The 115,343-nt window shown below is 43.5% G+C and carries 104 protein-coding genes and 2 pseudogenes (2 of these 106 cut by a window edge); 59 read left to right on the plus strand and 47 right to left on the minus strand.

Going from position 1 to position 115,343, the window contains the following annotated elements; translation table 11 throughout:
* Positions 1 to 858, minus strand: the 5' portion of a protein-coding gene (locus R7Q48_RS02695; protein ID WP_213885833.1) for a VRR-NUC domain-containing protein. 756 nt of this gene lie to the left of the window's left edge; 858 of the gene's 1,614 nt are visible here — the first part of the coding sequence; the start codon lies at positions 856 to 858; the stop codon falls past the left edge of the window.
* A gap of 67 nt (positions 859 to 925) precedes the next feature.
* The gene (locus tag R7Q48_RS02700) at positions 926 to 2,158 is read right to left on the minus strand and encodes an OFA family MFS transporter (RefSeq protein ID WP_005388232.1); all 1,233 of its coding nucleotides are present in this window, start codon (positions 2,156 to 2,158) and stop codon (positions 926 to 928) included.
* A 576-nt stretch (positions 2,159 to 2,734) separates the two neighbouring features.
* Between R7Q48_RS02700 and R7Q48_RS02705 the strand changes: the two genes are divergently transcribed.
* A complete protein-coding gene (locus R7Q48_RS02705; RefSeq protein WP_005376535.1) occupies positions 2,735 to 3,091 on the plus strand; it encodes a hypothetical protein in 357 nt (118 codons plus the stop codon).
* Positions 3,092 to 3,193: 102 nt separating this feature from the next.
* Here R7Q48_RS02705 and dcuC read toward each other — a convergent pair whose 3' ends face one another.
* Together dcuC and R7Q48_RS02715 are read right to left on the minus strand one after the other, a co-directional pair.
* Positions 3,194 to 4,561, minus strand: a complete 1,368-nt coding sequence (gene dcuC / locus R7Q48_RS02710; RefSeq protein ID WP_005376528.1) for an anaerobic C4-dicarboxylate transporter DcuC — start codon at positions 4,559 to 4,561, stop codon at positions 3,194 to 3,196.
* Positions 4,562 to 4,920: 359 nt separating this feature from the next.
* Complete coding sequence (locus R7Q48_RS02715) at positions 4,921 to 6,045, minus strand: acyl-CoA desaturase (RefSeq protein WP_017821552.1); 1,125 nt, start codon at positions 6,043 to 6,045, stop codon at positions 4,921 to 4,923.
* 271 nt (positions 6,046 to 6,316) lie between these two features.
* Here R7Q48_RS02715 and R7Q48_RS02720 point away from each other — a divergent pair, with 271 nt between their 5' ends.
* The gene (locus tag R7Q48_RS02720) at positions 6,317 to 6,865 is read left to right on the plus strand and encodes a GNAT family N-acetyltransferase (protein WP_005376525.1); all 549 of its coding nucleotides are present in this window, start codon (positions 6,317 to 6,319) and stop codon (positions 6,863 to 6,865) included.
* An 89-nt stretch (positions 6,866 to 6,954) separates the two neighbouring features.
* On the opposite strand, the gene R7Q48_RS02725 is transcribed toward R7Q48_RS02720, so the two are convergent.
* Positions 6,955 to 7,572, minus strand: a complete 618-nt coding sequence (locus R7Q48_RS02725) for an HAD family hydrolase (RefSeq protein WP_256902723.1) — start codon at positions 7,570 to 7,572, stop codon at positions 6,955 to 6,957.
* Between the two features lie 363 nt (positions 7,573 to 7,935).
* Between R7Q48_RS02725 and R7Q48_RS02730 the strand changes: the two genes are divergently transcribed.
* Positions 7,936 to 9,981 carry a response regulator gene (locus tag R7Q48_RS02730; RefSeq protein ID WP_064369289.1) on the plus strand — a complete coding sequence of 682 codons (2,046 nt, stop codon included), beginning with the start codon at positions 7,936 to 7,938 and terminating at the stop codon, positions 9,979 to 9,981.
* A gap of 103 nt (positions 9,982 to 10,084) precedes the next feature.
* Here R7Q48_RS02730 and cqsA read toward each other — a convergent pair whose 3' ends face one another.
* The gene (gene cqsA / locus R7Q48_RS02735; RefSeq protein ID WP_053349163.1) at positions 10,085 to 11,266 is read right to left on the minus strand and encodes an alpha-hydroxyketone-type quorum-sensing autoinducer synthase; all 1,182 of its coding nucleotides are present in this window, start codon (positions 11,264 to 11,266) and stop codon (positions 10,085 to 10,087) included.
* A 336-nt stretch (positions 11,267 to 11,602) separates the two neighbouring features.
* Complete coding sequence (ylqF, locus tag R7Q48_RS02740) at positions 11,603 to 12,547, minus strand: ribosome biogenesis GTPase YlqF (RefSeq protein WP_005376521.1); 945 nt, start codon at positions 12,545 to 12,547, stop codon at positions 11,603 to 11,605.
* A gap of 447 nt (positions 12,548 to 12,994) precedes the next feature.
* On the opposite strand from ylqF, the gene R7Q48_RS02745 reads away from it, so the two are divergent.
* From R7Q48_RS02745 to R7Q48_RS02765, 5 genes are all read left to right on the plus strand, one after another.
* Complete coding sequence (locus R7Q48_RS02745; RefSeq protein WP_318132145.1) at positions 12,995 to 16,660, plus strand: ATP-binding protein; 3,666 nt, start codon at positions 12,995 to 12,997, stop codon at positions 16,658 to 16,660.
* Positions 16,644 to 17,810, plus strand: a complete 1,167-nt coding sequence (locus R7Q48_RS02750) for an EAL domain-containing response regulator (protein WP_064369286.1) — start codon at positions 16,644 to 16,646, stop codon at positions 17,808 to 17,810. Before R7Q48_RS02745 ends, R7Q48_RS02750 begins: the two co-directional genes overlap by 17 nt.
* Positions 17,803 to 18,399: a response regulator transcription factor gene (locus R7Q48_RS02755; RefSeq protein WP_017635347.1), complete on the plus strand. Its 597-nt coding sequence runs from the start codon at positions 17,803 to 17,805 to the stop codon at positions 18,397 to 18,399. Before R7Q48_RS02750 ends, R7Q48_RS02755 begins: the two co-directional genes overlap by 8 nt.
* A 9-nt stretch (positions 18,400 to 18,408) precedes the next feature.
* A complete protein-coding gene (locus tag R7Q48_RS02760) occupies positions 18,409 to 19,779 on the plus strand; it encodes a GGDEF domain-containing protein (RefSeq protein WP_017635346.1) in 1,371 nt (456 codons plus the stop codon).
* A 157-nt stretch (positions 19,780 to 19,936) separates the two neighbouring features.
* A complete protein-coding gene (locus tag R7Q48_RS02765; protein ID WP_256902721.1) occupies positions 19,937 to 20,824 on the plus strand; it encodes a LysR family transcriptional regulator in 888 nt (295 codons plus the stop codon).
* Here the strand turns inward: R7Q48_RS02765 and R7Q48_RS02770 are convergent.
* Positions 20,821 to 21,429 carry a response regulator transcription factor gene (locus tag R7Q48_RS02770; protein WP_017821556.1) on the minus strand — a complete coding sequence of 203 codons (609 nt, stop codon included), beginning with the start codon at positions 21,427 to 21,429 and terminating at the stop codon, positions 20,821 to 20,823. The two genes, R7Q48_RS02765 and R7Q48_RS02770, sit on opposite strands and share 4 nt — an antisense overlap.
* Before the next feature lie 671 nt (positions 21,430 to 22,100).
* Between R7Q48_RS02770 and R7Q48_RS02775 the strand changes: the two genes are divergently transcribed.
* Positions 22,101 to 23,081 carry a chemotaxis protein gene (locus tag R7Q48_RS02775; protein ID WP_025998672.1) on the plus strand — a complete coding sequence of 327 codons (981 nt, stop codon included), beginning with the start codon at positions 22,101 to 22,103 and terminating at the stop codon, positions 23,079 to 23,081.
* 49 nt (positions 23,082 to 23,130) lie between these two features.
* On the opposite strand, the gene R7Q48_RS02780 is transcribed toward R7Q48_RS02775, so the two are convergent.
* On the minus strand, positions 23,131 to 23,661 hold the full coding sequence (locus R7Q48_RS02780; RefSeq protein ID WP_005376513.1) for a prepilin-type N-terminal cleavage/methylation domain-containing protein: 531 nt from the start codon (positions 23,659 to 23,661) through the stop codon (positions 23,131 to 23,133).
* A 444-nt stretch (positions 23,662 to 24,105) separates the two neighbouring features.
* On the opposite strand from R7Q48_RS02780, the gene R7Q48_RS02785 reads away from it, so the two are divergent.
* The 4 genes from R7Q48_RS02785 to R7Q48_RS02800 all read left to right on the plus strand — a co-directional run bounded on the left by R7Q48_RS02785 (position 24,106) and on the right by R7Q48_RS02800 (position 26,960).
* On the plus strand, positions 24,106 to 24,828 hold the full coding sequence (locus R7Q48_RS02785) for a sulfite exporter TauE/SafE family protein (protein WP_042520743.1): 723 nt from the start codon (positions 24,106 to 24,108) through the stop codon (positions 24,826 to 24,828).
* A 103-nt stretch (positions 24,829 to 24,931) separates the two neighbouring features.
* On the plus strand, positions 24,932 to 25,837 hold the full coding sequence (rarD, locus tag R7Q48_RS02790) for an EamA family transporter RarD (RefSeq protein ID WP_256902813.1): 906 nt from the start codon (positions 24,932 to 24,934) through the stop codon (positions 25,835 to 25,837).
* A 209-nt stretch (positions 25,838 to 26,046) separates the two neighbouring features.
* Positions 26,047 to 26,433, plus strand: coding sequence for an MAPEG family protein (locus R7Q48_RS02795; RefSeq protein ID WP_005376510.1), 387 nt, complete (start codon positions 26,047 to 26,049; stop codon positions 26,431 to 26,433).
* A complete protein-coding gene (locus R7Q48_RS02800) occupies positions 26,427 to 26,960 on the plus strand; it encodes a hypothetical protein (protein WP_054574616.1) in 534 nt (177 codons plus the stop codon). The genes R7Q48_RS02795 and R7Q48_RS02800 overlap by 7 nt, the downstream gene beginning before the upstream one ends.
* A 285-nt stretch (positions 26,961 to 27,245) precedes the next feature.
* Here the strand turns inward: R7Q48_RS02800 and R7Q48_RS02805 are convergent, their stop codons facing one another.
* Complete coding sequence (locus tag R7Q48_RS02805; protein WP_171342913.1) at positions 27,246 to 28,610, minus strand: endonuclease/exonuclease/phosphatase family protein; 1,365 nt, start codon at positions 28,608 to 28,610, stop codon at positions 27,246 to 27,248.
* A gap of 395 nt (positions 28,611 to 29,005) precedes the next feature.
* Here R7Q48_RS02805 and R7Q48_RS02810 point away from each other — a divergent pair, with 395 nt between their 5' ends.
* Positions 29,006 to 29,320 carry a DMT family transporter gene (locus tag R7Q48_RS02810; protein WP_005376506.1) on the plus strand — a complete coding sequence of 105 codons (315 nt, stop codon included), beginning with the start codon at positions 29,006 to 29,008 and terminating at the stop codon, positions 29,318 to 29,320.
* A 79-nt stretch (positions 29,321 to 29,399) separates the two neighbouring features.
* Here R7Q48_RS02810 and R7Q48_RS02815 read toward each other — a convergent pair whose 3' ends face one another.
* Positions 29,400 to 30,305 (minus strand): DMT family transporter, encoded by a 906-nt coding sequence (locus tag R7Q48_RS02815; RefSeq protein WP_171342914.1) that lies wholly within the window; start codon positions 30,303 to 30,305, stop codon positions 29,400 to 29,402.
* A gap of 169 nt (positions 30,306 to 30,474) precedes the next feature.
* On the opposite strand from R7Q48_RS02815, the gene R7Q48_RS02820 reads away from it, so the two are divergent.
* From R7Q48_RS02820 to R7Q48_RS02830, 3 genes are all read left to right on the plus strand, one after another.
* Positions 30,475 to 30,933 carry an NUDIX hydrolase gene (locus R7Q48_RS02820; protein WP_033906500.1) on the plus strand — a complete coding sequence of 153 codons (459 nt, stop codon included), beginning with the start codon at positions 30,475 to 30,477 and terminating at the stop codon, positions 30,931 to 30,933.
* A gap of 104 nt (positions 30,934 to 31,037) precedes the next feature.
* Positions 31,038 to 31,610: a GNAT family N-acetyltransferase gene (locus R7Q48_RS02825; protein ID WP_047101443.1), complete on the plus strand. Its 573-nt coding sequence runs from the start codon at positions 31,038 to 31,040 to the stop codon at positions 31,608 to 31,610.
* Between the two features lie 125 nt (positions 31,611 to 31,735).
* Positions 31,736 to 33,148: a coniferyl aldehyde dehydrogenase gene (locus tag R7Q48_RS02830; protein ID WP_017820990.1), complete on the plus strand. Its 1,413-nt coding sequence runs from the start codon at positions 31,736 to 31,738 to the stop codon at positions 33,146 to 33,148.
* A gap of 175 nt (positions 33,149 to 33,323) precedes the next feature.
* Here R7Q48_RS02830 and R7Q48_RS02835 read toward each other — a convergent pair whose 3' ends face one another.
* On the minus strand, positions 33,324 to 33,803 hold the full coding sequence (locus R7Q48_RS02835) for an aminoacyl-tRNA deacylase (RefSeq protein WP_005376501.1): 480 nt from the start codon (positions 33,801 to 33,803) through the stop codon (positions 33,324 to 33,326).
* Positions 33,804 to 33,959: 156 nt separating this feature from the next.
* Here R7Q48_RS02835 and R7Q48_RS02840 point away from each other — a divergent pair, with 156 nt between their 5' ends.
* From R7Q48_RS02840 to R7Q48_RS02855, 4 genes are all read left to right on the plus strand, one after another.
* Positions 33,960 to 35,501, plus strand: a complete 1,542-nt coding sequence (locus R7Q48_RS02840) for a glutamate synthase-related protein (RefSeq protein ID WP_206958811.1) — start codon at positions 33,960 to 33,962, stop codon at positions 35,499 to 35,501.
* 186 nt (positions 35,502 to 35,687) lie between these two features.
* A complete protein-coding gene (gene katG / locus R7Q48_RS02845; protein WP_256902720.1) occupies positions 35,688 to 37,862 on the plus strand; it encodes a catalase/peroxidase HPI in 2,175 nt (724 codons plus the stop codon).
* A gap of 174 nt (positions 37,863 to 38,036) precedes the next feature.
* The gene (locus R7Q48_RS02850; RefSeq protein WP_005376498.1) at positions 38,037 to 38,489 is read left to right on the plus strand and encodes an antitoxin Xre/MbcA/ParS toxin-binding domain-containing protein; all 453 of its coding nucleotides are present in this window, start codon (positions 38,037 to 38,039) and stop codon (positions 38,487 to 38,489) included.
* A gap of 1 nt (position 38,490) precedes the next feature.
* Positions 38,491 to 38,961 (plus strand): RES family NAD+ phosphorylase, encoded by a 471-nt coding sequence (locus R7Q48_RS02855; RefSeq protein WP_005376497.1) that lies wholly within the window; start codon positions 38,491 to 38,493, stop codon positions 38,959 to 38,961.
* 79 nt (positions 38,962 to 39,040) lie between these two features.
* Here the strand turns inward: R7Q48_RS02855 and R7Q48_RS02860 are convergent, their stop codons facing one another.
* Positions 39,041 to 40,891, minus strand: coding sequence for an acyltransferase family protein (locus tag R7Q48_RS02860; RefSeq protein ID WP_137282682.1), 1,851 nt, complete (start codon positions 40,889 to 40,891; stop codon positions 39,041 to 39,043).
* 241 nt (positions 40,892 to 41,132) lie between these two features.
* On the opposite strand from R7Q48_RS02860, the gene R7Q48_RS02865 reads away from it, so the two are divergent.
* On the plus strand, positions 41,133 to 41,408 hold the full coding sequence (locus R7Q48_RS02865; protein WP_053349151.1) for a nitrogenase-stabilizing/protective protein NifW: 276 nt from the start codon (positions 41,133 to 41,135) through the stop codon (positions 41,406 to 41,408).
* Between the two features lie 117 nt (positions 41,409 to 41,525).
* Here R7Q48_RS02865 and R7Q48_RS02870 read toward each other — a convergent pair whose 3' ends face one another.
* Both R7Q48_RS02870 and gloA read right to left on the minus strand, forming a co-directional pair.
* Positions 41,526 to 42,626, minus strand: coding sequence for an alkene reductase (locus tag R7Q48_RS02870; protein ID WP_256902719.1), 1,101 nt, complete (start codon positions 42,624 to 42,626; stop codon positions 41,526 to 41,528).
* An 11-nt stretch (positions 42,627 to 42,637) separates the two neighbouring features.
* Positions 42,638 to 43,024 carry a lactoylglutathione lyase gene (gloA, locus tag R7Q48_RS02875; protein ID WP_005376490.1) on the minus strand — a complete coding sequence of 129 codons (387 nt, stop codon included), beginning with the start codon at positions 43,022 to 43,024 and terminating at the stop codon, positions 42,638 to 42,640.
* Between the two features lie 211 nt (positions 43,025 to 43,235).
* On the opposite strand from gloA, the gene R7Q48_RS02880 reads away from it, so the two are divergent.
* Both R7Q48_RS02880 and R7Q48_RS02885 read left to right on the plus strand, forming a co-directional pair.
* On the plus strand, positions 43,236 to 43,664 hold the full coding sequence (locus R7Q48_RS02880) for a PaaI family thioesterase (protein WP_215810366.1): 429 nt from the start codon (positions 43,236 to 43,238) through the stop codon (positions 43,662 to 43,664).
* Positions 43,665 to 43,690: 26 nt separating this feature from the next.
* Positions 43,691 to 44,080, plus strand: coding sequence for a MazG nucleotide pyrophosphohydrolase domain-containing protein (locus R7Q48_RS02885; protein WP_005376487.1), 390 nt, complete (start codon positions 43,691 to 43,693; stop codon positions 44,078 to 44,080).
* Between the two features lie 43 nt (positions 44,081 to 44,123).
* On the opposite strand, the gene R7Q48_RS02890 is transcribed toward R7Q48_RS02885, so the two are convergent.
* Positions 44,124 to 44,999, minus strand: a complete 876-nt coding sequence (locus tag R7Q48_RS02890) for a universal stress protein (RefSeq protein WP_025767825.1) — start codon at positions 44,997 to 44,999, stop codon at positions 44,124 to 44,126.
* A gap of 215 nt (positions 45,000 to 45,214) precedes the next feature.
* On the opposite strand from R7Q48_RS02890, the gene R7Q48_RS02895 reads away from it, so the two are divergent.
* Positions 45,215 to 46,558: a magnesium transporter gene (locus R7Q48_RS02895; RefSeq protein ID WP_171342916.1), complete on the plus strand. Its 1,344-nt coding sequence runs from the start codon at positions 45,215 to 45,217 to the stop codon at positions 46,556 to 46,558.
* On the opposite strand, the gene R7Q48_RS02900 is transcribed toward R7Q48_RS02895, so the two are convergent.
* On the minus strand, positions 46,535 to 46,795 hold the full coding sequence (locus R7Q48_RS02900) for a hypothetical protein (RefSeq protein WP_256902717.1): 261 nt from the start codon (positions 46,793 to 46,795) through the stop codon (positions 46,535 to 46,537). The genes R7Q48_RS02895 and R7Q48_RS02900 overlap by 24 nt on opposite strands.
* Positions 46,796 to 46,848: 53 nt before the next feature.
* Between R7Q48_RS02900 and R7Q48_RS02905 the strand changes: the two genes are divergently transcribed.
* The 6 genes from R7Q48_RS02905 (at position 46,849) to def (ending at position 52,269) form a co-directional block, all read left to right on the plus strand.
* Positions 46,849 to 47,391, plus strand: coding sequence for an AAA family ATPase (locus tag R7Q48_RS02905; RefSeq protein ID WP_256902716.1), 543 nt, complete (start codon positions 46,849 to 46,851; stop codon positions 47,389 to 47,391).
* Positions 47,392 to 47,498: 107 nt separating this feature from the next.
* Complete coding sequence (locus tag R7Q48_RS02910; protein ID WP_318132148.1) at positions 47,499 to 48,944, plus strand: AGE family epimerase/isomerase; 1,446 nt, start codon at positions 47,499 to 47,501, stop codon at positions 48,942 to 48,944.
* 296 nt (positions 48,945 to 49,240) lie between these two features.
* Positions 49,241 to 50,011: a hypothetical protein gene (locus tag R7Q48_RS02915; protein WP_033906510.1), complete on the plus strand. Its 771-nt coding sequence runs from the start codon at positions 49,241 to 49,243 to the stop codon at positions 50,009 to 50,011.
* 1 nt (position 50,012) lies between these two features.
* Positions 50,013 to 50,552: a tetratricopeptide repeat protein gene (locus R7Q48_RS02920; RefSeq protein ID WP_256902714.1), complete on the plus strand. Its 540-nt coding sequence runs from the start codon at positions 50,013 to 50,015 to the stop codon at positions 50,550 to 50,552.
* 511 nt (positions 50,553 to 51,063) lie between these two features.
* The gene (locus R7Q48_RS02925; protein ID WP_042520755.1) at positions 51,064 to 51,528 is read left to right on the plus strand and encodes an ABZJ_00895 family protein; all 465 of its coding nucleotides are present in this window, start codon (positions 51,064 to 51,066) and stop codon (positions 51,526 to 51,528) included.
* Between the two features lie 234 nt (positions 51,529 to 51,762).
* Positions 51,763 to 52,269: a peptide deformylase gene (gene def / locus R7Q48_RS02930; protein ID WP_005388756.1), complete on the plus strand. Its 507-nt coding sequence runs from the start codon at positions 51,763 to 51,765 to the stop codon at positions 52,267 to 52,269.
* Between the two features lie 72 nt (positions 52,270 to 52,341).
* On the opposite strand, the gene R7Q48_RS02935 is transcribed toward def, so the two are convergent.
* Positions 52,342 to 52,749, minus strand: coding sequence for a helix-turn-helix domain-containing protein (locus R7Q48_RS02935; RefSeq protein ID WP_031778925.1), 408 nt, complete (start codon positions 52,747 to 52,749; stop codon positions 52,342 to 52,344).
* Between the two features lie 84 nt (positions 52,750 to 52,833).
* Here R7Q48_RS02935 and R7Q48_RS02940 point away from each other — a divergent pair, with 84 nt between their 5' ends.
* From R7Q48_RS02940 to R7Q48_RS02955, 4 genes are all read left to right on the plus strand, one after another.
* A complete protein-coding gene (locus R7Q48_RS02940; protein ID WP_033906514.1) occupies positions 52,834 to 53,337 on the plus strand; it encodes a DUF2938 domain-containing protein in 504 nt (167 codons plus the stop codon).
* 226 nt (positions 53,338 to 53,563) lie between these two features.
* Positions 53,564 to 54,592: a phospholipase A gene (locus tag R7Q48_RS02945; RefSeq protein WP_017820977.1), complete on the plus strand. Its 1,029-nt coding sequence runs from the start codon at positions 53,564 to 53,566 to the stop codon at positions 54,590 to 54,592.
* A gap of 93 nt (positions 54,593 to 54,685) precedes the next feature.
* Positions 54,686 to 55,144 carry a hypothetical protein gene (locus R7Q48_RS02950; RefSeq protein ID WP_005388759.1) on the plus strand — a complete coding sequence of 153 codons (459 nt, stop codon included), beginning with the start codon at positions 54,686 to 54,688 and terminating at the stop codon, positions 55,142 to 55,144.
* 328 nt (positions 55,145 to 55,472) lie between these two features.
* The gene (locus R7Q48_RS02955; protein WP_256902713.1) at positions 55,473 to 56,477 is read left to right on the plus strand and encodes a metal-dependent hydrolase; all 1,005 of its coding nucleotides are present in this window, start codon (positions 55,473 to 55,475) and stop codon (positions 56,475 to 56,477) included.
* A gap of 40 nt (positions 56,478 to 56,517) precedes the next feature.
* Here R7Q48_RS02955 and R7Q48_RS02960 read toward each other — a convergent pair whose 3' ends face one another.
* The 4 genes from R7Q48_RS02960 to R7Q48_RS02975 form a co-directional block, all read right to left on the minus strand.
* On the minus strand, positions 56,518 to 56,910 hold the full coding sequence (locus R7Q48_RS02960) for a hypothetical protein (RefSeq protein ID WP_256902712.1): 393 nt from the start codon (positions 56,908 to 56,910) through the stop codon (positions 56,518 to 56,520).
* 491 nt (positions 56,911 to 57,401) lie between these two features.
* Entirely contained in the window at positions 57,402 to 59,162 is a 1,761-nt protein-coding gene (locus R7Q48_RS02965; protein ID WP_213968421.1) for an ABC transporter ATP-binding protein/permease, read from the minus strand.
* A 117-nt stretch (positions 59,163 to 59,279) separates the two neighbouring features.
* A complete protein-coding gene (locus R7Q48_RS02970) occupies positions 59,280 to 59,807 on the minus strand; it encodes a DUF6795 domain-containing protein (RefSeq protein ID WP_213866366.1) in 528 nt (175 codons plus the stop codon).
* Positions 59,808 to 60,059: 252 nt separating this feature from the next.
* Positions 60,060 to 60,674, minus strand: a complete 615-nt coding sequence (locus tag R7Q48_RS02975; protein ID WP_171053569.1) for a PolC-type DNA polymerase III — start codon at positions 60,672 to 60,674, stop codon at positions 60,060 to 60,062.
* A gap of 356 nt (positions 60,675 to 61,030) precedes the next feature.
* Between R7Q48_RS02975 and R7Q48_RS02980 the strand changes: the two genes are divergently transcribed.
* The 4 genes and pseudogenes from R7Q48_RS02980 (at position 61,031) to R7Q48_RS02995 (ending at position 63,321) form a co-directional block, all read left to right on the plus strand.
* Positions 61,031 to 61,891: an immunity 49 family protein gene (locus R7Q48_RS02980; protein WP_154204333.1), complete on the plus strand. Its 861-nt coding sequence runs from the start codon at positions 61,031 to 61,033 to the stop codon at positions 61,889 to 61,891.
* Positions 61,892 to 62,260: pseudogene (locus R7Q48_RS02985) on the plus strand (threonine aldolase); the annotation flags it as partial.
* A gap of 82 nt (positions 62,261 to 62,342) precedes the next feature.
* Positions 62,343 to 62,603, plus strand: coding sequence for a DUF5062 family protein (locus R7Q48_RS02990; RefSeq protein ID WP_005376453.1), 261 nt, complete (start codon positions 62,343 to 62,345; stop codon positions 62,601 to 62,603).
* Between the two features lie 223 nt (positions 62,604 to 62,826).
* Positions 62,827 to 63,321 carry a YcxB family protein gene (locus tag R7Q48_RS02995; protein WP_137282673.1) on the plus strand — a complete coding sequence of 165 codons (495 nt, stop codon included), beginning with the start codon at positions 62,827 to 62,829 and terminating at the stop codon, positions 63,319 to 63,321.
* An 827-nt stretch (positions 63,322 to 64,148) separates the two neighbouring features.
* On the opposite strand, the gene R7Q48_RS03000 is transcribed toward R7Q48_RS02995, so the two are convergent.
* Together R7Q48_RS03000 and R7Q48_RS03005 are read right to left on the minus strand one after the other, a co-directional pair.
* Complete coding sequence (locus R7Q48_RS03000) at positions 64,149 to 65,345, minus strand: lipase family protein (RefSeq protein WP_104980635.1); 1,197 nt, start codon at positions 65,343 to 65,345, stop codon at positions 64,149 to 64,151.
* Entirely contained in the window at positions 65,345 to 65,893 is a 549-nt protein-coding gene (locus tag R7Q48_RS03005; RefSeq protein WP_242013371.1) for a DUF6795 domain-containing protein, read from the minus strand. The genes R7Q48_RS03000 and R7Q48_RS03005 overlap by 1 nt, the downstream gene beginning before the upstream one ends.
* Before the next feature lie 328 nt (positions 65,894 to 66,221).
* Here R7Q48_RS03005 and R7Q48_RS31710 point away from each other — a divergent pair, with 328 nt between their 5' ends.
* Both R7Q48_RS31710 and R7Q48_RS03010 read left to right on the plus strand, forming a co-directional pair.
* Positions 66,222 to 66,476, plus strand: coding sequence for a transposase (locus tag R7Q48_RS31710; RefSeq protein ID WP_137282670.1), 255 nt, complete (start codon positions 66,222 to 66,224; stop codon positions 66,474 to 66,476).
* 203 nt (positions 66,477 to 66,679) lie between these two features.
* Positions 66,680 to 66,832: pseudogene (locus R7Q48_RS03010) on the plus strand (YcxB family protein); the annotation flags it as partial.
* Between the two features lie 119 nt (positions 66,833 to 66,951).
* On the opposite strand, the gene R7Q48_RS03015 reads toward R7Q48_RS03010, so the two are convergent.
* The 3 genes from R7Q48_RS03015 to R7Q48_RS03025 all read right to left on the minus strand — a co-directional run bounded on the left by R7Q48_RS03015 (position 66,952) and on the right by R7Q48_RS03025 (position 69,368).
* The gene (locus tag R7Q48_RS03015; RefSeq protein ID WP_213910190.1) at positions 66,952 to 67,692 is read right to left on the minus strand and encodes a helix-turn-helix domain-containing protein; all 741 of its coding nucleotides are present in this window, start codon (positions 67,690 to 67,692) and stop codon (positions 66,952 to 66,954) included.
* 104 nt (positions 67,693 to 67,796) lie between these two features.
* Positions 67,797 to 68,258, minus strand: coding sequence for a carboxymuconolactone decarboxylase family protein (locus R7Q48_RS03020; RefSeq protein WP_256902711.1), 462 nt, complete (start codon positions 68,256 to 68,258; stop codon positions 67,797 to 67,799).
* A 198-nt stretch (positions 68,259 to 68,456) separates the two neighbouring features.
* Positions 68,457 to 69,368 carry a DMT family transporter gene (locus R7Q48_RS03025; RefSeq protein ID WP_025767810.1) on the minus strand — a complete coding sequence of 304 codons (912 nt, stop codon included), beginning with the start codon at positions 69,366 to 69,368 and terminating at the stop codon, positions 68,457 to 68,459.
* Positions 69,369 to 69,461: 93 nt separating this feature from the next.
* Here R7Q48_RS03025 and R7Q48_RS03030 point away from each other — a divergent pair, with 93 nt between their 5' ends.
* The 3 genes from R7Q48_RS03030 to R7Q48_RS03040 all read left to right on the plus strand — a co-directional run bounded on the left by R7Q48_RS03030 (position 69,462) and on the right by R7Q48_RS03040 (position 72,113).
* Complete coding sequence (locus R7Q48_RS03030) at positions 69,462 to 70,367, plus strand: LysR family transcriptional regulator (RefSeq protein ID WP_213874240.1); 906 nt, start codon at positions 69,462 to 69,464, stop codon at positions 70,365 to 70,367.
* 266 nt (positions 70,368 to 70,633) lie between these two features.
* Complete coding sequence (locus R7Q48_RS03035) at positions 70,634 to 71,461, plus strand: MBL fold metallo-hydrolase (protein WP_225452537.1); 828 nt, start codon at positions 70,634 to 70,636, stop codon at positions 71,459 to 71,461.
* 250 nt (positions 71,462 to 71,711) lie between these two features.
* A complete protein-coding gene (locus R7Q48_RS03040; protein WP_005376435.1) occupies positions 71,712 to 72,113 on the plus strand; it encodes a VOC family protein in 402 nt (133 codons plus the stop codon).
* 242 nt (positions 72,114 to 72,355) lie between these two features.
* Here the strand turns inward: R7Q48_RS03040 and gcvP are convergent, their stop codons facing one another.
* From gcvP to R7Q48_RS03055, 3 genes are all read right to left on the minus strand, one after another.
* Positions 72,356 to 75,220: an aminomethyl-transferring glycine dehydrogenase gene (gene gcvP, locus R7Q48_RS03045; RefSeq protein ID WP_256902710.1), complete on the minus strand. Its 2,865-nt coding sequence runs from the start codon at positions 75,218 to 75,220 to the stop codon at positions 72,356 to 72,358.
* 126 nt (positions 75,221 to 75,346) lie between these two features.
* Positions 75,347 to 75,727, minus strand: coding sequence for a glycine cleavage system protein GcvH (gene gcvH, locus R7Q48_RS03050; protein ID WP_005376432.1), 381 nt, complete (start codon positions 75,725 to 75,727; stop codon positions 75,347 to 75,349).
* A gap of 53 nt (positions 75,728 to 75,780) precedes the next feature.
* Positions 75,781 to 77,076 carry a serine hydroxymethyltransferase gene (locus R7Q48_RS03055; protein WP_005376430.1) on the minus strand — a complete coding sequence of 432 codons (1,296 nt, stop codon included), beginning with the start codon at positions 77,074 to 77,076 and terminating at the stop codon, positions 75,781 to 75,783.
* Positions 77,077 to 77,455: 379 nt separating this feature from the next.
* Between R7Q48_RS03055 and R7Q48_RS03060 the strand changes: the two genes are divergently transcribed.
* Both R7Q48_RS03060 and gcvT read left to right on the plus strand, forming a co-directional pair.
* On the plus strand, positions 77,456 to 78,079 hold the full coding sequence (locus R7Q48_RS03060) for a helix-turn-helix domain-containing protein (protein WP_005376429.1): 624 nt from the start codon (positions 77,456 to 77,458) through the stop codon (positions 78,077 to 78,079).
* Positions 78,080 to 78,339: 260 nt separating this feature from the next.
* Positions 78,340 to 79,458 (plus strand): glycine cleavage system aminomethyltransferase GcvT, encoded by a 1,119-nt coding sequence (gene gcvT, locus R7Q48_RS03065; protein WP_047103535.1) that lies wholly within the window; start codon positions 78,340 to 78,342, stop codon positions 79,456 to 79,458.
* A gap of 70 nt (positions 79,459 to 79,528) precedes the next feature.
* Here gcvT and vdeR read toward each other — a convergent pair whose 3' ends face one another.
* On the minus strand, positions 79,529 to 80,257 hold the full coding sequence (gene vdeR, locus R7Q48_RS03070; protein ID WP_005376423.1) for an efflux transporter transcriptional repressor VdeR: 729 nt from the start codon (positions 80,255 to 80,257) through the stop codon (positions 79,529 to 79,531).
* Between the two features lie 160 nt (positions 80,258 to 80,417).
* On the opposite strand from vdeR, the gene R7Q48_RS03075 reads away from it, so the two are divergent.
* From R7Q48_RS03075 to R7Q48_RS03090, 4 genes are all read left to right on the plus strand, one after another.
* Entirely contained in the window at positions 80,418 to 81,491 is a 1,074-nt protein-coding gene (locus tag R7Q48_RS03075) for an efflux RND transporter periplasmic adaptor subunit (RefSeq protein WP_017820965.1), read from the plus strand.
* Positions 81,491 to 82,552 carry an efflux RND transporter periplasmic adaptor subunit gene (locus R7Q48_RS03080; protein ID WP_213987622.1) on the plus strand — a complete coding sequence of 354 codons (1,062 nt, stop codon included), beginning with the start codon at positions 81,491 to 81,493 and terminating at the stop codon, positions 82,550 to 82,552. The genes R7Q48_RS03075 and R7Q48_RS03080 overlap by 1 nt, the downstream gene beginning before the upstream one ends.
* Positions 82,552 to 85,611, plus strand: coding sequence for an efflux RND transporter permease subunit (locus R7Q48_RS03085; RefSeq protein WP_256902709.1), 3,060 nt, complete (start codon positions 82,552 to 82,554; stop codon positions 85,609 to 85,611). Before R7Q48_RS03080 ends, R7Q48_RS03085 begins: the two co-directional genes overlap by 1 nt.
* Before the next feature lie 175 nt (positions 85,612 to 85,786).
* Positions 85,787 to 86,497, plus strand: a complete 711-nt coding sequence (locus R7Q48_RS03090) for a hypothetical protein (protein ID WP_256902708.1) — start codon at positions 85,787 to 85,789, stop codon at positions 86,495 to 86,497.
* Between the two features lie 82 nt (positions 86,498 to 86,579).
* On the opposite strand, the gene fruA is transcribed toward R7Q48_RS03090, so the two are convergent.
* From fruA to fruB, 3 genes are read right to left on the minus strand one after another with little or no spacing between them, the layout of a single operon-like run.
* Positions 86,580 to 88,319: a PTS fructose transporter subunit IIBC gene (gene fruA / locus R7Q48_RS03095; protein WP_213970396.1), complete on the minus strand. Its 1,740-nt coding sequence runs from the start codon at positions 88,317 to 88,319 to the stop codon at positions 86,580 to 86,582.
* Positions 88,320 to 88,337: 18 nt separating this feature from the next.
* Positions 88,338 to 89,309: a 1-phosphofructokinase gene (gene pfkB, locus R7Q48_RS03100; RefSeq protein WP_042520798.1), complete on the minus strand. Its 972-nt coding sequence runs from the start codon at positions 89,307 to 89,309 to the stop codon at positions 88,338 to 88,340.
* A gap of 9 nt (positions 89,310 to 89,318) precedes the next feature.
* Entirely contained in the window at positions 89,319 to 90,452 is a 1,134-nt protein-coding gene (fruB, locus tag R7Q48_RS03105; RefSeq protein WP_047103539.1) for a fused PTS fructose transporter subunit IIA/HPr protein, read from the minus strand.
* A 373-nt stretch (positions 90,453 to 90,825) separates the two neighbouring features.
* Here fruB and cra point away from each other — a divergent pair, with 373 nt between their 5' ends.
* On the plus strand, positions 90,826 to 91,806 hold the full coding sequence (cra, locus tag R7Q48_RS03110) for a catabolite repressor/activator (RefSeq protein ID WP_005386066.1): 981 nt from the start codon (positions 90,826 to 90,828) through the stop codon (positions 91,804 to 91,806).
* Positions 91,807 to 91,823: 17 nt separating this feature from the next.
* Here the strand turns inward: cra and R7Q48_RS03115 are convergent, their stop codons facing one another.
* Positions 91,824 to 92,777, minus strand: a complete 954-nt coding sequence (locus tag R7Q48_RS03115) for an endonuclease/exonuclease/phosphatase family protein (RefSeq protein WP_170890110.1) — start codon at positions 92,775 to 92,777, stop codon at positions 91,824 to 91,826.
* Positions 92,778 to 93,003: 226 nt separating this feature from the next.
* Here R7Q48_RS03115 and R7Q48_RS03120 point away from each other — a divergent pair, with 226 nt between their 5' ends.
* On the plus strand, positions 93,004 to 93,537 hold the full coding sequence (locus tag R7Q48_RS03120; protein WP_005376400.1) for an RNA-binding S4 domain-containing protein: 534 nt from the start codon (positions 93,004 to 93,006) through the stop codon (positions 93,535 to 93,537).
* Between the two features lie 106 nt (positions 93,538 to 93,643).
* On the opposite strand, the gene R7Q48_RS03125 is transcribed toward R7Q48_RS03120, so the two are convergent.
* The 7 genes from R7Q48_RS03125 to R7Q48_RS03155 form a co-directional block, all read right to left on the minus strand.
* Positions 93,644 to 94,462: an EAL domain-containing protein gene (locus R7Q48_RS03125; RefSeq protein ID WP_005386068.1), complete on the minus strand. Its 819-nt coding sequence runs from the start codon at positions 94,460 to 94,462 to the stop codon at positions 93,644 to 93,646.
* Between the two features lie 92 nt (positions 94,463 to 94,554).
* The gene (locus R7Q48_RS03130; RefSeq protein WP_017820957.1) at positions 94,555 to 95,475 is read right to left on the minus strand and encodes an amino acid ABC transporter permease; all 921 of its coding nucleotides are present in this window, start codon (positions 95,473 to 95,475) and stop codon (positions 94,555 to 94,557) included.
* An 81-nt stretch (positions 95,476 to 95,556) separates the two neighbouring features.
* Positions 95,557 to 96,375, minus strand: a complete 819-nt coding sequence (locus R7Q48_RS03135) for a transporter substrate-binding domain-containing protein (protein WP_064369266.1) — start codon at positions 96,373 to 96,375, stop codon at positions 95,557 to 95,559.
* 9 nt (positions 96,376 to 96,384) lie between these two features.
* Positions 96,385 to 97,182, minus strand: a complete 798-nt coding sequence (locus R7Q48_RS03140) for an amino acid ABC transporter permease (protein WP_256902706.1) — start codon at positions 97,180 to 97,182, stop codon at positions 96,385 to 96,387.
* Positions 97,182 to 97,916, minus strand: a complete 735-nt coding sequence (locus tag R7Q48_RS03145; RefSeq protein WP_318132149.1) for an amino acid ABC transporter ATP-binding protein — start codon at positions 97,914 to 97,916, stop codon at positions 97,182 to 97,184. The genes R7Q48_RS03140 and R7Q48_RS03145 overlap by 1 nt, the downstream gene beginning before the upstream one ends.
* A gap of 170 nt (positions 97,917 to 98,086) precedes the next feature.
* Positions 98,087 to 98,734, minus strand: a complete 648-nt coding sequence (locus R7Q48_RS03150) for a lysoplasmalogenase (protein WP_104972557.1) — start codon at positions 98,732 to 98,734, stop codon at positions 98,087 to 98,089.
* A 296-nt stretch (positions 98,735 to 99,030) separates the two neighbouring features.
* Positions 99,031 to 100,179, minus strand: coding sequence for an iron-containing alcohol dehydrogenase (locus R7Q48_RS03155; protein ID WP_006742257.1), 1,149 nt, complete (start codon positions 100,177 to 100,179; stop codon positions 99,031 to 99,033).
* A gap of 206 nt (positions 100,180 to 100,385) precedes the next feature.
* On the opposite strand from R7Q48_RS03155, the gene R7Q48_RS03160 reads away from it, so the two are divergent.
* Positions 100,386 to 101,267, plus strand: a complete 882-nt coding sequence (locus tag R7Q48_RS03160) for an AraC family transcriptional regulator (RefSeq protein WP_053808441.1) — start codon at positions 100,386 to 100,388, stop codon at positions 101,265 to 101,267.
* 277 nt (positions 101,268 to 101,544) lie between these two features.
* Positions 101,545 to 104,706, plus strand: coding sequence for a chitinase C-terminal domain-containing protein (locus R7Q48_RS03165; RefSeq protein WP_318132152.1), 3,162 nt, complete (start codon positions 101,545 to 101,547; stop codon positions 104,704 to 104,706).
* Between the two features lie 97 nt (positions 104,707 to 104,803).
* On the opposite strand, the gene glgC is transcribed toward R7Q48_RS03165, so the two are convergent.
* From glgC to R7Q48_RS03185, 4 genes are all read right to left on the minus strand, one after another.
* A complete protein-coding gene (gene glgC, locus R7Q48_RS03170) occupies positions 104,804 to 106,021 on the minus strand; it encodes a glucose-1-phosphate adenylyltransferase (protein ID WP_033906540.1) in 1,218 nt (405 codons plus the stop codon).
* Positions 106,022 to 106,558: 537 nt separating this feature from the next.
* Positions 106,559 to 108,307 (minus strand): formate--tetrahydrofolate ligase, encoded by a 1,749-nt coding sequence (locus R7Q48_RS03175; protein ID WP_104976103.1) that lies wholly within the window; start codon positions 108,305 to 108,307, stop codon positions 106,559 to 106,561.
* Between the two features lie 236 nt (positions 108,308 to 108,543).
* Entirely contained in the window at positions 108,544 to 109,848 is a 1,305-nt protein-coding gene (locus R7Q48_RS03180) for an inosine/guanosine kinase (protein WP_005376376.1), read from the minus strand.
* A gap of 233 nt (positions 109,849 to 110,081) precedes the next feature.
* On the minus strand, positions 110,082 to 110,552 hold the full coding sequence (locus R7Q48_RS03185) for a CreA family protein (protein ID WP_005397614.1): 471 nt from the start codon (positions 110,550 to 110,552) through the stop codon (positions 110,082 to 110,084).
* A 145-nt stretch (positions 110,553 to 110,697) separates the two neighbouring features.
* Here R7Q48_RS03185 and R7Q48_RS03190 point away from each other — a divergent pair, with 145 nt between their 5' ends.
* Together R7Q48_RS03190 and R7Q48_RS03195 are read left to right on the plus strand one after the other, a co-directional pair.
* A complete protein-coding gene (locus R7Q48_RS03190; protein WP_005386088.1) occupies positions 110,698 to 111,207 on the plus strand; it encodes a hypothetical protein in 510 nt (169 codons plus the stop codon).
* A 195-nt stretch (positions 111,208 to 111,402) separates the two neighbouring features.
* Positions 111,403 to 112,071: an HAD-IA family hydrolase gene (locus R7Q48_RS03195; protein WP_138940251.1), complete on the plus strand. Its 669-nt coding sequence runs from the start codon at positions 111,403 to 111,405 to the stop codon at positions 112,069 to 112,071.
* A gap of 430 nt (positions 112,072 to 112,501) precedes the next feature.
* Here R7Q48_RS03195 and R7Q48_RS03200 read toward each other — a convergent pair whose 3' ends face one another.
* Complete coding sequence (locus tag R7Q48_RS03200) at positions 112,502 to 113,932, minus strand: methyl-accepting chemotaxis protein (protein ID WP_005376380.1); 1,431 nt, start codon at positions 113,930 to 113,932, stop codon at positions 112,502 to 112,504.
* A gap of 314 nt (positions 113,933 to 114,246) precedes the next feature.
* Here R7Q48_RS03200 and R7Q48_RS03205 point away from each other — a divergent pair, with 314 nt between their 5' ends.
* The 3 genes from R7Q48_RS03205 to R7Q48_RS03215 form a co-directional block, all read left to right on the plus strand.
* The gene (locus R7Q48_RS03205) at positions 114,247 to 114,420 is read left to right on the plus strand and encodes a hypothetical protein (RefSeq protein ID WP_005376381.1); all 174 of its coding nucleotides are present in this window, start codon (positions 114,247 to 114,249) and stop codon (positions 114,418 to 114,420) included.
* 81 nt (positions 114,421 to 114,501) lie between these two features.
* On the plus strand, positions 114,502 to 115,104 hold the full coding sequence (locus tag R7Q48_RS03210) for an ACP phosphodiesterase (protein WP_005376382.1): 603 nt from the start codon (positions 114,502 to 114,504) through the stop codon (positions 115,102 to 115,104).
* 67 nt (positions 115,105 to 115,171) lie between these two features.
* Positions 115,172 to 115,343, plus strand: the beginning of a protein-coding gene (locus R7Q48_RS03215) for a DEAD/DEAH box helicase (protein WP_005376383.1). Its footprint extends 1,088 nt past the window's final position; 172 of the gene's 1,260 nt are visible here — the first part of the coding sequence; the start codon lies at positions 115,172 to 115,174; its stop codon lies beyond the right edge, outside the window.

Below are 115,343 nucleotides of genomic sequence, written 5' to 3' on the forward strand. Positions count from 1 at the left end.
GTCATAGATACGTGCGCGTCGTTCTCGGCTCGGTGTGAGTTGAGTTTGGCCAAATAGAGACAGGGCGGTCTCTAGATCATTAAGCCGTTCGTAATCACGTGCTATGTCATTCAACATGTGCTCGCGTTTACGATCTACGTAACGGTGTTTAACGGGCTGAGGCATTGCCTCAATTAATAAGTCGAGATTGGCTTTGTCTTTTCGGTCAAATTGCCAGTACAGGTTGGCCAACTGGCTCAGTTCAATTAAGCGGTCTATTTGCTCACGTGAATCAAAGAAACGGCGCACTTTACTCAATTGATATTGCTCGAACTGATGCAAACCTAAGTCATCAAGCACAAACTGACTTAAGTCTTGATGGGTGTTGGCAAAAAACAGAGTGAGTAACACGTCGATCATATGAGCAGAATTGAGTTTGACGATCGTAAACTCAAGCCGCTCTATACGATCAAATTCCGTATTACTCAAATGTTCGACAAGGGCGTCTTTCTTGAGTGATTTCGGCAGTTCGGGATAAAGCGCGGAGATTTCTGGTTTGGTCAGTAAATTAGCCGCTAACTCTTGATGAGAAAGGGGTGGGGAAAGGGCTACAAACTCATGCTGACTCAATTCTGCCAGTGCTTCATTGATAGAAGGTATTTCTTGATAACTCAGCTTATCACTTCGAAACCAACATCCCTTTCGGCTGTATAAACGCACCAAAAGGCACTGGGCGTGTTTGCTCAAAGAATCAAACGAGCAAAGCCATGCGTGTTCTTCCTTGGTCAGTAAATCGCTGTACCAAGTTATTGCGTGATGAGTCAGCTTAAAGAAGTTCTCTAGATAGTAGTCTGGTGCAAGTTCGATAGGGCTTTCCATAAACGACCGATAACAAAAAAGGCTTAACCCATAGGTTAAGCCTTTTTGCTATCAAATCAATTCGCAATTATGCGTTTTTTAGCTGTGCTACTTTCGCTTCAGACAATGGCTTAGTGATGAACGCAAGTACGATACATACTGCCATCATTGCAGAAGAAATTGTGTAAGCCAAGGTGTAGCCGTCGCCATTTGTCATCGAGAAACCAACAACCGCTGCGCCGATTGCACCACCAATACCCCATGCTGTGTAAAGTACGCCGTAGTTAGTGCCGTAGTTTTTCAGACCGTAGAACTCAGCCGTTAGAGTAGGGAATACCGCTAGAAGTGTACCGTAACCTACCGCTGCGATTGCTGTACCGATGATTAGTGTAAACTCAGAGTCGAACGTCGCGAACAGCACCATGTTTACGCCTTGTAGAACGAACGCGAGTAGAAGCGTACGAACACCGCCGATTTTATCTGCAAGCATACCCGCGGCAACACGACCGCCAGAGTTGAATACAGCAAGAATAGACGCTAGGTAAACCGCGTTTGGCAAGTTTGCTTGAACGCTTGCGATTGTCGTGATGTTACCAATGATCATTAGACCAACAGAAGCTGCAAACGCGTACATGATCCATAGAGAGTAGAACTGTGGCGTTTTCAACATTGCTTTCCAAGTTAAGTCATCTGACTTTTTCACCGCTTTAGGTGCTTGGCCTTCTTTTACTTTAGGCTCAGCAGGTGTGTAGTCTGCTGGTGGGTTGTTGATGGTTGCTGCAAGAGGAACTGCAATCGCTAGGATACCAACACCAAGAACCATAAAGCTAGTTTGAATGCCCATGCTGTCTATTAGCGCAGAAGTTACTGGCGCAAGGTAAATAGCCGCTAGACCGAAACCTGCCGCAATAATGCCGTTAACCATACCTTTCTTCGAAGCGTGGAACCACTTCATCGCAGAAGGTGATAGGCATGCGTAACCAAAACCGATACCTGCACCTGTGATCACACCGAAGGTAATGTTCAACATTAGTGGAGAGTTCACAAAGCCAGACGCGATCATGCCCAGACCTGTAAGAACAGTACCTAGGATAAGGATCATTCGAGGGCCCATGCGGTCTTGAAGAATGCCTGCAATAAGAAGACAGATAGAGAAAGTGATGGTTGCAGTTGCGTAAGGTGCAGAAGCTTCTGCAGCACTCCAGCCTGATTCAGTTACCAGTGCCTTGTTGAATACACTCCAAGCATACAGGATGCCAAGACAAAGGTTGATACAGAACCCTGCTAACAGGATGCGCATAGCTTTATCAATCTTGCTCATTTTTATTCTCAGTTTTTCCTCTTATTGGCAATGCCGCAAAGAAGGTTGGTTTAAAGATGTTTTTTCTCAAAATTAGTTTGCGTTTTTCAACGTTTAACGCAATGAGCGCGGATTATAACCAATAAATATGTGATTGGAATCTCTTTTTACGGTTACTGATAAAATAATTTGCAACATTAAAAGTGGATGTGAATTCATGGTTTTGTATGTAGTAAGAACGTTGTAAAAAAGTGATATTTTTTGTTCACCAAGAACGAATGATGAGTCAAGACAGAGAGGTTTTACGTTGTTGAGTGCACAGCTCACATTTCAAATAAAAAATTTCAAAATGTTTCCATGTTAACCATCTGTAACGAAAATGGCGAATTTATCATCTAACTGTCGTAAGTATCAGATGCAAAGGGTTTCTTAATTTTTAATTGTTAACCTTTTGTAACAATTGAAGCTGATTAGCTTTTGTGTTTATTAAGTGAGCAAAAAAGTAACTTGTAATTGCTGATTTTAGGCGCAAAATATAGTGAAAAATGAGTTTTCATTTATGAAGGGATGCTTTTTAGATTTGTTGTGAGGTGACTTATGAAACTGTTCCTATTACTCATGGCTTCGGTATCCGCTGGTATCGCATCAGCAGACCACATCCATTCATTTATGTTGGGCTTATCTATTGCTTCTTTAGCGGTAGGTAGCTGTTATTTCTTCGCATTTCGCAGCTCGCGCTTTCCACAGCTTGCTTTATTCCTACTTATTTGCGGCATGCTTTCTAAGTTGACGATAACCGTAGTCGGTGTGATGTGGGGAATGTCCGCGGAATTAATCACGTCTCCAATCGTATTCGCACTTTCATATTTATTCTTTTCGCTTGCCGTTACCTACTTATGGTTTAGCTACAGAGAGAGCATCACTAAGATTCCTGACCGATTTAAGTCAGCGTAAATCATCACATTAGAATAAAAAAACGCCAGCACATTTGCTGGCGTTTTTAATTAAACGTAATTTTGTTCGGATATTGCTTTTAGTTTGATCGTGGCAATACCGTTAGGCACTCATTGGAACAAGCACCATAGTACCAATAATCACCGTGATAAGGCCTGCTAGAACTGGAACGGATGTGCGTTTTACAACCTCAAACGGGCTGATGTTTGCCATACCTGATGTCGCAACGATTACGCCAGATACTGGTGAGATAGTACGGCCTAGGTTTGATGCTTGAAGCATCGGGATAATTAGGAAAGCAGGGTTTAATCCCATTTTCGCAGCCAAAGATGGTGCTAACTCCACGAACGCATAGAAAGGCGCGTTACCCGAACCCGTTGCAATTGCTGCTGCAACTGTCAATGCAGTTAGAATAAGCATTAAAGCAACGCCGCCTGCACCAGCATTATCTGCTAGATGAAGTAGGTTATCGATAGCTCCGATAGACATCAGACCTTGTGCAAAAACCCCTGCGGCAACCAAAAGCATCACAACGCCTTTGAACGCGTCAGCCATGCCTGCGTAACAAGAATCTAAATCTTCTAGTGATTTCTTACCATCGAACTTATTTACAACATAATGGATCAGAGCTCCAAGGAAAATCGAACCAACCACAATAGTGTAGATGTCTAGACTAAGTCCTGGAATGGTACGACCGTTGAATAGGAAAACGCCGATGATAGGTAGAAATGGAAGAGCTGCATAAAACGCTGGTGCGTCAGCTTTGATCTCTGATACATCAATTTTTTCCATTGGTGTATTTTCTTTCTTATCTAAGTATTTGTTCCAGAAGAACGCTGCCGCTGCCATGACGATGATTGCGCAAATAGAAACAGGCAACACAGTTTGTACCGCAAACACATCAAGCTCTAAACCAGACTTTTCTGCTGCGATAACAACATCACCAGAAGTAGGAGAAAGGATGATTGCCGCTGGAGAGGCACACACTGCAACGGCTGCTGGACGAGAAATGCCCATCGCGACCATCATTGGGAATAGTGTCGCCATTAATAGTACGCCAAGGCCTGTTGCAGAACTTACCGCAAGAGACATTAAACACGCCACAATGTAAGCCGCTACCAAAAGGACGTAAGGAGACTTGATGACAGAAAGCGGTTTAGAGAACTGTTTCACTACCACGTTGTTCGCGCCGATATGAGTCATGTATGACGCAAAACCACAAAGCAGCATGATTTGCATACCAAGACCGCCACCGCGGTATTGAAGCATGTATTTCACGTATTCCAGCGCATCTGTCACCATGTTACCAGTTGAGGTGATTTTTGACGGCAGCACGTCGTGCCCCAAAACGCCAGTCATAAGAAGTAAAGCAATACCAGCTGTCAGTAACACGCCCGCAGCTTTATAGCCTTTGACAATAAAGTAACCCACCGCAATGGTAACCACTAAGCCAATTAAGAGCTCTAACATAGGGATCTCCGAATGTTATGTAAAAAAGAAAGAAACTGTTTCAGTTTATGACAAGGAATTTACAGAATTCTTAGCTGTGGCACGAGACAAATATGGGGCTTGCATGATCTGAGACAAATAATAATTTAATAAATAATTTCGTTAGATTGTATTGTTGGAATTTGGTTTTCTAAGTGTTATGTGCTGGTTTGAAGCTATTTATAGGAAGGAAAATATGACTAGGAAAGTGAATGAATAAAGAGTGAATTGATTCACAATAGGAAAAAGACTTTACTCAGTAAGCAATTATTGGAAAACACTCTTCACAACAAAAAAGCTTCGCCGAAGCGAAGCTAAGTAATCGTAAGAATGAGGATAAACTATGCGTATCGACGAACCATAAGGTTCCAACTACGCTGCTGCCGTTCGAACTCTGCTTTAATTTGCTGATACTTCATTTTTGTTACAGAACATTCGTATTTCTTTACCACACTGGCAGTTTTGGCACCGAGTACTTCTTTGCGCATCTCGTAGTATTCCTGCATGTGATGAACTAGAGTATCAAACTCGTGCTGTAGCTGATCGAGGATTGTTTGCGTGTTCGGTTTCGATTCTAGCTTTTCTCTTGCTTTCTTCAAAAGTTGACTCGCACGGGCTTTTTCAATTCTAAATGTAGGCGTTGTGCGCAACTTAGATGTGAGTCCTAGCCAAGAACATGACTTTATCAACCACTTCGTTGGGTCGTAATGCCACCAATACACGCCATTGCGATAGTCATTCTCGAAAATATGATGGAAATTATGGTAACCCTCTCCAAATGTGAAAAAGGCGAGTACACCATTATCGCGAGCAGTGTTTTTGTCTGTGAAAGTTTGCTTACCCCAAATATGTGCGAGGGAGTTAATGAAAAAAGTCGTATGGTGACTCATAAAGAGTCGAGCCGCACCAACGACCAATAACATCCCCCAGATATCACCGTAGATCAGTCCGAGCATGACTGGGAAACCAATATTAGTCAGTAGGGCAAGTGGAACATAATACTTATGCTGCCACATGACGATTTTGTCGCGCTTTAGGTCACGGCAGTTTGTATATTCGTTTTCCTTTGATTTATTGTAATCACGTAACATCCACCCAATGTGAGAATACCAAAAACCCCGCTTGGCTGAGTACGGATCTTTATCGTTATTGTCGACATGTTTGTGATGCACACGATGATCAGAAGACCAATGTAATGCACTATTTTGCAAAGAAAATGCTCCTCCAATCGCAAAAATGGCGCGCAAAATAGGATGAGCTTCGTACGTTTTGTGGCTCCAGAGACGATGATAGCCTGCTGTAATAGAAAGGTTAGTAAAACTAAATGCAATCACTCCCCAAATTAGATGTTCCCAACCCAGTCCAAAATGATATGCATACCAAGGCATTACAATAAAAGTCAGAACAAAACTGGCAGAAAATATTAATGTATTCAACCAGATAACAGGTGGTTTGTTTTGAGTCACAGGTGTATCCCTAACTTTGAGCTAACAACTGTTCGCTAGAATATCAGCGTACACATGTAAGTCAAATTAAAGTTAGACAAATGTGACTATTCCTTTGGGTGTAGATTAAGGAACTTGATGGGATATTTTGCTTTTAATTGAATAATGAGTAGTATTAAAAAATGAGCTCTGGCTTAAGGTGTATAAAATCTGCCAAGAAACAAGTGTTATAAAGGTGGAATATACCGAGACTCTATAAAGAAGCAAAAATGTAAGAAAATAGGAATACGTAATGGATTTACGATTAGCGGAATATAAGGACTACGAGCGCATTGCGCATCTTCATGCGGATAGCTGGAAGCGTCATTACCGTGGCATTCTTAGTGATAACTATCTTGAGAAAGAAGCGATTGACGACAAACTACTGATTTGGCAAACCCGTTTGACCAACCCACCATTCAATCAGCACATTGTCTTGGCGGAGGAGGGAGGTTTGCTACTTGGCTTTGTTTGTGTGTTCGGCAACCATGATTTCGAGCGTGGAACCTTTATTGACGCATTGCATGTTGATGACAGTTACCGTGGTCGTGGGATTGGTAAGCAGCTATTACTTGCTGTCGCCGAATGGCAACAGCAGTACTTTAAAGACACAGGTCTTTATTTAGAAGTTGTGTCGCAAAACATTTCTGCGATTGAATTCTATCGCCACATTGGTGGACAAGAGGATCAAGAGCGAACTTGGCGCGCACCTGATGGCAAAGAGGTGTTAGAAAAAGTATTCCGTTGGAAGAACGCCCAGTCATTAGTTAGTGGGATTGAGGAAAACGTGATTTACTCCTAACCTAGCGTTCTAAAACACTAGATAAGAGCAGTCTCAACACTGCTCTTTTTTGTTTATGCACCCTAACGTTATGTTTTATTAAAAGCTTTCTAGAAGTTAACCCCCATGGCTTTTAGTTCGAGCTCACATTGCTGAGCATTTTCAAACTGAATAGCAGCCATGCCAACTGCTCGGGCACCTTCAACATTGTAAGGCATGTCATCAAGAAATACTGTCTCTTCGGGGTTAAGCTGATACTTTGAAAGTAGAGTTTGGTAGATCTCCGCTTGTGGTTTTAGTAATTGAACTTCAGAAGAGATGATTGCTCCATCAAACAGTGGCCAAAACTCATAGGTAGTACGAAGATGTTCCACAATTTCGTTGATGTTGTCTGTGAGCGCATATACGCCATATCCGGCACTTTTTACTCGTTTTAACAGCTCTATACTGCCGTAAAGTAGTATTTGAGTGTGTTTTACATAATAAAAGAAGCGGTCCATTTCTTCCGTCGTTACTTGGTGTTCACGTTGATAACGCTGTTTTGCTTCCCTTTCGGAGGTCGTCCCTTTATTTAAATCTTTCCAGATTTGTGATGAAAATAGCATTTGAGCCATTTTCTCTGACTCTACGGAACCACCAAATGTTAAGCGAACGATTTCTACTGGAGACCAGCGTACCAATACATTACCTACATCAAAAATGACATTTTTTATCTGGAAAGAATTCATGACACACCCCAAGCCAATTGTTTGTCACCGCGCTATATGCGGTGAGTGCAGTTTTTAAATCGTTGGAAAGCCGTGCCAAAGGCGCGACTTAAGTTTCTAGAACAAAATGAGATTAACATCCAATTGGATACAGAGCGATTATCGCAAAATTACACTAAACTATATGCAACTTTGTTTATTTGGTTGTAAATCAAGTGCAGCTGTCTTAAAAGATTGAAACTAAAGATAAGTATTGCGAGCTGTTTACGTCATTTCGCGCTGCTTATAAATGATGATTAATATATAATTAGTTAATAATAAAATGATAAAAGTGAATCAAAATCACATTGTTGTGCGTCAGGCGGAGTAAGCAAAACAGATTATATGGACTCGATACGTAAGGTTTATCAATATGCAGAACCAAACCTAACTCTCGTTGGCTGGATGGGGTTTCTTGGCTTTCCGCTGTACTACTTTGTCTGGGAGTTTGCCTTTCCACAGGCTTATGAAAATTTACCTCTTAGATTGTTTTGCTCGTTATTGTTTTTCGGCATCATTTTTAGAAACCGCTTATCATCGACTTGGAGAGATTATGTTCCTATTTACTACCAAGTGACGATAACGCTGTGCTTACCGTTTTTCTTTTTTTATATGTTACTGATGAATGACTGGTCCAATGTATGGGTTATGTCGTTTATGTCTGCAATTTTCTTACACATTTTACTGGTTCATGTTACTAGGGTCATGTTTGCTCAAACCTTTGCTGGGATAGGTTTAGCAACATTCTTCGCTTGGGTTGCAAAAGGGTTCCATCTTGACTTGACCATGGATTGGACTCATGTGCCAATCTTTCTGTTTATTTATGTCTTCGGTAATTTGTTCTATTTTCGTAACCAAGTTGAACATGAAGCGAAAGTCTCGCTGGCAAAATCATTCGGGGCAGGGATTGCACATGAAATGCGTAACCCGTTGAGTGGGCTTTGCACTTCAATAGATGTTATCCAGTCGATCTTGCCCAACATGAAAGAGGCAGGAAAAGAGCAGTACGTCATGAGTGTAGAGGATGTCACCTTATTACGTGAAGTGAGTCAGGATGCAATGAACATTATCCAATCGGGTAATGAAACCATCGATTTATTGCTAACTTCGATTGATGAAAATCGAGTTTCTCGTTCTAGCTTCAAAAAATATTCAGTTCACTCGGTCGTTGAACAGGCAATTGAAAGCTTCAGTTATAAACGTGCCACTGATCGATTTGCCATATCGCTGGATGCGAGAAGTGAGTTTGAGTTTCTAGGTAGTGATACGTTACTTAAATACGTTATGTATAACCTCTTCAAGAATGCCTTCCATCACCGTAAATCTGAAGATTTTCACATACATGTATCCATGATAAGTTCAGAACGCTTTAATCAAATTGTTGTAACCGATAATGGTGCTGGCATTGCTCCTGATGTTCTACGCAATATCTTTCAAGACTTTTACACCACTGGCAAATCAGGAAGTTATGGTTTGGGTCTACCGTTTTGTAAAAAAGTCATGCGTTCATTTGGGGGGAACATTGAGTGTCAATCTCAGTTAGGGGAGTGGTCTCAATTTACGTTAACTTTCCCACTAACGACATCTGATACCGTTAATGAAATCAAAAACGATCTGACTAAACTCAAAACCATTCTAACGGTGACTAGCCAAGATATCTTGGTGTCTAAAGTAACAGATATTAGCCGTTTTATGGGCTTTGACTCGACGATTTTAGATGCCAACCAAGTACTCAAAAAGAAAGAGTACGAGTTCGAATTCGATCTGATTTTTATCGATCTTGAGAGCTTAGATCCAAGAGCAAACCAATTGGATAGATTAGAATCTCTCTTGTCTTTCACTGAAGCACGCATCGTTTATCTTTTTGAGCATCATCCGACTCAGAGAGCACGTAAGGCTGCATATGAACCTATTTGGATCGAAACGCAAGCCTGGTTATTGAATACTAAACCAACTATTGAGCGTCTCTTATATGATTCAAGCTATGTATCGACACCAACGGCCTCGGTGACGTTAGATAATTCAAATAAGCGTACAATTATGGTCGTGGATGATAATGAATCTTTGCGTAAATTCACGGCAATGTTACTTGAAAAGCAAGGCTTTGAAGTGATTCAGAAAGAAGACGGGCAGCAGGCTCTGGATACACTAGAGCAAGAAGATGTTGATCTCATTCTGATGGATATCGAAATGCCAATTATGGATGGTGTAGAAGCGTCTAGGCGAATTAGAAGCTCGGATAAAAACTATGCGTCGGTACCTATTATTGCACATACAGGGGATAGTTCACCTGTCACGTTGGACAAAATTGGGTCTTCGGGTATGTCTGACTTCATCGTAAAACCGGCGGATAAAAATCGTTTGTTCGATAAAATCGCAAACTGGATCTAATCATTCGCGACTTGTTTTCTTGAGGCGAGTTGCTCACAACGAATAACACGAATAAAGAGCTCAGCAAAACTGTTGAGCTCTTTAGTTTTATCTACACACTAACTTACACAAACTCTAAGTCAGGGTGTGCAAATGCTTGTTGGCAGACAGTGAGTACATGATCAACTTCAGCAGCTGTCATGTCTGCATTGACTGAAAAACGGATGATGTTTTTGTTCCTTCCAGTTGCAGGGCGGCAAAACACTGCGCCGTAAACATTTCGCTCTTCGAGAAAGTCGCGGACTCGCTCAGTGTTTCTCTCGTTACCACATTCTAATGCGATAATTTGTGATTCACTGCGAATAGTAAATCCAATGCGTTTTAAACCAACGGCTAAAGACTTGGCTCTTTCAAACAGAATATCTCGCTTATCATCTGATTTTCTTATGACGTCCAGTGTTTTCTCTAGCCGAATGATTTCTTGCGGTAATACGGTAGAACTAAATATTGCAGGGTACGCCACAAATGGAAGCGTCTTCGCCAGTTTTTCTGGGCCTAAAATCGCGCCAGCACGATAAGCAAATGTCTTGGCAAGACTAACGGTAATAAAATCTACCTTATGAGTTAAGCCAAGACCCTGCAGTATCCCCGCACCTTGTGGACCGTGTGTACCTAAAGAGTGTGATTCATCTACAACCAGGCCGCAGTCAAACTCCTGTGCTATTTCGTAGATATCACGTAGAGGAGCGATGGTCCCGATAGTGCTGTAAACCGAATCCACAACAATGATCCCTGAACCGTGACGTGAAATCTGCTTTCTTAGGTGACTGGTGTTGTTATGCATGAACGGATGAATTTGTGCTCCGGCAATACGTGCGCCTTCCCACAAAGACATATGTGCAAAGAAATCAATGTACACAGGTATGTTCGGTGCACAAATAGTCTGCAATAAACCGACATTCGCAGCCCAACCAGATTGAGAAAGTAGACAACTAGGCATACCAACGAAACTGGCTAGTTGCGTTTCAAATGCAGGTTTCGATTCATCATCTTGTAAGAAAATCGCGGACATCACGACGTTGTCATCGTGCTGGGAAATCGCATCACGATGCGCGTTTTGAATCTCCTTATTATGAGACAGTGCAAGGTAATCATTGCTTTGCAGGACAACGGCATTACACGGTGGGCGTTTACCAAGAACAAGGTGTTTTTTGTTCTCATTCGGTTCGATTAGATCTTGAATATAAAAATCTAGGCGTTCCTCGATAAAGGAGGGAAGTGGTTTGCTTTGTATAGTTTCACTCATAATAAATCTCTTCTTCATATGGAAAAACGCCAGCGCTGACACTTATTCATATTGCGGATTTTGGGGAGAGTGTCACTAACCAGGTTGCATAAGTTTGCAGACCCTTGCAAACTCGACATTTGAGGGTTGGATGGTGGCTGTAACTCTATAGGGGCCCGGGGTCTAAACTAGTTTGTGCTTAAAGTTTATACGGCGATTTTGCGGTGTTTTTTCGTGCTTCATATCTGGATTTTGGATGAGGAATATAAAGTTTGAAAAGTGAAAAAAATGGGCGCATTAGATAACAAAAAAGGCGCGAAAATCGCGCCTTGAAACATGAGTAGATAAAAGACAAGCTTATCGCTTATTACGTAAATATCGCTTACGACGCTCTTCTTTACGCTTCGCTTTTTCTTCTTCTTTACGGGCGGTCTCAATCTCGACTTCAATCAGTTCTTGAGTGATCATTTCTGGGCGTTCTAATGTAATTTGGCCCAAAGTGCCTTGGCGAAGTTCGTGCAATAAGATCTCTGATACTTTGTGTAAGTCAACACGTCCACCTGCACGTAGTGCACCGCGGCGACGGCCAATTTCTTCCATGATCTCGATATCTGATTCTGGAAGCTCTTCAATTTGATAACGCTCTTTAAGCTTGTCTGCATAATGAGCTGCTAGGTATTCAATGGTATAGAATGCGACTTCGTCATATTCCATCGCTGTATCTTTTACCGCGCCAGTAGCCGCAAGGCGGAAGCCACTGTGTGGATTTTCCACTTTTGGCCATAAAATTCCTGGAGTATCAGATAATACGATGCCATTTTGCAGGTTGATACGTTGTTGACGACGTGTAACCGCGGGTTGGTTACCTGTTACAGCGATTGTTCGACCTGCGAGGGTGTTAATGATCGTTGACTTTCCAACGTTTGGGATGCCCATGATCATGGTGCGAATGTTTTTACCAATTTCTTCTCGGTGTGGGGCAAGTTTGCGGCAAAGCTCCATGATTCGATGCACTTCTTGTGGTTCAGAAGTCGTGATCGCCATTGCTTTTACATGTTGCTCTTGCTCCAAGTGCTCAATCCACAGTTGAGTTAACTCTGGATCGGCCAAATCACGTTTGTTCAAAACTTTAACGACAGGTTTGTCACCACGGATTTGAGAAATCAAAGGGTTTTCACTACTGAAAGGAATACGAGCATCCAGTACTTCGATGATCACATCCACTTGAGGGATTGCTTCTTCGATCTCTTTACGTGCTTTGTGCATGTGGCCAGGAAACCACTGGATTGAGTTATTAACCATTTGAATTTAATACCTTAATTTTTCTAATGCTCCAGCGGTTGTAAAAGTAGCAATGTGAGTCTTGAGTAATACAATACTAGAATGCATTTTCTAAAACTGTGTTTACTTCAAGCTGCTCGAAACCGCGGAGTTGAGCTTTCTTTCATGTTAATACGTCAGTTTATCATGGAATGATGATGAATCATTCAAGATGAAAGTAAAAAGCTATGGCGTGCAAACCTAAACGCACACATCTCTTATATATACCGACTCGCAGTGAATATCCGTCTGGGTGAGAGACCGAACGCAAACGCTGTGTAGTCAAAGGTGGATTGTGTTGTCAGATTGTTCTGACGAATTTTGGTTTTCTGCTTTTATATCAAAGTGTTATTTTTATTTCGCTGTTGAGCGAAGTTTGACTTTTATCTGACAAAAACTAGTCTGAGCTTCCATTCAGAGGAAGCAGTCATGCTCAGTATTCTTAGAAGTATTACGGTATCGTCCGTCGCCTTAATTTTTTTAGCGAGTTCTTTTTGCTCAATGGCCAAACAGAGTCCTAAACCGAAGGTCATCGTTGGCGTTATTGCGCAAGACGAAGCTAAAGACTCGTTTGACGGTAGAGTTGGTCCTTCGTACGGAATTAGTCTTGAGTATTTGTCTAACATTACTAAAGCTTTGGATTATGAGTTAGAACTTCGGACTTACAAGCATATTCCGTCTTTACTTGCGGATGTCGAAAGCAAGAGGATTGATGGTGCGGTTGGATTTAGTAAAACAGCAGCAAGAGAAAAGCGTTTTTTGTTTTCGATGCCTTTCTTTTCGAGCACTATCGCTGTTTGGTATCGGAATGCCACTTACCGAGATAGTGATGCGCGTGATCTTAAATGGGTGTGTGTTGAGGGCAGTGTGTATTGTGACAACCTCACTGAACGTGGTATCGATAAGATACATTACGTTAAAACACGTTTAGAGGCGTTTAATGAAGTTAAGCGAGGTAAAGCGAACGCGCTGATTTACACTTATGTTGGTATTACCCAATATTTGGATTTGAATGACATTGTAAAAGGGGTTGTCGATATTCCCAGTTGGTTGAAAAACGAAGAGGTGAGTTTTATCGCTTCGTTGGACAAACAGAGTCTGATCGATGACATCAACAAAATCCTTCAGTGGGAGCAAAATGGAAAAAACATTCGCTCCGTCGCCTCGAAAAATCCTTACCATATCAGTGATAAGTTATTGGTAGATTACCGACGTAATCATCAAAACAAACTAGTGATAACTTACAGCAGCAGTGACGAAGCTTATCCGTTTCTCTACCGAGATTCGCAAACGGGTGAGTTAGACGGTTTCTTTCCAGATTTTGTCGACTTATTGCAGTCTCGTACTGGCTTGAGCTTTAAGTATGTGAAGCCGACGTCGAGCCTTTCTAATGGATTAACGGCATTTGATGCCGATATAGTCCCCATCTCTTATGTGGGTGAGCTACCTAAGTCAGATTGGTTGTTCACTAAACCATTCATGCACAGTAATTACGTGGCTATCCAAGCGGAGCAGAGCAAGCGCGATAAATCTGCACTGAAAGAAGCGGGTATTCTGCTCACTTTGAAAAAGCAAGGGTTAGTTCATTTGGGCACTTGGCAGCAAGGCCAAGTTGATCATTATGATGATTTGAAGAAGCTGCTTACCGATTTGAAATCGGGCGTTTTGGATGTGGCTTACATTCCTGACGACATCGTTCACAACATGATTGCACAAGATCAAGTCGATGGCTTGGTGATCAATGCGGAGGACGTTTTGACGTTCTCTAATGCATTTGCGGTTGCAAACCACAATACACAACTGCAACACATGTTGAACAGCATCATCGAAACCATTGATTCTAACGAGATCGAAAAACTGCTGCGTTCTCACCGAAGCTTCAAACTGACTTATGGCTATGACTCGGAGCAGATCGCTACATTTGTTGTTGCTGGTTCATTCATATTCTGTCTCATGTTAATTGCGGCGTATTTCATCTTATCTCACATGCGACTTAAAGTGAGGTTAGCCGAATTTAATGCTGACAATGAGGAAGCGGAAAAGCAATGGCTGATGGACATCATCAAAGAGATCAATAGCTTGGTTTTTATCCATAGTGAAAATAACCATATGGAGATGAGCAATTGTGCCAACTACAACAGTAAACAGTGCCAACAATGTAAGTTGAAAAGTGATTCTGCGCACGCTCCTCTGGTGAATAATTTTGATGAACTAACCACTGTTATTGCTGGAAAGCGTATTTCAGAAGAGGTTGCCTCGTCGGGCTGTGAACTTGATATTAAACATGTATATCGAGAACGCAAAGTCATCGCTTCTCCTAGCGGTAAGAACAAGTTTGTACTGACTGTTATTCAAGATATTACCCAGCAAAAAGAACGTGAGCAGGCGTTAATCGATGCGCAAAAAGAAGCGCAAACCGCGGTACGTGCGCGCGAAAACTTTTTGGCAACCATGAGTCACGAATTAAGAACGCCATTGTCGGCAGCACACGGCATCCTCGATTTGCTAAATCGCCAAGTGACGGCAGATTCAAATCGCGAGTTAATTGCCCAAGCCATACGCTCGCTCAATCATTTGAATACGCTAGTAGACGAAGTACTGGATTATTCAAAGTTAGAGGCAGGGCACTTAACCGTCGCTCCAACTAAGACCGACTTGCTTAAAACCTTGTGCGATGTGTTTCGAAGCTTTGAACCACGAGCGCTCGCGAAAGGTTTGGATTACAAAGTGACAATCAAACCATTTTCGAATGCTTTCATTGAAATCGACGCGCTGCGATTGGTGCAAATTACCACCAATCTGCTCTCCAATGCGGTGAAATTCACTGCGGAAGGCGAGGTTGGAATCAGTGTCATTCTTCATGAAAAGCAGCTTATTTTGAAAGTGGCGGATTCAGGTATCGGCATGACGGATGACCAACTCGAAGGCATTCTCAATCCTTTTGTTCAAGCGGATGACACTATTACGCGTAAATATGGCGGTACTGGATTGGGGCTAAGCATTGTTGACCGATTGATCGACTGCATGGGCGGCGTGCTCTGCATCGATTCACAATTTGGCTTGGGCACGACGATTACTGTCAGACTGCCAATTGAGCATTGCGACTCTGAGCCAGACGTTTGTTTGAACTGGACGTATAGCGAGAGCTTACCACTTAATATTCGCCAGTGGTGTGACGCGTGGAAAATGCGTCCAGCGACGTTAAAAACAATGGTGGCGAACCTTCACCCTATACACGACAGCGATGCCAGTTTTAATGGCCTAATGCTGCGTGACGAACAAAGGGTACTTGGCAGTCTTACGCTAAGAGAGATTCAATATCCAGATACATTGTTCAATTTGCTCAGCCAAACGCAGCAAGAAACCAAGCTTAGTGACGTAAATCAAGAAGTGGTTTCTTGGGTTCTCGGCACGGTACTGGTCGCAGAAGATAATCCCATTAACCAAAGTGTGATAGCAATGCAGCTTCATGAACTTGGAATCGAACCTGTCATTGTGAATAACGGCCGCGAAGCATGGGAATACATCAACCAAGATGAAAACGTTGTGTTGCTGCTGACCGACTTTCATATGCCAGAAATGGATGGCTATGAGCTTGTTAGGCACGTGAAAAACTCCGAATTTAAAGCAATTCCAATCATCGGTGTGACAGCAGAAGATGCTCGTCTTGCCATTGAGCGCACACAGGATATCGGCATTGATGATGTGCTCTACAAGCCCTATGACCTTAATCAATTAAAAACCGTTTTGATTCCATTTATTGGCGAAAAAGAGAGGGGTAGGCTGCCCGGCTGGATTAAACGGTTCAAAGCACAGGACGCAAAAGAGATTGCGCGCGTGTTTAGTCAATCAATGTCTACAGATATAAAAAACTTAAACGCCGCATCGACTGAGCGAGACAAAAAACGGGTCATTCATGGCATCAAAGGAGCGGTTGGGGCGATAGGGGTAAGCATGCTGACTGAGCTTTGCATTGAGGCAGAACGAGTTACTGCTGCGGAGTTTGACAGGCGAACAGCGGAGCTAATTTTACGAATCGAGCAGGAGATCGAAAACATAAACTATTGGGTAGAGACAAATGAATACACAATTTAATGTGATGGTGATTGATGACCATCCGCTACAAACCACAATACTTACGCAAATATTGGATCGCTATTGCGCGCAAGTCATCCCTTTTAACTGTGTGGATGCCGCTATTCAGAGTGTGCAGGAACAATATTTTGACGTGATTTTTTGTGATATCCAAATGCCCGGAAAAGACGGCATCGATATGATGGAAATGCTCGATAAAGTCCAGTACCAGGGGCAAGTTGTACTGGTCAGTGCAATGGAATTGACCATTATTTCTGCGGTAAGAGCCATGTGCGAGGGATTTAGTTTTGAAGTATTAGGGAAGCTGCCTAAGCCATACGATGAAAATAAAGTCGTTGATTTGTTGGGTAAAATAAAAGATGAAAAAGCGAAACAAGTCAGCTTTGCGCAACCTATTGAAGTGGAAGATCAAGAATTCCTGTTTGCTCTGGCTGAAGGGCGCGTGAAAAATTATTACCAGCCTTTAGTCGATGTGCAAAGTGGGGAAGTGCTTGGGTATGAAGCGCTCGCGCGTTGGAATCATCCTATTTATGGTGTGTTACCCCCTCATTATTTTTTGCCAATTGTAGAGCGTTGCCGCCTTTCTGGAGAGTTGTTTCAAGCTGTATTGAGTAATGTTATCTATGACATGAAACACCGCGGATTGACGCAAAACGTATCCATCAATGTAGACCATGAAAATTTAGAAGATACGGCGTTCTCTCATTACTTTTTACAGCAATGTTCAGAGAGCGAGATTGACCCATCACAAATCACCATTGAAATTACAGAGCGAGATACATTTCAGACTAGCGCGTCCCTGTACAAGAATTTACTCAAGTTGAGGATGAACGGTGTCACTGTCTCAATAGATGATTTTGGCACGGGTTCATCAACGTTTGAAAAACTGGCTCAACTGCCATTCAACGAGTTAAAAATCGATCGTTCGTTTGTACAAGGTGTCGAATGCGATATCAAAAAACGCAACATCGTTGTTGCTATTTGCGCGTTAGCGAAAAGTTTGAATATACGATTGGTCGCGGAAGGTATTGAAGACGAAGTCACACTGCAAGCGATACGTGAGTATGGCATTGATCTTTGCCAAGGCTTCTACATTGATAAACCCATGCCACTAGAAGCCATAACCATACTAAATGAAACATATGAATAAATTGAATTACTTGATCTTTGACGATCATCCTCTCGTTTGTGTTGCAATCAAGTCGTTGCTGGAAGAGTTAGGTAAAACAAATGGGGTATTTACTGCAACATCAGCGAAGATGGCATTACAAATATTGAAAAAGGAAGAAATTCAACTGTTGATCTTAGATGTGAACTTGGCAGATTGCGATGGGTTTGATTTCTACAAACGTATCAAATCCCATGGTTATGAAGGCAAAGTCATTTTCTTCTCCGCTGAAACTAGCCAAATGTACAGCCAAATGGCTTTTCGTTCTGGCGCTGATGGCTATGTGTGTAAATCGGAAAATCACGACATTCTTAAAGACGCGATAGAAGCGGTAGAGAAGGGGTATACCTTCTTCAAATTTAAGCAAGTTGTTAATAGCGTTCGAGAAATGCCACAACTTTCAAGCAGAGAAAGCGCAGTAATGAAGTATTTATTACAAGGAAAGTCCAATCGAGAAATCGCTTCAGTGCTATCAATAAGTGACAAAACAGTCAGCACATACAAACGTCGTCTATTGGATAAATTTAACGTAAAGAACATTGTTGAGCTAACAAGAGTGGCGGGGGCGTAAGACCGCATCATGACACTTAAAAGTATCGCGTTGTCTCTTTTCATCGCAACATTACTATTCGTCACTTCTGTCACAATGATTGGTGCGGTGTTAATTTCTTATGAAGTAAAGCAGTTCAACACTTACGCGAATAATTTAGCCAAAATAAAACAAAAAGTAATTCTCATGGGGCTATTGACGGAAGCGCAGCTCGAGCAATACAAAGGCATGAGCGTGAGTGAAGTAGAAGCGCAAACAGAGCTGAGCTTTCAAGATGCGATTTACTCCCTGTCACGTTATGAAAAACTTAATTACGTTGAAGCTGTTGCACGGAAATCGCTTCATCAGGCTGAAGCGTATTTATCAAATGCGTTCAATCGACAAAATGCCGTTATGTATTTTCGTTCTTATACTGGAAACAAACTCATCTTAGAGAGACCGATTGAAGCGCTAGAGGGAGTGAAAGCCACGTTTGATGTTGATTGGTGTAAAAGTAACTATTCTTGTGTGTTAGCCGCGTGGAAAGAGCAACTAACGGACCGGGTATTGTTTTCCCTACCATTTAAAACGACATACTCCGATGACATGGCGATAAGCATCATGAGTCCGGTTTACTTTCAAGGTGAGTTAGTGGGAGAGTTCTCGGAACAATTATACCTCTCGCCGCTTTATAATGATGGGAAAGCGGTGGATGTTCAAATAGCGAATGGGAACAAACAAATGGTGATTTATTTCGCTGGCTACCCCTTTCCATCATTCGCGTACACCCAATCATATGTCGCAGACAACAACAATCTTATCGTTTACATGTACCCATTCAGTAAAATTGTATTGGATTACGTGTTCTTGTTTATCATCTTCTTTTTCGTAACCTTAGCGTATTACAACAAAGCTTATGAATCTAAAGAGAGCAAACTTCGCCTCGCGAAAGCACTGACGAACGTGACGAAAGATGATTTAACGGGATTGTTTAACCGCAGAGTTTTTCAAGATAGCGAGTTCAAACGTCGTTTGGAAACCGCGCCATATTCCGTCATTGCAATAGATGGCGATAGGATCAAGCGAATCAATGACCATTACGGTCACCATGTAGGGGACGAAGTTATTGGAATTATTGCTGATGCTATGTCTAAAGTGTTTCGAAATAGTGATTATCTAGTTCGAACTGGTGGTGATGAGTTTGTTGCGATTCTGCCGGGTTGCAGTATCAGTCAATCTTCAATATTGGCGAAGAAGCTTCGTAGTGTCGTTAAAGATAACCGACTAAAGACCTTGGATATCGAAGTTAGTGTGAGTACTGGTATCGCGGCGAATGAATTACACGAAACGCTTCAGGACGTTATTGTACGTGCAGATGAAGATCTCTATGAGATGAAAAAACACAGACAAAAGTCCCATTAAGCAGCGCTAGTATTGACTCAATGTTAAGCTACGGAACATAACCATGACATAACTGTTTGATTAATTTGACCAAACAGAATGAGTGGTCTTTTATATTAGAGCAGTCAACAAATAGTGATTGCTCTATTTATTCTCGACCTTACATCTGGTGTCGCACGTGAACAAAGATCTCGACTTAAACTTACTTAAAATACTTGTCTTACTGGATAAGCACCGTCAGCTCAAACCCGTTGCTAAAGCGATGGGGAAGAGTGAAGCGTCAATTAGCAAATACCTTGCCCGATTGCGACTCCAGCTAAACGATGAATTGTTTATTCGGCATCCTCATCACATGGAACCAACGGACTATTTAAAACGTCAATTACCTAAAATTTCCGGTGCACTCGAGAAGCTTGAAACTTGTCTAATTAGAGATGAGTTTGAACCGGAAAATTACGAAAAAGACATCACCATTTGTTTACCGCAAACCGCTCAATACTCATTTGGGCATTTACTTGCAATGGATTTAATGGCGCTGTTTCCCAAGGCGCACATTTCGATAGCAACGATTACAGAGTATACGATAGAAGAGATAATCCTAGGCAAAGTGGATGCGCAGTTACATTACTTCAACGAGGATGTTCCGAAATCTGTTTATCAGAAGTTCATCGGCTATGCGCCTGCTGTGGTAGTTGTCCCTGAAGAGCTGGGAATTACCACCCTGGAAGAAGCGGCCAAACTTCCCTTTATCATGTTAGAGATTATCGGTTGGAAAGAGAAAGAGCAGCTCGTTAAGCGTGCAATGGAAAGCCACGGTATGGTCATCAACCGTATTGCGGCTCTAGACAACGTAAGCAGCGTATTGAAGCTAATTAAGCAAAAAAGCGCCGCAACCGTGTTACTTGAATATCAGGCGCCAATTGATGGATATAAATTTATAAGAGTGCCAGAGCATTTTTACCCAGATGGCTGGCCAAAAGTGGTTGTACAGGTGAAGCAAAGCTTAAGACATGATGCAATGCACCAGTTGTTAATCGGTGCTATTGCAAAATACATGAGCGCTTAGCGGCAAAACTCAATGTTTTCTGACTGAGGAATAGTATGCAGAAGTTCAATCAACGTGTCCGCATGGTACTTTTTCAGAATACGCGTTTTGTAGGTGCTGATTGTTTTAGCGCTGAGTGAAAGTTGTTCAGAAATCTTCTTATTTGAGTAGCCTTGTACAAGATAATGGAACACCATGGCTTCGCGATTTGAAAGTGTTACGTTACCCGACGATGGTGTGTGAGTCGACTTAAACATTGAGTAACCGCGTGAAACACTCACAATTGCGTCGATAATGGTCTCTCTTGTTTCATGTTTGCTTAAGAAGCCGTTTGCGCCCATTTCGTACGCTGCTTTAGAAAGACTCGAGTAGTCGCGTGAAGAAACAAATAACAGTCGGCCACGATATCCCGTCGCTAAAATGTTTTTGGCTAAACGCATACCATCGCGGTCGCCAAGCACTACGTCTAGAATAATCAAATCAATCTTTTGGCCTCGGACAAGATCCATCACTTCCGCACTGTCAGTGGTTTGAATCACTTCAGCTGCGTTGATTACGGATTCAACTAGAGAAGCAAGTGCTTCGCTATACAATGGTTGAGCGTCGATAATAAGAACATTATTCAAAGTGAACCTCACCTAATACATCAACTAGTGTGCTGTCAGGCGACAGCGCAATTGGATGAATAGGATTGTAGGAAAAACCTTGCTAAGAGGAAGGAAAATGACTCTTTCCAAAAGTGAAAATCAGTGTCTTGATTATGGGAATAGCGATGTCAGGTATTGAAATACCTAGTGATAGGATGATTGCTTAAAACTTACGCTGACAGAAAACTAACAAACTGAAAGTGTTCTATGCCTTCAGATTTTCTTGTGATGTTTCTAGCGCTTCGATTTAAACCCGTGTTAGCAAGCGCAGTTTTATACCAAGCCACTTGAAGAGAGCTTGTTCTACACCAGGCATGAGCACGGTAGCCAACTTTGTACTGATATCTGTTAGATAGGTTTGGCTATTGACGCTGAACATCACTTCAAATTATTTCTAAACTTTTCATTGACTCTGCCGCTAAAAGTGGAGGTGTTAATTCGCACTTTGGTCACTCATAATGTCGTGTTCAAAAATGAGACAATTTTACATGGTTTGGTATGGAAATGTGCGTTAGCCGTCCTTTTGATGGTTTACAAATTTTGTTGTAACGACTAAAAAGGACTTTTGGATTTTTAGCCAGAGAATGGCTTCTCATGGCGTTTGCATCAAACTTTTTCTGATGCGTATTTTTGGTTGGATAATTGGCTTTATGAGTAACGTAACCAGCACCATTTTGACAGAAAGTGGTACCAATGAGCTTGAAATCATCGAGTTTCATTTAGAAAAAACATTGCCAGATGGCAGCACAAAAACTTGTTATTACGGCATTAACGTTGCGAAAGTACGAGAAGTGATTCGCGTGCCAGAAACAACCGATTATCCAAACGCACAACCTCATATGATTGGTGTGTTCTCATCCAGAGATGTACTGACGCCTTTAGTGGATTTAGCTGGTTGGTTAGGTGTGCCAACACGACAAGATCTGGAGCGCAAGTTTGTAATCGTTACGGATTTCAACAAAATGACCAATGGCTTCTTAATTGACAGCATTTCGCGTATTCATCGTATCTCTTGGAATGATGTGGAATCACCAAGTCAGTTTTTGGAAGCGGGCGAACAAGATTGTGTAGTAGCCGTTGTCCGTAAAGAAGGCAACCTGATCATGATTCTCGACTTTGAAAAAATCATCGCAGACATCAACCCAGAACTGAGTATGGAAAAATACGATGTGAAAGGGGACAAGTCGGTGGATCTCAACCAGAGAATGGTCGGTAAGCGTAATGCTAAAACGATCATGGTGGTGGATGACTCAGCATTTATTCGCTCTTTGATCCAAGATACATTAGCTTCTTCAGGCTACAATGTGATCACATGTAAAGACGGTGGTGAGGCGCATGAGAAGTTGATGAGCTTGATCGAGGTTGCGAAAGAAGAAAACTTGCCAGTTAAAGAGCTATTAGATGCGGTGGTTACGGACGTAGAAATGCCTCGAATGGATGGTATGCACTTAGTGAAGAGACTACGCGATACCGAAGCGTTTCATGAAATGCCGATCATTATGTTCTCGTCATTGATGAGTGAGGATAACCGAGCGAAAGCACTATCTCTTGGCGCAAATGATACGATTACCAAGCCAGAGATTGGCCGCATGGTGAATATGATGGATAAATACGTGTTTAACTTTGCGTAAAAAACCGATCAGATGAAACAAATAAGGCTGCCGATTGGCAGCCTTATTTTTATTGAGGGCAGGGAAGAATATCTAAGGTGTAACTCTCGTTTGGAGTCTGCGGTGGCCCATATAAAATTCCGCATTGTGTAAGGCTAGCTCTTTTTTCGTCGGCTGCAGCAATGACCATTTCGCGAGTTGTTGAACCAGCCGGGTGATGAAATGTTTTCCAATCCGAGTCTTCTTCGTTCAGTCCTTGCACGAGTAACTTCATCGATTCGCTATCAGAATCAGGATATCCATATAAAAAAACACAGCGCTTTGAACCACCAATATTACAGCCGTCAAATGGTAAATCTGCCATTAAAGCACTGTCTACGAAGTTTGAAACGTAAGGCTTGCTTTCCAATCCCGCAATCGCCATTTTCCCATAACCGACGCCTAATGCTGACGCAATAGCGCCTTTCATTCCTTCCAAACGAGCTTCACGTGCATCACTTTGAAGGTTTAAAAAGCGTGGCGCGGCAGTGACAGCAAGAATACCGAGCACGACAATAACTACGACCAACTCTATTAGAGTAAATCCCGTTTGTTTCTTCATATTATTTTCACAGCAAGTTAAAGGTAGAAAAACACTGACCGTACACTTGTTTATTGTGTAAATAAGTACGGTAATGATAAATCGATCAGTAGTATAAAGAGGTGAGTTGTAAAGTGCTATACCGACGCCGCACTAATTGACTGAATCGATTAAATGCAATGGAGAATTCACGGGTCTAATTCTGCTAGATTTTAAGAGGTCATTAATTCCGCTGAAGAAATGCTGCGTGAACAGGCGAGCATGAATCCTCTTCGATGTAAGCAAACATGTACATCAGCGGAATGAAATACAAAATGCAAATGAGGGCGAACCGCACAAATGGATTGTCTTTTTATTCACTTTGATGAATGCTACGCGGAATTCATATCGCAGTGTGCCTGAGGTATTCGTCATGCGAATGTGCTTTGGTTTTGTGTTTATTTTTCAAATATAAGAATAATCTAAATGGAATTCGATTCGATAAACTTCCTTGCAATAGGTTTGATATTTCTTGGCTCTTATGTCCAGACCGCAATCGGTTTTGGCTTGGCTATTGTTGCCGCACCTTTACTGATTCTTTGGGCGCCAGAATATGTTCCTGCGCCAATCTGTTTAGTCGCGTTATTTATTTCGTTGATGAATGCGATGAAGCACCGCAGTAGTGTTGAAATCGGCGGCTTAAAGATGGCGTTGATTGGGCGAGTGCCGGGATCAATTGCTGGTGGCTTGCTACTCTTTTTTGTATCTACACAAACTCTCACGCTTTGGATTGGTTTGTTGGTGCTGTTTGCAGTCGTGGTGAGTGTTTTACCGTTTCGGGTTGAGCCTACGCCTTCGCGTATGACATGTGCTGGTTTCTTTTCTGGGTTGTTTGGTACCAGTTCTGCGATTGGAGGCCCTCCGATGGCGTTATTGTTGCAGCATCAAGAAGCGAATCAGTTACGCGGCAACTTATCGGCTTTTTTTGTTTTCAGTTCGATTATTTCACTAATAGTACAAATCCCAGTGGGCTTCTTCACATTGCATCATTTGGTCATTACTATTCCTCTATTACCTGCTGCGGCGCTTGGTTACTGGCTAGCAATGAAAACTACCCAGTCGTTACCAAAAGAAAAGATTCGGTTTGGGGCACTTATGTTGTGTTTTGTGAGTGGCTTTACCGCCGTCGTACAAGCGTTGAGCCAATAATGCCATCTGCATCATAAAGTCACTGCGGGATTGCATTCCTTTTTATGTATGGCGGACTTGTTTACTTACGCCAAATTTGGTCGTTTAGATGGGCGATAGTTTTATGAATAACACTCGTTATGGCACTTTTATGGCAGCATTCTCCTTTGTGATCTGGGGATTGCTACCAATTTATTATCGTTATTTACCAAATGCTTCTATGGATGAGTTGCTAGCATGGCGAATCATTGGGTCTGTACCTGTCGGGTTTCTAATTGTACTTGGGATAACCCGTCGAGGGCTGAATTGGAGAGAAATCTGGCTTGATAAAAAGTCCTTGTGGTACACGTTTGTGGCGAGCAGTTTGATGTGTATTTCTTGGAGTGCGTTCACTTGGGCTTTGACCCATCATCGGGTCATTGATGCCAGCTTAGGCTTCTTTATGGGACCATTAGTATCTGTTGCGCTGGGCGTATTTATTCTTGGGGATAGGCTCTCAAAAGGCAAACTTATTGCAATAGTGCTGGCAACAATTGGTGTTATGTATCAAGTGATTCACTATGGTCAGCTGCCCGTTATTGCACTAACGATGGGGTTGTTCTTTGCTTTGTATGGGCTTTACAAGAAGAAGATAAATTATGACTGGAGTACAACCTTGTTTGTTGAGGCGTTGTTACTGACTCCAGTTGCACTCGCATATTTGCTCTATAAACAATGGGCAACTGGTGAACTGGCTTCGGGCACAGATACCACAACATTGCTTTTGTATTTTGGCAGTGCACCTATCACACTTTTACCACTTGTATTTTATTCTATCGCAATACGTATAACTAATTTATCAACCGTTGGTCTAATGCAATACATCGAGCCAAGCTTGCAGTTTGTGTTGGCAGTTATGTTTTTTGGCGAGTTGTTTGACGAAGTGAAAGCGGTGACCTTTTCATTTATTTGGGTAGGGCTGTTGTTCACAATTTTTGAAAGTATTATCAAAGGGCATCGGCGCAAAAAGCTGGTCAAACACCCCTTATAGTGGTTTCAATATTCTCACATATTAGCTTCTTTATTCTTATGCCCTCCATTCGAGGGCATTTTTAATGTCATGAAGCATTGGCTTTCGTTTTTTGCCCGAATAGAAATCATAACTTGAGATTATTTGACGCATTATCATAATGATACCGCTATAGTTATAGCCAAGTGACACGCTTATATAAGTGAAAACCAGATCAAGAAGGACGACATATGATCACTGCTCTGTATGCCAACATTCTCGCAATACTCATTATTTGGTTGGCTGTTCAAGTAATTAAGCAACGTCGCTTAAATCAAATTGCTTATGCCGATGGTGGGGTAGAGGCTCTACAAATTGCTCGTAGTGCCCAGAGTAATGCGACAGAATATATCCCCATCACCCTGATTTTAATGGCACTTTTAGAATTTAATAGTGCTTACCCAACATGGATACATCTCACCGGTATTATTTTTGTAATTGGTCGAGTTATTCATGCTAAAGGCATATTGAAAAAAGACTTGAAAAAGCGCATTAGAGGGATGCAGGTGACATTTCTGGTGATACTTTCATTGGTTGTGTTAAATATGATTTACCTGCCATACGATAAGTTATGGTAAGTCTGCGACGTTACATTCCACCACCTTGGGTACTCGTTCTGATTGGATTAGTACTGAATATTGGCGCGATCATCGTTACTAGCTTAGTCCTTGATAAGTTGGGTAAACAGCAATCGCAGCTCGCAGAGCAAACAGCAAAAAACTTGTATTCCATCCAACTCGCATGGAACAGTGTGGAAACCCTAGAAAGGAAAAGAGAAGCTTTACTGCTGCATGTGCACATAAGTCAGAGCGTAGCGATACCTTTAGAGCTAGAAGAGGTATTAGCAGGGCATTTATCTTCTTGGGTTCTCAACGAGTCGGATGAAATAAAAATTGATCAACTTCCTCAACTGATGTCAAAGATAAATCAGGCACAAGCTTCGTATAGAGACCGCATCGATAATTACTACATTGAGAATGTAGAGCTCAATGAGGTAATGGCAAAGCAGGATGAAAAGATCGCTTGGTACAAGAATATCGGACTCTTCTTGCAAGTATTCGGACTTGCGTTAATCCTTGCACGCGACTTAGCTAGGAAGCAATAAAAGCAAGAGCTAAAGATCAGGTTTATTGCGAAATGCCAATGGTAGTTTGCAAATTGCAATTTATTCTGTGAGCAAACAGTAGCTATTGGTTAAGTTTTAATGAAAGTGATTAAATAACAACCTGTTTTTGTGCGCTGAAAAGTTGGCACGCCTCATGCTTTAGTATGAGTGACCCTTTCTAAGCCGAGGGTCACCTAGCCAACTGACGTTGTTAGTGAACCATCTTGTTCACAAATATATACAGCCAATCACGACTCCTTGTGGTTGGCTTTTTTTTTATGCGGTCTAGAACTGTGCTTTAATCCAGATCATGCGATGGTCGGAAGATACATCCTTACCATCACCATACTTACCGATACGTGCATCGTTAAATAGTTTATGGCCTTCTTCATAAGACGCTGACCAGTACACACCAGAGTCTATTACATTCAAATTTGCTGAAGGCAAGGCATAGTCTACCCCTAAGCCAAACGTTGAAGTGATGCGATTCGGATATGGGTGAGTTGAACTGCGGTCAACAGCGTGTTCAGCTGCACCAAAGCTTGTTGGGTAAAGCTCACCATTCATCACGGTTTGGTTAACCAATGGATCGTTGTGCAGCTCCTGCATTACAGAGCTAATACCGTCACCAGACACTGGATCAAGGTTTTGATCACCCATCATTACGAATTTAGCGCCGTTCGTTAAGCCACCTGTTTTACCCGCATCGTCGTAAAAATAGTCTTTGCCTTGAATGTAATGATGCCAAAACTCCACTTCTGCTGCGTTTTGCGCTTTGTTTTTACCGGTGTCGAATACTGGTGGAGTAGGATGAGACATCAACAAGTGTACAACTTCCTCGCCATTGCGAGTTGGAATGATGATTGGCGCGTCGACGTGATTTTTCGAAGATAGACGCACTTGATCCCATTCTTCCGCTGAGTACCATTCATCACCACACTTCATGCCGTCTGGAATCTTTTGCGAACCGTCACAGATAGTAATGGTTGGAATTTTCGCACCTTCCATATCTTTCCATTTAAATGCTTGGAATGTACGTGTGTTTGCCGTGTCAATTTTATACTTAGACATAAGGGCAAATGCATATTGACCATGGTACATGCCAAAGCCCCATGCATCACCTGGCATTTGACCTGCGGTTCCGTTGTTGTCGAGATCAAACTCACTCAACAACCCTGTATTAGTTGAATAAGATTCAGCATAAGGGTATTTAATAGGCTCAAGGTTTGCTTCACCGCCCGCGCCATTGATGCTTTGCGCGACAGACAGGTAGTTCTTCTGGAATCCTTCAATGGCTGCTTTGTTTTCGCCTGTTCCGTCGTTGTTGTATTCCGCCATCATAAGAACATCAGGACGATTCTTTTGAATGATTGCTGCAACGTTACGAATTTGAATGACTTTTTCCGCAGTGGTTTTGTCTTCGGCTGCGATTGAACCGTCTAAATAAGAGGTGACCAACGCAGTTTGCTGCGTTGGTTCAATTTGCATTTCACCTACCAAAGTTTCGAAGGTAGCGCGGTCAAAAGAGAGGTTGTAAGTCGCTATTTTTACTTCTTTAGGCTGAACATTGACGTATTCAGTGTCGTCATTACATCCAGATAGTAGAGCGGCGCCAACAAGGACAGCGATAGAGGTTTTGATTGCTTTCATGGGTACGTCATACCTTATAATTAATTCGGCTGAATATTAAAGTCATCAGTCATTGTTTTAAGCGATATTAGTCACACAAACGTTTTCATATTTACATGTTCAATTAGTTTTTGTGTGATTTGTGCAATAAATGCAACACTTTCAACACCATAAGGTTATATGTAAATTGTTAAAAAACGGTGTCGTTATTGATGCGAACATAGAGAGCCCGCCACCGTTAAAAAGAAAAGCGTAGAATTTAAGCGTGCATGAGATGTTTGAGTTGTATGCTTATCGCCGTGTTTTATTTTTTATGTTTAAATTTCTGTATATAATAAGCAGTCAATCAGAAGTGAGGACGACCTCACCGCTCTATCTTTTCTCGGGGACGACCCCATCTCGTTGGGAAATGTGACATGGCTTGGGGAATTCTCTTCATTGCGGGCCTGTGTGAAATCGCATGGGCTGTCGGTCTTAAATATTCACAAGGCTTTACCAAATTCGGCGCTTCGGCATTCACTATTGTCTTTATGTTATTGAGCTTTTGGTTGCTTGGCATTGCGTTAAGAACCTTGCCTTTAGGCATTGCTTATGGCGTATGGGTAGGGATTGGCGCAATAGGCACGGCAGTCGTGAGTATTTATCTGTTCAATGAGCCAGCAACACTTATCAAAGCCTTAAGCTTGCTAATGATTGTCGCTGGTATCGCAGGGTTAAAAATATCAGCTTAACGTTAGGCTAAACACAAAACAGCCAGAGTCACTCTGGCTGTTTTTCTAAATGTCGTGTTTACGGTTCTGGCGAGGTATATCAAGCGTTGCGCTTAATAAAAGGTAACCGTAAGTGATGACCAAACGCATTAATTAATGCGCCTGTAACAATCAGACCGCCACCGACGTACGTCCAAATGATCGGAACCTCGCCAAAGAAAATGATGCCCAACAACACAGAAAATACGATCTGGATATACGAATAAGCGGAGGCTTTACCCGCTTGTTGAGTTTGCATCGCTTTGGTTAACCCCAATTGTCCAATTTGGGTAAAGACACCAACTAGAACCAACATGAAAGTCAGATATAGATCGGGCATTATAAAATCGTCGCCAATCAGTAAGAGTGAAGCGGGGAGAGCAACCAACGGGAAATAGAAAATGATCACTGAGCTGTCTTCTGTCTGACTCAGTTTTCTGACAATGACGTAGGCAATTGAGCTACCAAATGCGCCTAAGATCGCAATCATGACGCTAAACATTGGTAAAGCGCTATCTGAGCCTTGCCCAGTTTCTGGGCTTACCATGATATAGATGCCGAGTAAGCACAACGCAATACAAAGGAAAGTTGACGGCTGGATGCGCTCTTTCAAGAAAAATACGGCGAGTAGTGCAGTAAATACCGGATGAATATACTGGAATATCGTCGCTTCTGCCAAAGGTAAGGTGGTCACTGAATAATATACACACATCAGAGCCATCGTACCCACAGCACCGCGTGCAAATAGTAATGGCTTATTATTGCCCCATACAGAAATTCGTTTTCGCTTTACATCGAAATAACTAATGATAAGTGAAACGAGCGCTCTTGCTGCAACGATTTCAAAAACGGGGATACCGTAGTTGCCGACGTGCTTTACTGTAGCCGACATCAGAGCAAAGCCGAACGCGGAAAGCACCATAAAGCGCACACCGATGGGAATCATAGTGTTGAATGAATTGGACATTTTACTGCTCATTTGTTGCGACAGATCTCACTTTAGCATACTTAGTTAGCGATTAAATCCTCTCAACTCAAACACTTCTGTCGACAAGATGAATAAACAGTAGAATACGTAGCAATTAATCTGCCTCTCTTCAGCGTAACAATAAAAACTCGATATTTAAGGAGCTTACATGATCCCGATAAAAGCAACGCATGTTTCAGGCGTTGTCATTTCAAAAATTGATGGCATAGAAAAAATGCTGTTACTCAAACGCGTAAAAGGTGGCTATTGGTGCCATGTTGCAGGTGGTATCGAAGCGGGTGAAGCCGGGTGGCAAACCATTTTAAGAGAGTTAAAAGAAGAGACACTAATTGACCAAGTTGAGTTACATACAGCAGACTTTCTAGAGCAGTTCTACGAAGCAAAAAATAACCGTATCATGGTTATCCCATGTTTTGTGCTATTTTGTCCGCCTAACCAATCAGTTGTTCTTAACGATGAGCATACAGAGTATCGCTGGTGTACGCTTGAAGAAGCTAAGCAGCTGGCTCCGTTTGCCAATCAGCATCACCTCTATGAACATGTATGGAAACATTATGTAGATGTGGCATCACTAACGCCATTTACACTGATCGATCAAAAGGGCTAAATGAACGGCAACGGCTTTGATTAGTTTTTATAGAGAGGTTTGTTCTCATAAAATGAAGCGTTAGGATTTGCGCTGAGCGTTCACAATAAAAAGGAATAACATCTATGGATGAAGTCACATGCCAAGAGACGTATCAAGGAAATCACTTACAGAAGCGTTTTTCCGTCTCGCAAAGGGTCTCAATTGAGCCCCTCAACACGAAACACGCGTCCGCTTTACTAGAGGTTGTGAACACTCACCGAGAGAGCCTTGAGGGCTATCTACCTTGGACGGATTCTGTCACGAATCATAGAGAGGCCGTTAACTACATTTCCCAGCGAGTGAACAGTAACGCGCTGGATTCCCACTGGTGTGCAATTTATTTTGATGAGCAGCTTACGGGTGTTATTGGCATTAAAGGTGTGGATTCACATACGCGTGTTACTGAAATTGGCTACTGGCTTGCCAACAATGGGCGAGGTCATCGTGTGATTGATCAAGTGCTCGCAGTATTGATCCCTTTTTTGAAGCAGAAAGGGCACGCACAATTCATTCAGTTCCATTGTATGGAAGATAACATCGCTAGCATCAATATTGCTGAGCGTGCAGGCGCCACATTAAAAGAATACGTTGATCATGAGTTCGATATGCTTGACCGCTCTCAACGACTAGGCATTTATGAACTACGTTTGATGTAGTATCCACCCCAGAAATATTTTAATCAGAGTTCGAACTCTAACTTCACGAGCGCTACAATAGTAACATTGTTGCGCTCGTGTTAACTTGGGGCGTCATTGGCAGAAACTAGGCTAGGAGAAGCATCATGAACGCAATCACAGAGGTTGAAGTAGATAACTTGTTACAGCAAAGCCTCGAACGCTTAAAAGCGGCATATGCAGCCGAGCCTTATCCTAGTTTGGATGAACGTAAACAGCGCCTCGTTTTGTTAAAAAAATCGCTGCTTGAGAACAAACAAGCGCTGGTTGAAGCGTTAAGTGACGATTTTGGCTATCGCTCAGAATTTGATACCGCTATGACCGACGTTTTGCCAACGGTCTCGCATATTAATTATACCCTCAAACGACTAAAAAAATGGTGCAAACCCAGCAAGCGCGAATCCGGCTTATTGCTCGCACCTTCTAAAGTCACCGTTCAGTATCAACCGTTAGGTGTCGTCGGGATCATTTCACCTTGGAACTTTCCTGTGATTTTGAGCCTTGCGCCTTTAGTGACAGCATTGGCTGCTGGCAACCGCGTGATGATGAAGCTCAGCGAATTTACGCCAAAAACTAATAAAGTCATCGTCGATATTTGCCGTGGGTTGTCTGAGTATGTCGAAGTTTTTGAGGGTGAAGCAGACGTCGCACAAGCATTCAGCCAACTGCCATTCGATCACCTTTTGTTCACGGGTTCTACGAGTGTTGGCCGCGCAGTGGCAAAAGCGGCAGCGGAAAACCTTACCCCGGTGACGTTAGAGTTGGGTGGAAAGTCCCCGGTGATCATTGCAAAAGATGCAGACATGAAGAAAGCCGTTGATGCTATCTTGTTTGGTAAATGCATTAATGCAGGCCAGATTTGTGTCGCGCCTGACTACGCGTTTGTACCGCAAGAACGTGTCGAAGAGTTCATTTCGCTATTCTTAAAACGTTTTGAAAAGCTCTATTTAAAATCCAACAAGAATCAAAAGCTGACCCATATTGTCAACCAACGACAATATGATCGTTTGACTGCGCTACTTGAGGATGCAAAAGCGCAAGGTGCTAACCTTCACACTGTTGAAGCGTCGCCCCAAGAGGAACGACTTCTGTATCCTCATTTGGTCACGGATGTGTCGCCGAATATGCGAATCATGCAAGAGGAGATCTTCGGGCCATTTCTACCTGTTAAGCCCTACAATGCCGTTGATGAAGCGATTGACTACATTAATCAGCACCAAAGACCACTTGCGCTGTATGTTATGTCGGACGACAAATCGACCATCAAACATATTGTACGCAACACCCACAGTGGTGGCGTCGGCGTTAATGATACGGTTTTACATGTTGGCGCTGAAGATGCGCCTTTTGGTGGCGTTGGTGAATCGGGTATTGGGCATTATCACGGAGAGGAAGGATTCAGAACTTTTAGCCATGCGAAAACCATTCTTCACACACCGAAATGGTTGCCAAGAACGAGCGTATTAATGCGCCGTAGGGCTATGGCGATAAAAGCGATCCAAAAGATCTTTGTTCGATAATAATTATGATTTGATTGATAAAAAACCGCCCGAATAGGCGGTTTTTTGTTTCTATATGCTCTGAAACGCTGGGCACCAAAGTCCGAGAAACTTCCATCGCGTGCTACCAACAAAACAAAGAAAGGCTCTTGTTGAAAGAGCCTTGTTCAGGAAGTGTCGAGAGATCTTGGCAAGTTTAATGCAGAACTTCACTGCTGAATCTTAGATATCTACAGTCGTTCATCAGTTCTTTAAACGCCTTTCGGTCCAGCTTAATCAGAGTTTCATGATCGCCAGCTTCAAGGTAGACATGTTCCAAGTTTGCTAGTCTTTCATCGCAAACTGTCGACATGTGGTAAGGGCTACCAATCGGTGGAATAGCGCCGTGTTCACAATCGGTGAAGAGTCGGTAAACCATACGCTCTTTCACCAAGTGGAAGGTGGCATTAAATTCGTCGTTTAATCGCGACAAACTGATTTTGTTGTTGGCAGGTAAGACCGCCATCATATGACGCCCTTCATGATCCTCTAGAATCACACCTTTTGCGATATTCATTAAAGGCACACCTGCTGCAACACCACTTTGTAGCGAGCTATGGCTGTGGCTGTGATTCACGGTTTGAAAGTGAATGTTATGCTCAGTCAAATATTCATCTAATCGGGTTGCAATCGTCATATAGCCTCCACGTGTATGAGACCCATAAAAAGTATAGGTTAGTCGGGCGACAATCGCGCATTTTACTCGGCGACACTGACGCTCTTTACGCTCCTGTTCTACGCTTATTGCAAGCCAGCGAGAAAGCATGGTTAACAATAATAAATAGGGGGCAACATGAGCAAGCCAATCATCGCTGATAACAAGCCGATCAAAGTAGAGTTGAAAGCTGGGCAAGAATATTACTTCTGCCGATGTGGGCGTTCTAAAAATCAACCTTACTGCGATGGGTCTCATTCGGGAACCGGCTTAAAGCCAATGAGCTTTAGTGCGGAAAAAGACGAAGATGCCTATCTCTGCCAATGTAAGCATACCGCCAATGCTCCTTTTTGTGATGGTACACACAAGCGATTTACCGCAGAGCAAGTCGGTAAAGAGGGACCGGAACAAAAGCGAGAGAAAAGAGACAAACCAACAGCGTCTGCTACTCAAGAAGAACCAACCCTCGAGTTTATCCACCAATTAGCGAGAGAAGGACTCTCTAAACTCGGTCATCATGGTCCGATGGCTGCAATGGGGGTTCCTAGGCATTTGCTACCACATTGGGATGCTATACAAATCATGGTGGCGCAAATGGCGACACAACCGTTGTTGGAAGACGTTCCTGTGTCTACCGAGTTGATTGTGGGACCAAACGCGCGTAAGCCGCTCAGACTCGCCATTCCTTTGTTGGTGTCGGACATGAGTTTTGGCGCACTTTCTGAAGAGGCGAAAATTGCACTAGCAAAAGGTGCAGAGTTGGCAGGGACTGGGATTTGCTCTGGTGAGGGTGGCATGTTACCGGAAGAGCAAGCCGCCAATTCACGGTATTTCTATGAGCTTGCTAGTGCTCAATTTGGCTACGACGAATCTAAGCTTCTTAATGTTCAGGCGTTTCACTTCAAAGGCGGGCAAGGAGCAAAAACGGGCACGGGTGGTCATCTGCCTGCAAATAAAAATGTAGGTAAGATCTCTCAGGTGAGAGGCATCCCCGAGGGACAACCAGCGATATCACCACCAACGTTCAAAGATCTTCACACTACTCACGATTTCAGAAAGTTTGCTGACAGAGTTCGTGGCATCACAGGCGGTATTCCAATTGGATTTAAACTCAGTGCCAACCATATTGAGCAAGACATTCAGTTTGCGCTTGATGCTGGGGCTGATTATATCATCTTAGATGGTCGCGGTGGTGGCACGGGTGCGGCGCCAACTATGTTCCGTGATCATATTAGTGTACCCACCATCCCTGCGTTAGCTCGTGCACGTAAGTACTTAGATGAAAAAGGCGTAAGTGACCGTGTCACATTAATCATCACCGGTGGGTTGCGAGTTCCTACGGATTTTGTCAAAGCGTTGGCACTTGGAGCAGACGGAGTAGCGATAGCAAACAGTGCGATGCAATCGATCGGTTGTGTCGCGGCTCGCATCTGCAACACCAATAATTGCCCGGCAGGCATTGCGACACAAAATGCCGATTTGAGGCAGCGTCTCGACGTCGAAAAGTCATCCCAGCAACTGAAAAATTTCTTCGAATCCTCGGTCGAGCTCATGCAAGTCATGGCGAGGGCGTGTGGTCATCACGCTCTGAATGAATTTAGTCATCATGATTTAGCGACCTGGGATCACAACATGGCGAGGCTGTCTGGGATTAAGTATTCAGGTATGGACTTAAACTGATCTCTATCCATATTTTCTACATATAGGTACATGTTTGATAACAATTATTTATTCGCTGAAATGTTTGAAATTTTGACTTGGCGTTAACTAAAAAAACAGTGTATGGACTACGCTGTTTGAGGTGGATATTCGATTTATTGAATAACAAAGAGTGGTTACCACAACCACGACACGAAGGAGCATTATATGAGCAAAGCAAACGGCGGTTCGGTAGGTAAATGTCCAGTTATGCATGGTGGGCAAACATCTACAGATAAGTCGGTGATGGATTGGTGGCCGAATGCCTTGAACTTAGACATCCTGCATCAACACGACTCCAAAACCAACCCATTTGGTCAGGACTTTAATTACAAAGAAGAACTGAAAAAGCTAGATGTCGAAGCACTTAAAAAAGATTTAAAAGATTTAATGACTGATAGCCAAGACTGGTGGCCTGCCGACTGGGGACACTACGGTGGTTTAATGATCCGAATGGCATGGCATGCAGCGGGCAGTTATCGTATTGCGGATGGCCGTGGCGGTGCTGCTACAGGCAACCAACGCTTTGCTCCTCTCAACTCTTGGCCAGATAACGCCAACCTCGATAAGGCTCGACGCCTTTTATGGCCAATCAAGAAAAAATATGGCAACAAACTAAGTTGGGCAGACCTGATTGTCCTTGCCGGTAACATGGCGTACGAATCCATGGGTTTTAAGACCTTTGGCTTTGCGTTTGGACGAGAGGACATTTGGCACCCAGAAAAAGACACTTACTGGGGCTCTGAGCAAGAATGGTTAGCCACAAGTGACGCTGATAACAGCCGCTACTCTGGTGAGCGAGATTTAGAAAACCCGCTTGCTGCGGTAATGATGGGTCTTATCTATGTGAACCCTGAAGGGGTAGACGGTAACCCAGATCCTCTCAAAACAGCACATGACATGCGAGTGACCTTTGCGCGAATGGCAATGAACGATGAAGAAACCGTCGCGCTCACAGCTGGTGGTCACACGGTGGGTAAGTGTCATGGTAATGGTGATGCCGCAAACCTTGGCCCAGAGCCCGAAGCAGCAGACGTTCATGAGCAAGGTCTTGGCTGGATTAACCACAAAACACGTGGTATTGGCCATGACACGGTAACGAGTGGCATTGAAGGTGCTTGGACAACGCACCCTACACAATGGGACTACGGATACTTCCACCTACTATTTAAGTATGACTGGGAACTGAAAAAGAGCCCAGCTGGCGCATGGCAATGGGAGCCAATCGACATTGAAGAACAAGACAAGCCTGTCGATGTTGAAGACGGTTCTAAGCGCTACAATCCAATCATGACCGACGCCGATATGGCGCTCAAAATGGACCCTGAATATCGTAAGATTGCAGAAAAGTTCCAAAATGACCCTGCGTACTTTGATGACGTTTTTGCTCGTGCCTGGTTTAAGTTGACACACCGCGATCTAGGACCAAAATCATGTTATTTCGGCCCTGATGTGCCAAGCGAAGATCTTATTTGGCAAGACCCAACGCCCGCAGGTAAGACAGACTACGATGTTGATTTAGTAAAAACAAAAATCGAAGCAAGTGGCCTATCCATTAGTGAGTTAGTAAGTACGGCGTGGGATAGTGCGCGTACTTACCGTGGCTCTGACCGCCGAGGCGGTGCAAATGGCGCGAGAATTCGCTTGGCTCCGCAAAAAGATTGGCAAGGGAACGAACCTGAACGTCTAAGACGTGTTCTTGCGGTGTTAGAAAAAATAGCAGCAGAAGAGGGCTGTAGTGTTGCAGATGCTATCGTGCTTGCTGGTAACGTAGGTATTGAACTGGCTGCGCGTGCCGCAGGTCATGATGTATCTGTGCCATTCACGCCAGGCCGAGGTGATGCCACCCAAGAGATGACGGATGTTGAATCATTCGAAGTACTTGAGCCTGTTGCTGACGGTTTCCGAAATTGGTTGAAGAAAGACTACGCGGTTAAGCCAGAAGAGCTTTTATTAGATCGTGCTCAGCTTATGGGATTAACGGCGCCAGAAATGACGGTACTTATTGGTGGTATGCGCGTTCTAGGCAGTAACTACGGCGGTGGAAAAGAGGGCGTATTTACTGACCGAGTCGGCACTTTGTCGAATGATTTCTTCGTGAACCTTACTGACATGGCATATACGTGGAAACCAGTGAGTGCTAATCAATATGAAATCCGTGATCGTAAAACCGACGCTGTGAAGTGGACGGCAACCCGTGTGGATCTTGTCTTTGGTTCAAACTCGATCCTGCGTTCGTATGCGGAAGTGTATGCGCAAGATGATAATCAGGAAAAATTCATCCATGACTTCATCGCCGCATGGACGAAAGTCATGAACGCGGATCGTTTTGACTTGCAATAAGTGAAACGATGTTCATCGATAGATGCGTAAACAAAGTTGATGAATAAGTAAGAGAGGCGGGCGAAAAGCTCGCCTTTTTCTTTACCTATCTTTTTACTTTGATTGTTACTTTGATTGAAAATTAAGCTCATTTGAACCATAATAACTGGACCATATGAACCATAGGAGCTTGATATGGCAACTGCAGCATTAAAAAGCTTCAAACCGAAACAACCTCATAAAGCCAATTTCTGGTTTATGTTGGGTATTGAAGACGCTGAAACAGGTCGCACTGATGCGGTTCACAAAGGCTTTGAGCCAAAGGTGTATCGCAATATTGTTGAGCGTGTGAAGCTTTCTCAGAGTGAGTTTCAAAACGTCACATTGATACCTGTCAGCACGGTCAAGCGTCGTCTAAAAAACGATGAACGCTTCAATACGCAAGAAAGTGATGCAATCTATCGATTAGCGATGTTATTGAAACTCGCGACAGAACTGTTTGACGACGAAGAGCGCGCGTTAAAATGGATGAGAGAGAATGTGTATGGCTTAGGTGGAAAACGTCCACTTGATATGGTCTCGACCACGGTGGATTTTGAAATCGTAAAAGATTTGATCGGCCGTTTAGAGCACGGGGTATTCTCGTAATATGAAGCTCTATCGTCTCACACAAAAGAAATTTGCTGACACGCCATTCAGCCCCGTTGGCGCAAAGTTATTTGGAGGGCGATGGAACTCAAAAGGAACCGAAGCCCTCTACTTCTCTGAATCGGAATCCCTTTGCTCGTTGGAAGTGTTTGTTCACGTAAACAACGATCCTGCTATCACCAAACTTTACGATTTATATCGTATTGAAATGCCAGAATACCTCATCGCCACCTTAGATGAAGAAGATCTCCCTGTGACGTGGCGAGCAATACCGGCGAGCGAGTCTACGCAGTACATTGGCGATCAGTTTCTCAATGATCCTCATCCAGAGTTTGCCGCGCTGCAAGTGCCTTCAACGATTTCACCTCGTGATAAAAACTACGTGGTGAATCCAAATCATCCCAAAATGAAAGAGATCATCAAGAAAGCCGAAAAGCTCGATTTCGCGTTTGATCCGCGCATTTTCAAATAGACGCCTAGCTTTGTCTTGCTTTAAAGCATTCAGCGCTTACCTGAGATAAGCGCTGAAGCATAAAAGTTTATTTCCTTGGTTATTGTCGGTCGTAAGTGAACTGTTGCGCTTCATTTGTAGTGTTGAGGTAATGCCCAAGCACCAACTCAGCACCTTTGTAAGATAAATGGCTGTCATCCGTATACATCGCATTGTTTGCTCCAACTCTCATTCGACATACGCCATTTCTGCAAATGGCATCGGTCAAGTCGACAAACTCAACGTGCTCAAATTGCTCAAAGTAGTTCACTAACTTCGCCACGTTTTGAGGGTGATGTTGTTTGGGAGAAAAGTCGCAGGCAGACTCTTCTGTCTCGCCAAACAAACGCGCTTTCCAAAGGCATTCTCCTACCGCAAACGGTGCAGAAGGCGTGGGGCCGAAAACGACCACTTCTTTCCCTTCCAGTTCATTCAACAAACCAGTCAATGATGCCTCGTAATCGGCTTGTGAAAGCTCTTTATTGAAGTTGGAAGAGATAACGACGCGACGAATAGAAGGGGTACGCAAAATGGTATCGACAGCCTCATTGAAGAACTGTCGGCAAGGAACTGAGCCAGCACCTTTGATGGTGTCGACATAACCGACCGCACAGGAATCTTGAGTAAGTTGCACCACGCCAGTTGGTGTTACTTCGGATAGACGCTTCACGTAAACCATGCTGTGACTATTGCCTAACACAGCGATGGCAGGCTGCGGCGCAGACGAGCACACATCGTTAACGTTGGTGTTGCCGTTACAATCTAAACCATAACCGTTGTTAACGCGCATGGCCTCGAAAAATGCGCTTCTTTCTGGAAAACCACCGTTTTGATGACCGATAACGCCGAACGTTAGCAAGGGCAGCGTCAACAACACAATAACCGCGGACACAGTGCGCATGCTCATGGCTTTTCGGCTACGGAATGGCTTTTCAATAAAGCGCCAAGTGAAGTAAGACAGTACAAAAAGAGCGATAACGTAAAGCGGGATATTGACGTCTTGTGTTGTGTCCAACACGTAGCGGTAAAAGACAAATAATGGAATGTGCCACAAGTATAAGCTGTAGCTGATTAAGCCGACGAACACGACCCACTTTAGGCTCAGTAATCTACCGCAGACATTGCCTTTAGAGGCAAACAAAATCACCAACGCGCTACCGATGACCGGCACCAGCAGCGTAATGCCCGCGCCATCTTGCGATTTTTCAAACAAAAGCGCGGAAGCCAATATCAAAACGATGCCAATGGTTGCTAGAGTATCGTTAGATTGAACTTGGACTTTTCTCATCACTAATGCGAGTAATGAACCGGTTGCCAGCTCCCAAGCGCGAGAGAAGATCATGTAAAAAGCGAAATCAGGATCGTTGCTCGCGTAGACAATAGTCATCAAACTCAGCACAAATACCGTGATAAAAAAAGTCAGGTAAAACGCGTTTTTACCACGAGCGAGTAGCATGAGTAGCAAAGGAATGACAATGTAGTACTGTTCTTCAACGCCCAAGCTCCATGTGTGGAACAGCGGGTTGGCTTGATCTTCTAAACCGAAGTAATTGTGGCCTTTTAAATACAGAAGAATGTTGGATGAGGAAAGAATGGAAGACACTGCAAACTGACCAACGTCTTTGTGTGCTTGCGGCAAAAATAGCCACCAAGACATCAAATAGCTGACGGCGATCACCACCAGTAAGAGGGGGAGTATGCGACGAATGCGTCGCTCATAAAAATCACCAAGGCTGAACTTCTGGTTTTCTAAGTCGTTAATCACGATGGTGGTGATCAAATAGCCGCTGATCACAAAAAACACGTCGACGCCAATAAAGCCACCAGCGAATTGCTCAACTCCTGCATGAAACAAAATCACCAACGTGACAGCAATCGCCCTTAATCCGTCTACTTCTGCTCTGTAAGTCATATCGTGTTGCTCCAACATTCCGTTTAATGAAGTAGAGCAAAATATGAACCAGAAATAATGTTTATTTAAATCAGTGCCTTAAAGTGATTTTCAAAATGAAAATGCTAGGTGGGTTAACGAATTCCCAAATTGAATTTCAATATGGAAACCCCATAAAGAATGATCTTAAGAAGCGCTAAATCAAAGAACGTAAAGCGCGAGGCACTTAGACTGCATTGAAAATGATTACGCTAAAGAAACGATGACAGAGAATACGATTCAGGAAAAAATTGCCAGCTTTACTTGTATCGAAGAGGCTTTGAATTACTTCGACATCGAGTTTGATAGCCGATTTATCGAAAACAATCGAACCGAGTTGGTTAAGAGGTTTAACGGCTACTTAATCCTCACTAAACCGGATGATTGGTTTTCAGGTCGTCGTGCTTTAAAGAATGCTTACTGTAAAGTACAACGCAGTTTGCTCAGTAAAACGACGCGCTCTGCGTGTCGAGGTTGTACATCTTGTCAAAGACGTTAATTCTGGTGGCTTGCCTAAAAAGAACCCTGCATCTTGGCGTTACAGGGGGAAGAGCAAGGTTCTTTTGGTTTCGCTATTGGTTTGTCGCGAGTTGCGAATCAGCTTTACGTAGATGAATTAACCCGCGTGGTACGCAGGGTAGTCCACTAAGCCTTTTTCACCGCCGCCGAACAATGTGGCAGGGTCATGTTCTGCCAGTGGATAGCCATGCTTGATGCGGCTTGGTAAGTCGGGGTTTGCAACAAACGGACGGCCAAAGCCAATCATGTCAGCTAAACCACTTTCGATCGCGTGTTGCGCCTTTTCATCGTTGTAACGACCGGCATAAATCAGTGTACCTTTGTACGCCTCACGAACTGCGGTTTTAAAGTTGTGCGGAGTGTCTGGCGCGTCGTCCCAATCCACTTCTGCAATGTGAATGTAAACCACATTGAGTTTATCAAGCAGCGCTGCAGCGGCGGTGTAGGTTTTGACTGGCGTACTATCAACGGTGCCATTTAACGAAGTGAATGGCGCAAGACGAACACCAACACGCTCAGCGCCAATGGCTTGCGTCATCGCTTCTATCACTTCACCAAGAAAACGCAGACGGTTTCCAATAGAGCCACCGTATTCATCGGTGCGGTTATTCGCTTCAGAATCGATAAACTGGTTAACCAAGTAGCCATTCGCTGCATGAAGCTCGATACCATCGAATCCGGCTTCTATCGCGTTTAGTGCGGCTTGGCGGTACTCTTCAATAACGTTCTTGATGTCTTGTTTGGTCATTTCACGTGGCTCAACCACGTCGACAAAGCCCGGTTCGTCTGTGCCGTTATCGACAAATACTTTCACGTTTTCTGCTTTTAGCGCAGAAGAAGAAATAGGTTGCTCACCGCCAATGTTATCAGGGTGAGTCACACGACCAACGTGCCACAATTGCGCGAAGATAGTGCCGCCTTTCTCGTGCACTGCATCAGTTACTTTTTTCCAGCCAGCAATTTGCTCTGGGCTGTAAATGCCTGGTGTCCATGCATAGCCTTGACCCATTGGCGAAATTTGTGTGCCTTCAGCAACGATTAGGCCCGCTTCAGCACGTTGAGCATAGTAGGTCGCCATCATGTCGTTAGCGATATTACCTGGTTGAGAAGCACGAGAACGCGTCATCGGAGGCATAACGATACGGTTTTTTAATGAGAGAGAGCCAAGTTGAATGGGTTGAAATAATGCGTCTGTCATAGGAAACCTCGTTATTTTTGAGTTTGGATGAGTTCGATTTGGTAACCATCGGGATCTTTAATGAACGCGATGTGAGTTTCTCCGCCTTTCATTGGACCTGGCTCGCGAGTAACATTGCCACCAAGCGCTTTAATTTTTTCGCAAGCGGCGTAAATATCTTCAGACCCCAGTGCCATGTGTCCGAATGCGTTACCCAAGTCGTAACTGTCGGTATCCCAGTTATAAGTTAGCTCGATGGTCGCGCCATCTGGTTGATCAGGGTTACCAACAAACACCAGTGAGTAACGGTATTCTTGGTTTTCAAAACGATCCAAAACACTCATTCCCAGAACTTTTGTATAAAATTCGATAGATTTGTCTAGATCAGCTACACGGATCATCGTGTGGAGAAACTTCATAAGTCGCCTTTTCATAACGTTGCGTAATCACTATGCAAACCATATCGCCACTCTAAATAAACTGGAAATTATCGTTAATTATTAAAATGATTATTTAGTGTTATGAAAAGCGAGGTTGCTGGCCCTGCAACATGCAAACAAAGTTTACTCGCCGTTTCTTTTTAATTGTTGGCATATGCTAATTTCTCTTTTGAGAAACCGAGTAACTATCATGTCTACAAACAGCTATTGTCATTACACTCACGAATCTCATCATCAATGTGCGGTTTGTTCTTCAATTAATGTGAATCCGAACTCTTTGTCCGTGAACTACCAATACCTAGCCGATGGTTCTGTTGTCGGAGAGTTTCACGTTTTACCGCGTCATCAAGGTTACACAGACCTGTTGCATGGTGGTATTGCCAGTTCGCTTCTCGATGGTGCAATGACGCATTGTTTGTTATCTAGAGACATTCAAGCCCTTACGGCGCAGTTGGATGTGCGCTACCATGCACCTATTCAGTTAGATGATCGAGTCACGATTACTGCACACTGTGAAGGTGAACGACGCGGTATATATCAACTGGTGGCTCAATTGCGGGTCAATAGCGAAGTTAGAGTGACGGCTAAAGGGAAGTTTATTCGTCCTAAAAAGGCATAAATAAAAACGTGTTCTACGGAGAGGCAATGAAGAAATTTGATGAGCTGTATGCAATTGCGACGAGAAAATCTCAATATGACCAAACCAACACTTGGTTTAAAGGCGTAGAGACTTATCTGGAGGCCATTGGCAAAGAAGTTGATGAAGTCCGCGAAGAGATTCGTGAGGATCGCCTTTGTCATTTGGAAGACGAGTTAGGCGATGTGTTGTGGAACTACCTTAACGTGTTAAAAGCGCTGGAAAGAGAAAAGGGTATAGATCCTGAGAAAGTACTCGAAAGAGCCTGCAACAAATACGATCAGCGTGTATCTGCGATTGAGTCGGGACGCAGTTGGGATGAGATAAAACAGCAGCAGAAACAAGCCTTGAACGCAGAGCATGAAGCCGCGCAGTTAGAAGATGTAAAGAGCCAATAACTGCGCTTGGTATTGAAAGGGTTGGTTAATAGGGAATACCTAGTCAGCCCTTGGAGCTGTTGACCAACAGTAGGTCACAAGGTGGTTGGTCAAGTAACGTGTCTACAGTGCTGCCAGACCAAAATTGAGATGACATGCTTCGTTTACATGCCCCCATAATCAAAATCGCTGCTTGTGATTGCTTAACTGCTTTTGGTAACGCCGTTTCAGGGTTTCCTTCCGGTAATAGTAATGGAACTCGCGTTAACTTTTGCGCACTAATAAAATCTGTAATGCCTGCTTTTTGATTGCTTAATATCTCTGCACGATAGCGAGAGAGGTATGGTGCGACGTATCGGCAGTAAACGAGCGTCATTTTCCCGCTTAAGGTTTGTTCTAATTTTGAGCCTCGCGAGACGATGGCTTTATCTACTATCGACTTTTCATCCCCTCGATGAAGTGGGTCGATTGCACAAAGCATGTTGGCGTGAGAAGGCCATGACCGCTCACTCAGTAGCAACAAGTCGCAATCTTGTTGTGCCAGTTCTGTGAGCATCGTTTGAATCTCGTGTTTGTTAAAGTGTCCCACGAGCAGTAAGTCAGTGTGGTCAACAAGTCGTTTCGCAACTTGCTCAACCCAATGGCTCCCTTTGAAATGCTCGTAAGAGAGCGTTGGTGTTTCAAGCTCTTCTTCTTCACAAAGTTCGACAATTAATGCGTTGAACTTTAAGGTCCAAGCTTCAAACTCAGCTTGTCTTTTTTCTATATGGTCAGAGTTGAAACTGAGAAAATGAGCGAATGCGTGATCTTCACTTCGGCGATGGTCTTCCACTAAAACTACAATAGGCTGAGCCAGCGCTGTCGAAAATTGAATCACTTTACGAAGCACCTTACGACTTGGTAAGGCGGCCTGCTGAGTCAGAAAAAATACAGGTGCCATTGATTACTCCATTATCAAACAAGGCGAATGAGCCTGACACACATTCAAGTCTATACCATGAACTGATGCAGAGGCGTTTTGTTTCTGCGAGCGAAATATAAATTCCGCAATTAAGTCAACTATCGCCTAGAATTTTAACATCAAGAATTCATGCCTTCGGATAGCACATATCGTCAATGCGGCGAATGTGGTAGTGAAAGCTATAGGTAAAAGTAATGATAGATTCCAACCAATTGCAAATTAACCGCAAAGTGCCACATTTGCTTGCTGAGATCATTAAAGCGATAGAATCGACCGAAGACTTGAGCTTTTTGAAAGACTATCAAGAAGCACAGATTGCGAACATTTTGGAATCGGTCAACATTGCTTACCGTAAGCGTGTCATAGAAGCAGTGCCGCCTGAGAAGTATTGGACGGTATTAAATTTGCTCCGATACGACACCGCCAAGCACATTCATCAATCACTCAATAAAGACTTACAACATGAACGCTTGGCGTACATAACGGATTCAGAACTGATCATCTTTGCGGACTTTCTACCGACCGAATTTGTAGATGAATACCTTATTGATCAAAGTGAAGAGTCTGTCGCGCATATCCAACAAGCATTGTCGTATGAAGACAACAAAGTTGGACGTTATGCCGAGCCTCACTTTCTGGTCGCAAACCCTAAAAACAGCGTAGGAGGCATCAAAACCGAGCTGCTAAAACGTGGGCAAAGTCCAGTGCGGTTGATCATTGTGCGTGATGCAAGTGGTGTGATTGGTACGATAGAGCCGCAAACCCTGTTGCTGCACGAAAATCATATCAAACTTACCGACTTGACCGTAGTTACGCCAATTCTAGAAGATATTCAAACGATTCAAAGCGTCAGCAAACAAGTCTCGATTGATGGTGGAGCACATTGGTTTCCTATCATGGCTGGTGGCAAAATTATGGGCGTCTTGTCGATGGCGACCATCGCGATTACGTTGCGCGAACTCAGCCTACAAGCTGTAGTGGCAGAAAACGTACGAAGCGAAGAAGATTTGTTCACACCATTAAGCGTGGCGACAAGGTTAAGAGCACTTTGGCTAGTGATTAACTTGCTGACCGCTTTTGTTGCCTCTGCCATCATTGGTATTTTTGATAATGTGGTCGAGCAAGTCGTTGCGCTTGCTATCTTAATGCCTGTTGTGGCGAGTATGGGCGGCATCGCAGGTAGCCAAACCTTAGCGGTGGCCATTCGGGGTATCGCATTGAACCACTTGCACCAAAGTAACTTGAAGCTATTGGTGAATAAGGAATTAAAAATCGCCACCATTAATGGCTTGATCATGGGATTAGTCATCGCGGGTGTCGTCTACATGGTGTTTGACTCTTGGCCATTGGCGCTTATTATCTGTTGTGCAATTTTCCTCAATAGTTTGGCGGCCGCGGCATCGGGTACGTTGATACCATTCACGTTGAAGAAGTTTAACATTGACCCCGCCGTGGCTGGCTCGGTAGTATTGACGACCGTTACCGATGTCGTTGGTTTCTTTGCGTTCTTAGGCTTAGGTGCCATTTTCTTGATATAGATATCCAATTGACGCGTTAACCATCAGAACCAATCGCACCACTTCCCAACCCATTATTTTGGGCGAGCTTGCTTCGCTCAGCATTCCTCCGTTTTCCATAACCGATGAACACGTCGTTTCGGTTCTTACTTTGTAAATCTCTTCACTGCTCAGTTCTATTCCCCCAAATTTCCCACTACCGATCTCGCTTAACGCTGGCGTGCCAAATGCCAATTTCAAACGCCAGATGATGCCCATTTTCTTGGCTGTACACGCATTACTTCACTCAAACAAAAAATAAGGAAACAAATTTGAATAAACTCATCGTATTCACTGGTGGTCCCGGTGCAGGAAAAACCTCGGTTATCGAACAACTCAAAACACAAGGCTTTATCTGCGCGCCAGAAACCGGTCGTCAAGTAATACAAACGCAGGTTGCCAATCACGGTTCAGCATTACCTTGGAATGACAAACAAGCTTTTCGAGACGAAATGATGAAGGCAGAAGTGAGCAATTACCGAGCTTTCAATGTCCACCAAGGGAATGTGTTTTTTGATCGCAGTATTGTGGACGTATATGGCTACAGTAAGTTGGAACAACTGCCAATCTCGCATGAGCTCATCACGCATTGCCAGACGCTTCGTTATCATTCTCAAGTATTCATTTTTCCACCGTGGACGTCGATATTCAGCAACGACGAAGAGCGAAAGCAAGACTTTTCTGAAGCGGTGGCTACGTATCAACAGATGGTCAACGCTTATCACAAATTTGGTTATCAATTGATCGAAGTGCCCAAAATGTCAGTCGAAGACAGAGTAGCGTTTATTCTCGGCTCAGTCATCGAACAAGGCTGAAAGATGATTGATGCAAACAAATGCGTAAGGCTATTGTGAGCACGACAACAATATGCGTAAAGGGAGTTATTTATACTGGATAAAATTCAATAACTTAATTGAGTGTTATGTCTTTTAAATATCTTACCTTATTGCTCGCAACGACGAGCATGAGCAGCTTTGCTGATGTAGGCCTGCCTTCGGGGGATGATTGGTTAAACCATGTGACGAATGGCCTAGCCCCATATTGGATGATGGAAAGCGCGCATGGACAACCTGCGGGGAATTTTCCGACTTTTCGTTGTGATAACGGTGTCATTCTCGACCCACAAAAGCCGTGTGGAGAATTAAACAAAGGGTGGATTAGCCCGCACTTCGATCGCGAATACACCCGCATGAAATCGCGCCAAACTTACGCTTATGGCGTGCTTTTTCATCTTACGGGTGACAAGCAAGCATTAGAGCTGGCAAAGAAAGGGGCTTATTACCTGATTGATCATCTACAAGATGAGAAAAACGGCGGCTTTGTGAGCTTTACGCGTAGTGGGAAACCGGGGATGGAGTGGCAACAACGAACTTCTCAAGACCAAGCTTACGCCTTGGTGGGTTTGGCGATGTATTACTACTTGACTCAAGATCCAAAGGTCGAACAAGCGCTCATCGACCAGCAAGCGTTTATATTTAAACAATACCGACGAAGCGATGATCGCGGTCTGGCTTGGGTTTTGAAAGACGGTGATGGGGAAAGTGCGAAGCAGCAAGAGCTAGTCGCTCAACTTGACCAGATCAATGGCTATCTGTTGTTAACGGCGCCACTTTTACCACCGCCAGCGCAAGCCAAGTGGAAGCAAGATCTGCAATGGCTGACGCAAGTGATGATAGATAACTACCATTCCGTCAAAGAGCAGCGCTTTTATGGCGCGATACACCACAAAGCAGTAATGATGCCAGATGCGAAACACAATGATTTTGGACACACCATCAAGGCGTATTGGATGACGTATCTGACAGGTCAGTTGTTGGAAAATTCAAAGTGGACAGAGTTTGGTTTCAAAGGAATGAAACACACGCTTAAGCAAGCGCAATACCAGCAAAACTTTGAGCAAGTCAAAGCGCTTTTCTCACCAGAATGGCAGAGTAAATGGACGCAAGAGAGCATTCCTGCTTGGCAATCAAGACCATACAAGCACTATAGCTCGTCTTGGGAATGGGCAGAGCTCGATCAAGCGGCAATGACAGTTTCTCTTGTCGATGGTTCGATGAAAGAAACGCTTCAATACACGTTACCCACTTTTATGGACGTATGGGCGGATCATCAATATGGAGGAGTCGGTCTGAGTCCTAAATCAACCAAAGCGTTCCATTGGGGAAATGGTTACCACCAGTTTGAACATGCGTTGGTCGGGTATTTGTACGCGCAACAAATGGCAAAACAGCCTGCCAAGCTTTACTACGCGCGACCAGCAGAGAATAAAATGCCACTTAATCCATATTACTTTAGCGCAGACGTAAAATCGTTGTCGTCACAAAGTGATGGAGTCACCACCGCGACATTCACCAATATTCGACCTTAGGTTGGTCGATGGTGATGTGTTAATTAAAGTCCGCGTAAAAGCCAAAGCAAAATTGTAGCAGTAATATCAATAAAGGCTAACCAACTGGTTAGCCTTTATTTTTAATAATCTTACATGTAATGGTGACAACACATATAGTTAACGAATGTTTATTTGTAATGACCGCTGAGTGTTTCTAACAAATATCTAACTATAAATTAACTTTCATTGATGAGGGTATATCTCACAACTAGGACAACTTAGAGCTTGGAACTTTATGCAATCCTGTTCATAATAATGGTTTTGAGAGAATCATTATGTACATTTCTATACTAACGCACGAGAGAGATACGCCGTTATCAATCAACTACATTAATTACATGTATCCAGCTGACAAACTATTTAGCTCTTGTGTCGAACTAAGAAGCAAATTAGATAATGAGAAAATTCCCGTTAATACCATAAAAGATACTTCTCTTGCGGGACCATTACGTAAGCTTCCAAATGATATTACAGGTGAGAAAAGGTTACAAAAGCTTAAGGAACAGATAGATCGCAACATGGCGGTTAAGTCTGGTATGTTAACCGATCGAATGCACTGGAAAAACAAAGCTGTTATTCCTTCACGTAAATTTTCGTCTCTAGCTCCAATACAGTCGTCAACTCTAGCTTCTACTGCAATGAAAGCAAATAGTGGAAGGGCCATGGCCTTAGGGATGGTATTACAGAAAGGCAGGGCTATGCTTCTCTTTGATATTATCCGACAAAACGTTAGAGTACTAGCTAATCGAGTACACAATGCAAATCTAGAATCATCTGGCTGCATTTTGATTGTTAATGTGAAGTATTTGAAAGTCGAAAGGGAATATGGGAAAGCTCCTCAACTATCTAGAGTTTCATTAGCAAGTATAATTCCTCAAGAAGACAAGTATAACTTTGATTCGAGTGCTTATGTTCGTGGTCAAATTGCCAATATGTGTGAAGCTAGTGCTAAAGCTCCGATCAATACAAAGTTTCAAATTGTAAGCGGTCAGTATGACGATTCATACTCGACAGCAGTCTTGTTTATCAAATGCACATGGGAATAACATGAGAATTGTTAACGTTTTATTAGTAGTGCTCCTTGTTACGGCATGTAACGATACTACGTCAAAGTTTGAGGCAACTAAAACGATAGAAAGCCTCCTAACTAAGAACCGAGAAGCTCCAGAGCAGTTGTACAGCGAAGCAAATAAATTTTATGAACAAGGTGATGTGCAAGGAGCAAAGTCTTTATTGATCAAAGCTATCGAAGTGGATGATGTTCATAGTAAAGAGCTTTTAGGGATAATCCTTCTGAAAGAGCCAAAAGTCATGGATGTTAAGCGGGGCTTTTCTTTAATCTCAGAGGCTGCTGATGATGGGTTGGCTAGTGCACAATTTTATTTAGGATCATGTTTGTATGATGATGGCTGTGGTTTACCTGAAAATAAGGTGCTTTCAGCCTATTACTTGACGCAAGCGTTAAATAATGGTGAAGGTGGTGCACAAATGCTACTTGGATTTCTAGATGAAGAAATAGGTGACACTGCGATTGATCAAAAAACATATGCGGTAGAGCTGAATCGCTATATAGAACAACTCAATTAATATTGCGGCTTAATGTTTTATAGGGTTTTAATCGAACCTCAAACAGAGAGTGCTGGACTTCTACAAAGCAGTAGAAGCCACAGCGAAGCTGCAACAATAATCGAGTGTGTAATAGAAAATAAAAAGCCGTCAGAACCACTGGTTTTGACGGCTTTTTATTCTATGACAGGTAGAGACTTCAATTTTCAGCGTGATAGGTCCATGAAAACTTAAGTGAGATTCCAATCACGTCGCATGATCTCACTAGTGTCATTGGAAATAAATGAATTGTTTCTGATACATAGAACGTATTAACATGGTTGCACTGGGCCCTTATGAGTAAATTCATTGAATATACCATTTGAGAGAGAGGGTTTAATTTTAAAAATAACAGTTAGTTGGAATCTAGGTTAAATGAAAATAAAACTATTTAAAAAGCTACAAGTTGTATTTCTTGTGGTGTTGTTTCTCTAGGTTGTCCAAGCGGAAGCATGATCTAAAACGCTTATTTTATTCAAATAAATGGAAGGAAATGAAAGTGGAATTAAAAAATAACTATTCAGAATCAGAAATAAACCAGCCACCATCGGTACTTCTTGTTGCGTCTCTGTTGTGTCTGGCGTCCGTTTGTTGGGCTGCATTGCTGTTGGCCATTGAATATATTGTTGGGATAGAAATGAGTGGTACAGGCTTTCTTAGCACGTTAATCCCAGCCATGAGTGTTGGTTATTACTTCGGCTACAAGACTGGAGATGTAATGCCATCAAAAACAAGATGGTATGCTGTTTTACTGTGGACTTTAGCAAGTTTGGTAGTGTTCTCTCTTATCTTAATGTCGTTAGATATTTCTCCGTTTTATTTATTATCTGAGCTCGGTGGGGTAAGTATTTTTATTGCTATCATAATGCTAATAACGATTGGCATCGCCTACTTAATTTTAAAAAGTGGTGAGAAAATGGCGATTAGAGTGTTACTCAAAGCCAAGGAAAGTCAGTAGATAAAATACAACAAACGATTCAATTAGGATCATGACAAGACGCCTGCCATAATGTGCTGGCGTTTTAGTTTCCTGTTTGTAGGATTTTTTGTTTAAAAGACAACCCCATTTATTGTGTTGTCGTTTGAGTTAATGGTTTATGCCTTGTGCGCAAGATAGCTTAGCAGGTTTATGTATCGAGAAACGTGTGTATAATTCGCCACGAATTACGATTTATAGATATGAAAGGTAAGTATGGCAGTCCTCGAAATTCTCTCCATTCCAGACCCAAGGCTTAAAGTAAAAGCAGAAAAAGTCACTGATGTATCGACAGTACAAACGCTGATAGACGATATGCTAGAAACACTTTACGCAACGGGCAATGGTATCGGTTTAGCTTCAACCCAAGTAGGCAGAAAAGAGGCGGTTGTTGTCATCGATATCTCTGACGAACGCAATGATCCTTTAATCTTGGTTAACCCAGAAGTGGTGAGCGGAGAAAACAAAGCACTTGGTCAAGAAGGGTGCCTATCTGTTCCTGAGTACTACGCAGATGTAGAGCGTTACACGTCAGTTGTTGTTTCTGCACTAGACCGTGATGGCAACCCGATTACAATCGAGAGCGATGAGTTCTTGGCGATTGTGATGCAGCACGAAATTGATCACCTATCTGGTAACTTGTTCATTGATTACCTTTCACCGTTAAAGCAAAAAATGGCGATGAAAAAAGTGAAGAAGTACGTAAAATCGCAAGCTAAGTAATATGAAAGGAAGTAACTCACAATCGCGAGTTACTTCCTTGTAAATCAAGAATAGGACGGTAGGGAGAGCGGTTTATCTCTGCTTTTGGGGGACATAACGCTTTACGACCTTCATAAGCTTCTGAAATGAAGAACAGTCCATATGCGACTCATGAGGGCAGGTAGCAACATGGTTTAGGCTGTCTCGCACCGCTTTCAAACGTTTTATTTGCTCATCAATCTCAAGTGCCTTTTTCGTTAGTAAGTCACGATCGATATATGGCTTTGAAACTTCTGATTGATTCAACATTTCTGCCATTTCGTTAAGCGATATTCCAGCGATACGCCCCAAACTAATTAAATTGAGTGTATTGAGTACCTCTGGTGAATATTGGCGTCTCAATCCATTCCTTCCTATCGAGCGAATTAACCCCAGCTGTTCGTAATACCTGAGCGTTGAAGTCGGCAATCCTGATTTTCTAACCACTTCTGCAATATCCATATTATTCCCCATTGACTTCAAGTTGGCTTTAAGTTGTAGCATGCAACTAAGACCTTAACAAATCAAAAACTTGAGGAGAGAAAAATGCTGCTTTTAATGGGATTGCAAGCGGTGCTAATAGGGATTGGTGCCACTTTGATAATGGATTTATGGGCATGGTTACAAAGGAGAGTGTTTGGTATTCCTTCATTAAACTATGCGTTGGTTGCGCGCTGGGTTTTGTACATGCCCCAAGGAAAGTTTATGCATGCGCCAATTATGGCGTCAGAGGCGATGCCGGGAGAAAAGTCACTTGGCTGGTTTTTGCATTATGCCATCGGCGTTACTTTCGCTTTGGCTCACGTTACTGTTTTTGGTCATCATTGGTTGGTAGAGCCCAGTCTAATGCCCAGCTTAATTACAGGCGTGGTAACGTTGATCTTCCCATTTTTGGTCATTCAACCTTGTCTAGGATTTGGTTTTGCTGCGAGTAAAACCCCAACACCTTGGAAAGCCCGTTTTCTTAGCACATTGGCGCATTTGGGTTTTGGTTTGGGTTTATTCATAGCCGGGTTTGCAATCAAAGTTACGAGCCAGTATTTTGCATAGAGAACATGAGCATCATGCAAACGAGTGGTTTTTATCTATGATGCTCAACTCTTGGTTGTTTTTTGCGCTTTGATCATAGTTGACCGATATGTCTAAAGTCTGTTGCATTTATCCAAGACGTAAAGTCGGCGGAAATTTAACATTGCCTTAACGTCAGAATAGCAAGCGGTTTACCAAGAAAAACTAAAATTATCTGGTTTGACATAAAGAATATTAAGGGTTTCAGATGGCTTCAAAAGTGGCAGGGATATCAATACTGAGTTTATTGGCAGCGCCAGTTGCGATGGGAGAAACAGCCAGTGCTTATGATTTATGTTTGCTAGACAAAATAAAGCAAAGCAAAGGTGAGGAAACCATAAAGAGCATTCGCGCGCAGTGTGAGCTTGACACAGTAACCAGCACAGTGCCCGCAGATCCAGAAATTGAAGAGCCTGAAGAACTTCAGGAAAGCTTGGTCGACAAGCGTTTGGAATCAGAACGAGAAAACGCGTTCGAACCGTTTAGCCTAGTCGCGCATCGCGTTAACTATATTCTTCCGTTTACATACAGTGATCGTGTAAATAAACGCGCGTATGCCGACACCAAATACGGCGATGAACTGCGTAAGGAAGAGGCGGAGTTCCAAATCAGTTTTAAAGTACCAATGAACTATGATGACTTGTTGTTTGATGGCGATGGTCTGTTTTTTGGAATGACTCTTAAATCATTTTGGCAGGTATACACGGGGGCAGCATCTCGTCCATTCCGTGAAACCAATTATCGTCCAGAGCTTTTTTACTACACCCCAACAGACTGGAAACCACTTGATGGTTCGACTTGGTTAGGTTTTGGTATTGAACATGAGTCTAACGGTCAGAGACAGGAGCTATCGCGCAGTTGGAACCGTGTCTATGCCAACTTAACCTTTGCAAAAGACAATTTTGCGGTTTCTATCCAGCCTTGGTGGCGTATACCTGAAGATGAAAAGACATCGCCTAATGATCCCAAAGGTGATGATAACCCGGATATCGAAGACTATATGGGACACTTTGAGCTATCGAGTGCTTACAAGTGGAATGGTTACGAGTTTACCTTTTTAGGTCGCCAGAACTTTCAAACACATAAGGGTTTTGCAGAACTCGGTGTGTCATTTCCGATTTGGGGCAAAGTTCAGGGGTACGCACAATACTCAGCGGGTTATGGTAAGAGCTTGATCGACTATGATCATAATCAGCAGCGGATTGGAGTTGGTATTGCAATCAACGGTGTTTTGTAGTTTTTCGTAGATGGATAGAAATTAACACTGGCAATTGAAATTTCAATATTTAGAATGCGAGGCTGAAATTGATTTCTAACCTAGAGTGATTTTATGCTTCGTGATTACACCTTCGATTGTCTTGTAACTATGCCTCGCCATGAGCTGGAAGAGTTTAGTGCTCGTATGATCAGTAAAATGGTGCCAGAAGACGTGATGAATGAGCTGTTCACTTTTGATCAAGAAGAAGTGGATAGTGAAGACCGCATGTTGTCTGCACGTCTTGATGCAATGCTACGCATGACAGCAATCGCACTGAGTGAAATTCAACAAGCGTTTGATGACTCAGACAACGCAAAGCAAAATAGCGAGCGAATGACGCGATTGGTGCTTTGGCATTTCTACGCGATCTCATTCCGTTTGGAAGAGGCCATCACGCTAGAAACACACTGTGCTCTAGTGGAAAAACTAATCGAAAATGCACCTTCGGATGTTTTTGCGTGGGTAAAAACATTGACGGAGCTGCTGCACACTTACGCTGAAATCAACGCGAAAGAGAATCCTCAAGACTAAACACCTGTCGTTTATCGTTCAGTAAATTAGAAACAAGGCGAGCCATTTGGATCGCCTTGTTTTTTCGCGTCAGATAAACCTTCGGGTTTGAAATACCAAACAAGCCTAGACTCAGATTTGTTCGTTCACTAGCGAACGGCGTGATTCCTTCTTACACTAAATCAAGGTGTTTGTTGCTAAACAAGCAAATGCATGACTAAGTCGTGTATTGTTTTCCACTTAAATGCGGATAATTTATGTCGAAGAACCTTCTGGTTTTTAAATTGGAACCGACTATTGAGCGTGTACGCTTTCCAGCTGAGCTTCATCTATCTAAAGGAAGTGAACGATGGATCCGTTAACGCAAGGTTTATTGGGTGCAGCTTTGCCACTGGCCGTGAGCAACAAGCGAAACCTTGCAGTTGTTGGCGTGTTGGGCGTGGTCTCTGGGATGGCTCCGGATTTAGATGTGCTCATCCGTTCTTCAACTGATCCTTTGCTGTATTTGGAATACCATCGCCAATTTACTCACTCGCTCTTGTTTATCCCGTTTGGTAGTTTCATTTGTGCTTTGGTGTTGTATCCATTGTTCGCAAAAACGCGAGGACTAAGCTTCCGGCAGAGTTGGTTTTACTGCGCGCTTGGTTATAGTACCCATGCGTTATTAGACGCATGCACCAGTTATGGAACACAGCTTCTATGGCCGATAAGCAACACGCGTTATGCTTGGAACACTATTTCGGTAATCGACCCCGCGTTCACACTCCCTATTTTAATATTGCTTTTGTTTGTTGCACTGAAGCGAAGCCCAAACTATGCCCGCATTGCATTTTTATGGTGCCTGGCTTACCTAAGTCTTGGAATGATCCAGCGAGATAGAGCAGAAGTAGCTGGTTGGGAAATCGTCAAAGAGCGACAACACAACGCTATACAATTAAAAGCCAAACCAAGTTTCAGCAATCTTTTGGTTTGGAAACTAATTTATGAAACGGAAGAGAGCTACTATGTAGATGCCGTAAGGGTGGGGCGTTCAATAAAAATTTACCCTGGCGAATCAACTCCAAAGTTAAATATAAAAGAGCAATTTCCGTGGCTAAACCCGCAATCGCAACAAGCAAAAGACATCGAACGTTTCCGTTGGTTTTCAAACGGTTTTGTAGCGAAGGATCCGAATAATGAAATGCGAATTGTTGATATGCGTTATTCCATCGTACCAAACCAAATTAATGCGTTATGGGGCATCAATCTATCCCCAAAAGCCAGCGCAGACGCGCACGTTGAATACACTGCTCATCGAGGAAGTACTGCAGAAGATCGCCAAGTTTTTTTCAACATGCTTACGGATTTTGAGTGATGGTTTTACTTTGGATGTCGATGCGGTTTCGTAATAACTATTACGCAGACTGAAAGTCCTTTACTAGGGTCGGCTTGCTAGCGAAGAAAATCTTGCCAAACAGGGACTTGTACTTCCAGCCAAGAGACAAAAGCCGTTTAGCTAAGTTCTTGTTTTCAATGATTGCAACCTCAACACCTTGGTAGTGGTAAGGATTGCTTTTGATGTAGTCGATAAATGCAGTAAGCACGCCTTGCCCGCGAATGGAGGGTGCAAAGTTGACTGCTACAATAGAAAAGCGTTGGCTACCTGCTGGGCAACGGACTAAACAGTGCCCAAGAGGATGAGTAATAGTCTCAGAAAATTCAGGAAAAGGGCGAGACTCAAGCTCTTGAGAAAGCGCATCGTATCGCTGACATAGATAAGAAAATAGTTGTTTCGCTTCGCTGTTCATATCGGTGCCGCTTTTGTGTTGCTTGGTTTAAAGGCATTGATGTCTCAAATATTGTAACCATAGATAGCAACACAAAACGCGGTAAACTTTTTCAGTAATGATTTCCTATTTTTGAAACCTGAATTATTACAAATGAAGCTGATTGGGTTTTATATGGTAGTTGTGAACGAGTGTTTCTAGTTGAAGGGAGAATACGCTGGTTACTGGAATTCCTTTGTTAAAAGACGAGCTGCTTGGTTTAATGCCGCTCGTTTAACTGCGAGTGGCATCTTTTGTATTTCGTCACCTTGTACAGCGACGATGGGACATGATGTGGGATCTTCTACCCTAGCTCTTCATGGTCTAAATTATCTCATTAACCACTCAGCGCACTGCTATCAGATCCCTAGTCTCGCCAGGGTTCACAGGACTGATACAAAAAAACATCGTTAAGCTATTGTTATTAAATTACTTTGTTCGCCTTTACTTACTTTTGAACGCTTAACTAGGCGTTACTCCAAGTGCTTAAATTGCAATGCCACAAGTCGCTGATACAACTCACAGCTTTGCATTAATGATTGGTGGTTACCAACATCGACTAACTCGCCATTGTCAAGCACCGCAATTTTATCCGCATGTTGGATAGTCGAAAGACGATGAGCAATGATCAGCGTTGTGCGTCCTTTCATTAGAGCTTCAAGTGCTTGCTGAACGTGATGTTCACTTTCACTATCAAGGGCGCTGGTAGCTTCGTCTAGCAGTAAGATTTTTGGATCTTTTAGAATCGCGCGAGCAATCGCAATGCGCTGCTTTTGTCCGCCCGATAGCCTAACGCCGCGCTCGCCTAAAAAGCTGTGATAGCCTTCGGGAAGCTTCTCAATAAACTCATGGGCATGGGCTTTTTTCGCGGCTTCGATAACTTGTTCATCCGTCGCTTCAGGATTACCGTAGCGAATATTATGAAAAACATCATGGCTAAACAGCGCTGGTTGTTGTGGTACGAGCGCCATTTGACGTCGAAGCTCGTTTGGGTCGAACTGTCGAATATCTTCACCACCAAACAACACTTGCCCTTTTTGCGGATCATAAAAGCGTTGCAGCAGTTCGAATAGTGTTGTTTTACCGGCACCAGAAGGGCCGACCAACGCCAACACTTTTCCTTGTTCAGCAGTTAGATTTAATTCTTTGATTGCTGGTTGATTTGGTCGAGAAGGGTAGTTGAAACTCACCGAATTAAAGTTAACCTCAGCAGGCATGTCGGAACGGACAGGCAAATAGTTGTTCGGCGCTTTAATATCGCTGTCTACTTGAAGGATCTCAATCAGCCGTTCGGTAGCACCTGCGGCTCTTTGCAATTCACCCATGACTTCGGAAATGGTTGCAGTCGATGAGGCAACCATAATGGCATAAAACACAAATGCGGCTAGGTCACCCGCAGACATTTTTCCGTGAATCACATCGCTGCCGCCTACCCAAAGCATGCCTGCAATCGCGCTGAACACAATCACAATAACGCCTGATATCAGGATCGCTCGCTGCTTTACTCTCTGTCTACCTATTTCATAAGCTTTTTCCACCTCGACAGCGAAAGCCGCTCGTTCATGCGACTCTGAGCTAAAACTTTGCACGGTTTTAATATGTTCTATCGCTTCTCCAGCGTAGCTGCCAACATCGGCCATTGAGTCCTGACTTTGGCGAGAGAGCGCACGCACGCGTCGTCCATAAAACAAAATCGGAACCAGAACCAAAGGCACAGAAGCAAGCACAATCAGCGTGAGCTTAACGTTGGTAGCGAATAACATAATGATGGCACCAAAACACATCAGAGCGCTACGCATCGCCATCGAGAACGATGAACCAATAATGCTTTGCAGCAATGTGGTATCGGTAGTCAGGCGCGACATAATGTCGCCACTACTGTTGGTCTCAAAATAGCTCGGATGCAGCGTAATCACATGGTTAAACACCGCAAGGCGAATATCCGCACTAACGCGCTCACCTACGGAAGAGACAAGGTAAAAGCGAAAGAAAGTCCCAATGGCAATACACAATGTGACACCGACAATAAACTGAATCGCATTGGTAAGCTCTTGCAATGATTGCTGAGCAAAGCCTTGGTCGATAAGTATGCGTACTCCATAGCCAACGGATAACGTCAAACTTGCTGTCGCGACAAGGGCAACTAAGGCCGCCGCAACCCGCCATTTATAAGGTGCAATAAAGGTGGTGAGTTTAAGAAGAATGCTGAGATTTTTGTTATTTTTTCTGCTCATGAGTGACTCACAAAGCGTTTTAGGTACCTGGCATAGTAAGCCAGTTTGGTTGGTGAGACCAGCGAACTACCGCGTTCGGATCAGGAAGTTGAGGAGTTTGATAGAGTAAACATTACTCTATCTGTTTACTTTTAAGTAATCACTTAAGTCACATTGACTACTTACGGAATCCCCATGGGATTGAAATTCAAACTTTCTGATGGGGGTGGTGGCTTCGCAGTTTAAATTAGACATATTTACTCTTTCCTTCATACCGATGACATGATGCCTGAAAATTCCTTTCCAAATAACAACCTTTTGATTGGCAACGGTTGTGGTCACTTCTACACTGCATATTGTTTGAAATAGGCCATCGAAAATACTTAGAACTTTGTTCCTTTTTCTGAAAACAGGATCAAACTTGAATTCCCCATTTGTATTCGTGGTGAAGCTACGTTCGAAAGAACTATTTGCTGACCGAATGTTAAGTACTACATTTGCATTCTTTATGGGAGTATCGTTCTTCGTAATACGTCCTTTTATGCTTGGTGTAAACACTTGAGCTTCCTTACCAAAAAATAAAAAGCCAACAGCAAAAACAGAAATCAGTACGAGTATGAGTAAAGCTGCAAACTGTTCTAAGAACAGAAAAACATTGTTGATCATCGCTTACAAATCAGTAGTCAGTGAATACACCTCGAATTGTTGCGTATTGTCTCGAGTGACTATAGCGAGTATCTAAATCGGTGAGACATAATTCACGATTTTTTTAGAAGTTTTGGAGGATAGAGTGACCCAGGCGATCTTTGTTTTGAATAAGAAGCACTGCGATATTGACAGATATAGCCAATATCGCATGTATATCGAAAATCACTTAAACGTCGAAGAGACTAGAATCAGCTTTTAGTTCGGAGGGTGTTACGCACGGCTTTTGGCGAGTAGCAGGTCGACTTTTCCTTTGGCTGTTTTACTGACCGTTTGCATCAACTGAAAACTTGGTTTTTCGACGCCTGAGTTTTCTATCCCTTCGACCATTAAGAGCCAAAGCTTGGCTGTCATTTGCGCATCGGCTAGTGCACGGTGGAAAACGCCGTCGTTGTCGATATTTTTATAGCGAACAAGTTCACTTAGCTTATGTGATGGGGCATCTTGAATGAGCCGTCTTGCCACCAGTAAGGAGCAAGCAAACTCACCCGAATAACCACAGTTGATTCGTTCAAGCTCTGCATCTAAAAATCGTTTATCGAAGGACGCGTTGTGAGCGATAAGGTTCTCGCCAGCAATGAACTCACTAAATGACGCCATTACCTCTTCGCAGCTTGGTGCCGATCGCAACATATTGTTGGTAATGCCGGTGTAGTTCTCAATGAAAGAACTCACTCTGAAACTGGGATTCATGAGTTGCTGAAAACTATCGACAACCTCGCCATTGACTAACTTTACTGCACCAATTTCTATTGCGCGATCACCTAAAGTAGGAGAGAGACCTGTGGTTTCAAAGTCGAGTACGACCACAGAGTTTGCTTGAGGCATAAAATTTTCCAGCTGAGTAATATTGCGCAAGAGTATTATCGAAAGCGACAGAAAAAGAAAGGCGAACACAATGGTGAATATCTGTCTATCTTTACTCCACAAAGTCAGTGTTCGTCGTCCACTGTTTATGGACAGGTACGTTCTGGCTTACCCATCGCGGCTTGTGCGGTAGCCTTATATTTCAAATGTTTTTCGGCTTTTCGATTCATTTCAATTAAGCATTAACTTTCGATACAACATACTGATTATAAATTGATTTTATAAATCAACTTCGGCATCATTCACGGCTTGATTTTGAGGATGAATATCATCACAGCAAAAAATTAGAACAACTTATAATGCGAGGCTAGGGAACGATGGAACCAATGAAGAATCATTATTTAGAGATACCTGAAGAAAGAAAATTGCGTATTTTTCGTGAAGAAGATGAAGATTTCTACAGCTTCTGGGAAAGAATGCTTGATGAAAAACAATCTTTTTATAAGCAACCTCTTAAAAGAATGAAAGGCGATGCTTGGGATTCGCTTCAGGCATTTTTTACTGCTTCAAAATATGGACAACATCAGGCCTCGCCAGCTTATATAAAAAGAGCGCTTGAGTTATTGAATAACGTGTACTTACTGGCCAATCATTCAGAGCAAGTTGTTGAATTCTCCGTTGGGCACCGACATTTTTCGGAAGTAGGTAACCGTTCTATTGCAGGGGGAACGATGGATGCTTGGTTGGATGAAATCTGTTTAGCGATGGCCGCGAGAGATTGGCGCTGCGTAGAGCTGATGACCATCATGGATGAGTCGTTAGTGCGTTTAAAAGATCCTTTCGATGTTGCGCTGGTCGAGTTTGTTAACGGTGTATTTAGCAATTCATCAGCATTACCTGAGTTATTGCAAACGGTGATGGAGAAATCCTCCCCACAATATTTAGAATCAACCAGAGTGCCATATGTACACTCTTTGTTTATTCCATTTGTGAATGTGTTTGTTGCCATTATCGATGGCGATGAGTCACATTATCAAGAAGCACTGAGAGATGCGTTAGAGGCGCATTACCAGTTCTACATGAATGAAGATGTTCGCTATTCGCCAAAAGGAAATGTTTCTTTGAAACTGATTGGTCTTGCTGCATTGGCATACGATAAGTATGGCTGGACAATTCCAGAAACCGCATATTTACCGAAGTGGCTCGTTTACGGTGAACAGGATCTTTGTTCTAAATAAATCATTAATAGAACACCTTATGTAGTGTCTGCAGCAATGCCGTTCGATGAAAGGTTGGCGCAGCTGCGGGCTCTGTTTGAGCGAACAAAACAAATCTACAAGATCATTGAAGAGTTCCCACCTTTGGCGGTAAGACTAATCCAGCCTCAAGCAAACATGTTGCACCTTATCCTGCCATTTAGCTGTGAAGAGTTGAAAGAACTTCAATACACGTTTGCCACGGAAAAGGGCATTTGGTTTGGTAACCCGTAAGTCACGGCACATCCAAATCAATCGATTGTTGAATGGTATGTTGGTGACTACCTGCTCAATCTTGGTGATGACGAATTAAGGTCGTTTTTCAATCAGTTACTCGGTAAGAAGGCATAAACTTATCAATATGCGAGCTTACTAACACGCCATACGTGACACTTCATGTATTCTTAATTGAAGCGAAGAAGAGGATTTATCAATGTCAAAAAGCTCCAAGCTTCACAATGAAGACAAACTGGTTAAGAAGGCACTAGAGATTGGTGGGAAGATGGCGAAGCTACAAGGCTTTGACCTTCCTCAGTCACCACAGCCTCTAAGAGTAAAAGCGATTTACCTATTCTTGGTCGATGCCAAACAGATCACGCCACTACCGGAAAGCAAGCTAGATGGCGCAAGCATCAAACACCGGCTGGCAGTATGGATACACAGTGCGTTGCCAGACAACGACCCTCTAAAGTAAAAACCTCAAGAAGTTACATAGGTCATTAATCCACAAGGCGAGCCAAATGGTTCGCCTTGTTTGATCTTGGCAAGTGCACCGAGGTCTTTTTGCGTGGCGGTATCATTGATTTACAAAACAGAATCAAAAGGACTAAAGATAAATCCCGAGAAGCGCTACAATGCAGGCGTTGCGAGAGTGCAACTAAGATTACTCATTTACAGAAGCCTTGAAGTAACCATACATGTCTAAAGATTTCGAATTCACTACAGAATACACACTCGACAAACCTTTCTTTGCTGAGTGTTATGATCAAACTAGCCAGCCAACGAAGTTCCCACAAGCGTACCTAAAAGGGATATTGTTTCTTGTCTTTGGTGTGGTTTTATTGGAGTTTGAACTGCTACCAAACGGTTATGTCGGTTGGTTCTTTATCGTATTGAGTGTGATTGAAGCGTGCAGCGTTTACTTCAAAAGAACTTGGTGGCTGTGGCGTCAAACCATCAGCTCAAGTCGCGGCAGTAAAGTGGTGTTTGAAGTGAATGCAGATGGCGTACGCTACAAAAGCGGTAAAGTTGACCGCAGCCTCGCTTGGAATGATATCGACCAACTCGAACAAACTGATTTGGGCTTTATCCTTCACCTTGGTAAACAACGCCAATACATCAGCAAATCTTGCTTAAACGAAGAAGTGATCGCGTTTATGGTAGAGCAGCACGCGGAATCAAAAGCGAGCTAACAAAAAAAGCGAGTCCGTGGGTTTGCTTTTTTGATCTTAGGGTTTGATGCTTATGGGGTAGCTCTGATTCAGACTCAAAATCTGAACCACTACACTCGGTGTTTCTGGTTGCGTCTTTCCAGTATATGGACTCCTTAAGTGTGCTGCGGAGTTAGTGTGTAAACTGAACCAAAAAAGTGACAATGAGATAGTTTATTGTGAGCCTACAGTGATGACGCCAACTTCTAGAGCATTTTTTGCTCGATTACTATGTCCGGCAAAGGTTTGACATTCGTTAGTTTGTTGGATTTTCCCTAATAAAGTTCATGTGGCCAGTGTTGGACTTATGCGTCTAAAGGTAACTTCTATGCGGAAGAAACTTATTCGATTTGAGGGGGCTATCCATGGGATTGCGATTCGAGCCCCATGGGAGGCGTTCGAAGTTTTAGGGAAAGTAGCCTATGAGAATGGAGTGTACAGCGAGAATCGAACCTACATCATCATCAGCTTGGAAGGGAGCGCAGTTCGGGTTTTGTAAGAGCTATTTCCCATTAAATCTATTTAATGTCAATTGTTTAAGTTACTTTTCCAACAGAAATCCAAAAACAGTTGAAACTGTAAACCTACATTTTGGCTCCTAATCACGAATTTGAAAATAGTGAAAAATTCATTATTTTCAAATTCGTTTTGATAAATCGCGCCCCGATTTGGTTAGAAAGTTTCATCTAAAAAGTGCTTAATAAGAATCCCATTTAGCGGCGTTATGTCAATGTCACCAGTTAACTTATGAGGTGATGAGTTCACCTCTAACTAAGCAATCACGTTACTATGCCATTGCAATGGTTAGGTTAACTTAGCAACGATATCGCTTGTTTAGATACTCTGACTAGTCGTCCAATGGTTCTTTCGAAAACCCATCTAATGAATCGGGCGGATAGATCCTCAATGATGGTCCCATAGTGACCGGCAAAAACAAGCATATGGCCTAATAAGCCTTTTAGTTGCTCTTCATTGCGCTTAGATGATTTAGCAACGGCTTCTAGCTTTCTTGAAAGCCAATCATAAAAGGTCAAGCCAGCAATCACGCCTGCTTGAATCGTTACCGTTGACAAAAGAGCCACATCTTTCAAATAGGTGATAAGTGCGCCCTGTATTCTATCTGCCCAATACTCCGAAAAAGAAGCTTGATTTCGTTGCTCATACTTTAGACGGATAGGGGTAAATAAGTGGTCATTCGATTTCCTCTTCAACGCTCCCCAAGAATCCGAGGAAGCAGTGTTTAAGTAACCCGGATTTTTGTTTCTTGCCATCAAATGGGCTGATATGCTTAATCCAGTGCCAGAGTCCAAGCGGTACTCGCCTGTTGAGATTGGAGCATGAATAAATGGCCAAAGCGGTATTTTTGGTACAGGATCAGCACCATGCGTACATCGATAAACACCATCGTTTAGCTTTTCCGATGAGCGTGCGTATGCTTCCAGACCAACTCTAGGAGCGCCAAAGGTGTATAAGGTGGTTCTGACCTTCATCTCACTACGCACCCAATCAGCGCAAAGTGATGCGAGCGCTCCACCTAAGCTGTGCCCAACGCAATGTATACGTTTTGGTTTAGGATTCATCTGCATAATATACTGCTTCAACTTGGGGCTAAGACTTTGAAAACAATTGTTGAAACCAGCATGAGCGGGCGAACCGTTTGGTGATCCTTTCACCCCTATATTCGCATTTGTGATCCAATCATTAGCATTTTGTGTTCCTCGAATTGAAATGACAATTTCATTCTCAAATGTAGAACCTTTACCAGTGCCAACCACTGCAAACGCCTCTGAAGTTCTCATCAAGCCAGGGATAACTTTACGCAATACCGGTACATTGGATAAACCCGCTACACCGCCTGTAAAACCATCAAATACATCATTTTCAGAAAAAGAAAAGTGATTTGAAAAACTGTTTTTGCCCGGCATGATAAAACGGCCATTATTTTCATAAGCTTTGTAAGGAATATCCGCTATTTCTGAAGCCATTTTTGGTGTTAACTTTGCCATTACGTGTCCTTATTTAGTAATATTTTTTCAGAAAATCCTTTCAAATCACACCTACTAATAATTTCAAGATCGAGGCCATTCTCAACAAATTTATTTTTAAAAAAGTAACGATATTCGTCCGAATTAATCTCACAACTTAAATCAAGAAGATTATCTGAAATAAATTCATAGGGTTTCACGTCAGAAAAGCGAGCCTCTAGTAAGTAGTATTTTTTGCCATCTACAAAAATGTAAATACCAATGTAGCTAGAGGATTCATGAAGGGCAGGTTCTTTAAACGTCTGATAGTGGTATGTAGGTTCGAAATGAAAATAACCATTTTCTGACGTAATTGTCTCGGTGATATAACGGTTTTTAGAAAAAGCCGTGTGTAGATAAACTACCTCGCTAGTAAACGCTTTCCCGTCTAAGTATAAGCGACCAGTGATCTCTGAGCTAAGTATGTATTGAAACTTTTTTGATTTGAAGAAATTAAACATATCTGCGTTACAACCTGTTGAGAGCAATAATATTGTGGCACTCATAAGGGAAACCAGTATTTTAGTCATTTTTTTACCAATATTGTACATAGGTCAACCCATATCCACGCGTGAGACGATACTATGTCCTAATGCTCTCAAGTGCTAGCCTAGGACCGCCCCAATTCTCAAAAATAAGTCATGTCAAAGCTTATATCTAGGCATACTTTAAAAAATAATGTAAATGACATGTCTATTACTTTCATGGGGTAAACATAAGTAGACTCCCTCTGGCAAAAAAATACCGAGCTATTCGTTAAAGTACTTATCCACGTCCATTTCGTAAGCTTGCATACTCATTGTCTCATTCTGAATTCTTATCATGAAGATCAGTTAACAATAGCCACCGCGCAGATGGTTGTTTTTTATAACCGATAAAACATGGAGCCATCTCAACTTTTTTCAGCACCATTGCTATATCACAGCGAAAATACCTCGAGTTCACTATAAAGCTCATCGATGTGCCTGGGCAGGTTGGAGTGGTGTCAAAGATGAGCTTCCGAAAGCGAATGTTACTCTCGACTGGTTCCATGTAGTGCATTTATTTACACGAGCTGTTGATGACGATCGAAAAACAATGACATGCAAAAAGCTCTTCGTTGGGCGGTGTTAAAGAATGCTGAGAGTCCGATGACAGATAAGCAAGTACAAGCTTTAGTTGACTAGAGCCAGTAAGAAAAGTCCTAACAACCTTAGAAAAGCACTCAGAGAGAATACTTCGACGTTGGAGCTCGACCTATGCTAATACTGAGAATTTTGACTGACCGAGGCACTGAATACTGTGGCCGTGTTGAACAGCATGATTACCAACTCTACCTAGCTATCAATGAAATCGACCAACTCGAACAAACTGATTTGGGCTTTATCCTTCACCTTGGTAAACAACGCCAATACATCAGCAAATCTTGCTTAAGCGAAGAAGTGATCGCGTTTATGGTAGAGCGGCACGCGGCATCAAAAGCGAGCTAACCAACTCACATCAAGCTGGAATGAGCGATCGAAAAAGTAGGTGATATATGATCGAACATTGTAACAAGTATATGGTCGATTCTGAATCAATGGGGTTTGATGTAGAAAGCTAATAAGGTTTAGAGGTTTCTCTTTCGGACATACTGCTTCGGTGTCATGCGCGCAATCTGCTTACACTCTCTAGTCATGTGTGCTTGATCGGAAAAACCTTGCTCCAGCGCCAACTCCGATAAAGTAAGATCGGGTTGCGCTCGGAGTTGCTCTAAAGTGTGCTTCACTCGTTTAATGCGTTGGTAATGTTTAGGAGTAATCCCCAACCATTTCTGAAAATTGCGCTCTCTCTGGCGCTGACTGATGGTCCCTGTAGGTTGGTCAATAATGTGGCCGACATACTGCGGTTCATATTCCTCAATCAGTGTTTGAACCCAGCGATATAACGTAGAAATCCTTGCATATGGCGAACGAGCTGTTTGCAGAGACTCAAATGTTGCTAGTGCAGAAGAAGCCAAAGGGTGGTCGTCTTGAATCCGCAATAGCTGTTCTAGACGTTTACCAAATAGTTGATAACCAACAGCAGGATGAAAGCGTACGCCAGTCATCACCGCGCCTGGCGGTAGGCAGACCTGATGTGCCAGAATGCTTATAGGCAGTAGGACAACCCCCGGCGTCTGCCACTCACCATCTATTTGTACTTCATTCTGTAAAATGAATACCACACCTGTACCAGCATCACTGAGTAATTGTTTACGTACGGTTTGCGTCGTATCAGGTTTGACGGATGCTGACCAAATGGCTTGAACATAGCCAGCTAAAGCCTTTTGAGGTTTTAAAATATCAAATTCTAAGTTCAAATGAATCATCCTATTTAACCTCAACTTAAATGAGAAAGTGATACACATGTACTTTTCATCCTATTAAGTTGAGGTATAAGCAGTGGCTTACAAGTAAGAACCGTCAAATAGAATTATCGAGGTTTATAGACTCCAACCTTTGGCTTAAATGCCTTAACTATTCGGTTCCAACTATTGATCGCGTTGATCGCAATTGTTAGGTTGACCATAGCTTCTTCTCCGAAGGTATTCAAGGTCAGCTGATAGGTATCATCATCTACTGGTAGGCCAGCGGTTAGTAATTCAGCCCAGCCTAGTGCAACGTGTTCTGCATCGCTGTAGAATGGCATATCTCTCCATGCACTAAGCCCCCATATGCGTTCCGGCTTTTCACCTAACTTAAGCGCATCTTTACTATGCATGTCGATACAAAATGCACATTGATTGATTTGCGATATGCGTAACTTAACCAGTTCCCATATGATCATGTTCATGGTTTCTGATTGGCTAAATTGTTCATGGAAGTAAGCTTCCTGAGCGTACAGGATTTCTATTGCCTTTGGCGCTACTTCAATATAGTTGAGTCGTTTTTTCATGGTCATTCTCCTTTGTTTTTTACATAGTAAAAAACGCTCTTAGCAAAAGATTGAAGATTTTCGACATGCACTCAATAAAGTTAGATAAAAGAGTGAACGACGAAAGCGAAAAAGTGTACCTATTGGAAACCAAGAAAACTCATGCCAATTAACAAAGTATTGCGCATAAATAATGCGACTTAAGGTTGGCGTCTATTTTTACTCCACCACCTTCCGTAAACGAGCAAAAGGTGCTGAGTTACCTATATACACACCAGCCGCAACGATAAAGACGCCTAAAACATTTTCCCATTGAGCCTGCTCACCAGAAATGAACGAAATCAGTAGAGTGAATACCGGCATAATATTAAATAATGGAGACATCTTATCTGGACCAAGAACGATAGCGCCTTTCATCCAAAAGTAATAAGCAATCAAAGTTCCAAACAGGCTCATGTAAGCTATTAATGCTAGGTCTTTAAATGTTATGGCATTTAAGCTACGGCTAAAGTCGCCGTGGTACATCGCTATAGCGACCATTTGAATGGCACCAATACTTAACACCCAACGTAACTGCTGAGTTACTGGGATATGAGATGTTAAACGCTTCGCTAGAATTGTGTATAAACACCCACTAATTAAAGCAAATAACATGTATAGATCACCAATATTACTATTGCTGCTAATAGAATGAATATTTCCCCCTGTAATGACGATTACCACTCCACAAAAACTGATTAGTGCACCTAAAATAGTTTTAACCGAAATGGAAGTCTTGAGAATAACGCCCGACAACAAGATAGTGACAAGTGGTAGGTTTGCCTGAACAACCGCTGCGTTAACTGGGGTAGTAAATCTCATTGCAGAGAAAATAGAGAAGTTTTGGATAGTTACACCCACGGTTGCTATAACAAACAACGACAACATACTTTTTCGTGTGAGTTTGGCTCCATATGGAGAGCGTTTAGTACCTCTTATCAGTAAGAGTATTAAAGCTGCAACGGAAAATCGTAACGTCGCTGAATCCAAAGGAGAGACATCGCTATTAATAGCCTTTATTACGTTAAAGTTACTAGACCAAAAAAAGATAGCGACAACAACACCGCACCAAATTGATAAATGCTTAGACATAGATCTTCCTGATAAAAATTAACTTGACGCGATAATGCTATATATTTCATATTTGATTTTTAATAGCCAAATTTAAGAGGGTTAATCCCAAATATGGAACGTCACTCTTTGGATGACCTTTTGTTATTCGTTTCTGTTGCTCGCTATCAAAGCCTAACACAAGGATCTGAGCGTCTTAATGTCCCGTTAGCCACGCTAAGCCGGAAGTTAAAAAGGCTGGAAACAAACTTAAATTGCAGACTATTTAACCGCAGTGCACACCACTTTGCGTTAACAACTGATGGCGAAAAATATTATCAACTCTGTGAGCCGTTACTTCTTAGCTTAAATAATGTGACATCGAGAATTGCGACTGAGCGTCAGTCTTTAAGCGGAACGATCAAAATATCAGCGCCAATTAACATGACACAGATGTGGTTAAAGCGGTGCGTTTATGAATTTGCAGAGCAACATCCGAAGATATGTATCGATTTAGATGTACAGAATGAAAAAATCAATCTTGTATCTAACCGTGTCGATGTTAGTTTTCGTCTTGGTGATCTTATTGAACAAGACTGGATTGCTCAGAAATTATGGTCGATTCCATTTGCGCTTTGTGCATCACGAAGCTATTTAGAACAACACCAACCGATTACCCATCCAGAACAACTTGTTCATCATCGCCTAATTACGGTAAACAACGACAGCCAATGGAAATTAGTTAATCAAATCACCAATGAAACATTTGATCATCCGCTAAAGTTTCAATTCACTTCAAATGATGTACTACTAGTTAGAGACGCCGTCATCCATGGTTTAGGAATTGCGTGGATTCCAACCTATTACTTTCATGAGCTAAATCATGATCAACATAACCTGCTGCCTTTGTTGCCAGAATGGCAATGCTCGGGTAAAGAAGTATTCATTATGTATCGAGACCGCGATAAAAGGCCTGCAAGAGTTGATGCATTTATTGAACATGTCTTAAATTGGAAAAATCGCATTCAAATGTTTGCTTGAAAGAGGTTTATCACATTGTGCTGTGCCGCTAACCTCAAGTGAAGCTTCATGACTCTGCTTCAATTGAGTTCATTTATTTAACCTCTAAAAGAATCATGAATACATAGGCAGTTAATAGGATTCGAGTTTACAAGTGATTCGGTCAGCTAAAACTCAAGCTAAGTAGAAAGTATTTGCAGTTGTATTTGCCTCTGAAAATCGTTTAGAGCTTTCTCATCCGCGAGGTTCTATAAGAAATTATTAAGGATATATTTGTGTGTGATTTCGTGAAAAAAATTATTGTAGGTTTACTTTTCAGTGCTTCGTCTTTTGCTTCCTTAAGTCAATATGTTCCAGCAATGAATGATAAGAACGGTTATGTAGAACCATTTCAAATGTTTGATAATGTCTATTATGTAGGAGACAAGTGGGTCTCATCATATGCCATTGCTACAGACGACGGACTCGTTATCATTGATACGCTTGACTTCCCTTACTCTGAGTGGATACCTATCAACCTAGAGAAGCTAGGGCTAAAAGATAAGCCAATAACGCACATATTGGTAACTCATGGGCATTCTGACCACGTTGGAGGCGCCCAGTTACTTCAAGAGAAGTATGGTTCCAAAGTCGTGATGACCAAAAGCGCTCATGAACTATCTATACAGCAATCAAACAAAAGCGAAGGTGAGAACAAGTTCCTTCCTCCAAATTTAGACATAGAGATAAAAAGCGATAGCTCTATGGCTATTGGTGGACATGAGTTTAAGTTCTATCTCACACCTGGCCACACGGAAGGTGATTATTCCTTAGACTTCACTGTTGAAGATAATGGCGAACAATATCGTGCTTTTATCGTTGGTGGGCATAGCGTAAGTAGCAATGATCCAGAAGTTATTGGCCAGTTCCTGACTAGCATGGAGAAAATTAGAAAAATTTCACTACAGGCACCTATTGTGAACGTTAACCTTTCGAACCATCCACATAAAAATTTCCTTTTTGAAAATAGGAAGAAGCTCGGCACAAGCGGTAACCCGTTTATCAGTGAGGCAAACTTCTTCATGTTCCTTAAGCAACAAGAAGATTTAGCTAAGGGAAAACTAGAAGAACTATAATACCGTGGTATACGAGCAGCCTTCTTTATTAGGTTAGAGATTTGCTCTTGAGTTATAGCTAAGGCTTTAATAAGTTGCTCAATCAAGATTCGACACTGGTGGCAGCTATATTGTTTGTCGGTTCTAGTGACAAAGGCGCCGTGCGTAAGCATTCGTATTGTGTGCCTTACACATTTGCAAGGCGTTATGTGCTTTCTAGAAAAGTCTCAAAATAGAGTACAATTAGCGTTTTGACACAGCGGAAATCATCATGGCCAAAACTGTTCAGCAGCAAATCGGAAACATTGCTCTAGTCGTTGAAAATTACGACGATGCTATCGAATTCTATACTCAAAAACTTCAATTCACTCTGGTTGAAGATACCAACCTAGGTTGTGGTAAACGCTGGGTTCAAGTTTCTCCTCCAAACTCCAATGGTACAAACCTACTTTTAGCTCAAGCGAGTACACCGGAGCAAACGCATGCAGTAGGAAATCAAACAGGTGGTCGTGTTTTCCTGTTTCTGCAAACTAATGATTTTTGGCGTGACTACGAGTTGATGAAGAAAAATGGTGTTGTATTTAATGAAGAGCCTCGTGTGGAAGAATACGGGACAGTGGTGGTGTTCCAAGATCTCTATGGTAATAAGTGGGACTTACTGCAACTGAACTGAGAAACTACACAGCACCTGCATAACATAGTGTTCATGAGGAGTTTCCAACAAGCCTTTAAGGCTCTGAGATATTAGTGCTAATTCAAAGGTTCTCAGAAGTTACTGTATTTCTAAATCACTTTTGTGCAAACAATAACTAGCCATCATTCCTTCTCGATGTATCAACAAGTGTTAGGGCGGCACACCAAAAACAAAAAGGCGAACCAAACGGTTCGCCTTTGTTTATTTAGATTCTACAAAAATTAATCTTCGTAGTTATCGATGCTTGGGCATGAACAGATTAGGTTACGGTCACCGTATACGTTATCTACGCGATTTACCGTTGGCCAGTACTTCCAAGATTTGGTCGCTTTAGACGGGAAGCAGCCAATCTCACGAGAGTAAGGGCGGTCCCAATCTTCAGCTGAAAGATCAACTTGTGTGTGTGGCGCGTTAACAAGTGGGTTGTTATCCAGTGGCCATTCACCGTTTTTCACTTTCTCCATTTCTTCGCGGATAGCGATCATCGCATCACAGAAGCGGTCCAGCTCTTCTAGATCTTCCGATTCCGTTGGCTCAACCATTAGCGTGCCCGCTACAGGGAACGACATAGTTGGTGCGTGGAAACCGTAGTCCATTAGACGCTTCGCGATGTCTTCTTCGCTGATACCTGTTTCTTCTTTCAGCGGACGAATGTCGATAATACATTCGTGCGCTACGCGGCCATTTTTGCCACGGTAAAGAACAGGGTAGTGTTGGCGAAGTGTTTCCATCACGTAGTTTGCGTTCAGAATTGCTACTTTTGTAGCATCTGTTAGGCCAGCTTCGCCCATCATTGCGATGTAAGCCCAAGAGATAGGCAGGATAGAAGCGCTACCCATATCTGCTGCTGATACTGCGAAATCTGCGCCTTCTACACCGTCTTCAATATGCCCTGGTAAGAAAGGAGCTAGGTGAGATTTCACACCGATAGGACCCATACCCGGACCGCCACCACCGTGCGGGATGCAGAAGGTTTTGTGTAGGTTTAGGTGAGAAACGTCTGAACCGATGAAGCCTGGTGATGTTAGACCAACCTGCGCGTTCATGTTAGCGCCGTCTAGGTAAACCTGACCACCGGCGGCATGAACCATTTCACACACTTCTTTCACTTTCTCTTCGTAAACGCCGTGCGTCGAAGGGTAAGTGATCATAATGCTTGATAGGTTGTCTTTGTGTTTCTCGATTTTCGCTGCTAGGTCGTCGATGTCGATGTTGCCTTCTTCATCACACTTAACCACAACCACTTTCATTGACACCATAGATGCTGTCGCAGGGTTAGTACCGTGCGCAGAGCTTGGGATCAAACATACGTTGCGGTGACCTTCGCCACGGCTTTCGTGGTAGCGTTGAATCGCGATAAGACCTGCGTACTCACCCGATGCACCAGAGTTTGGTTGTAGTGAGAATGCGTCATAGCCAGTGATTTCACATAGCTTTTCTTTAAGGTCTTTTGCGAGTGCTGCGTAACCAGCTGCTTGTTCTGCTGGTGCGAACGGGTGGATCGAACCAAACTCAGGCCAAGTTACTGGAATCATCTCTGCTGCTGCGTTCAGCTTCATCGTACAGCTGCCCAGTGGGATCATGCCGTGCGTGAGTGAGAAGTCTTTGTTCTCTAGCTGTTTTAGGTAACGCATCATCTGTGTTTCGCTGTGGTGCGTGTTAAACACAGGGTGTGTTAGATATTCTGTTGTGCGGCGCAATGCTTCTGGAATGGCTGCAAACTCGTTGCCTGCGATTTCAGTTGATAGTGCTGTGACTTCTTCTTTCACACCGAATACTGCGAATAGGGCTTCTACATCTGCCACGGTTGTGGTTTCGTCGAAGCTCACACCTAGCTGAGTACCCAACTTACGTAGGTTGATGTCTGCGGCTAGTGCTTTCGCGTATAGGTCTTCAGTTTGTGCACCTGTGTTGATAGTGATGGTGTCGAAGAAGCTGTTGTGAGCAAGCTCGAAGCCGCCTTTAGTTAGGCCAGCGGCTAGGATGGCTGTCATGTGGTGCGTACGACGAGCAATCGTGCGTAGACCTTCTGCGCCGTGGTAAACCGCGTAGAAAGACGCCATGTTCGCTAGCAGTGCTTGAGCAGTACAGATGTTTGATGTCGCTTTTTCACGACGGATGTGCTGTTCACGCGTTTGCATTGCCATACGCAGCGCTTGGTTACCGTTGGTATCGATAGAAACACCGATAACACGACCAGGCATTGTACGCTTGTGCTTATCACGAGTTGCCATGAAAGCAGCGTGTGGACCGCCGTAACCCATCGGCACGCCAAAACGTTGTGCTGAACCGATTGCTACGTCTGCGCCCATTTCACCTGCAGGTTTAAGTAGGGTAGAAGCAAGAAGGTCCGTTGCTACAGTCACTAGTGTTTTGTTTGCTTGCGCTTTAGCGATGATGTCCGTTAGGTCACGAACTTCACCTGTTGTACTTGGGTATTGAACTAGTGCGCCGAACACGTCTTGCTCTGGTAGTGATTCTAAAGAACCAACCAAGACTTCAAAGCCGATGAATTTCGCACGAGTTTTTACCACTTCGATGGTTTGTGGGTGAACGTCGTCAGCAACGAAGAATACGTTGCTCTTGCTTTTACCCGCACGCTTACAAAGTGTCATCGCTTCTGCTGCTGCCGTTGCTTCATCGAGCAATGACGCGTTCGCGATTTCCATACCAGTAAGATCCATCACCATTTGTTGGTAGTTTAGAAGTGCTTCTAAACGACCTTGTGAGATCTCTGGTTGGTAAGGGGTGTAAGCGGTGTACCAGCCCGGGTTTTCCATCACGTTGCGTAGAATCACGTTCGGCGTGAAGGTGTTGTAGTAACCCTGACCAATGAATGTACGTTTAACTTGGTTCTGATCGGCGAACTTACGCATTGCTGCCAGCATGTCTGCTTCGCTTTTCGCTTCTGCCAAGCTCATTGGTTGCTCTAGGCGAATTTGTGCTGGTACGGTTTCGTCGATAAGCGAATCTAGGCTAACTGCGTTGATCGCTTCCAACATTTTCTGTTGGTCAGATTTGTTTGGTCCATTGTGGCGAGCAACGAACTCGTTTTGTGTGCTGAGGCTTTGAAGTAATTCAGTCATTGTCCTTTACCTACTCCTTGGTTCGGGTAACGGATTTGCGTTACTGATAAATTAAATTATACGTCCGAACCTAGAAAAAAAGCTGTTCTCTAAACAGGCTAGGGAACAGCTTTCGTCACATCCTAATTACTCTTCTTCGATAGAGTTTAGGTATTCGTCTGCGTCTTTCAGGTTATCTAGTTCAGATACATCAGACATCTTCACTTTTACGATCCAGCCACCTTCGTACGGCTCTTCGTTAATTAGCTCTGGGCTGTCTTCTAGTTCTTCATTGATTTCTACGATTTCACCAGTGATTGGTGCGTAGATGTCTGACGCTGCTTTTACAGATTCAACGAGAGAGAAGCTTTCACCTGCTTCAACTTCGTCTTCTACGTCTGGTAGGTCAACGAATACCACGTCACCTAGCATTTCTTGTGCATGCTCAGAAATACCAATTGTTACTGTGCCGTCACCGTTGTCACGTACCCACTCGTGGCTATCTGCAAACTTCAGTGTTTTGTCCATTGCTTAATCTCCGAATAACTTGTCAGGAATTATTATGATTTCAAAAAAATCGTTTACTGGTATAGAGGAAAGCGACTGCAAAGTTCTTTTACTTCTTTGCGAACGCGTTTTTCAACTTCTGCGTCACCTTCAGGGTTGTTCACTAAACCGTCCAGTACGTCACCAATCCAATTACCGATGAGTTTGAATTCTTCAGCGCCAAAGCCGCGGCTTGTACCCGCAGGCGTTCCTAAACGGATGCCCGATGTAATCATAGGCTTCTCTGTATCGAATGGGATGCCATTTTTGTTACATGTGATCCCAGCACGCTCTAGAGCTTCTTCTGCTTTATTGCCTTTCAACCCTTTCGGACGAAGGTCAACCAGCATTAGGTGCGTGTCTGTGCCACCAGTTACGATGTCGCAACCGCGAGTTTGCAATACTTCCGCTAGGACTTTTGCGTTATTGATCACCGAATCAATATAAGTTTTAAATTCAGGGCCAAGCGCTTCACCAAATGCGACCGCTTTGGCTGCGATAACGTGCATCAGTGGGCCACCTTGTAGGCCAGGGAATACGGCTGAGTTGATTTTCTTAATGATGTCTTCGTGGTTAGTAAGAATCATACCGCCGCGAGGGCCACGCAATGTTTTGTGTGTTGTAGTCGTAACAACGTGTGCGTGTGGCAGTGGGCTAGGGTGTGCGCCTGTTGCGATAAGACCAGCGATGTGCGCCATGTCGACCATAAGAATTGCATTTACTTCGTCTGCGATTTCACGGAATTTTGCAAAGTCGATAGTACGTGGAATAGCGCTACCACCTGCGATGATCATTTTAGGTTGGTGCTCAAGTGCAAGCTCACGAACATCTTCGTAGTTAATTTCTAGTGTTTCGCGATCAACACCGTATTGAACTGCATTAAACCATTTACCAGAAAGTGCAGGGCGTGCGCCGTGCGTCAGGTGACCACCTGCGTCTAAAGACATACCAAGAATGGTGTCACCAGGTTGAAGCAGTGCCAGCTTTACTGCGCCGTTTGCTTGTGCGCCTGAGTGTGGTTGAACGTTTGCGTATTCACAATTGAAAAGTTTTTTTGCGCGTTCGATAGCAATGGCTTCCACTGTATCTACGTGCTCACAACCACCATAGTAACGGCGACCTGGGTAACCTTCAGCGTATTTGTTTGTTAGGCACGTGCCTTGAGCTTGCATTACCGCTTTAGACACGATGTTCTCAGAAGCGATAAGTTCGATTTGTTCGTTTTGGCGAGCGGATTCCGCTTGAATTCCAGCAAAGACAGCATCATCTGTCGCAGAGAGGTTGGTAGAGAAAAAGTTTTCCAAGCTGTGGTTAGGGTAACTCTTATTCATGGTAGTTGACCTTCCAAATCTGAAAATGAACCCGCAATAGATGAGTTATGATTTGCGGTTGTGGTTCATTTGTCCTCAAAAACAGCTGAACTGCGTAGCAGAACAGAGTGAACATCCGGCCCTAAATTTGGGCAAAAACTCCGTTGGATTGCGTGTTTCCTTTACCAATCTCTTACGGAAATATGCATCTCTACATCTAACAAGTTGGTAACATAGCGCCTGTGACGGGAACAATCAACCAAAAATTTCCTATAGGAAACAAGATTTCAAAATTTGTTAACAAGAGCACGCTTTAATTCACTTGGTGGACTTCTATCCACTATGTGCTTCATGCACAATGCGAGTAAGACAAAAAATATGGATATCTATAGAGGGATTTATGGCAGAAAGTATTTACGATGAATACCCATCGATGACGTTGGCAAAAGAGCAACATGACCAAAATATCGAGCCGTTAAAACTGGGCCAGCGTATTAAGGATATCCGCTCGAAACTCGGTATCACATTAGAAGAAGCGAGTCAGCGAACCGGGCTTGCTCGATCTACACTGAGCAAAATAGAAAATGAGCAGATCTCCCCGACGTTTCAAGCGATGCAAAAATTGGCACTAGGCTTACAAATTGACATGCCACAACTCTTTGAGCCACCTAGAAAAAAGGTAGCGACAGGGCGCAGGGATGTTACCAAGAAGAATGAAGGTAAACCACACCCAACACAAACCTATGAACATGAACTGCTCGCGACACAACTTTCCAATAAGAAAATGATGCCGTTTAAGAGCCAAATTCGAGCTCGTAGTTTTGATGAATATAAAGACTGGGTTCGTCATGACGGCGAAGAATTTTTACTTATCTTATCTGGCGAGGTTATGTTCTATTCTGAGTTTTACGAACCTGTTGTTTTAAGCGAGGGAGACAGCGTTTATTACGATGCAAATATGGGACATATGTTGACCAGTGTTAGCGAGGAAGATGCGCTCATTTTGTGGGTGACAGCCAAATAGTGATAAATACTTGTAAATTTCCTATAGTGAAAGCAAACGATTGCTGTTGGTGGTCGTTATGATGAAAAAGCGCTTTTTTGATGAGAACTTGCTCATTAAAGCGCTTTTTTTGTACGATCGGTTGTGATTAAAATGTTAAGAGTCACACTTTTGCAAGTCGAACTACGTCTTGTTCGTGCAAAATAGAATGAGCCATGTTTATTATTGGAAACACATCGAATGCCGATAGCATTCTCGGGTCTATCTAAATGGAGACGAAAATGACTCAAGAACTACTGAAAACACCACTACACGCACTTCACGTTGAAGTTGGTGCCAAAATGGTCCCGTTCGCGGGTTACGATATGCCTGTTCAGTATCCTCTAGGCGTAAAGAAGGAACACTTACATACTCGTGATGCGGCAGGTCTGTTTGATGTTTCTCACATGGGACAGCTTCGCCTAATTGGTGACGGTGCAGCTGCGTTCCTAGAAACATTAGTCCCAGTGGATATTGTGGATCTTGAGTCTGGTAAACAGCGTTACGCTTTTTTCACTAATGAAGAGGGCGGCATCATGGACGACTTGATGGTGGCTAACCTAGGCGATCATCTGTTTGTGGTTGTGAACGCAGCATGTAAAGCGCAAGATATCGCACACCTACAAGCGCATTTACCATCTGGTGTTGAGCTAGAAACTATCGAAGACCGAGCTCTACTTGCAATCCAAGGCCCTAAAGCGGCGGCTGTATTGGCGCGTTTTGCACCAGAAGTTTCTGAAATGCTGTTCATGGATATTTGTAAAGTCGATGTTTTAGGCGCCGAGTGCATTGTTTCTCGTAGTGGTTATACAGGCGAAGACGGTTACGAAATCTCGGTTCCTGCTGACAAAGCGGAAGAGCTAGCACGTAAACTGACTGCGGAAGATGAAGTTGAATGGATTGGCCTTGGTGCTCGTGATTCACTTCGTCTTGAGTGTGGCCTTTGTCTATACGGTCATGACCTAGACACAACAACAACACCTGTTGAAGCGAGCTTGCTATGGGGTATCCAAAAAGTTCGTCGTATTGGTGGTGAACGTGAAGGTGGTTTCCCTGGCGCAGACATTATTCTTAAGCAGATTGAGACTAAAGATGTGGCGCGTAAGCGTGTGGGTCTAGTAGGTCAAACCAAAGCGCCAGTGCGTGAAGGTGTTGAACTGTTTGATGCTGACGGCGTTAAAATTGGCGTTGTAACCAGCGGTACGGCGGGTCCGAATGCAGGTAAGCCAGTCTCAATGGGTTATGTTCGTGCGGATTTGGCGGCGATTGGTACTGAAGTGTTCGCTGAAGTGCGTGGTAAAATGCTACCAATGACAGTTGAAAAAATGCCGTTCGTACCACAACGTTACTACCGTGGTTAAAACGAATTGAAACAAAAATGCCGAGCTTTGTAGCTCGGCATTTTTATGTCTTCTTTTCGCTTGTTTGCTTTTAGTTTACTGCTTCATCAATAGTACAGCACATATCAATAACGATATCTTCAAGCTTTTCCGGATGAATCATCTCTTCTTTTGGGATCCCAAATTGAGAGGCCATAATGGTATTAAACAATTCCCAATGCTTGATCAGCAGTTTTTCGCGATTATCTGCAATATCCGGCCATGTTTCTTGCATCATTGGCGCGAGACTGACAGCACCATGTGCGAAGATCAACATTTGCCACTTTGATTCCCACTGATCAAATTGTGCATTAGGGTTTTCGCTGTTGTACTGCTCGAAAATTCCGGTAAATATTGCAGCGAACTCATCTTTTGACTTTAAGAAATACTGCAGTAGAGCACCGTCATCGCCTTGTCGAATGGCATCGGCGATCATCTGTACTGGATGAGGATTGACGAGAGCAAATGCTAGCATGCGAACCATAAACAGATAAATTTTTCTATTCGAAGGTGTGTTCTCCGGCATTTCATTGATGAGTTCAGCCATATAGCACTGCATGAACTCGTCCATTGCATCGCTAACCGCTTGCCAGATTTTCTCTTTGCTGCCGAAGTGGTGACGGATCAAACTATGTGAAACACCAGCCTTTTCACTGATATTGCGCAGCGAGACACGCTCGTAACCAAGTTCACAAAACATATCTGCTGCCACCTTAAGGATCAGACACTTAGTTTGTTCTGCTGCTTCAGCACTTCTACGCCCCTGCTTTCTTTCATTCATAGTTCGAATTTTCCCGAATATTAATCACGCGCTTACTTTTACCAGAAACCGAACGCTTTGACTAATTAATTTGCTATCCACCTGGAAAATATGTTGATCAATTTCAAATTCTGCTTATACTGCACGGCTGTGTAATATATAAAACCTACGGAGAAAGCGGGTGCGAAAACAATATTTAAAGCGCACTTTAGTTGGCGCAGTGGTGACATTAAGTCTTTCTGGGATGCTAACTGGGTGTAATAAAGCCATTTCTGAGCCGTCTGAACCTTTAATCAAACCTGTAAAATTACTGGCGGTGAAAGACCTAGAACTTGAAGACTCGCACGCCTTTTTAGCGCGTATTGATGCAACACATCGCGCGCAGCTTTCTTTTCAGGTTGGTGGAGAGGTAGATGAATTACGTGTACGCATGGGTCAAAAGGTCCAAAAAGGTGAAGTGCTTGCAACGTTAGACCCTAAAGATCTTCAGCTTGCGTTAGATGCCGCTCAAGCGCAGTACGCGTTAGCGAAAACACAATGGGACCGCGCGAAAAACCTTTACGGAAAAAAACTCATTAGTACTGATGAGTACGATCAGAAAGAAACTCAATATAAAGCGGCATTGGCGAACTACGAACAAGCTAAAACCGATTTGAGCTATACCAAAATTCACGCACCGTTTGATGGCATTGTGTCATATACCTATGTCAACCCGTTTCAAGTAGTAGCAGAGAAGCAGGAGATCTTGAATCTCATTGATAATACGACGTTGGATGTATCTTTCACCTTGCCAGTAAGTTATGCGGAATCTGTATCACTTGAGTCACTGCAAAACTCCGATATGTGGGTGACGATGGATAGCGAGCCAGGAAAACGTATCCCTGGGCAATTTAAAGAAATTTCGACGCAGCCAAACATCGATACCAATAGTTATGAGGCGATCGTGACCATCACTCGACCAGAAGATCGCAATTTGCTGACAGGTATGACTGGGCAGGTACACATTGCTAAACAACATGTATCGGACGCGATGACGTTACCTCAGTCTGCTTGGGTCAACAAAAATGGGACGCAAGGTGAAGTTTGGGTAATGGACAGAAGCACGCAGCAGGTCAATAAAGTCACTGTGTCACTTGACGCAGCAGGTGGTGTGAAAGCCGGGCTTGATAACAATGATTACGTTGTTATTGCTGGTGTTGAGAGACTGGTTGAAGGACAAGTGGTGAAAGCTTGGGTTCGTGAGGGAGGCATTTAATGAAACGTTCTCTACTTACGATCTCTGCGATTGCACTTGCAGTTTTAACAGGGTGCAAAAATGAAAACCAAGCTATCGTCGAGCAGCCACTTTTTGTGTCGACTATCTCGGTGGATGCACCAGTACAAAGTCAGCATCGCGCGTTCAAAGGCATAGTAGTGCCTGCAGAGCAAACGCCAATGGCATTTCGCCGCGCTGGGGAAGTTCAGCACGTATTGGTTAAAGCGGGTGACGTTGTGAAGCAGGGGCAAATGATCGCAAAGCTAGATGATAGCAAAGAGAAGCAAGCCGTGAATGACGCAGAAGCACAATACACACTCGCAATTCGTCAGCTTAAACGCGGTGAAGACTTGCATGCACGTCAAATGATTTCAAAAGCGGAACTTGATGAGCTAACCGCCAATAAAGAGCTAGCTGAGGCTACTTTCTATAACGCGACCAATCAATTGAATTACACCCGTTTATTCGCCCCGTTCGCCGGTAAAGTATCCGATGTTTTCAAAGAACGTTTTGAGCGTGTGGCAATTGGTGAACCCGTGTTAAACCTATACCAAAACGATTTGGTTTACGTGCGTATTGAGCTTTCCGACAATGTTTTAGCGATGGTAGACCCAAACTCAGACAGCATGAGCTACAAGCCTAGAGCAGCCTTCTCCGGCATCGATGGCAGATTTGCTTTGGACTATTTAGAGCACACAAGTGAACCCAACGCTGAAACTCAAACCTACGAAATGTACTTGACGATGCCACAGCCAAAAACAGAGATATTGCCGGGAACCAGCGTAAGCGTTTTGGTCGATATGGTGAAGGCGGGCATTACCTCTATCGATGGTTACAGTGTTCCTGTCACGGCGCTTCAAGCAGGCAGTGAAGGGAATGAGTTCTTTGTGTGGAAAAAAGAAGGTGACATTGTCACACGAGTGCCTGTCATGATTTCTCAAGTGAATGGCAATGGAGCCATTGTGTCGTCAGGTGTTAGCCAGGGCGATATTCTGATTAATTCAAATCTGCGTAAATTACGCGAAGGTAAACATGTGGATGTTGTGGAGAATAACCAATAATGAACATTGCTGAGTATTCAATAAAAAACAAAGTCATCAGCTGGTTGTTCATTATTATCCTTGCTGTTGGTGGTTTAACGTCATTTTTGGAGCTTGGACGATTAGAAGACCCGGCATTTACGATCAAAGATGCCATGATCATCTCAACATACCCTGGCGCGACGTCAAAAGAAGTTGAAGAAGAGCTGACGTATCCTCTAGAAAAAGAGATTCGAAAACTCCCTTATATCGACAAAATTACCTCTACGTCTTCTAATGGTATGTCTCAAATAACGGTGAGCATGGAAATGGACTATGGTCCTGATGAACTGCCGCAAATTTGGGATGAAATGCGCCGTAAAATTAATGATTTACGACCATCATTGCCTCAAGGTGTTCAGTCTTTACAGATCATTGATGATTTCGGTGACGTTTATGGCGTGATGTTAATGCTCACTGGTGACGATTACGACTATGTAGAGCTGAAACGTTATGCGGATTACCTGACCCGTGAAATCGAGCTTGTTGATGGTGTTGGTAAGGTAGACATCACGGGCGATCAGCAAGAAATGCTATTCGTTGAGATCTCACTTGATCGCCTTGCTGCACTGAACTTAGACATGAATGTGGTTTCGAGCTTGTTGAACCAGCAAAACAATGTGGTTTCAGCAGGGGAAGTGATGGTCAATGGCGAAAGCCTTGTTATTCGCCCAAGCGGCACCTTAAACACTGTAGAAGCACTAGAAAATCTGATCATTCATGGCCGTGACACAGGAAATCTAATTCGTCTAAAAGACGTAGCAACGATTTCTCGCGGTATTCAAGAGAAGCCAGGCAACGTCGTACTCTTTAACGGTCAAAAAGCGATTAATATCGGTATCTCGTTTGCATCGGGTGTGAACGTGGTTGAGGTTGGTGAACGTTTGGATGCGGAGCTCGCGAGCCTTGAGTCTATCAAGCCTGCTGGCATCGATATGAACTACTTTTACAACCAAGCCAATGAGGTGGATGAATCTGTTAAAGCGTTTGTAATTAGTCTAGCGGAGGCAGTGGCGATCGTAATCATTGTGTTGCTGTTTACTATGGGTTTACGCAGTGGTGTCATCATTGGAGTTGTGTTGTTATTGACGGTATTTGGTACCTTCATTTTGATGAATTACAACAACATCGAACTGCATCGTATTTCTCTTGGCGCGTTAATTATTGCCTTAGGTATGCTGGTTGATAACGCGATTGTTGTCGTGGAAGGCATATTGGTTGGCCTAAAGAAAGGGCGTACCAAAGTTCAAGCGGCTGTCGATATTGTAAAGCAAACACAATGGCCTTTGCTGGGCGCGACTGTTATTGCAATTACGGCTTTTGCACCTATCGGCTTGTCGCAAGATGCGACAGGTGAGTTCATGGGCTCTCTATTCTGGGTGCTGTGTTTCTCACTATTTTTAAGCTGGATTACCGCTATTACACTGACGCCTTTCCTTGCCGATCTTTTGTTGAAAGAGGAAAACAAAGAGCAAGGTACTAGCGAAGATGATCCTTATAAAGGCTGGTTGTTTGTCGTATTTGGGGCATCGCTGAAATTTGCATTGCGATTCCGCTGGCTTACCGTTGCTGGCATGGTGGCGCTATTAGTGGGTGCTGTCGTGGCATTTGGTAATGTAAAACAGCAGTTCTTCCCACCATCGAATACGCCGATGTTCTACGTGGATATGTGGATGCCAGAGGGTACTGACATCCGTGAAACGATCAATAAAGCTGAAGAGGTCGAAAGCTACATTCGTCAGCAAGATGATATTGACTTTGTTTCTGCTTCGATTGGGCAGGGCCTACAGCGTTTTGCTTTAACCTATCAACCAGAAAAAAGTTACGAAGCGTACGCTCAGTTCCAAGTTCGCGCGACTGATCGTGAGAAAATGTTTGGTTTACTGCATAAGTTAGATGAGAATCTGGCGAAAACATTTGATGCGCCTACGTTCCAGTTTAAATTGATGGAATTTGGTCCATCACCAGCGTCTAAGATCGAAGCGCGTATTACTGGCCCTGATCCACAAGTTTTACGTGACTTGGCGGTGCAAGTTGAAGACATCCTTCATACCGATCCTGGTGCCCGAAACATTCGTCACGATTGGCGAGAGCGCACCAAGGAACTTGTACCCGTTTTCAATGAGTCTAAAGCTCGTCGCTTAGGTATTTCGAAAGAAGATCTTTCAAGCACACTGCAAATGGCGTTTGGTGGTAGCACCTTAGGTTACTTGCGTGATGGTACACATACGTTGCCAATTATGACACGCCTTCCTGAAGAAGAACGCGTAGATTTTGAATCACTACAAAACGTGACCATTTGGAGTCCTTCGTTGCAAACGTATATTCCGGTTGATCAAGTGATTGATGGCGTTCAACTGGATTGGAGTGAGCCGCTAATTCAGCGTCGTGACCGTAAGCGTACGTTAACCGTTCTCGCGGACCATGATGTGTTGAGTGACGACACGGCAGCAAGCTTATTTGCTCGTGTACAGCCTAAAGTGATGGCATTGCATGTTCCAGAAGGATACGAAATCACATGGGGTGGTGAGTACGAATCATCCAAAGATGCACAAGAAGGCCTATTCGGTTCATTGCCGATGGGTTACTTGTTGATGTTCATCATTACTATTTTATTGTTTAACTCAATCAAAAAGCCGTTGGTCATTTGGTTCACCGTTCCGTTAGCGATCATTGGCGTTGCTTTTGGTTTGCTTACCACGAACATGCCGTTCAGTTTTACAGCATTCCTTGGTTTGTTAAGCCTAAGTGGCATGATTTTGAAAAACGGTATTGTGTTGCTTGACCAAATTAACCTTGAGTTGGAGTCTGGTAAAGATCCTTACCTCGCGATTGTTGATAGTGCGATAAGCCGCGTTCGTCCGGTAAGTATGGCGGCACTAACAACTATCTTGGGGATGATTCCACTGGTCTTCGACGCCTTCTTTGGCTCGATGGCAATAACGATTATGGCAGGTCTTGGTTTTGCTACTGTACTGACACTGATAGTGGTGCCAGTGATGTTTGCAATTCTGTTTAGGGTAAAACCGACCACTGCATAGGGACTCCTGGCTATTTGCCAGCTTCCTGCCTAGCCCTGAAGGTTTTCTTCGGGGCTTTTTTGATCTTACTAATATATACCAAACCATTCATTTGCTTGATTTTAATGATTGTCTTACGATTACAATGCAAATCATGCGTATACTGATGTAACGACACATCAAAGATTGAGATTACATGAATAAGCGCATATTAAACGGACTCTTCTTCGTTGGTTCTTTCACCTTGGTTGGCTGCACCGCGACGGATAGCATGCCGACAGAAACCAAACAACCTGCCCCTAAAGTCAACAGTGTTAGTGCTGAAGTCATTTCCAGTTGGATTGATAGTAAGGTTTTAGCCCCTGAAGGGTTGTCGCTCGAGCAAGACAATCTACGTTATCTATCGGGTAGCGCCGACCTAAACAGCGACGGCAAGGCAGAATACATAGTGTTGCTTCAAGATCGTTATTTCTGTGGTAGTGGTGGCTGCTCTGCATATATGTTTGATAATGAGGGAAACGTTATCAATCGAATGTCGGTAACTCGCACGCCTATTGTACTAGCCGACAGTTACAGTAATGGTTGGCAGGACTTTATCGTTTGGAGTAATGGCTCATATCGACTCATGAGTTACAACGGTGAGTCTTATCCAAGTAACCCGTCACTAGAGCAAAAGGTGGATCGAGACGCTAACCAGCAGGCGGCAATCGCAAATGTAATGGCGACAGAGCTTTATCAGCAAGACGGCTATGACATTCTGCCCGCAGAGTCAAAAACCTTGTGGACGCCAGCTAACGTTTACCACTTTACCTTCAAGCACTACGGTGACCCGCATAGCGCTTATCAAGCAACGGTGGATATGAGCAGTGGGGAAGTAGACATTGTAGCCGTTCCGGCTGCGGAATAAAAAACACCTCCCTTAACCGGAATTAAAGGGAGGTGCTAAATGCCAAATTCGAGGGTGGCATTGTTAACCGGAGTCGCTCTAATTAAGCTGCGACTTCTTGTTTCGCTTCTGCTTTGCTTTTTAAGAATGCGTAAGTAAAGCCAGTTACCGCTGTACCTGCTGCAATAGCCACTAAATACATTAATACTGGTGAAATTGCGTTAGGAATTAGCAGCACGAATAGACCGCCGTGTGGTGCCATTAATTTCGCACCGAATAGCATCGATAGGGCACCAGTAAGTGCGCCACCTGCCATACAAGATGGAATCACGCGCATTGGATCTTTCGCAGCAAATGGAATTGCGCCTTCAGAGATGAAACAAAGGCCCAAGACAAATGATGCTTTACCTGCCTCACGTTCATTTTGTTCAAATTTGTTCTTCGCAATGAAGGTCGCTAAACCCATACCTAGCGCAGGAACCATACCTGCGGCCATGATTGCCGCCATTGGCGCGTAAGTTTGTGAAGCCAAAAGGCCAACACCAAATGCGTAAGCGGCTTTGTTGACAGGGCCTCCTAGGTCGAAACACATCATTGCGCCAAGGATAATACCCAGTAGTACTGCACTGTCAGATCCCATGTTGTTTAGGAAGTCAGTCAGGCCGTTCATGATGCCTGAAACTGGGCCGCCTACGATGTAGATCATGACAAGGCCAGTGAACAATGTTGCTACAAATGGAATGATCAGAATCGGTTTAAGCGCCTCCATCGATTGTGGCAGTTTCACCTTATCTGCGAGGAGTTTCGCTGCGTAACCGGCAATGAAGCCAGCTGCGATACCACCTAGGAAACCAGCACCCGTTGAACTTGCTAGCATACCACCAACAAGACCAGGAGCCAGACCAGGACGGTCAGCGATTGAAAACGCAATATAGCCAGCAAGTACAGGAATCATCAATGCGAATGCAGAGCCACCACCAATGTTCATCAAGGCTGCTGCTAGTGTGCCTTCTTCTTTAAATGCTTCAATACCAAACACGAACGATAGGGCGATGATCAAACCACCAGCGACAACCACAGGCAGCATGTGCGATACCCCTGTCATCAAGTGTTTGTAAGCGCCTTTCTTCTCGTCTGCTGCCGAAGCAGAATTTGCAGAACCTGAATGTTGGTAAATCGTGGCTTGCTCGAATGCTTTGTCCATCTCTTCGGCTGTTTTTTTCAGAGCTGGGCCTGTTTTCGTGCGGTACATCTTTTTTCCGTTAAAGCGATCAAGTGGCACTTCAATATCCGCAGCAATGATCACCAGATCGGCGTCTGCAATTTCTTGCTCAGTCAGTTGGTTTTTAGCGCCAACTGAACCACGAGTTTCCACCTTGATTTGATGGCCACGACGCTTGCCTTCTTCTTCTAAAGCTTCTGCCGCCATAAAGGTATGCGCAACGCCAGTAGGGCAAGCGGTGATTGCAACAATTTTCTTCGCTGCTGATGTTGTATCTGCAGTGATAGGGGCTGCAAGTGTGGTTGCTTTTTCAAGTAAAGTGGCGTTTTCAACCGCTTGCTGGAGAAACGCAGTTGCGTCTTTTGCTATTTCGCTAATTTCCGCTTGGTAAACCTTTTTTCCTACAAAACGAGAAGTGTCGACGCTAGTATTTGCCGCAATGACAATGACTTCGGCTTGTTCAACGTCAGCTTCCGTCAATAGTGTTGGTTCAACCACACTTGATTGACATTCTATTTTGGCATTCCAGTTTAATTTTGCGGCGGCTTGTTCTAGTAATCCTGCCGCAAGGATGCTATTTGCTACACCGCTCGGACAGGCAGTAATAATGGCAATATTCATACGATAACCTTCTGTTCCTTAGTTTTGTTCTAAGTTTGTAATAGGGTAAAGCGCGCTAACTTCAGTTTGTCGCTTGATATTTTCCAGTTCTTCCTGACTGGTTAGCCCTACGCCAACTTGACTAACTGCCAAAGCAGAAAGTGCCGTAGCGAAGCGCAATAAATCGTTTTTAGGCATCAGTTGCATGTGGCCCCAACACAAGCCAGCGACCAGCGTATCGCCTGCGCCAACGGTGCTCACGACATGCATTCGAGGCGGTTTTGCACTAAGCCATTCGCCTTGGTTGAGCCACATAACACCGTCAGGTCCCATAGAAACCACGATGTTTTCTATGCCTTTGTCGCTCAGTGTTTGCGCTGCAGCTTGGCACTGTTCAGGTGTTGCTAGATGTTCGCCAACAAAATCACCAAGTTCTTCATCGTTAGGTTTAATTAACCATGGGTGAGCATCAATACCTGACTTCAATGCGGCTTTGCTACTGTCGAACAACACCTTTTTGCCTTGTTGATGCAGTGCTTCTATCCATGCAGCGCATTGCTCTGCAGTAACACCGCCCGGTAGGCTGCCTGCCAATACAAAGTAATCGTGTGTTTCAGCAAGGCGGAATAGGGTTTCTTCAAAGCGCGCGATTTCTTCTGCCGTAACTTGAACACCAGGGAAGTTAATGTCACTAACGTTTCCATTAGCCTCAACGAGCTTGACGTTGATACGAGTTGCACCTTGTACTTCTACAAACTCATTCTTAACGCCGATGTCATTGAAAAGCTGATGGAATAGCTCAGGGTTATCTTTACCAAGAAAGCCGGTAACCGTGACGTCTGCGCCTAAATCGCTCAACACTTTTGCTACGTTGACACCTTTACCTGCAGCGTGGAGATTGCTTTGCTGTACTAAGCTCACGGAACCAACGTTTAGTTCATTTACTGAACCTGTTAAATCCAATGCCGGGTTGAGCGTAATAGTGACAACCTTATTTGTTTTGTTTGTCATATCGGATCCTTAACCTTCACCAAGGCCAGAAGCGATTGCATTTCCGATAGACTCCAAGGCTTGCGGGGCATCAGGGCCTTCTGCTGTAAATTGAAGTTGGTGACCGTGCTTAACGCCCAGCGCGATAACTTTCATTAGGCTCTTCGCGTTTACTGCTTTTCCATCTCCGTCTAGGTTGGCAACACGTATAGTGGATTCAAACTTTTTCGCTTCTGCGACTAACATTGCCCCCGGACGAGCATGTAGGCCGTGAGAGTTTTTGATTTTAAATACAGCGGTATTGCCTTCTTCTGAAGATGCGGCTGTGACTTCTTCACCTTTGAACAAAGCAAGAATCTGTTCTACTGATGCATCTAAAAGCTTGCCGTGTTCATTGTTAAACACAATATTAGAAAGCGTTTTTAGGATAGGTTGGTGAGCATTGTTACATGCTGCGAACGCGAAAAGTGCACGCACTTTTTGACCTTCATATTCGCAGTCGTTTGCCGTCGAGACAAATGACACACCTGTGCGAGTGACATGTTTGTCACTGCCAATTAACCACAGGCCATTACCTAAGTGAGTTGGTTGTTTGGTAACGAGATCGGCAACGAATTCGTTATCAGCACATCCCGTATTTTTCAACAGACCACCTGCAACAGCACTCATCTGTAGCATGTCGCTCGCAGGGAACATCAGTTGAATTAAAGAAGCGTCAAAGTCTGCTTCAAGCTGAACATCACCGTGCAGTAGGGCGATGATTTCGTCTTCATTTTTTGCATTACGCAGACGCTCTTCTACGCCATCTGCGCCTAGCACTTTGGTGAGCTGTTTAAGAATGCCAAGGTGTTCATCAGATTTAGCTGCGATACCGATAGCGACGAACACAGTATTGCCATCACCCCAGTCGACACCTTGTGGGAAGTGATGCACAGCAACACCCGTTGTTTTCACCATTGCACGAGTGTCGGTTGTACCGTGCGGGATGGCGATACCGTTCCCCAAAAACGTAGAGTTTTGGTTTTCACGGTTTAGCATGCCTTCAACGTAACCGCGTTCAACTAGGCCTTTATCAGTCAGGCTATGAGCAATACTCTTTATTGCTTCAAACTTATCTGTCGCTGATTGCGAGAGGGTAATGTCGTTCTTATTTAGCTTAAGCATGGTGCTTCTCCAGCCTTAAGGTATCAATTTAAAAATGTATTCTGTGTGAGAAGTTGAACGCCGCTTCTTCTGAGCGCTTATCACTCCTCAAACCTTTTATCTTTCAAGCTAAATCGATTCAGCTTGTTGGTGAATTTTTTAAAAGACTCAGAAAAACTGTTTTAAAAACTGACGTTAACAAACGAGCCTTTGCCGCTGTCCTATAGCCTAGCTCACAAATTGGTTTGTTGCGTGTTCGGGTGATTTACGTCAATTTTTAAGTTTTGCTGAATCCTTTCAGCTTTTATACTGAATCGGTTCAGCTTATAATTCAACTTATCGAAAGATCGTTGATGTATTAATATGATCGCGCGCACAGAATAAGGTTTAGAATATGACACTGGATGAAATAGCCAAATTAGCGGGTGTTTCTAAGACAACTGCAAGCTATGTGATTAACGGAAAAGCGCAGAAATACCGCATCAGCGAGAAGACTCAGAAAAAGGTGATGGCCGTTGTAGATGAGTACAATTATAAGCCAGATCATGCGGCGTCTTCCTTGCGGGCAGGTAATTCACGCTCATTTGGGCTTATCATCCCAGACTTAGAGAACACCAGTTATGCGCGTCTTGCAAAGCTGATAGAGCAGAACTCTCGGAAAGCGGGGTACCAAATTTTGATTGGCTGCTCTGATGATGATCCTGATACAGAGCAAAAGGTGGCGGAAGCATTAGTCAGTCGTCGCATTGATGCGTTGTTTGTGGCAAGTGGTATGCCCACTGCAAACGAGTATTACCTTAAGTTGCAAAATTCTGGTACGCCAGTTATCGCGCTAGACCGTCCAATGGATGATGAGCACTTTTGTTGTGTCATCAGCGAAGATTTTGATGCCGCACTTGAACTCACTCAGTCAGTACTGTCAGAGGATATTAAGTCCATTGGCTTAATCGGTGCATTGCAAGATCTTCAAGTCTCAAAAGAGCGTGAGCTCGGTTTTCTATCTGCTTCTCAACAAGGTGGTAAAACGGCAACAGTGGGTTATGGACAACACTTCTCCCGGGAAGAAGGCAAGAAAGTCTTAGAGAGATGGTTAACAGAGAACGCATTGCCAGATGCCATTGTTACAACGTCATACACACTGTTAGAAGGTGTGTTGGATGTAATGCTAGAAAAACCAGAACTGATGGGAAAGGTGCGTTTAGCGACATTTGGTGATAATCGACTGCTGGACTTTTTGCCTGTGAAAATCAACTCTTTGCCTCAACAGTTTGAGTTGATCGCGGACAGCGCAATGGAGTTAGCACTCAATGCTTCCGCTAAGCGTTACAAGCCTGGCGTAGAACTTATCCCGCGTAAAATTGTGAAACGTCACTAAGTAACTAAATAGGTTGCTCAAAGCTTTACTTCAGCCGTCAGCGCCACAAATGCGTGGTCGCTGGCGTTTTTATCTCTGTCATAAATCGGGTTGATCAGATGTTGGTTAGACACCTGATAGTCAACAACCTCGGCAACCGATATATCTGATAAGGTGTCAAACTCTTGTGAGAGCAAGATATAGTCGAGTACATTCCCAGTGGAAAAATGATAGTGCGTGGCTGGGCGTTCATCCTTCAGGGTGTCACTTTGCAATAACCAACCATCTTTGAGTTGTAATTCAGTGACGCTGTCACCAGTATTGGATACCAATGCGCTGTTAACGCTGATAGGAGTGATAGGTTGATTCATATCGCCCATTAACACTGTCGGCATTGGTTCTTTTCGATACCTCTTTTGCATCGCGTCTCTTAACATCGCTGCTTCCCAGCCTCTTTGCTGGGTGGATAACCAGCGCCCAATAATCGTGCTAGACGTTTCTGGTTGTTCTGAGTCGGCCGGGCGTTGAGATTTCAGGTGCGTTACGTAAACGGCGATATGACCAAGTACAGGATGTATTACTTGGGCATAGATAGGTTTGCGACTGAACTCTGGAGCAACACTTACTCCAAAAGGCTCAAGCGTTGCTAAGTCAAACTCTACCGCTTGTACTTTTTCTATTGGAAACCGAGAGGCGATTGCCACAACAGGGCTTGAGTAAATGTACTCATCCTCAACATGTGGGGTGTCAACGGTCGCAAAGTAGGGGTAGCCGATGGTTGAAAAAAATTCCTGGGTCTTCTCGATACTGAACACTTCTTGTAAGCCAATCACGTCGCCTTCCAGTTTTTCAACTTGACGTTGCGTCCACGAAAGTTTGTCTCGCCATTGCTCTAACGAGTATATGTTCTCGAAATCATAGTAGGCGTTAGGCGGTGCGACAAAATTAAACAAGTTCGCAGTGACAAAGGTAATTCTACTTGGTTGAGACAAAGTATTCGCTCTTTTCAACAATAACTTAGAGAGTATATACCTTCAGGTTGCGTAATTGCAGCTTCGTTTGAGCTACGCATCGATATACAAGCTAACGAGCGACAAGTTAAATGGGTTAAGAGGTGCTCAAACGCCAAGGCGAATCGGTGATTGAACATCGGCAGAGGTTTCTATTTTTAAGCATTGCGTTTAAACTTCAGGGCATCAAATAGTAAGAGTAAGTAACATGACCCAAGATTACGACCACGAAGAGTATTTAGAAGGCGAAGAGATTGAGATCGAAGCGATTGGCATCGATGTTGATGCGCATCCAATCGAACTGTACAAGCTTTTTAAAATCGCAAACTTGGTCAGCGGTGGCGGCGAAGCAAAACATATCATCGAGGAAGGCTACGTCGCGGTGAATGGTGAACTAGAAACACGTAAGCGCCGCAAGATGTATGATGGTGACTTTTTTGAGTTTAACCAGGAATATTATGTTGTGGTTTGCGATGCGCCAGTAACCGAACCTGAAACGGCAGAGCAAAAAGCAGAAAAGAAAGCGAAAAAAGAAGCGCAGTCTTCTCGTAAAGATAAGTCTCGTCAAAGTAAGTCACCTAAAGCCTCTGGGCCTAAATCAACAGGCCGTAAAGCGGCACATAAAGAGCGTAAAGCGCAGAAAGAAGCGTTGTCTCAGTCTGCTAAGAAAGGCAAAAAAGAAGACAAACCGCAAGCCACTCGTGATCCGAAGAGCGGTCGTAATTCTATTGATTTTTTCTAGGGAAATGAACGCTTAACTAAATAAGTGACATCTGAGTAAAACTAAAAAGCGCCGAGCATATTATATCGGCGCTTTTTTGGTTTCACTGTGCTGTAAGTGGGCAGTGTTAATGCACTGTCGTCTCGATGTTTAGGCTATCTGTCCAGTGATGAATGGCGCAAGGCTTTCCTAAGTAAAAGCCTTGGTAATAATCCAAATTAAGTTGATACATAGCTTGTAGTTGCACGTCTTCTTCAACCCCTTCTATAATGACTTTTGCTCCCATATGATCCGCTAGATCAACGGCGCTATGTATGGAAAAGGTTTCTCCGGCGCAGTAGTCTAGCAAATAGGAACGATCGATTTTGATGATGTCAGGGCAGAGCTGCTGAACACGTGCGATATCAGAATGTTGGGCGCCAAAATCATCGATAGCAAAGATAAAACCATTCGCTTTCATTAACTGTACGGCTTTGATTAATAAATCCGTATTTCCGCATGACTCTTCGACTACTTCAAAAACTACGTCTGATGGGCTCATACCAAGTTCGGAAAGGCGTTTGTAAAGCAGGCCGTTATCTTTAAAGCCCATGTCTTTGGTTAGCGTGAGTAGCGTTTGAGGCATGACGTTAAGAAACAGTTTGATCGGTGTCCCTGCGAAATAGCGTGCAAAATTTCGAATGTGCATTGCTCTGGATAAAAACTCTACACATAAGCGAAAGTAGGGATCAAGACCATTATTGGCCAGAAACACGTCAGGACGAATTAGGGAACCATCAATGCCACGAATACGCAGTAAGGCTTCCATACCAATAATACGTTGGCGTCTATCAAAAATTGGCTGATAAACACTGTGAAAAGTGAATTGATTGAGAACTACGTAATATTCACCAAGATTATCTTGTTTTATGTATCGCTCGTAGTCGGATTGATTCTTTAACTCCATGAAAAACGCCGAAAATTTAGCATCTTGCCAATGTAACAGGGTGCAATTCTGATTTGAAGAATCAAATGTGCCTAATTACATATGCGGTTGAGTTAATTTGAAATGGCTTCCGATTTTGCTTCAATATGGCGGAAAATAAGTGACAGACCAAAACAGATTAAGAAGTAAGCAAGGCCGACAATCAACCAAATTTCAAATATATACCCTGATGAATTTGCCATCTCTGTCCCAACAAACGTCATTTCTTGTATCGAAATCAGTGAAACAATAGAGGTGTCTTTCACCAAAGAGATGGTTTGACCGGCAAGTGCAGGTGTTATTGATTTAAGCACCTGTGGCGCGATAACAAATCGGTATTTCACCCATCGAGACAAGCCCAATGAGTCAGCTGCTTCCCACTGACCTTGGTCGATACTTTGTAAACCACCGCGCACAACTTCTGCAATGTAGGCAGAAGAGAGTAAGCCGACGCATAACACGCCAGAGGCAAGGTTTTCCCAAAGGTTAGAAGGCCCAAACAGAAAGCGCTGTAGCGCATTTGGTTCGCCGTTGTAGTTTCGTAGAAGATCTTCCAAACCGAGTAACGGGATCAATTGGTTAGAAATGAAAAAGTAGAAAATAAAAACAAACACCAACGGAGGGATGTTTCTCACTAACTGGATAAACGCATTGGCAGGTGTGCGCAACCAAACGGAACGAGAGAAGCGTGCTAAGCCTAACAAAGTGCCAAACACTAATGCGAAGCTGATGCCCCAAATACTGAGCCTTAACGTCGAAATCAAACCTTGGAAGAAGTAGGGCAAACCACCATCTGCTCTAGGCGTGAAAAGTAATTCAAGCGCCTCTTTCCACTGCCACAAATAATGCACACCAACAGCGGACCGATGGTACAGCCAAACACCACCGATACCGCACATAACAAGTAGTACCCAGTCTAGTGTGTTTAATTGCGGTAAAAGGTAGCCTGTGCTGGATTTCGCGGGTGCTGTGCGAGTGGTAGTGTGTTCGCCCAAAAATTTGACTCCGATAAGTTATGGAAAAGTAAAATGGATGATTGGAGAGTATAGGCTCGCGGCGTCCACGAGCCATTTAGATTACTGGCCTTGCGCGACTTGATCTTGCCAATCTAATGTCGAGAACCAGTATTCATAACGTTGTTTTAACCATCCATCTTGGGTTCTTGCTTCAATCCATTTATTGAAAAAGGCCTTTTTATCTTCTTCCCCCAAGCGAACTGCAAAGGCTTCGTTACCTTGTGATAGTCGCTCAGAGAATGGAAGGAATAGTTTGTCGCTGTGTTTCACTGTCTCATGTTCTGGTTTTGGGCTAGAAGCAATGACCGCGTGGGCGTTACCATTCAGCACCTCTTGGAACGCTTGCGCGTCGTCATCAAATTGCAGGATCTTCGCTTTCGGGAAGGTTTCTCTGGCTACTTGAACGGTGAATGCGCCGCGACGAGCCGCAATTTTTACGCGTCGTGAGTCAAAATCCGAAAATTCGCTAAAACCAGAGGCGAGTTCTTTGTTTGCTGCTACTTGAACGCCTGAGTGCGAGTAGGGCTCAGTAAACAAGACGCTTCTGGAACGCTCAGGCGTAACCGACATGCCACCGATGATCACGTCGAACTTTTTCGCCAGTAGTGCGGGAATAATGCCATCCCACGCAGTCGGTACGAATTCCACTTTCAAACCTGAATCTTGTGCCAAGCGTTTGGCCACATCGATTTCAAAACCGATTAACTCACCTTGCTTGTTACGCATTGCCCAAGGTACAAATGTTGACATACCAACGCGCAAAGTGCCTCGTTCTTTGATTTGATCTACATTGGGTGTGGCAACATCTTCTTTCGCGATTGTAGGCATAGCGATGGCTAGCCCTAATAATGCAGTAATGGTCGCTTTGAATAACTTCATTTTATCTCCTTATAATTTGCGCCAACTGGCTCCGAGTTTGTGTTCTAGCCATGCAGACAAGCCAGAAAGTGACAGAGTGAGAGCAAGATAAATTGCTGCCACGGTAAACCAAATTTCAAACGGCATCGCCGTCTCTGAGACGATGTTGCGTGCCTGTGTTGTTAGATCAAAAATCGCCATCACGCTTACAATGGAAGAGTTTTTGATCAAAGAAACCACTTCATTGGTTAATGGCGGTAATGTGCGCTGTAAAACCTGAGGAAAAATTACGTCTTTGTAGGTGTAAAACGGTGATAGTCCGAGAGTTTGTGCTGCTTCGAATTGCCCTTTAGGAATACTGTTTAAACCTGCACGGAATATTTCCGCGGTGTAGGCACCTTGGAAAAGGGATAATGCCAAAACGGCGGTGCTGAATCGGTCCAAACCAATCACGGGGCCAAACACGAAGTAGAGTAAATAGATTTGCACCAACAACGGCGTGTTACGTATTACTTCGACATAAGTGGTACCAATAATATTGCCGACTTTCGAATCGCTAAGCCTTAGTAACGCGGTAACCAACCCTAATACTAAGGTAAAAAATAGACTAATAGCCGAGATGTTAAGCGTGACCAATAGCCCATCAATAAGTTCTGCCGGCCACCATTCTCCATCTTCATAAAAAGCGATGTAATCAGGTACGCGCTCCCATTGCCATTGATAGCCCATAGCGTCGGCACCAGAGTCCAACACCCACACAATCGCGATGAAGAGGAGCGTCATTTGCAGTAAAGCTTGAAGGACAGGTTTGATTACGCGAACTATCATCAGTAACTTAAAATTTGGTTCAAAAATGCTTGGGTTCGTGGATGCTGTGGCGTCTGAAATAAGGCGATCGGTGAGTTCATTTCCAGGATTTGGCCTTCATCCATAAATACCACGCGGTTTGCTACTTTTTTGGCAAATCCCATTTCGTGCGTGACACAAATCATCGTCATTCCGCTTTGTGCCAGCTCAACCATGGCATCCAACACTTCATTGATCATTTCCGGATCAAGCGCCGAAGTTGGTTCGTCAAACAGGAGCAAGTCCGGTTCCATGCATAAGGAGCGGGCAATCGCGACGCGTTGCTGCTGACCGCCAGAAAGCTGGATAGGGTACTTGCTCGCTTGCTCTTCAATGTTGACTCGCTTTAGGTAATGTCGTGCGCGTTTTTCAGCTTCTTGTTTTGACAATTTGAGTGTGCGAATCGGCGCTAAGGTGAGGTTTTCCAGTACAGTCAAATGAGGAAAAAGGTGGAAGTGCTGGAACACCATGCCGATTTTACCGGGCTTGAGAGATTTTGCGTGAGAAGGCTGGTCGAATACATGAAGCTGGCCTTCTTGAATCGATTCAAGATGGTTGATGCAACGAATGAGCGTTGATTTTCCTGAACCAGAAGGGCCACACACCACGACGATCTCGCCAGAATGTACGGAGAAGTTGATATCTTTTAGAGCGTGGTAATCGCCATACCACTTGTTTACGTTGCTAAATTCAACAACAGGAGTGTTCTCTTTCAAAGGGGCACGCTATAAAGGAAAAATATCCTTCTACAATAGCAAGTTGTGCGCATTATTTCATTAAGAACAAGCTTATATTCAGGTTCTAAGATTAAGAACCTGCTCACTTTAGTGCTTGATAAAGTGATGTTTTAAGAATTAGGCACAAAAGCTATTACTAATAAGTCAGTTCAACTGAGATACGGATAACGAACTACGATGGCAACAACGGACATTACCATCAATGTTTGTGCGGAATAGTAGGTCACCATGACGACTTGTCGCGAAAATACGGATCGTCCCCCGAAGCGTTCAAAAGCTAAGACGGTACCAGAAACGATGAAGATAAAGCTTCCGAGCACTGCAAACGAGGACGATTGTGTTTTTCCACTCAAATAATACTCGATAGCAGCCCAACACATGGTCATCAATACCAATATGTAACTGGCAACCGGGAGCTTTTCTTGACCAAGGTCCGGTCGAAACAACCAATAGAAACATACACCGAGTCCAAATAAAGCAATAGGGAGCCAAGGCGTAAAATGCCAAGCGGACATGATGGTAAAACCGTAGCTATAGGAAAGGTGGGCAGAGCAGAAGAGCACTAATCCGGTAATAAACTTATCTCTAGGGAGCATTAATAGTAGATCACCAAGCAACGAGAGCGATAAGCCAACCAAAATCCAATGCGTGTATGGCATATGATAGGCAGGAGACTGGATTAAAATCCCAAGCATACAGAGCACTGGTAATGGTTTGGATACGTAGAAGACCCACTTAGGACCTTTACGGATACTGATGATATGTATGAATGCTAATACGACAACAACTAGCCACATAAAATGGATTCTCGAACAGACAAGCTAATGTAGTGAATAACTACAACAAATAAAAGGTCCATTAAATGAGTAAGTTAGACCTTTGAATTCAATTTTATTTTTGTTTGTGTAAAGCTAGACAGTTGTCTCTTTACTGACCTACACGATCAATGAGTTTGTAGGGATTAATCGTTATTTTGAGGAGTTCCCGAATTTGAACGTGATGAAGCTTACAAAATAGCATAAAAAAACGGTATTGTGACCGTTAAGTCACAATACCGTTAAACCCTAGAAAGGGCAGTGAACTGTTTTTGCTGTTAGGCAACAGCGAGTTCTAAAATTTCACGACTACGTTCAAGAGTAATCGCTTGGTTTTCACCGAGAACGGTCATTCCGTGTTTGTTGAGTTGTTCGATGATGGCATCGATCGCTTGTTCACGACTTTCACCATAGTTTTCTAGCTTAGTTGCGACATCAAGTTGATGATAAAACGCTTCGATCGCTTCGATGGTACGTTCAGCAAGGTCGTCTCCAGCTTCAAGTCCAAATACGTTGCGACCCATTTGCTCTAGCTTAGGACGTTTAAATTGCATTTGGTTGCGAAGTAGCGATGGTTGGACGATTGCAAGAGAACGTGCATGATCGACGCCCCATAGAGCCGTTAATTCGTGGCCGATCATGTGTGTCGCCCAGTCTTGTGGAACGCCACTACCAATTAACCCGTTCAATGCTTGATTAGCAGACCACATTAAGTTTGCGCGCCACATATCGTCGTCTCGCTCGGCAAACTGTTCTCCGAGTGTTTTTAAGGTTTTCAGCAGTGTTTCTGCATAACCATCTTGAACCATTGCGCCGGTAGGAAGCGTCAAGTATTGCTCACATACATGCACCCATGCGTCAACAATGCCGTTGATAAGCTGGCGTTCTGGAAGTGTTTTCATTACATCCGGGTCTAACACAGCAAATTTAGGCTGTACTGCTGGAGACATGAACGGAAGTTTGTCTTGAGTTTCTTTTTTAGTGATAACTGCGCCCATGTTTGACTCTGAGCCTGTTGCTGGCAGTGTCAAAATTGCAGCTAGAGGCGTCGCTTCAGTGACTTGGTGTTTACCAATCATGATATCCCAGCCATCACCATCATACTTAGATGCTGCTGCTACGTATTTAGAGCCATCAATGACTGAACCACCACCTACAGCAAGAATAAAGTCAACACCATGTTCTTTTACCATTGCGACCGCTTTATCGAGCGTTTCTTTGGTTGGGTTGGGTTCAACACCAGAAAACTCTAGCCATTCATGTCCCTCTAGTGCTTCTGAGACTTGGTCGTACACGCCATTTTTTTTAATTGAGCCACCGCCGTATACCACTAAAACTTTTTGGTCGGATGGGATAGCTTCTTTGATTGCAGCGATTTGTTTTTGACCAAAGAAAATCTTGGTTGGGTTTACATAAGAAAAGTTCATTATTAGCCCTCTTGCTTCCAGTAAAGGAGATTGAATACGTGCATATTAGTCCTGATCAATGTTCGTTAATAGGTCGATTTCTGCAAATATCTTGCCTATTTCTACAAAATTGATGCTTTTGAGCTAGAAAGTTAAAGTCGAGAGGAAGTATAGTGCTCGAAATGATAATAGAGACCAAACTCGTTGGTCATTGATGGAGCGCTCTAATGCACACTCTCGCAGATATCATGCAGCAATATGTTGAAAAGCAGGGACTGCATGACTTAGAAGGTATGAAGAAAACCGCAATAGATGGCGTATGGTTTTATCGCAGTAGCAAAGGAAATCATCGCCAACCGTTTGTCTATCAGTCTGGCATTATTGTTTTAGGTCAAGGACATAAGAACATTCATATCGGTGATACACCTGTCCAATATGGGCCCGATGATTACCTTGTCGTAGGAGTTCCCATGCCCCTGGAGTGCGAAGCGTTTGCGACAAACAATGAGCCTTTACTCGGCATCTCGATAGATATTTCGCCAACGCTTCTTCATAAGCTCGTTAAAAAACTTGAGGCTGAGAAATTCAGTAATAAGTGTCTGGACGCTACCCGTTGCGGCCTTAAATCGGTACGCATGAGCGAAGGTATGCTGGATGCATGCAAGCGACTAATGAGCGCGTTGTGTAATGAGCTAGATGTTGTCATGCTCGGTGATCTACTTCTTGAGGAAATTGTTTATCGCACTTTGGTAAGCAAAGAAGGGTATGTTTTATTTGACTTAGCACACCAAGAAGGCTCTTACGCTAGAGTGGCCAAAGCACTGAATCGTGTTCATCAAGCGTACCATGAACAGTTGAGCGTACAAACATTGGCAGAAGAAGCCAATATGAGTGTGTCTGCTTTCCATCAAGCTTTTCGCAATGTCACGCTTGAATCTCCGTTGCAATACATTAAGAAAGTTCGACTTAATAAAGCGCGCGAGTTGATCCAACTGGAGGGGAGACGAGTCAACGATGCCGCGAGACTGGTTGGGTACACAAGCCCATCACAGTTTAGTCGCGAGTACAAGCGACATTTTAATGAAACGCCAAGGTCAACAAAGGCTTAGTGATCTTTATTTCAAAATAACGACTTTTTTTGCCTTTTTTATTAATTTGCGAGTGACATATTTATTTGATTTATAAAATTAGTTACTGGTGCCAAATAATAGGTACGTTGTTGCAAGCATTTAGTGGATTGTTGCGAGGCGGTGTGGAAAACTCGTAAATAGATAGTGTGAAATCACCAACTTGTACTTAAGTTATTTTACGTCGAAATAAAAGTATAAGTGCGCTTTGTTTAGCGCATTTAGTATTGTTTTAACAATAACTTAAGGAAGAGCGATTATGCACCTTAAAAACGGCAACGCAGTGAAAAGCGTGTTCACACTAAGCACTCTCACCGCTTCTTGTCTTATGGCCTTCAATAGCTACGCAGCGGTTGACTGTGCCCCTCTAGAAACTTGGCAATCATCAAAAGTTTATAACGGTGGTGACCAAGTTCAACATGAAGGTAATGCTTACAAAGCACGTTACTGGACGCAAAACAGTAACCCAGCGCAATCTGGTGAGTGGGGCGAGTGGGAAACACTTGGCGCATGTGATGGCACTGGACCGGTTGATCCACCTCAGAATGAAGTCCCGACTGTTACTCTGACATCGCCTTCTGCGTCGGCTTCTGTGACTGCGGGGGATGTTGTTAACCTAGCTGCAGATGCAGCAGATACCGATGGAACCGTTAGCAAAGTAGAATTCTTTGTTGATGGCGTATTAGTTGGTCAGGCAACGTCTGCGCCTTATGCTGCGTCATGGACAGCGACTGAAGGCCAGCACGAATTCTCTACTAAGGCGTATGATGATGCAGGTGCAGTGAGCACAGCAAGTGCTGTGACGTTAACTGTGGCACCAGCACAACCTGGTAACGAAGCGCCGACAGTGGATGTTGCGCTTTCTGCGACTTCTATTGACTTGGGTGGCTCCGTCACACTGACTGCGAATGCCGCAGATGCGGATGGCACCGTTGCTAAAGTTGATTTCTATGTGGCGGGTGTCCTTGCTGGCACCGCAACAACTGCACCATACACGCTTGATGTAACGCCTTCACAAGCTGGTTCGTTAAGTGTTTATGCGAGAGCAACCGATGATGCCGGAGCAACTGCAGATTCTGCACTTGCGACGTTAACGGTAAACGGTGGCGCGGTGACATCTAACTGTCGCCCTGATGGCTTGTATCAAACAACGGGTGTAGACGTTCCTTACTGTTCTATTTATGACGAAGAAGGTCGCGAGAAAATGGGCGCCGATCACCCACGTCGTGTGATTGGTTACTTTACTAGTTGGCGCGCAGGTGAGGACCCTCAATCGACTTACCTTGTTAAAGATATTCCTTGGGAGCAACTTACTCACATTAACTACGCGTTTGTGAGCATTGGTTCTGATGGTAAAGTAAACGTTGGTGACGTTAATGACCCTAACAACCCTGCTACGGGTAAAACTTGGCCTGGCGTTGAGGTAGATCCTGCTCTTGGCTTTAAAGGTCACTTTGGTGCGCTCGCGACTTACAAGCAAAAACATGATGTTAAAACGCTAATCTCTATCGGTGGTTGGGCTGAAACGGGCGGTCACTTCGATACGAACGGCGATCGTGTAGCTGATGGTGGCTTCTACACCATGACGACGAATGCGGACGGTTCTATTAATCATGCTGGTATTGAGAAGTTCGCAACTTCAGCCGTTGAAATGATGCGTCAGTACAAGTTCGATGGTCTGGATATCGACTATGAATACCCGACGTCAATGGCTGGTGCTGGTAACCCTTACGACAAAGACTTCATGGAACCACGTCGTCAGTATTTATGGGCGTCTTACCAAGAGCTGATGAAAGTATTGCGTGAGAAACTTGATGCGGCATCCGCGCAAGATGGTATTCATTATATGCTGACTATCGCAGCACCATCTTCAGGTTACTTGCTACGTGGGATGGAAACCTTCGATGTAACTAAGTACCTAGACTACGTAAACATCATGTCTTACGACTTGCATGGGGCTTGGAATGATCACGTTGGTCATAACGCGGCTTTATTCGATACAGGTAAAGACTCTGAGCTAGCGCAGTGGAACGTATACGGCACTGCTGCATACGGTGGTATCGGTTACTTGAACACAGACTGGGCTTACCATTACTTCCGTGGTTCTATGCCAGCAGGTCGTATTAACATTGGTGTTCCTTACTACACCCGTGGTTGGCAAGGTGTTACTGGTGGTGAAAATGGCCTTTGGGGCCGAGCGGCACTACCAAACCAAGCAGAGTGCCAACCGGGCACAGGTGAAGGTGAGAAGAACAACTGTGGTCACGGCGCTATTGGTATCGACAACATGTGGCATGATACCGACCCTAAAGGAAACGAAATGGGCGCTGGTTCTAACCCAATGTGGCATGCTAAGAACCTAGAAAACGGTATATGGGGCTCTTACGCAGCTGCTTACGGTCTTGACCCAGTCAACGATCCTTCAGATAAGTTTGTTGGTACTTATACTCGTCATTACGATAGCGTTGCTGTAGCACCTTGGTTGTGGAACGCGGAGAAGAGCGTATTCCTATCTACGGAAGATAAAGCTTCTATCGAGGTGAAAGCCGATTACGTTATCGATAAAGAGATCGGCGGTATCATGTTCTGGGAACTAGCCGGTGACTACAACTGTTACGTACTGGATGCAAATGGTAATCGTACGGCAGTAGATGCAACTGAACAAGCTTGTGCGGCGGGTAATGGTGAATACCACATGGGTAACACTATGACCAAAGCTATCTACGACAAGTTTAAGTCTGCGACGCCTTACGGTAATAAAGTAGCGACTGGTCCAACACCAACTGAAGCAGTAGACATTACTGTTAGTGTTGGCGGCTTCAAAGTTGGCGATCAAAACTACCCAATTAACCCGAAAATCACGTTTACGAACAACACTGGTCAAGCGATCCCTGGCGGTACTGAATTCCAATTCGATATCCCAGTATCTGCGCCGGACAACGCGAAAGACCAATCAGGTGGTGGTTTGAAAGTAATTGCTTCTGGACATACTCGAGCAAACAACATTGGTGGCTTAGATGGCGTAATGCACCGTGTGTCGTTCTCTCTACCAGCATGGAAAGACTTGCCGGCGGGCGGCACTTACGAGCTTGATATGGTTTACTACCTACCAATCTCTGGTCCGGCTAACTACTCAGTGATTTCTGGTGGTAAAGAGTTTGCGTTTAAGTTTGAACAGCCAGCTCTACCAATTGGTGATCTCAATGCGGGCACGGGTGGTGGTACCACTGAACCAGGTACGTGTGATACGACAGGTTTAGTGACATACCCAGCTCTGCCACAAACGGATTGGGCAGGTAATCCAAGCCACGCTAACCAAGGTGATAAGATCATCCACAACGGTGTGGTTTACCAAGCGAACTGGTGGACAGCGGCTGAACCGGGTACAGATGGTAGCTGGTCAACGGTATGTAACATCTAATTATTATGGATTATTTGTTATAGCCTAATGTTTACAGGCATTTAAACAAAAGCGCACGATGATTATCGTGCGCTTTTTTGTTGTGATAGTTTGTCGTTTAATCGAATTGGTAACTTTCGGGTATGACGACAATACCTTTGTCTGAGATTTTAAATCGCTTCGCATCTTCAAGTTTGTTGATGCCAATTTGAGTATGTGGCGGAATACGAACATGTTTATCAACTATGCAGTTGACCAACTGACTTCCTTCACCGACTTCTACGTCATCAAAAATGATGGAATCGACTACCGTTGCACTATCTTGAATGCGTACGTTAGAGGAGATTATGGAGTGCTGTACTGAGCCTCCGGAATTGATGACACCGGTAGCAATGATGGAGTTAATAAAAATGCCTTCATTACCCGTGGCCGACGATACAGTACGAGCTGGTGGAAACTGCGGCTCGTAAGTACGAATCGCCCAATTGGACTGATAAAGGTTCATTGGCGGCACAGGTTCTAGTAGATCCATATTCGCTTCATAGAAGGAGTCAATGGTACCCACGTCGCGCCAATAGCAATCTTTATCGACGCGCCCTTTACTGCCACAGAATTGATAAGCGTAAACGGATTCGGTATCAATCAGCTTAGGTATGATGTCTTTTCCGAAGTCATGGCTTGATGAATCGAGTTTTGAGTCTTCTTCAAGCGCTTCTTTCAAAACATCCATATCAAAGATATATATTCCCATAGAAACAAGGCTTCTGGTCGCGCTTCCAGGAAGAGTAGGTGGGGTTTCAGGTTTCTCTATAAACGAAGTAACGAGCCCGTTTTCTGCGGTGCCCATTACACCGAATGCTGAAGCATCCTCTACGGGAACATCCATACAGGCAACGGTGAGCTTAGCACCTTTCTCTTTATGCTCTTCAAGCATTGCGGCGTAGTCCATTCGATAGATATGATCGCCGGATAACACAACCACATACTTTGCATCATTTCGCGATAGCAACCACATGTTGTGATAAATCGCATCGGCGGTTCCTTCATACCATGCACCACCTTTGCGCATTTGTGGTGGAACAGCAGTGATGTACTCGCCTAGCTCTGGATTGAATATCGACCAGCCGTCTCGTAAGTGTTTTTGAAGTGAATGAGATTTATATTGGGTTAAAACAAGGATCTTGCGTAAACCCGAATGTAAACAATTGGTTAGTGTGAAATCTATAATTCTATATTTTCCGCCAAAAGGTACGGCTGGCTTGGTTCTGTCATCGGTGAGTGGGCTGAGTCTAGACCCCATCCCTCCTGCTAAAATTACGGCAAGTGCGTCTTCCATAGTATTCCCTTTCCCTTTTCTGACATGCATCAAAACGGTGCTAACCTGAAGGAGGTGGTATGCAACGCAGAGGTTTTGAAAAGCATGTGCTAATGTGCTTATTAGTGAAAAGTCTACTACAAGAATCGAGCCATAGAATATCTCCTTAAAAATCAAGGAGGTTAAAATTTCACTGTAAGACAACTGCACCATATTAGTGAAGCGCTAAATAGCCCGTGCATCAAATTGGCGCAAAATTGTAGAAAGGAGAAGTCAACAAGTATGGATTTACAATGTAAAGTGGCGACAAAACAAGAAGATAAATAGGGTTTTCTAGCTTAATAACTATCGCCAAACAAGGCTTAGGGTTAGCGTCTTAACTCTAAAGGCCTAAAACAGGCGCGTTGATGTAAGGCAGGAGAGCTTTGTATCAACGATTCAAGAGTAGAAGGCCTGAGACAACTCTTTTCACAGTTGTTGAGAGTGAGTGGATAGGTAAGTAGACCACTCACTCAATGAATATGCTCACTTCACTGATAGCGATACGTTATCACTACACTAAGAGAGACCGACGATATTTCCTTCATCATCAAGATCTAAGTTCATAAATGCGGGTTTATCAGGTAAGCCTGGCATCGTCATCACGGTACCAGATAATGCATAAACGAATCCTGCACCCGCACACAAGCGCAGCTCGCGGATTGGGACGGTAAAACCAGTTGGTGCCCCTTTGACTGCGGAGTCCGTGGTTATAGATAGTGGTGTCTTCGCGATGCAAACCGCTAAGTTGTTAAAGCCTAATTGCTCAAAATGTTTGAGCTGTTCAGTCGCGATAGGAGTCATTTCTATATTGGTTGCTCCATAGCCCGCTTCACATACTGCCATGAGCTTTTCGAGTAATGATTGCTCTTTGTTGTATAACGGACAAAACTCTACAGGCGTGGTACACGCATCAATAACATGTTGAGCTAGTTCCGTTGCGCCTTGTCCGCCTTGCGAAAAAGCGGTGCTGATGGCTACTTTAACTTCGGGATTAAATTGGTGAATCAGATCTTCAAGAGCTTTAAGCTCTTTCACACAATCTTGTGGAAACTGGTTAATGGCAACGACAGCAGGTAAACCGTATTTATGAACGTTATTTATGTGCCATTTTAAATTTTCAAACCCAGCCTCCAATGCTGCTTGGTCCGGATTAAAAATGGAATCTGGAATAGCCATACCTGGTCGTAAATCGTAGTGTCCGGAATTCGCTTTGAGGCCGCGTAATGTTGCTACGATCACTACACAGTCCGGGGCTTTGTTGGCGGCAGCAGCTTTAATGTTACACGCTTTCTCAAATCCCATATCCGAACCAAAACCGGCTTCAGTTACCGTGTAACCTGACAGTTTTAGCGCAATATCGTCCGCGATAATGGATGAATTTCCATGGGCGATGTTTGCAAATGGACCTGCATGGATCAACGTAGGAACACCTTCTAGAGTTTGCATCAGTGTTGGTGCAATCGCCTCTTTTAGTGTTACTGCCATTGCTCCTGCAACTTGTAGATCTTCCGTAGTGACGGGGTTTCCGTTCAAATCGTACGCTACGACAATTTTCCCAATACGTTGACGTAAATCTTTTAAATCTTTGGCTAGTGCAATGATAGCCATTAACTCAGAAGCGGCTGAAATATCGAACCCTTCGTCACGCTCGAAACCATTGATGGTTTTTCCTGCATCATTGAGGCCAATTTTGACTTTACGTAGTGCACGATCATTATGGTCCATCACTCGTTTCCAAGTAATACTTGCCGTGTCGATTTTAAGTGCTCTTAACCCGGTGCGTGATTCAAAGGCATCATAACCCTCGCGTTGCTCATGGAACAAGCGAGCGTCAAGAGCGGCTGAAGCAAGGTTGTGCGCCGCTGTCACTGCGTGAATGTCACCAGTAAGGTGTAAGTTTAACTCTTCCATTGGAGCTACTTGAGAATAACCGCCGCCCGCTGCGCCACCTTTAATACCGAAGACGGGTCCCATCGAAGGTTGCCTTATACATGCAATAACAGATTGATTAAGCTTTGCTAAACCTTGCGCCAGTCCTATCGTCGTAACGGTTTTTCCTTCGCCAAGAGGAGTCGGCGTGATCGCAGTGACGAGTACAAGTTTACCGTCATCATTTGCTTTGAGTCGTTCCAAACATTTTGGGTGGACTTTGGCTTTGTGCTTCCCGTGAGTGTCATACTCTTCGGGCAATAGTCCTACTTTTTCCGCGATAACATCAATAGAAGAAAGTGGTGTGTTTCGGCAAATTTCGATATCTGACTGCATGGAGAATCCCCAAAGTGGCACACAGGTAGCGTTGAAAAACTACCTGAGTTATAACGAGTATTATTGTGAGGCAAAGGTCTGCTTTGTGATGGTACTGTTTCGGTTAGGCTTGTAAAGAGTTTACTGCTTCGTATTGTGCGACATACTAACGAAATCTACTCGTTATAGTGCTAGATAAAAACAAAAAGGCCACCAAATGGTGACCTTGATATATTTTTAGCTTTAAAGCTGTCGTTTTAACGATCCCAATAAGTCTCTTCTAAGCTATCTTCTCGTTCAGGAAGCGCTCGCGATAGGCGAGGAGAGTGCTGCGTCAACACTTCATAGCTTACTCGGTTTGCGTATTTACAAATCTGAGAAAGTGAGGAGTAGGTTAAGCATCGTACTTCGTGCTTTTCTGAGTTAGGCACTTCTTTTTGGTGAAAAGAGTTTGCTGCCATGTCATGCAGTAAGGCTGAAAGGGCTGCATCACCTGCACCGTTAGTGTTCTTAATCTCTAATGGTCCACCAAGGTAAGGGCCGATGTGAGAGTAGACCTTCATTGGGTTTTGACAGTCTTCTTTACGCATCGCACGACTAAACTCGTACTGGTTAAAGGCTTCGAGGGAGCTTTCAAGGATGTCGTGTGTGGTTTCTCGTTTTACTTTCTCGTCGGTGTAACCAGCCATGTACAGACCATTTGGTCCTGCTGTACAAAGTACGAGATCAACCCACTCAAGTGCTTTATCAGCAGCTGCTAGCGGCTCTGTTTCACCTGTTAGCGCCGCACCTTCTTCTTCATTCATAGCGACAACAGAAATGTTTTCGCGAATGTATTCTTGCCACCACTGTGCGTTGCCTTCGATAACGTACTTCGTCCCTAACGTAAGTACAACAGGGACATCGTGCTTCTTAGCAAAGTCGATTGCTCTTTGTACCGCTTTAGGCATTGGATCTTCTTCTTTACCACGCATTAGGTAAGAAGAAACAACCAGGGCTGATGCTTTCTCAAAGATCTCTTCAGGAATGCTTTCCGGAAGTAGTTGATTCATATGACCTTCGTTGATAGCAAATGTACGCTCACCGTCTTGAGAAATTAGGGTGTAGCAGCGACCAATAGGGCCATCTACCGTTTGTAAATGGTTAAGGTTCATGCGTGAAGACGTACGGCAAAGGTAGCGATAAGCAAAAGAACCGACTTGAATGTTCTTAGACATCACACCGAGCAAAACGGATTTGCTATCGGCTAAAACTGAGTAGTTGTGAAGAGTATTGCCAATCGTGTCACCTGGGTATTGGTGTGTGATCAGGCCTTGCTCAACCAGTTCTTCGTAAAGAGCATCTGCTTTGCTTTCTTCAAGAACGAGCGAATGTCCTTTACTCAGGTTGTATTTCTCTAAAAACGCGTCATCTACACGTGCTTCGATATCTACAATGGTTTGACCGACACCAACAATAGTTGGGCGATATAGCTTAGGTGCCTGTCGGATTTGGTTTACTAATGGATCTCGAGCGTGAGTTGGGAAGTAGTGTTTAGATTTACGCTGACCAGGAAACTTCATGCTTGTTCTTGAGTGAGAAAAAAAAGAGGCGGGATTGTATCACAAAAAAATGAAAATCGTGGCGATTTATTACAAAGAAGTCTGCTCGCTGAAAAAATCAGCGAGCTGAGTAAATAGCAACCAAAGCAGCTGCAATTTATGACGCTTGTCGTATTGCAATGGGTTGTTTTTTAAACTTGTTGCTCAGCAGCGCCCGGAAAGAGCCTGCTCCGCGCTAACTAAATTTACCCGCGTTACTTTTTCACTTCAGTTGGCTCAACGTAAGCTTTGGTACCCCAAAGTGGGACTGTCGAAAGGCTATGCTTAAAACTACCATCGGTCTCTTTTGTTGTATAAGACAAGTAGAGTAAGGTTTGGTTATCGGCATCATAAATACGGCGAACCTTCATTGTTTTGAAGAAAATGCTTTTTGACTTCTTAAATACAATTTCACCGGACTTACTCTTATCTATTTTTGCAATCATTTCCGGTGTGATTTCGCCAGTCTGACGACATGATATTGAGCTATCACTTGGATCTGCTAAGCTGAAATCCGCTTCGATAGAGGCGATGTGACATGTGACACCTGTTACCACCTCGTCTTTCAACTCACCGACTTTGATGTCTTTCAAAGTAAACCAACCGAGCCCCACGTCAGCAACATCGTTATCTGAACAACCAACTAGAGTAGTAGCAAGCAATGCACTTAACAGCATCTTTTTCATTATTTTTGTCCTTAACTAGGAAAGATATTGATGAAATCTATCAGAGGTTTGCACCTAAAACAAAATTTAGCCACGGAAAGGTCTATGTGCGCTAGGTTTGTTGCGGGCTTCATGCTAATGTACTGCTCTAAACGAAGGTATCAAGATGAATGAACAACAGTTAGCCAGTATCGAGCGTAAAAATACATGGCTGTATGATCTGGTCGAAGTTGAATTTCCGACACCAGAGAGTTTGAAAGGGCGCGATGTCTATTTCAAAACGCTAGAAAAAGCAACGTATCAAGTAGTCGACAAAGACACACTACTGGAAAGTGACTCTGAATTTAACCCCGACGACATTTTTCTGGTCGATTTTCATCGACTGACCATTATGTTCTCTATCTTGCAATCTCAGCGCTGGGAACAGCAGTATGATAAAGATATGATCATTGAATATCTGACACAGATTATCCTCACGCCAGATTTTGAATTATATGTTGGTTTTAAATCAGGAGTCCCAATTGGTGCTGCTATTGTTAGCCATCTCGAAGGAAATACACTCATCTCTGATGTTGCTGTTTCTGAATCAAAATACAAAAGCTCGTTTGTGGCTGATCTGGCTAAAAGACTAAGCACCGAGCAAAAACTGTTAGACTCAGTGGTTATCGAAGACTAACTTACACATCAATGTGCATAAAAAGTAAAGCAAGATGACGTTGGGTGATCTTGCTTAGAAAAACTGTAATTGCTCCCTTCTATTTCCATGAAATGCCAAGCTCGTCGTTTCAACAATCCCAAACTCAAATAAGATTAATCCAAACATTCTTAAAATCAGCTTGGGCTTGAGCCTTTAAGACGTCTGGAGATGGCTATGGCAATTACCAATATTAAGTGCGTGATATTTGACTGTGATGGTACGTTGGTCGACAGCGAAAGACTGTGTTGCCAAGCGCTCGTCAATGTATTTAACCAGCATGGGGCTGAGTTAACGATGGAAGAGTGCGTTTCTCACTTTAAAGGAGGAAAGCTCGCTGACATCCTTTTAGATACTAAAGAATTGAAAGATATCAAAGTCCCAATTGATGTTTTAGAGCCGCAATACCGAGAAGAAGTCCAATCTCTTTTTGTGCGTCACTTACAGCCGATGGATGGCGCAAAACGATTAATTCAGTTTTTGGATTCGCATAATATCGAATATTGTGTGGCGTCTAATGGACCTAAAGATAAAATTGAATACGCTTTGGAGTTAACCGGTTTACTCGATGCTTTCCGAGGCAAAGTGTTCTCGGCATTCGATGCGAATAGTTGGAAGCCTGAGCCCGATTTAATCATGTACAGTGCTATGAGCATGGGCTTTTTACCAAGTGACTGTCTTTATATTGATGACACGCCTAAAGGAGTTGAGGCGGGACTAAACGCCGGTATCAAAACGATACAGTTATTTAATGGTGAAGCTATCAATCTTGTTGAGGACGAGCGTGTAATTCGCATCCATCATTTAGATGAATTAAAAGAGCAGCTGTGTGGCTGCTCTGTTTGACCTACTAATGGCAAACCGGACTCAAGCTGTGGATGTGCTTAAGTTTAGACTGTAGGTAAGGCGTTTGATGTAGACATTGGATAGATGAGAAGTTTTTTGTATGAAATCCGCAAGCAGCGCATGTGAATTTCTCGCCATCCGATGAAATGAGATATTCATCTCCTTGGCAGAGTGGGCAATTCAGGTTCTCTATGTCTTTTGTGTCTTTGTAATTATTCATATTGTTTTCCAGCAGCAAATTGGAATTGGCAAGATCAAGCATAGCGGAACGCTCTGTTTAAGAACATTATTTCATCGGGTACAGCGAGAACTTGAGATTCACTTCAAATATCCACTTGGATGTCGTAGAAAATATCGAAGGTAATAGTTGAACACGGTTTAAAGAAAAGGGCTCCCTAAGGAGCCCTTGTTGATCATAAGTTCCACAACGTTATGCGGTGCGGTAGCGTTGTAATATCTCACCAAGAGAAACGGAGGCTTGCGTGAGATTAGCGACGCCAGCGGTAGATTGCTCCGCCACTTCTCTGATTGTGCTTGATTGACTACGAATTTCTGAAAGTTCCGATGCAATATCGTTAGCCACTGCGCTTTGTTCTTCAGCAGATGTGGAAATCTGAATGCTCATGTCCATTAATGAGCGTGCTGACTCGGCAATAGAGGTAACATCATGGCCGATTTCATCAATAAGCTGGCTGCTGGTTTGAGCTTGCTGAACGGTTCGGTTGGTGATTGAAGCAATGTTCTGGCTCTCAATTTGAAGCTTCTCAATCATGGCTTGGATCTCTACTGTTGCCTGTTGAGTTCTGCTTGCTAATGTACGTACTTCATCGGCAACCACTGCAAATCCACGACCTTGTTCACCAGCACGGGCTGCTTCGATTGCTGCGTTTAGTGCCAACAGATTAGTTTGTTCTGAAATGGCGTTAATCGTTGTGATCACGTCATTAATCTGCGTCGTATTCTCGTTTAAATTGGTTACTGACGTAGAGGCTTGTTCAATATAGCTAGATAACGTCTCTATCTCGCCAATCACGTTTTGTACACGGCTTCTGCTTAGTTCGATCTTCTGGGCATCTTGGTCTGACTGCGTCGTTGCTTGTTGAGAAATACTTGATACCTCCTTTGCAGAGGCTGTCATTTCTTCCATTGCCGTCGCGACTGAATCAAGCGTTTGATATTGATGAGATATCTGGGTTTCACTCAACTGCATATCTTTTTCGAATGCAGAAGATGTCTCGCTCAACATCGTTGCATTATTTTTAACACTATTAACCAGTTCACTTAAGGTATCCATAGACTTGTCTAGCGCACAGCCGATGGTACCGAATTCATCTCGACCTGGATGGAAACCAAGACGAGAGGTTAAGTCACCGTCACCAATTTTTTCGGTTGTTGTATATAAAACCCACAGAGCTCCTCCGATAAACGTTGCCACCCAGTAAGAGAATAGGGCAAAAGGAATAACCCATAAGAAGCTGAGTAATAGTGACGATAGAGCTGATGATTTTAACGATTCGTATTGTGTGGACACATTTTGAGTCAGCTTAATCACTTCCCCAGAATGCAACTTGGCATAAGCGGTCACAGACCCATCGACAAAAGAACTCTCGCTTACGCGGTTCGATTTCGATACGCCGTCAATTTCTGTAGCGCGGTTTGATTGAGCATCAACGATACCAGAAAGCTTCGCTTCGCTCGCCGAGATGGCTTGCTGCTCAAATTGTTGTATTTCATTGAAGTAGCGGCTTCCAGCCACTGAAGTGAGGGCTACTAAAAACAGTAGGAATATAACCCACATTTTGTCGTTGATAGACATCTTGATAAACAGCCTGTCTATCGTTCTAAACTCAACTTCTCTCATTTAAAGCTCCATTAGAGATAAAAGATATTGACCAAATCTATTGCTATATCGAAACAAAATATGCGAAGTTAATCAGCAAAATATGTAACGAATACTAAATTTAGTTTAAGAAATGAGATCTAAGGACGCCTATAACAGTATGTTATATCTTTAAATTGACATGAATGTTGATAAAAGAGTCATTTCTCTAAAGTGTTAAGCGGATATGAAACCTAATTGCAATCGTTTACTTTTGATTATGCTCATAGGTTTTTAAATCTTTACTTCTCGCTGTCATGAATGTGTCATATAAAGACTATAAAAAGGAGTTGCTGATGTGGATATGGCAAGAGTCAGGCCGTCAGCAAGTAAAAGCAAGAGAGCTTAAAATAAAGGAGGTCACAATGAGCGACCAATACCAAAACGATGAGAGCCTAGAGCTGCTAGATGCGCTTGAAATTGGCATTATCTTGTCGGAATACGTTGGCTCAGACAACGAAGCCGAATAGCGGAACACTCTCATCTCGTCGTAATTGACGTTATACTAGGTTCATGTCACACCAAGCCCTAGAGGCCAAAACTGGCGTCGAATGAACTTTCTAGCCCACCTGCATATCGCAGATCACAGTAACAGCCATTTATTGGGAAACTTGCTTGGAGACTTCGTAAAAGGAGATCCAAGCAAGCTGTATGAGCGCGATATCTCAAACGGCATCAGATTACATAGATTTGTTGACCGTATTACTGATCATCATCCAATCGTCAACGAATGTAAGCCTCATTTCACTGGTGTTGCGCGACGTTTTGCACCTATCGCTTTGGATATGTTTTGGGATCATTGCCTCGCAAAACACTGGAACGACTTTCATTCCGAGCCTCTCGAACACTTTGTCCAAACGGCATACGAGAGAGTAAACCGAGAGGTTCATGAACATTTGCCGCCACGTTTTTTGGTGCTCCACAGCAGAATGTGGCATGGCCGATGGCTTCAATCCTATCAAGATCTAGACAATATAGAATTTGCACTACATCGGATGTCGCAAAGAAGTCCTAGGATGGCAGACTTAACCACAACATTTAAAGTGATTGAAAGTGATTACACCGAATTAGAAGAGAAGTTCTCGTCACTTTATCGAGATGTTTTGCGCCAGTCGTATGATTTTCAGCAACAGCTTAATGACTCAACTCAATGAGACAGAAAAGTAGTATGGCTTTAGGGGCTCTGGTAAACTCTGCGCTCCAAAAATAATGAGGTTACACATGTCTGTTAATTTTGCTGATTTAGGCATCGAACAAAAGCTAATCGAGACGCTAGGCAATCTAAATATCGTGACGCCAACACCAGTGCAAGAAAAGTCAATTCCACACGTCCTTGCAGGAAAAAACTTACTTGCTGCTGCACAAACTGGTACGGGAAAAACGGCTGCGTTTG

It is taken from the genome of Vibrio sp. 378 (assembly GCF_033339435.1).

Excerpts from the sequence above, each read along its gene's own strand:
- R7Q48_RS02700 (WP_005388232.1), bottom strand. The coding sequence starts at position 2,158 with ATGAGCAAGATTGATAAAGCTATGCGCATCCTGTTAGCAGGGTTCTGT.
- R7Q48_RS02705 (WP_005376535.1), top strand. The coding sequence starts at position 2,735 with ATGAAACTGTTCCTATTACTCATGGCTTCGGTATCCGCTGGTATCGCA.
- dcuC (WP_005376528.1), bottom strand. The coding sequence starts at position 4,561 with ATGTTAGAGCTCTTAATTGGCTTAGTGGTTACCATTGCGGTGGGTTAC.
- R7Q48_RS02720 (WP_005376525.1), top strand. The coding sequence starts at position 6,317 with ATGGATTTACGATTAGCGGAATATAAGGACTACGAGCGCATTGCGCAT.
- R7Q48_RS02725 (WP_256902723.1), bottom strand. The coding sequence starts at position 7,572 with ATGAATTCTTTCCAGATAAAAAATGTCATTTTTGATGTAGGTAATGTA.
- R7Q48_RS02730 (WP_064369289.1), top strand. The coding sequence starts at position 7,936 with ATGGACTCGATACGTAAGGTTTATCAATATGCAGAACCAAACCTAACT.
- cqsA (WP_053349163.1), bottom strand. The coding sequence starts at position 11,266 with ATGAGTGAAACTATACAAAGCAAACCACTTCCCTCCTTTATCGAGGAA.
- ylqF (WP_005376521.1), bottom strand. The coding sequence starts at position 12,547 with ATGGTTAATAACTCAATCCAGTGGTTTCCTGGCCACATGCACAAAGCA.
- R7Q48_RS02745 (WP_318132145.1), top strand. The coding sequence starts at position 12,995 with ATGCTCAGTATTCTTAGAAGTATTACGGTATCGTCCGTCGCCTTAATT.
- R7Q48_RS02750 (WP_064369286.1), top strand. The coding sequence starts at position 16,644 with ATGAATACACAATTTAATGTGATGGTGATTGATGACCATCCGCTACAA.
- R7Q48_RS02755 (WP_017635347.1), top strand. The coding sequence starts at position 17,803 with ATGAATAAATTGAATTACTTGATCTTTGACGATCATCCTCTCGTTTGT.
- R7Q48_RS02760 (WP_017635346.1), top strand. The coding sequence starts at position 18,409 with ATGACACTTAAAAGTATCGCGTTGTCTCTTTTCATCGCAACATTACTA.
- R7Q48_RS02775 (WP_025998672.1), top strand. The coding sequence starts at position 22,101 with ATGAGTAACGTAACCAGCACCATTTTGACAGAAAGTGGTACCAATGAG.
- R7Q48_RS02780 (WP_005376513.1), bottom strand. The coding sequence starts at position 23,661 with ATGAAGAAACAAACGGGATTTACTCTAATAGAGTTGGTCGTAGTTATT.
- R7Q48_RS02785 (WP_042520743.1), top strand. The coding sequence starts at position 24,106 with ATGGAATTCGATTCGATAAACTTCCTTGCAATAGGTTTGATATTTCTT.
- rarD (WP_256902813.1), top strand. The coding sequence starts at position 24,932 with ATGAATAACACTCGTTATGGCACTTTTATGGCAGCATTCTCCTTTGTG.
- R7Q48_RS02795 (WP_005376510.1), top strand. The coding sequence starts at position 26,047 with ATGATCACTGCTCTGTATGCCAACATTCTCGCAATACTCATTATTTGG.
- R7Q48_RS02800 (WP_054574616.1), top strand. The coding sequence starts at position 26,427 with ATGGTAAGTCTGCGACGTTACATTCCACCACCTTGGGTACTCGTTCTG.
- R7Q48_RS02805 (WP_171342913.1), bottom strand. The coding sequence starts at position 28,610 with ATGAAAGCAATCAAAACCTCTATCGCTGTCCTTGTTGGCGCCGCTCTA.
- R7Q48_RS02810 (WP_005376506.1), top strand. The coding sequence starts at position 29,006 with ATGGCTTGGGGAATTCTCTTCATTGCGGGCCTGTGTGAAATCGCATGG.
- R7Q48_RS02815 (WP_171342914.1), bottom strand. The coding sequence starts at position 30,305 with ATGTCCAATTCATTCAACACTATGATTCCCATCGGTGTGCGCTTTATG.
- R7Q48_RS02820 (WP_033906500.1), top strand. The coding sequence starts at position 30,475 with ATGATCCCGATAAAAGCAACGCATGTTTCAGGCGTTGTCATTTCAAAA.
- R7Q48_RS02825 (WP_047101443.1), top strand. The coding sequence starts at position 31,038 with ATGGATGAAGTCACATGCCAAGAGACGTATCAAGGAAATCACTTACAG.
- R7Q48_RS02830 (WP_017820990.1), top strand. The coding sequence starts at position 31,736 with ATGAACGCAATCACAGAGGTTGAAGTAGATAACTTGTTACAGCAAAGC.
- R7Q48_RS02835 (WP_005376501.1), bottom strand. The coding sequence starts at position 33,803 with ATGACGATTGCAACCCGATTAGATGAATATTTGACTGAGCATAACATT.
- R7Q48_RS02840 (WP_206958811.1), top strand. The coding sequence starts at position 33,960 with ATGAGCAAGCCAATCATCGCTGATAACAAGCCGATCAAAGTAGAGTTG.
- katG (WP_256902720.1), top strand. The coding sequence starts at position 35,688 with ATGAGCAAAGCAAACGGCGGTTCGGTAGGTAAATGTCCAGTTATGCAT.
- R7Q48_RS02850 (WP_005376498.1), top strand. The coding sequence starts at position 38,037 with ATGGCAACTGCAGCATTAAAAAGCTTCAAACCGAAACAACCTCATAAA.
- R7Q48_RS02855 (WP_005376497.1), top strand. The coding sequence starts at position 38,491 with ATGAAGCTCTATCGTCTCACACAAAAGAAATTTGCTGACACGCCATTC.
- R7Q48_RS02860 (WP_137282682.1), bottom strand. The coding sequence starts at position 40,891 with ATGACTTACAGAGCAGAAGTAGACGGATTAAGGGCGATTGCTGTCACG.
- R7Q48_RS02865 (WP_053349151.1), top strand. The coding sequence starts at position 41,133 with ATGACAGAGAATACGATTCAGGAAAAAATTGCCAGCTTTACTTGTATC.
- R7Q48_RS02870 (WP_256902719.1), bottom strand. The coding sequence starts at position 42,626 with ATGACAGACGCATTATTTCAACCCATTCAACTTGGCTCTCTCTCATTA.
- gloA (WP_005376490.1), bottom strand. The coding sequence starts at position 43,024 with ATGAAGTTTCTCCACACGATGATCCGTGTAGCTGATCTAGACAAATCT.
- R7Q48_RS02880 (WP_215810366.1), top strand. The coding sequence starts at position 43,236 with ATGTCTACAAACAGCTATTGTCATTACACTCACGAATCTCATCATCAA.
- R7Q48_RS02885 (WP_005376487.1), top strand. The coding sequence starts at position 43,691 with ATGAAGAAATTTGATGAGCTGTATGCAATTGCGACGAGAAAATCTCAA.
- R7Q48_RS02890 (WP_025767825.1), bottom strand. The coding sequence starts at position 44,999 with ATGGCACCTGTATTTTTTCTGACTCAGCAGGCCGCCTTACCAAGTCGT.
- R7Q48_RS02895 (WP_171342916.1), top strand. The coding sequence starts at position 45,215 with ATGATAGATTCCAACCAATTGCAAATTAACCGCAAAGTGCCACATTTG.
- R7Q48_RS02900 (WP_256902717.1), bottom strand. The coding sequence starts at position 46,795 with ATGGGCATCATCTGGCGTTTGAAATTGGCATTTGGCACGCCAGCGTTA.
- R7Q48_RS02910 (WP_318132148.1), top strand. The coding sequence starts at position 47,499 with ATGTCTTTTAAATATCTTACCTTATTGCTCGCAACGACGAGCATGAGC.
- R7Q48_RS02915 (WP_033906510.1), top strand. The coding sequence starts at position 49,241 with ATGTACATTTCTATACTAACGCACGAGAGAGATACGCCGTTATCAATC.
- R7Q48_RS02920 (WP_256902714.1), top strand. The coding sequence starts at position 50,013 with ATGAGAATTGTTAACGTTTTATTAGTAGTGCTCCTTGTTACGGCATGT.
- R7Q48_RS02925 (WP_042520755.1), top strand. The coding sequence starts at position 51,064 with ATGAAAGTGGAATTAAAAAATAACTATTCAGAATCAGAAATAAACCAG.
- def (WP_005388756.1), top strand. The coding sequence starts at position 51,763 with ATGGCAGTCCTCGAAATTCTCTCCATTCCAGACCCAAGGCTTAAAGTA.
- R7Q48_RS02935 (WP_031778925.1), bottom strand. The coding sequence starts at position 52,749 with ATGGATATTGCAGAAGTGGTTAGAAAATCAGGATTGCCGACTTCAACG.
- R7Q48_RS02940 (WP_033906514.1), top strand. The coding sequence starts at position 52,834 with ATGCTGCTTTTAATGGGATTGCAAGCGGTGCTAATAGGGATTGGTGCC.
- R7Q48_RS02945 (WP_017820977.1), top strand. The coding sequence starts at position 53,564 with ATGGCTTCAAAAGTGGCAGGGATATCAATACTGAGTTTATTGGCAGCG.
- R7Q48_RS02950 (WP_005388759.1), top strand. The coding sequence starts at position 54,686 with ATGCTTCGTGATTACACCTTCGATTGTCTTGTAACTATGCCTCGCCAT.
- R7Q48_RS02955 (WP_256902713.1), top strand. The coding sequence starts at position 55,473 with ATGGATCCGTTAACGCAAGGTTTATTGGGTGCAGCTTTGCCACTGGCC.
- R7Q48_RS02960 (WP_256902712.1), bottom strand. The coding sequence starts at position 56,910 with ATGAACAGCGAAGCGAAACAACTATTTTCTTATCTATGTCAGCGATAC.
- R7Q48_RS02965 (WP_213968421.1), bottom strand. The coding sequence starts at position 59,162 with ATGAGCAGAAAAAATAACAAAAATCTCAGCATTCTTCTTAAACTCACC.
- R7Q48_RS02970 (WP_213866366.1), bottom strand. The coding sequence starts at position 59,807 with ATGATCAACAATGTTTTTCTGTTCTTAGAACAGTTTGCAGCTTTACTC.
- R7Q48_RS02975 (WP_171053569.1), bottom strand. The coding sequence starts at position 60,674 with ATGCCTCAAGCAAACTCTGTGGTCGTACTCGACTTTGAAACCACAGGT.
- R7Q48_RS02980 (WP_154204333.1), top strand. The coding sequence starts at position 61,031 with ATGGAACCAATGAAGAATCATTATTTAGAGATACCTGAAGAAAGAAAA.
- R7Q48_RS02990 (WP_005376453.1), top strand. The coding sequence starts at position 62,343 with ATGTCAAAAAGCTCCAAGCTTCACAATGAAGACAAACTGGTTAAGAAG.
- R7Q48_RS02995 (WP_137282673.1), top strand. The coding sequence starts at position 62,827 with ATGTCTAAAGATTTCGAATTCACTACAGAATACACACTCGACAAACCT.
- R7Q48_RS03000 (WP_104980635.1), bottom strand. The coding sequence starts at position 65,345 with ATGGCAAAGTTAACACCAAAAATGGCTTCAGAAATAGCGGATATTCCT.
- R7Q48_RS03005 (WP_242013371.1), bottom strand. The coding sequence starts at position 65,893 with ATGACTAAAATACTGGTTTCCCTTATGAGTGCCACAATATTATTGCTC.
- R7Q48_RS03015 (WP_213910190.1), bottom strand. The coding sequence starts at position 67,692 with ATGATTCATTTGAACTTAGAATTTGATATTTTAAAACCTCAAAAGGCT.
- R7Q48_RS03020 (WP_256902711.1), bottom strand. The coding sequence starts at position 68,258 with ATGAAAAAACGACTCAACTATATTGAAGTAGCGCCAAAGGCAATAGAA.
- R7Q48_RS03025 (WP_025767810.1), bottom strand. The coding sequence starts at position 69,368 with ATGTCTAAGCATTTATCAATTTGGTGCGGTGTTGTTGTCGCTATCTTT.
- R7Q48_RS03030 (WP_213874240.1), top strand. The coding sequence starts at position 69,462 with ATGGAACGTCACTCTTTGGATGACCTTTTGTTATTCGTTTCTGTTGCT.
- R7Q48_RS03040 (WP_005376435.1), top strand. The coding sequence starts at position 71,712 with ATGGCCAAAACTGTTCAGCAGCAAATCGGAAACATTGCTCTAGTCGTT.
- gcvP (WP_256902710.1), bottom strand. The coding sequence starts at position 75,220 with ATGACTGAATTACTTCAAAGCCTCAGCACACAAAACGAGTTCGTTGCT.
- gcvH (WP_005376432.1), bottom strand. The coding sequence starts at position 75,727 with ATGGACAAAACACTGAAGTTTGCAGATAGCCACGAGTGGGTACGTGAC.
- R7Q48_RS03055 (WP_005376430.1), bottom strand. The coding sequence starts at position 77,076 with ATGAATAAGAGTTACCCTAACCACAGCTTGGAAAACTTTTTCTCTACC.
- R7Q48_RS03060 (WP_005376429.1), top strand. The coding sequence starts at position 77,456 with ATGGCAGAAAGTATTTACGATGAATACCCATCGATGACGTTGGCAAAA.
- gcvT (WP_047103535.1), top strand. The coding sequence starts at position 78,340 with ATGACTCAAGAACTACTGAAAACACCACTACACGCACTTCACGTTGAA.
- vdeR (WP_005376423.1), bottom strand. The coding sequence starts at position 80,257 with ATGAATGAAAGAAAGCAGGGGCGTAGAAGTGCTGAAGCAGCAGAACAA.
- R7Q48_RS03080 (WP_213987622.1), top strand. The coding sequence starts at position 81,491 with ATGAAACGTTCTCTACTTACGATCTCTGCGATTGCACTTGCAGTTTTA.
- R7Q48_RS03085 (WP_256902709.1), top strand. The coding sequence starts at position 82,552 with ATGAACATTGCTGAGTATTCAATAAAAAACAAAGTCATCAGCTGGTTG.
- R7Q48_RS03090 (WP_256902708.1), top strand. The coding sequence starts at position 85,787 with ATGAATAAGCGCATATTAAACGGACTCTTCTTCGTTGGTTCTTTCACC.
- fruA (WP_213970396.1), bottom strand. The coding sequence starts at position 88,319 with ATGAATATTGCCATTATTACTGCCTGTCCGAGCGGTGTAGCAAATAGC.
- pfkB (WP_042520798.1), bottom strand. The coding sequence starts at position 89,309 with ATGACAAACAAAACAAATAAGGTTGTCACTATTACGCTCAACCCGGCA.
- fruB (WP_047103539.1), bottom strand. The coding sequence starts at position 90,452 with ATGCTTAAGCTAAATAAGAACGACATTACCCTCTCGCAATCAGCGACA.
- cra (WP_005386066.1), top strand. The coding sequence starts at position 90,826 with ATGACACTGGATGAAATAGCCAAATTAGCGGGTGTTTCTAAGACAACT.
- R7Q48_RS03120 (WP_005376400.1), top strand. The coding sequence starts at position 93,004 with ATGACCCAAGATTACGACCACGAAGAGTATTTAGAAGGCGAAGAGATT.
- R7Q48_RS03125 (WP_005386068.1), bottom strand. The coding sequence starts at position 94,462 with ATGGAGTTAAAGAATCAATCCGACTACGAGCGATACATAAAACAAGAT.
- R7Q48_RS03135 (WP_064369266.1), bottom strand. The coding sequence starts at position 96,375 with ATGAAGTTATTCAAAGCGACCATTACTGCATTATTAGGGCTAGCCATC.
- R7Q48_RS03140 (WP_256902706.1), bottom strand. The coding sequence starts at position 97,182 with ATGATAGTTCGCGTAATCAAACCTGTCCTTCAAGCTTTACTGCAAATG.
- R7Q48_RS03150 (WP_104972557.1), bottom strand. The coding sequence starts at position 98,734 with ATGTGGCTAGTTGTTGTCGTATTAGCATTCATACATATCATCAGTATC.
- R7Q48_RS03155 (WP_006742257.1), bottom strand. The coding sequence starts at position 100,179 with ATGAACTTTTCTTATGTAAACCCAACCAAGATTTTCTTTGGTCAAAAA.
- R7Q48_RS03160 (WP_053808441.1), top strand. The coding sequence starts at position 100,386 with ATGCACACTCTCGCAGATATCATGCAGCAATATGTTGAAAAGCAGGGA.
- R7Q48_RS03165 (WP_318132152.1), top strand. The coding sequence starts at position 101,545 with ATGCACCTTAAAAACGGCAACGCAGTGAAAAGCGTGTTCACACTAAGC.
- glgC (WP_033906540.1), bottom strand. The coding sequence starts at position 106,021 with ATGGAAGACGCACTTGCCGTAATTTTAGCAGGAGGGATGGGGTCTAGA.
- R7Q48_RS03175 (WP_104976103.1), bottom strand. The coding sequence starts at position 108,307 with ATGCAGTCAGATATCGAAATTTGCCGAAACACACCACTTTCTTCTATT.
- R7Q48_RS03180 (WP_005376376.1), bottom strand. The coding sequence starts at position 109,848 with ATGAAGTTTCCTGGTCAGCGTAAATCTAAACACTACTTCCCAACTCAC.
- R7Q48_RS03185 (WP_005397614.1), bottom strand. The coding sequence starts at position 110,552 with ATGAAAAAGATGCTGTTAAGTGCATTGCTTGCTACTACTCTAGTTGGT.
- R7Q48_RS03190 (WP_005386088.1), top strand. The coding sequence starts at position 110,698 with ATGAATGAACAACAGTTAGCCAGTATCGAGCGTAAAAATACATGGCTG.
- R7Q48_RS03195 (WP_138940251.1), top strand. The coding sequence starts at position 111,403 with ATGGCAATTACCAATATTAAGTGCGTGATATTTGACTGTGATGGTACG.
- R7Q48_RS03200 (WP_005376380.1), bottom strand. The coding sequence starts at position 113,932 with ATGAGAGAAGTTGAGTTTAGAACGATAGACAGGCTGTTTATCAAGATG.
- R7Q48_RS03205 (WP_005376381.1), top strand. The coding sequence starts at position 114,247 with ATGTGGATATGGCAAGAGTCAGGCCGTCAGCAAGTAAAAGCAAGAGAG.
- R7Q48_RS03210 (WP_005376382.1), top strand. The coding sequence starts at position 114,502 with ATGAACTTTCTAGCCCACCTGCATATCGCAGATCACAGTAACAGCCAT.